This window comes from Streptomyces sp. NPDC052701 (assembly GCF_040678355.1).
In the GTDB taxonomy this organism is placed as follows: Bacteria; Actinomycetota; Actinomycetes; order Streptomycetales; family Streptomycetaceae; genus Streptomyces.
Window position 1 is genome coordinate 1 of sequence record NZ_JBFATO010000012.1, and the last position, 111,801, is coordinate 111,801.

Annotated in this window: 107 protein-coding genes, 1 rRNA gene, 2 pseudogenes and 1 riboswitch (1 of these 111 only partly in view); of the genes and pseudogenes, 56 read left to right on the forward strand and 54 right to left on the reverse strand. The window is 74.3% G+C overall.

Translation table 11 applies throughout. From position 1 onward, the window contains the following. The 11 genes and pseudogenes from rrf to AB0L29_RS15900 all read left to right on the forward strand — a co-directional run. Positions 1–95: ribosomal RNA gene (gene rrf, locus AB0L29_RS15850) — 5S ribosomal RNA — on the forward strand; the annotation flags it as partial. Between the two features lie 109 nt (positions 96–204). Further along, positions 205–813, forward strand: coding sequence for a CDP-alcohol phosphatidyltransferase family protein (locus AB0L29_RS15855; protein WP_365827398.1), 609 nt, complete (start codon positions 205–207; stop codon positions 811–813). A 114-nt stretch (positions 814–927) separates the two neighbouring features. After that, positions 928–3,423 (forward strand): mannose-1-phosphate guanyltransferase, encoded by a 2,496-nt coding sequence (locus AB0L29_RS15860; RefSeq protein WP_365827400.1) that lies wholly within the window; start codon positions 928–930, stop codon positions 3,421–3,423. A 172-nt stretch (positions 3,424–3,595) separates the two neighbouring features. After that, positions 3,596–4,450, forward strand: a complete 855-nt coding sequence (locus AB0L29_RS15865) for a DUF881 domain-containing protein (RefSeq protein ID WP_365827402.1) — start codon at positions 3,596–3,598, stop codon at positions 4,448–4,450. Then, positions 4,447–4,779 (forward strand): small basic family protein, encoded by a 333-nt coding sequence (locus tag AB0L29_RS15870; protein ID WP_003977440.1) that lies wholly within the window; start codon positions 4,447–4,449, stop codon positions 4,777–4,779. The genes AB0L29_RS15865 and AB0L29_RS15870 overlap by 4 nt, the downstream gene beginning before the upstream one ends. A gap of 5 nt (positions 4,780–4,784) precedes the next feature. After that, the gene (locus AB0L29_RS15875; protein WP_365827404.1) at positions 4,785–5,687 is read left to right on the forward strand and encodes a DUF881 domain-containing protein; all 903 of its coding nucleotides are present in this window, start codon (positions 4,785–4,787) and stop codon (positions 5,685–5,687) included. Between the two features lie 61 nt (positions 5,688–5,748). Beyond that, positions 5,749–6,708 (forward strand): FHA domain-containing protein, encoded by a 960-nt coding sequence (locus AB0L29_RS15880; protein ID WP_365827406.1) that lies wholly within the window; start codon positions 5,749–5,751, stop codon positions 6,706–6,708. A gap of 43 nt (positions 6,709–6,751) precedes the next feature. After that, entirely contained in the window at positions 6,752–7,489 is a 738-nt protein-coding gene (locus AB0L29_RS15885; RefSeq protein ID WP_365827408.1) for a MerR family transcriptional regulator, read from the forward strand. Positions 7,490–7,572: 83 nt separating this feature from the next. Continuing rightward, positions 7,573–8,046 (forward strand): bifunctional nuclease family protein, encoded by a 474-nt coding sequence (locus AB0L29_RS15890; RefSeq protein WP_004934251.1) that lies wholly within the window; start codon positions 7,573–7,575, stop codon positions 8,044–8,046. 290 nt (positions 8,047–8,336) lie between these two features. After that, a complete protein-coding gene (locus AB0L29_RS15895) occupies positions 8,337–9,020 on the forward strand; it encodes a MerR family transcriptional regulator (RefSeq protein ID WP_365827411.1) in 684 nt (227 codons plus the stop codon). Between the two features lie 63 nt (positions 9,021–9,083). After that, positions 9,084–10,593, forward strand: a pseudogene (locus AB0L29_RS15900) (DNA polymerase IV). Here AB0L29_RS15900 and AB0L29_RS15905 read toward each other — a convergent pair. Continuing rightward, positions 10,506–10,886, reverse strand: coding sequence for a PRC-barrel domain-containing protein (locus tag AB0L29_RS15905; RefSeq protein ID WP_365827413.1), 381 nt, complete (start codon positions 10,884–10,886; stop codon positions 10,506–10,508). The pseudogene AB0L29_RS15900 and the gene AB0L29_RS15905 overlap by 88 nt on opposite strands. 114 nt (positions 10,887–11,000) lie before the next feature. Then, a riboswitch (glycine riboswitch) is annotated at positions 11,001–11,096 on the forward strand. A 176-nt stretch (positions 11,097–11,272) separates the two neighbouring features. Between AB0L29_RS15905 and gcvP the strand changes: the two genes are divergently transcribed. Further along, entirely contained in the window at positions 11,273–14,158 is a 2,886-nt protein-coding gene (gcvP, locus tag AB0L29_RS15910) for an aminomethyl-transferring glycine dehydrogenase (RefSeq protein WP_365827415.1), read from the forward strand. Between the two features lie 61 nt (positions 14,159–14,219). Here the strand turns inward: gcvP and AB0L29_RS15915 are convergent, their stop codons facing one another. The 4 genes from AB0L29_RS15915 to AB0L29_RS15930 form a co-directional block, all read right to left on the reverse strand. Continuing rightward, positions 14,220–15,308, reverse strand: a complete 1,089-nt coding sequence (locus AB0L29_RS15915; protein ID WP_365827417.1) for an ABC transporter ATP-binding protein — start codon at positions 15,306–15,308, stop codon at positions 14,220–14,222. Further along, a complete protein-coding gene (locus AB0L29_RS15920) occupies positions 15,305–16,078 on the reverse strand; it encodes an ABC transporter permease (RefSeq protein ID WP_365827744.1) in 774 nt (257 codons plus the stop codon). Before AB0L29_RS15920 ends, AB0L29_RS15915 begins: the two co-directional genes overlap by 4 nt. Positions 16,079–16,152: 74 nt before the next feature. Beyond that, positions 16,153–16,974, reverse strand: coding sequence for a molybdate ABC transporter substrate-binding protein (gene modA / locus AB0L29_RS15925; RefSeq protein ID WP_365827419.1), 822 nt, complete (start codon positions 16,972–16,974; stop codon positions 16,153–16,155). Between the two features lie 164 nt (positions 16,975–17,138). Further along, the gene (locus AB0L29_RS15930; protein ID WP_365827421.1) at positions 17,139–17,534 is read right to left on the reverse strand and encodes a helix-turn-helix transcriptional regulator; all 396 of its coding nucleotides are present in this window, start codon (positions 17,532–17,534) and stop codon (positions 17,139–17,141) included. 134 nt (positions 17,535–17,668) lie between these two features. On the opposite strand from AB0L29_RS15930, the gene AB0L29_RS15935 reads away from it, so the two are divergent. Next, positions 17,669–18,268: a DUF1707 domain-containing protein gene (locus tag AB0L29_RS15935; protein WP_365827423.1), complete on the forward strand. Its 600-nt coding sequence runs from the start codon at positions 17,669–17,671 to the stop codon at positions 18,266–18,268. Between the two features lie 684 nt (positions 18,269–18,952). On the opposite strand, the gene AB0L29_RS15940 is transcribed toward AB0L29_RS15935, so the two are convergent. From AB0L29_RS15940 to AB0L29_RS15950, 3 genes are all read right to left on the reverse strand, one after another. Further along, complete coding sequence (locus tag AB0L29_RS15940; RefSeq protein ID WP_365827425.1) at positions 18,953–19,999, reverse strand: LacI family DNA-binding transcriptional regulator; 1,047 nt, start codon at positions 19,997–19,999, stop codon at positions 18,953–18,955. 209 nt (positions 20,000–20,208) lie between these two features. Next, entirely contained in the window at positions 20,209–20,415 is a 207-nt protein-coding gene (locus AB0L29_RS15945) for a DUF5999 family protein (RefSeq protein WP_365827427.1), read from the reverse strand. Between the two features lie 431 nt (positions 20,416–20,846). Further along, a complete protein-coding gene (locus tag AB0L29_RS15950) occupies positions 20,847–21,431 on the reverse strand; it encodes a hypothetical protein (RefSeq protein WP_365827429.1) in 585 nt (194 codons plus the stop codon). A 551-nt stretch (positions 21,432–21,982) separates the two neighbouring features. Between AB0L29_RS15950 and AB0L29_RS15955 the strand changes: the two genes are divergently transcribed. Both AB0L29_RS15955 and AB0L29_RS15960 read left to right on the forward strand, forming a co-directional pair. Continuing rightward, complete coding sequence (locus AB0L29_RS15955; RefSeq protein ID WP_365827431.1) at positions 21,983–23,500, forward strand: glutamate-cysteine ligase family protein; 1,518 nt, start codon at positions 21,983–21,985, stop codon at positions 23,498–23,500. 101 nt (positions 23,501–23,601) lie between these two features. Continuing rightward, on the forward strand, positions 23,602–24,402 hold the full coding sequence (locus AB0L29_RS15960; protein ID WP_365827433.1) for a type II CAAX endopeptidase family protein: 801 nt from the start codon (positions 23,602–23,604) through the stop codon (positions 24,400–24,402). A 54-nt stretch (positions 24,403–24,456) separates the two neighbouring features. Here the strand turns inward: AB0L29_RS15960 and AB0L29_RS15965 are convergent, their stop codons facing one another. Next, positions 24,457–25,266 (reverse strand): PhzF family phenazine biosynthesis protein, encoded by an 810-nt coding sequence (locus AB0L29_RS15965; protein ID WP_365827435.1) that lies wholly within the window; start codon positions 25,264–25,266, stop codon positions 24,457–24,459. 544 nt (positions 25,267–25,810) lie between these two features. On the opposite strand from AB0L29_RS15965, the gene AB0L29_RS15970 reads away from it, so the two are divergent. From AB0L29_RS15970 to AB0L29_RS15985, 4 genes are all read left to right on the forward strand, one after another. Next, positions 25,811–26,434: a PadR family transcriptional regulator gene (locus AB0L29_RS15970; RefSeq protein ID WP_365827437.1), complete on the forward strand. Its 624-nt coding sequence runs from the start codon at positions 25,811–25,813 to the stop codon at positions 26,432–26,434. A gap of 415 nt (positions 26,435–26,849) precedes the next feature. Then, complete coding sequence (locus AB0L29_RS15975; protein WP_365827439.1) at positions 26,850–27,401, forward strand: Clp protease N-terminal domain-containing protein; 552 nt, start codon at positions 26,850–26,852, stop codon at positions 27,399–27,401. An 86-nt stretch (positions 27,402–27,487) separates the two neighbouring features. Beyond that, positions 27,488–28,492, forward strand: coding sequence for an EamA family transporter (locus AB0L29_RS15980; protein ID WP_365827441.1), 1,005 nt, complete (start codon positions 27,488–27,490; stop codon positions 28,490–28,492). Positions 28,493–28,679: 187 nt separating this feature from the next. Further along, on the forward strand, positions 28,680–29,630 hold the full coding sequence (locus AB0L29_RS15985; RefSeq protein WP_365827443.1) for an EamA family transporter: 951 nt from the start codon (positions 28,680–28,682) through the stop codon (positions 29,628–29,630). A 190-nt stretch (positions 29,631–29,820) separates the two neighbouring features. On the opposite strand, the gene AB0L29_RS15990 is transcribed toward AB0L29_RS15985, so the two are convergent. After that, a complete protein-coding gene (locus AB0L29_RS15990; protein ID WP_365827445.1) occupies positions 29,821–30,513 on the reverse strand; it encodes a pyridoxamine 5'-phosphate oxidase family protein in 693 nt (230 codons plus the stop codon). 35 nt (positions 30,514–30,548) lie between these two features. Between AB0L29_RS15990 and AB0L29_RS15995 the strand changes: the two genes are divergently transcribed. Together AB0L29_RS15995 and AB0L29_RS16000 are read left to right on the forward strand one after the other, a co-directional pair. After that, positions 30,549–31,880 (forward strand): aminotransferase class I/II-fold pyridoxal phosphate-dependent enzyme, encoded by a 1,332-nt coding sequence (locus tag AB0L29_RS15995; protein WP_365827447.1) that lies wholly within the window; start codon positions 30,549–30,551, stop codon positions 31,878–31,880. Positions 31,881–32,023: 143 nt separating this feature from the next. Then, entirely contained in the window at positions 32,024–32,356 is a 333-nt protein-coding gene (locus AB0L29_RS16000) for a glyoxalase superfamily protein (RefSeq protein ID WP_365827449.1), read from the forward strand. 16 nt (positions 32,357–32,372) lie between these two features. On the opposite strand, the gene AB0L29_RS16005 is transcribed toward AB0L29_RS16000, so the two are convergent. Continuing rightward, a complete protein-coding gene (locus AB0L29_RS16005) occupies positions 32,373–33,341 on the reverse strand; it encodes a DMT family transporter (RefSeq protein WP_365827451.1) in 969 nt (322 codons plus the stop codon). A 38-nt stretch (positions 33,342–33,379) separates the two neighbouring features. Here AB0L29_RS16005 and AB0L29_RS16010 point away from each other — a divergent pair, with 38 nt between their 5' ends. Further along, positions 33,380–34,282, forward strand: a complete 903-nt coding sequence (locus tag AB0L29_RS16010; RefSeq protein ID WP_365827453.1) for a LysR family transcriptional regulator — start codon at positions 33,380–33,382, stop codon at positions 34,280–34,282. Between the two features lie 19 nt (positions 34,283–34,301). Here AB0L29_RS16010 and AB0L29_RS16015 read toward each other — a convergent pair whose 3' ends face one another. Both AB0L29_RS16015 and AB0L29_RS16020 read right to left on the reverse strand, forming a co-directional pair. Continuing rightward, positions 34,302–34,769, reverse strand: a complete 468-nt coding sequence (locus AB0L29_RS16015) for a pyridoxamine 5'-phosphate oxidase family protein (RefSeq protein WP_365827455.1) — start codon at positions 34,767–34,769, stop codon at positions 34,302–34,304. A gap of 258 nt (positions 34,770–35,027) precedes the next feature. Then, positions 35,028–35,537, reverse strand: coding sequence for a Rieske (2Fe-2S) protein (locus AB0L29_RS16020; RefSeq protein ID WP_365827457.1), 510 nt, complete (start codon positions 35,535–35,537; stop codon positions 35,028–35,030). 199 nt (positions 35,538–35,736) lie between these two features. On the opposite strand from AB0L29_RS16020, the gene AB0L29_RS16025 reads away from it, so the two are divergent. Continuing rightward, positions 35,737–36,492, forward strand: coding sequence for a HipA family kinase (locus tag AB0L29_RS16025; protein ID WP_365827459.1), 756 nt, complete (start codon positions 35,737–35,739; stop codon positions 36,490–36,492). Further along, the gene (locus AB0L29_RS16030) at positions 36,489–36,905 is read left to right on the forward strand and encodes a DUF3037 domain-containing protein (protein ID WP_365827461.1); all 417 of its coding nucleotides are present in this window, start codon (positions 36,489–36,491) and stop codon (positions 36,903–36,905) included. Before AB0L29_RS16025 ends, AB0L29_RS16030 begins: the two co-directional genes overlap by 4 nt. A 36-nt stretch (positions 36,906–36,941) precedes the next feature. Here the strand turns inward: AB0L29_RS16030 and AB0L29_RS16035 are convergent, their stop codons facing one another. Then, positions 36,942–37,421, reverse strand: a complete 480-nt coding sequence (locus AB0L29_RS16035; protein WP_365827463.1) for an excalibur calcium-binding protein — start codon at positions 37,419–37,421, stop codon at positions 36,942–36,944. A 471-nt stretch (positions 37,422–37,892) separates the two neighbouring features. Between AB0L29_RS16035 and fabG the strand changes: the two genes are divergently transcribed. From fabG to AB0L29_RS16060, 5 genes are all read left to right on the forward strand, one after another. Then, positions 37,893–38,654: a 3-oxoacyl-ACP reductase FabG gene (gene fabG / locus AB0L29_RS16040; protein ID WP_365827465.1), complete on the forward strand. Its 762-nt coding sequence runs from the start codon at positions 37,893–37,895 to the stop codon at positions 38,652–38,654. A gap of 11 nt (positions 38,655–38,665) precedes the next feature. Then, the gene (locus AB0L29_RS16045) at positions 38,666–39,433 is read left to right on the forward strand and encodes an SDR family oxidoreductase (RefSeq protein ID WP_365827467.1); all 768 of its coding nucleotides are present in this window, start codon (positions 38,666–38,668) and stop codon (positions 39,431–39,433) included. 254 nt (positions 39,434–39,687) lie between these two features. After that, positions 39,688–41,274, forward strand: coding sequence for an ABC transporter substrate-binding protein (locus tag AB0L29_RS16050; RefSeq protein ID WP_365827469.1), 1,587 nt, complete (start codon positions 39,688–39,690; stop codon positions 41,272–41,274). Between the two features lie 102 nt (positions 41,275–41,376). Next, positions 41,377–42,060 (forward strand): uracil-DNA glycosylase, encoded by a 684-nt coding sequence (ung, locus tag AB0L29_RS16055; protein ID WP_365827471.1) that lies wholly within the window; start codon positions 41,377–41,379, stop codon positions 42,058–42,060. A 309-nt stretch (positions 42,061–42,369) separates the two neighbouring features. Then, the gene (locus AB0L29_RS16060; RefSeq protein ID WP_365827473.1) at positions 42,370–42,879 is read left to right on the forward strand and encodes a hypothetical protein; all 510 of its coding nucleotides are present in this window, start codon (positions 42,370–42,372) and stop codon (positions 42,877–42,879) included. Positions 42,880–42,894: 15 nt separating this feature from the next. On the opposite strand, the gene AB0L29_RS16065 is transcribed toward AB0L29_RS16060, so the two are convergent. From AB0L29_RS16065 to AB0L29_RS16075, 3 genes are read right to left on the reverse strand one after another with little or no spacing between them, the layout of a single operon-like run. Then, positions 42,895–43,452 carry a hypothetical protein gene (locus AB0L29_RS16065; RefSeq protein WP_365827475.1) on the reverse strand — a complete coding sequence of 186 codons (558 nt, stop codon included), beginning with the start codon at positions 43,450–43,452 and terminating at the stop codon, positions 42,895–42,897. Positions 43,453–43,500: 48 nt separating this feature from the next. Next, positions 43,501–44,013, reverse strand: coding sequence for a DinB family protein (locus AB0L29_RS16070; protein WP_365827477.1), 513 nt, complete (start codon positions 44,011–44,013; stop codon positions 43,501–43,503). Positions 44,014–44,056: 43 nt separating this feature from the next. Continuing rightward, positions 44,057–44,647 (reverse strand): TetR/AcrR family transcriptional regulator, encoded by a 591-nt coding sequence (locus AB0L29_RS16075; RefSeq protein WP_365827479.1) that lies wholly within the window; start codon positions 44,645–44,647, stop codon positions 44,057–44,059. 77 nt (positions 44,648–44,724) lie between these two features. On the opposite strand from AB0L29_RS16075, the gene AB0L29_RS16080 reads away from it, so the two are divergent. Together AB0L29_RS16080 and AB0L29_RS16085 are read left to right on the forward strand one after the other, a co-directional pair. Beyond that, on the forward strand, positions 44,725–46,005 hold the full coding sequence (locus AB0L29_RS16080) for an FAD-dependent monooxygenase (RefSeq protein ID WP_365827481.1): 1,281 nt from the start codon (positions 44,725–44,727) through the stop codon (positions 46,003–46,005). Then, positions 46,002–46,907: a Gfo/Idh/MocA family oxidoreductase gene (locus AB0L29_RS16085; RefSeq protein ID WP_365827483.1), complete on the forward strand. Its 906-nt coding sequence runs from the start codon at positions 46,002–46,004 to the stop codon at positions 46,905–46,907. The genes AB0L29_RS16080 and AB0L29_RS16085 overlap by 4 nt, the downstream gene beginning before the upstream one ends. On the opposite strand, the gene lnt is transcribed toward AB0L29_RS16085, so the two are convergent. Further along, on the reverse strand, positions 46,831–48,405 hold the full coding sequence (lnt, locus tag AB0L29_RS16090) for an apolipoprotein N-acyltransferase (RefSeq protein WP_365827485.1): 1,575 nt from the start codon (positions 48,403–48,405) through the stop codon (positions 46,831–46,833). The two genes, AB0L29_RS16085 and lnt, sit on opposite strands and share 77 nt — an antisense overlap. A gap of 97 nt (positions 48,406–48,502) precedes the next feature. After that, complete coding sequence (locus AB0L29_RS16095) at positions 48,503–48,979, reverse strand: nuclear transport factor 2 family protein (protein ID WP_365827486.1); 477 nt, start codon at positions 48,977–48,979, stop codon at positions 48,503–48,505. A gap of 172 nt (positions 48,980–49,151) precedes the next feature. Between AB0L29_RS16095 and AB0L29_RS16100 the strand changes: the two genes are divergently transcribed. Both AB0L29_RS16100 and AB0L29_RS16105 read left to right on the forward strand, forming a co-directional pair. Further along, entirely contained in the window at positions 49,152–50,267 is a 1,116-nt protein-coding gene (locus tag AB0L29_RS16100) for an AI-2E family transporter (RefSeq protein ID WP_365827488.1), read from the forward strand. A gap of 57 nt (positions 50,268–50,324) precedes the next feature. Next, positions 50,325–51,065, forward strand: a complete 741-nt coding sequence (locus AB0L29_RS16105) for a glucose 1-dehydrogenase (protein ID WP_365827489.1) — start codon at positions 50,325–50,327, stop codon at positions 51,063–51,065. Positions 51,066–51,216: 151 nt separating this feature from the next. Here AB0L29_RS16105 and AB0L29_RS16110 read toward each other — a convergent pair whose 3' ends face one another. The 3 genes from AB0L29_RS16110 to AB0L29_RS16120 all read right to left on the reverse strand — a co-directional run bounded on the left by AB0L29_RS16110 (position 51,217) and on the right by AB0L29_RS16120 (position 53,083). Continuing rightward, complete coding sequence (locus AB0L29_RS16110) at positions 51,217–51,396, reverse strand: hypothetical protein (protein WP_365827490.1); 180 nt, start codon at positions 51,394–51,396, stop codon at positions 51,217–51,219. 184 nt (positions 51,397–51,580) lie between these two features. Continuing rightward, positions 51,581–52,456 (reverse strand): undecaprenyl-diphosphate phosphatase, encoded by an 876-nt coding sequence (locus AB0L29_RS16115; RefSeq protein WP_365827492.1) that lies wholly within the window; start codon positions 52,454–52,456, stop codon positions 51,581–51,583. Between the two features lie 156 nt (positions 52,457–52,612). After that, the gene (locus tag AB0L29_RS16120) at positions 52,613–53,083 is read right to left on the reverse strand and encodes a helix-turn-helix domain-containing protein (protein WP_365827494.1); all 471 of its coding nucleotides are present in this window, start codon (positions 53,081–53,083) and stop codon (positions 52,613–52,615) included. 124 nt (positions 53,084–53,207) lie between these two features. On the opposite strand from AB0L29_RS16120, the gene AB0L29_RS16125 reads away from it, so the two are divergent. Continuing rightward, entirely contained in the window at positions 53,208–54,377 is a 1,170-nt protein-coding gene (locus tag AB0L29_RS16125; RefSeq protein ID WP_365827496.1) for a thiolase family protein, read from the forward strand. 294 nt (positions 54,378–54,671) lie between these two features. On the opposite strand, the gene AB0L29_RS16130 is transcribed toward AB0L29_RS16125, so the two are convergent. After that, positions 54,672–55,454, reverse strand: a complete 783-nt coding sequence (locus AB0L29_RS16130) for a VTT domain-containing protein (RefSeq protein WP_365827498.1) — start codon at positions 55,452–55,454, stop codon at positions 54,672–54,674. A gap of 388 nt (positions 55,455–55,842) precedes the next feature. On the opposite strand from AB0L29_RS16130, the gene tuf reads away from it, so the two are divergent. Further along, on the forward strand, positions 55,843–57,021 hold the full coding sequence (tuf, locus tag AB0L29_RS16135; RefSeq protein WP_365827500.1) for an elongation factor Tu: 1,179 nt from the start codon (positions 55,843–55,845) through the stop codon (positions 57,019–57,021). 104 nt (positions 57,022–57,125) lie between these two features. Further along, positions 57,126–57,971: a fused MFS/spermidine synthase gene (locus AB0L29_RS16140; RefSeq protein ID WP_365827501.1), complete on the forward strand. Its 846-nt coding sequence runs from the start codon at positions 57,126–57,128 to the stop codon at positions 57,969–57,971. Here AB0L29_RS16140 and AB0L29_RS16145 read toward each other — a convergent pair. Both AB0L29_RS16145 and AB0L29_RS16150 read right to left on the reverse strand, forming a co-directional pair. Then, positions 57,933–59,222 carry an MFS transporter gene (locus tag AB0L29_RS16145; RefSeq protein WP_365827503.1) on the reverse strand — a complete coding sequence of 430 codons (1,290 nt, stop codon included), beginning with the start codon at positions 59,220–59,222 and terminating at the stop codon, positions 57,933–57,935. The genes AB0L29_RS16140 and AB0L29_RS16145 overlap by 39 nt on opposite strands. 63 nt (positions 59,223–59,285) lie before the next feature. Beyond that, on the reverse strand, positions 59,286–60,293 hold the full coding sequence (locus AB0L29_RS16150; protein ID WP_365827505.1) for a hypothetical protein: 1,008 nt from the start codon (positions 60,291–60,293) through the stop codon (positions 59,286–59,288). 435 nt (positions 60,294–60,728) lie between these two features. Between AB0L29_RS16150 and AB0L29_RS16155 the strand changes: the two genes are divergently transcribed. After that, the gene (locus AB0L29_RS16155; protein ID WP_365827746.1) at positions 60,729–61,166 is read left to right on the forward strand and encodes a DUF4442 domain-containing protein; all 438 of its coding nucleotides are present in this window, start codon (positions 60,729–60,731) and stop codon (positions 61,164–61,166) included. A 269-nt stretch (positions 61,167–61,435) separates the two neighbouring features. After that, the gene (locus AB0L29_RS16160) at positions 61,436–62,086 is read left to right on the forward strand and encodes a DedA family protein (protein ID WP_365827506.1); all 651 of its coding nucleotides are present in this window, start codon (positions 61,436–61,438) and stop codon (positions 62,084–62,086) included. A 61-nt stretch (positions 62,087–62,147) separates the two neighbouring features. Here AB0L29_RS16160 and AB0L29_RS16165 read toward each other — a convergent pair whose 3' ends face one another. Then, positions 62,148–62,681 (reverse strand): gamma carbonic anhydrase family protein, encoded by a 534-nt coding sequence (locus AB0L29_RS16165; protein WP_365827507.1) that lies wholly within the window; start codon positions 62,679–62,681, stop codon positions 62,148–62,150. 108 nt (positions 62,682–62,789) lie between these two features. Between AB0L29_RS16165 and AB0L29_RS16170 the strand changes: the two genes are divergently transcribed. Beyond that, the gene (locus tag AB0L29_RS16170; RefSeq protein ID WP_365827509.1) at positions 62,790–63,554 is read left to right on the forward strand and encodes an acyltransferase; all 765 of its coding nucleotides are present in this window, start codon (positions 62,790–62,792) and stop codon (positions 63,552–63,554) included. Positions 63,555–63,564: 10 nt separating this feature from the next. Here AB0L29_RS16170 and AB0L29_RS16175 read toward each other — a convergent pair whose 3' ends face one another. After that, complete coding sequence (locus AB0L29_RS16175) at positions 63,565–64,422, reverse strand: DMT family transporter (RefSeq protein WP_365827511.1); 858 nt, start codon at positions 64,420–64,422, stop codon at positions 63,565–63,567. A gap of 114 nt (positions 64,423–64,536) precedes the next feature. On the opposite strand from AB0L29_RS16175, the gene AB0L29_RS16180 reads away from it, so the two are divergent. Beyond that, positions 64,537–65,109: an XRE family transcriptional regulator gene (locus tag AB0L29_RS16180; RefSeq protein WP_365827513.1), complete on the forward strand. Its 573-nt coding sequence runs from the start codon at positions 64,537–64,539 to the stop codon at positions 65,107–65,109. Positions 65,110–65,152: 43 nt separating this feature from the next. Beyond that, positions 65,153–65,710 (forward strand): YbaK/EbsC family protein, encoded by a 558-nt coding sequence (locus tag AB0L29_RS16185; protein WP_365827515.1) that lies wholly within the window; start codon positions 65,153–65,155, stop codon positions 65,708–65,710. A 132-nt stretch (positions 65,711–65,842) separates the two neighbouring features. On the opposite strand, the gene AB0L29_RS16190 is transcribed toward AB0L29_RS16185, so the two are convergent. Then, entirely contained in the window at positions 65,843–66,910 is a 1,068-nt protein-coding gene (locus AB0L29_RS16190) for a cation diffusion facilitator family transporter (RefSeq protein WP_365827517.1), read from the reverse strand. A gap of 63 nt (positions 66,911–66,973) precedes the next feature. Between AB0L29_RS16190 and AB0L29_RS16195 the strand changes: the two genes are divergently transcribed. Then, a complete protein-coding gene (locus AB0L29_RS16195; protein WP_365827519.1) occupies positions 66,974–67,333 on the forward strand; it encodes a metalloregulator ArsR/SmtB family transcription factor in 360 nt (119 codons plus the stop codon). A 49-nt stretch (positions 67,334–67,382) separates the two neighbouring features. On the opposite strand, the gene AB0L29_RS16200 is transcribed toward AB0L29_RS16195, so the two are convergent. From AB0L29_RS16200 to AB0L29_RS16210, 3 genes are all read right to left on the reverse strand, one after another. Beyond that, positions 67,383–68,600 carry a 4-hydroxybenzoate 3-monooxygenase gene (locus AB0L29_RS16200; RefSeq protein WP_365827521.1) on the reverse strand — a complete coding sequence of 406 codons (1,218 nt, stop codon included), beginning with the start codon at positions 68,598–68,600 and terminating at the stop codon, positions 67,383–67,385. A gap of 224 nt (positions 68,601–68,824) precedes the next feature. Further along, entirely contained in the window at positions 68,825–69,202 is a 378-nt protein-coding gene (locus AB0L29_RS16205; protein WP_365827523.1) for a nuclear transport factor 2 family protein, read from the reverse strand. Between the two features lie 84 nt (positions 69,203–69,286). Beyond that, a complete protein-coding gene (locus AB0L29_RS16210; protein ID WP_365827525.1) occupies positions 69,287–69,694 on the reverse strand; it encodes a CoA-binding protein in 408 nt (135 codons plus the stop codon). A gap of 176 nt (positions 69,695–69,870) precedes the next feature. On the opposite strand from AB0L29_RS16210, the gene AB0L29_RS16215 reads away from it, so the two are divergent. The 5 genes from AB0L29_RS16215 (at position 69,871) to AB0L29_RS16235 (ending at position 76,131) form a co-directional block, all read left to right on the forward strand. Next, on the forward strand, positions 69,871–70,602 hold the full coding sequence (locus AB0L29_RS16215) for a hypothetical protein (RefSeq protein WP_365827527.1): 732 nt from the start codon (positions 69,871–69,873) through the stop codon (positions 70,600–70,602). After that, on the forward strand, positions 70,599–71,156 hold the full coding sequence (locus AB0L29_RS16220; protein WP_365827529.1) for a histidine phosphatase family protein: 558 nt from the start codon (positions 70,599–70,601) through the stop codon (positions 71,154–71,156). The genes AB0L29_RS16215 and AB0L29_RS16220 overlap by 4 nt, the downstream gene beginning before the upstream one ends. 29 nt (positions 71,157–71,185) lie before the next feature. Further along, positions 71,186–71,812 carry a YigZ family protein gene (locus AB0L29_RS16225; RefSeq protein WP_365827531.1) on the forward strand — a complete coding sequence of 209 codons (627 nt, stop codon included), beginning with the start codon at positions 71,186–71,188 and terminating at the stop codon, positions 71,810–71,812. 118 nt (positions 71,813–71,930) lie between these two features. Then, positions 71,931–73,094 (forward strand): exonuclease SbcCD subunit D, encoded by a 1,164-nt coding sequence (locus AB0L29_RS16230; RefSeq protein WP_365827533.1) that lies wholly within the window; start codon positions 71,931–71,933, stop codon positions 73,092–73,094. Positions 73,095–73,146: 52 nt separating this feature from the next. Then, entirely contained in the window at positions 73,147–76,131 is a 2,985-nt protein-coding gene (locus AB0L29_RS16235) for an SMC family ATPase (RefSeq protein ID WP_365827535.1), read from the forward strand. A gap of 65 nt (positions 76,132–76,196) precedes the next feature. Here the strand turns inward: AB0L29_RS16235 and AB0L29_RS16240 are convergent, their stop codons facing one another. Then, the gene (locus tag AB0L29_RS16240) at positions 76,197–76,643 is read right to left on the reverse strand and encodes an Lrp/AsnC family transcriptional regulator (RefSeq protein ID WP_365827537.1); all 447 of its coding nucleotides are present in this window, start codon (positions 76,641–76,643) and stop codon (positions 76,197–76,199) included. 167 nt (positions 76,644–76,810) lie between these two features. Here AB0L29_RS16240 and AB0L29_RS16245 point away from each other — a divergent pair, with 167 nt between their 5' ends. The 3 genes from AB0L29_RS16245 to AB0L29_RS16255 all read left to right on the forward strand — a co-directional run bounded on the left by AB0L29_RS16245 (position 76,811) and on the right by AB0L29_RS16255 (position 79,071). Beyond that, entirely contained in the window at positions 76,811–77,314 is a 504-nt protein-coding gene (locus AB0L29_RS16245) for a rhodanese-like domain-containing protein (protein ID WP_365827539.1), read from the forward strand. A gap of 44 nt (positions 77,315–77,358) precedes the next feature. Further along, entirely contained in the window at positions 77,359–77,877 is a 519-nt protein-coding gene (locus AB0L29_RS16250; protein ID WP_365827540.1) for an immunity 21 family protein, read from the forward strand. 348 nt (positions 77,878–78,225) lie between these two features. Then, complete coding sequence (locus AB0L29_RS16255; RefSeq protein WP_365827542.1) at positions 78,226–79,071, forward strand: SDR family oxidoreductase; 846 nt, start codon at positions 78,226–78,228, stop codon at positions 79,069–79,071. Positions 79,072–79,077: 6 nt separating this feature from the next. Here the strand turns inward: AB0L29_RS16255 and AB0L29_RS16260 are convergent, their stop codons facing one another. Together AB0L29_RS16260 and AB0L29_RS16265 are read right to left on the reverse strand one after the other, a co-directional pair. Further along, a complete protein-coding gene (locus tag AB0L29_RS16260; RefSeq protein ID WP_365827544.1) occupies positions 79,078–80,769 on the reverse strand; it encodes a DUF885 domain-containing protein in 1,692 nt (563 codons plus the stop codon). Between the two features lie 33 nt (positions 80,770–80,802). Beyond that, positions 80,803–81,327: an Lrp/AsnC family transcriptional regulator gene (locus AB0L29_RS16265; protein WP_365827546.1), complete on the reverse strand. Its 525-nt coding sequence runs from the start codon at positions 81,325–81,327 to the stop codon at positions 80,803–80,805. Between the two features lie 71 nt (positions 81,328–81,398). On the opposite strand from AB0L29_RS16265, the gene AB0L29_RS16270 reads away from it, so the two are divergent. Next, the gene (locus AB0L29_RS16270; protein ID WP_365827548.1) at positions 81,399–82,616 is read left to right on the forward strand and encodes a PLP-dependent transferase; all 1,218 of its coding nucleotides are present in this window, start codon (positions 81,399–81,401) and stop codon (positions 82,614–82,616) included. Positions 82,617–82,718: 102 nt separating this feature from the next. Here the strand turns inward: AB0L29_RS16270 and AB0L29_RS16275 are convergent, their stop codons facing one another. Then, positions 82,719–83,990, reverse strand: coding sequence for a GNAT family N-acetyltransferase (locus AB0L29_RS16275; protein ID WP_365827550.1), 1,272 nt, complete (start codon positions 83,988–83,990; stop codon positions 82,719–82,721). A gap of 1,108 nt (positions 83,991–85,098) precedes the next feature. Next, positions 85,099–86,685, reverse strand: a complete 1,587-nt coding sequence (locus tag AB0L29_RS16280; protein ID WP_365827552.1) for an alkaline phosphatase D family protein — start codon at positions 86,683–86,685, stop codon at positions 85,099–85,101. Positions 86,686–87,076: 391 nt separating this feature from the next. Here AB0L29_RS16280 and AB0L29_RS16285 point away from each other — a divergent pair, with 391 nt between their 5' ends. Together AB0L29_RS16285 and AB0L29_RS16290 are read left to right on the forward strand one after the other, a co-directional pair. Continuing rightward, positions 87,077–87,961 (forward strand): RNA polymerase sigma-70 factor, encoded by an 885-nt coding sequence (locus AB0L29_RS16285; protein ID WP_365827554.1) that lies wholly within the window; start codon positions 87,077–87,079, stop codon positions 87,959–87,961. A 278-nt stretch (positions 87,962–88,239) separates the two neighbouring features. Then, positions 88,240–89,001: a GntR family transcriptional regulator gene (locus AB0L29_RS16290; protein WP_365827556.1), complete on the forward strand. Its 762-nt coding sequence runs from the start codon at positions 88,240–88,242 to the stop codon at positions 88,999–89,001. 110 nt (positions 89,002–89,111) lie between these two features. On the opposite strand, the gene AB0L29_RS16295 is transcribed toward AB0L29_RS16290, so the two are convergent. The 3 genes from AB0L29_RS16295 to purB form a co-directional block, all read right to left on the reverse strand. Beyond that, positions 89,112–90,269: an ROK family transcriptional regulator gene (locus tag AB0L29_RS16295; protein ID WP_365827558.1), complete on the reverse strand. Its 1,158-nt coding sequence runs from the start codon at positions 90,267–90,269 to the stop codon at positions 89,112–89,114. A 270-nt stretch (positions 90,270–90,539) separates the two neighbouring features. Then, a complete protein-coding gene (gene mug / locus AB0L29_RS16300) occupies positions 90,540–91,085 on the reverse strand; it encodes a G/U mismatch-specific DNA glycosylase (protein WP_365827560.1) in 546 nt (181 codons plus the stop codon). Between the two features lie 13 nt (positions 91,086–91,098). Continuing rightward, positions 91,099–92,541, reverse strand: a complete 1,443-nt coding sequence (purB, locus tag AB0L29_RS16305) for an adenylosuccinate lyase (RefSeq protein ID WP_365827562.1) — start codon at positions 92,539–92,541, stop codon at positions 91,099–91,101. A gap of 239 nt (positions 92,542–92,780) precedes the next feature. Here purB and AB0L29_RS16310 point away from each other — a divergent pair, with 239 nt between their 5' ends. Then, positions 92,781–93,914, forward strand: a complete 1,134-nt coding sequence (locus AB0L29_RS16310) for a SchA/CurD-like domain-containing protein (protein ID WP_365827564.1) — start codon at positions 92,781–92,783, stop codon at positions 93,912–93,914. 51 nt (positions 93,915–93,965) lie between these two features. Here the strand turns inward: AB0L29_RS16310 and AB0L29_RS16315 are convergent, their stop codons facing one another. From AB0L29_RS16315 to bioB, 13 genes and pseudogenes are all read right to left on the reverse strand, one after another. Further along, on the reverse strand, positions 93,966–94,994 hold the full coding sequence (locus AB0L29_RS16315; protein ID WP_365827566.1) for a methyltransferase: 1,029 nt from the start codon (positions 94,992–94,994) through the stop codon (positions 93,966–93,968). A gap of 62 nt (positions 94,995–95,056) precedes the next feature. Next, positions 95,057–96,118 carry a right-handed parallel beta-helix repeat-containing protein gene (locus tag AB0L29_RS16320; RefSeq protein WP_365827568.1) on the reverse strand — a complete coding sequence of 354 codons (1,062 nt, stop codon included), beginning with the start codon at positions 96,116–96,118 and terminating at the stop codon, positions 95,057–95,059. Positions 96,119–96,601: 483 nt separating this feature from the next. After that, the gene (locus AB0L29_RS16325; RefSeq protein ID WP_365827570.1) at positions 96,602–97,375 is read right to left on the reverse strand and encodes an SGNH/GDSL hydrolase family protein; all 774 of its coding nucleotides are present in this window, start codon (positions 97,373–97,375) and stop codon (positions 96,602–96,604) included. 64 nt (positions 97,376–97,439) lie between these two features. Continuing rightward, the gene (locus AB0L29_RS16330) at positions 97,440–98,453 is read right to left on the reverse strand and encodes a hemolysin family protein (RefSeq protein ID WP_365827572.1); all 1,014 of its coding nucleotides are present in this window, start codon (positions 98,451–98,453) and stop codon (positions 97,440–97,442) included. Next, a complete protein-coding gene (locus AB0L29_RS16335) occupies positions 98,450–99,790 on the reverse strand; it encodes a hemolysin family protein (protein ID WP_365827574.1) in 1,341 nt (446 codons plus the stop codon). Before AB0L29_RS16335 ends, AB0L29_RS16330 begins: the two co-directional genes overlap by 4 nt. Positions 99,791–99,884: 94 nt before the next feature. After that, positions 99,885–100,335 (reverse strand): annotated as a pseudogene (locus tag AB0L29_RS16340) (GNAT family N-acetyltransferase). A 56-nt stretch (positions 100,336–100,391) separates the two neighbouring features. Further along, positions 100,392–101,279: an LLM class F420-dependent oxidoreductase gene (locus AB0L29_RS16345; RefSeq protein ID WP_365827576.1), complete on the reverse strand. Its 888-nt coding sequence runs from the start codon at positions 101,277–101,279 to the stop codon at positions 100,392–100,394. 46 nt (positions 101,280–101,325) lie between these two features. Further along, complete coding sequence (locus AB0L29_RS16350) at positions 101,326–103,893, reverse strand: FtsX-like permease family protein (protein ID WP_365827578.1); 2,568 nt, start codon at positions 103,891–103,893, stop codon at positions 101,326–101,328. Between the two features lie 4 nt (positions 103,894–103,897). Continuing rightward, positions 103,898–104,713 (reverse strand): ABC transporter ATP-binding protein, encoded by an 816-nt coding sequence (locus tag AB0L29_RS16355; RefSeq protein WP_365827580.1) that lies wholly within the window; start codon positions 104,711–104,713, stop codon positions 103,898–103,900. Positions 104,714–104,935: 222 nt separating this feature from the next. Next, entirely contained in the window at positions 104,936–105,613 is a 678-nt protein-coding gene (locus tag AB0L29_RS16360) for a class I SAM-dependent methyltransferase (RefSeq protein WP_365827582.1), read from the reverse strand. Between the two features lie 175 nt (positions 105,614–105,788). Then, complete coding sequence (bioD, locus tag AB0L29_RS16365; RefSeq protein ID WP_365827584.1) at positions 105,789–106,505, reverse strand: dethiobiotin synthase; 717 nt, start codon at positions 106,503–106,505, stop codon at positions 105,789–105,791. A gap of 1 nt (position 106,506) precedes the next feature. Continuing rightward, on the reverse strand, positions 106,507–107,796 hold the full coding sequence (locus AB0L29_RS16370) for an adenosylmethionine--8-amino-7-oxononanoate transaminase (protein ID WP_365827586.1): 1,290 nt from the start codon (positions 107,794–107,796) through the stop codon (positions 106,507–106,509). Further along, the gene (bioB, locus tag AB0L29_RS16375; protein ID WP_365827588.1) at positions 107,789–109,003 is read right to left on the reverse strand and encodes a biotin synthase BioB; all 1,215 of its coding nucleotides are present in this window, start codon (positions 109,001–109,003) and stop codon (positions 107,789–107,791) included. Before bioB ends, AB0L29_RS16370 begins: the two co-directional genes overlap by 8 nt. A gap of 178 nt (positions 109,004–109,181) precedes the next feature. Between bioB and AB0L29_RS16380 the strand changes: the two genes are divergently transcribed. Further along, complete coding sequence (locus AB0L29_RS16380; protein WP_365827590.1) at positions 109,182–110,309, forward strand: 8-amino-7-oxononanoate synthase; 1,128 nt, start codon at positions 109,182–109,184, stop codon at positions 110,307–110,309. Between the two features lie 44 nt (positions 110,310–110,353). Here the strand turns inward: AB0L29_RS16380 and AB0L29_RS16385 are convergent, their stop codons facing one another. Further along, positions 110,354–110,578, reverse strand: a complete 225-nt coding sequence (locus AB0L29_RS16385) for a DUF397 domain-containing protein (protein WP_365827592.1) — start codon at positions 110,576–110,578, stop codon at positions 110,354–110,356. Between the two features lie 10 nt (positions 110,579–110,588). After that, positions 110,589–111,449 carry a helix-turn-helix transcriptional regulator gene (locus AB0L29_RS16390; protein WP_365827594.1) on the reverse strand — a complete coding sequence of 287 codons (861 nt, stop codon included), beginning with the start codon at positions 111,447–111,449 and terminating at the stop codon, positions 110,589–110,591. 214 nt (positions 111,450–111,663) lie between these two features. Between AB0L29_RS16390 and AB0L29_RS16395 the strand changes: the two genes are divergently transcribed. Further along, positions 111,664–111,801 carry the start of an ATP-binding protein gene (locus AB0L29_RS16395; RefSeq protein ID WP_365827596.1) on the forward strand. The gene runs 321 nt beyond the window's last position, so only the first 138 of its 459 coding nucleotides appear in the window; the start codon lies at positions 111,664–111,666; its stop codon lies off the right edge, out of view.

The following is a 111,801-nucleotide window of genomic DNA, read 5'->3' on the forward strand; positions in this document are numbered from 1 at the left end:
AAACGCCCGGTCACATTCCGAACCCGGAAGCTAAGCCTTACAGCGCCGATGGTACTGCAGGGGGGACCCTGTGGGAGAGTAGGACACCGCCGAACTCCTTTTAGAGCTCTGGCTCTTGGGCATGCAGCCCGAGAGCCAGAGCTTTTTTGCGTTGAGGTAAGGTCAGGGAGCATCATCGGTACCTTTCCCACAGGAGGCCCCCGGGTGGAGGTCCAGGAGACTCGCGTCCAGACGGACCGTGTCCTCACCATCCCGAACATCCTCAGCATGGCGCGTCTCGTCGGTGTGCCCCTCTTCCTGTGGCTGATCCTCAGGCCCGAGTTCGGTGGTCCGCAGAGTGACGGCTGGGCACTCCTCGTACTGGCCCTGAGCGGCGTCAGTGACTACCTGGACGGCAAGCTCGCGCGCCGGTGGAACCAGATCAGCAGTCTCGGCCGGCTCCTTGATCCCGCGGCCGACCGGCTCTACATCCTTTCGACCCTGGTCGGTCTCACCTGGCGCGAGATTCTGCCTCTCTGGCTGACGGCCGTACTGCTGGCGCGGGAGCTGCTCCTGCTGGTGATGGTGGGCATTCTCAGGCGGCACGGCTATCCGCCGCCGCAGGTGAACTTCCTGGGGAAGGCCGCGACCTTCAACCTGATGTATGCCTTCCCGCTGCTCCTGCTCAGTGACGGAAGTGGTTGGATCTCGTCACTCGCTGCTATTTTCGGATGGGCGTTCGCCGGATGGGGTACAACGCTGTACTGGTGGGCAGGAGTCCTCTACGTAGTACAAGTCCGCCGCCTGGTCCGTGCGGACACCGTGGCCGATTGACCCCGCTCATTGTGTGGCCGTAACGGCCCGATGGCCCGCGCTGGAAAAGTGCGGGACAATCTGGGCAGGTGAAGTCGGCTAGACCGTCGTCTCTTCGAGGAGGACGCTTCCGACATGAAGGCCGTAGTGATGGCCGGAGGCGAAGGCACGCGCCTTCGCCCCATGACCTCAAGCATGCCCAAGCCGCTCCTGCCTGTGGCGAACCGCCCGATCATGGAGCACGTGCTGCGGCTGCTCAAAAGGCATGGGCTCAACGAAACAGTTGTGACTGTCCAGTTCCTGGCCTCGCTCGTCAAGAACTACTTCGGTGACGGCGAAGAGCTCGGGATGGAGCTCACCTATGCCCACGAGGAGAAGCCACTCGGTACCGCCGGAAGCGTCAAGAACGCCGAAGAGGCGTTGAAGGACGATGCCTTCCTCGTCATCTCCGGTGACGCCCTGACCGACTTCGACCTCACCGAGCTGATCAATTTCCACAAGGAAAAGGGCGCGCTGGTCACCGTCTGTCTGACGCGTGTGCCCAATCCGCTGGAGTTCGGCATCACCATTGTCGATGAAGAGGGCAAGGTGGAGCGGTTCCTCGAGAAGCCGACCTGGGGGCAGGTCTTCTCGGACACCGTGAACACCGGTATCTACGTGATGGAGCCCGAGGTCTTCGACTACGTCGAGCCCGATGTGCCCGTCGACTGGTCCGGTGACGTCTTCCCGCAGTTGATGAAGGAAGGCAAGCCGATCTACGGCTATGTCGCCGAGGGCTACTGGGAGGACGTCGGCACGCACGAGAGCTACGTGAAGGCGCAGGCCGACGTCCTGGAGGGCAAGGTCGACGTCGACATCGACGGCTTCGAGATCTCCCCGGGCGTATGGGTGGCGGAAGGCGCCGAGGTGCACCCGGACGCCGTTCTCCGCGGGCCCCTCTACATCGGCGACTACGCGAAGGTCGAGGCCGGCGCGGAGATCCGCGAGCACACGGTGGTCGGGTCGAACGTCGTCGTGAAGAGCGGGGCCTTCCTGCACAAGGCCGTCGTCCACGACAACGTCTACGTCGGGCCGCACAGCAATCTGCGCGGTTGTGTCGTCGGGAAGAACACCGACATCATGCGCGCGGCCCGTATCGAGGACGGCGCGGTCATCGGTGACGAGTGCCTCGTCGGTGAGGAATCGATCGTTCAGGGAAATGTGCGGGTCTACCCGTTCAAGACCATCGAAGCCGGTGCCTTCGTCAATACCTCGGTCATCTGGGAATCCCGGGGGCAGGCGCATCTCTTCGGCGCCCGCGGCGTGTCCGGAATCCTGAACGTGGAGATCACACCGGAGCTCGCGGTGCGTCTCGCCGGCGCCTATGCGACCACCCTCAAGAAGGGGGCGACGGTCACCACGGCCCGCGACCACTCCCGAGGCGCCCGGGCACTGAAGCGGGCGGTGATCTCCGCGCTGCAGGCCAGCGCCATCGACGTACGGGACCTGGAGAACGTGCCCCTGCCCGTGGCCCGGCAGCAGACCGCGCGGGGCAGCGCGGGCGGCATCATGATCCGGACCACGCCCGGCGTGCCGGACTCCGTGGACATCATGTTCTTCGACGGACAGGGCGCCGACCTGTCGCAGGCCAGCCAGCGGAAGCTGGACCGGGTGTTCGCGCGGCAGGAGTACCGGCGCGCGTTCCCCGGTGAGATCGGTGACCTGCACTTCCCGGCCAGCGTCTTCGACTCGTACACCGGGTCGCTGCTGCGGAACGTCGACACGACGGGGATCGCGGAGTCCGGGCTGAAGGTGGTCGTGGACGCGTCCAACGGCAGCGCCGGACTCGTGCTGCCGAGCCTGCTCGGGAAGCTGGGCGTGGACTCGCTGACAATCAATCCCGGTCTCGACGAGTCCCGGCCCACCGAGACGGCCGACATGCGGCGGGCGGGGCTGGTGCGGCTCGGTGAGATCGTCGCCTCCTCGGGAGCCGCGTTCGGCGTGCGGTTCGATCCCGTCGGTGAGCGGCTGTCCCTGGTCGACGAGAAGGGGCGCATCATCGAGGACGACCGGGCGCTGCTCGTGATGCTCGACCTGGTCGCGGCGGAGCGGCGCAGCGGCCGGGTGGCGCTGCCCGTGACCACCACCCGGATCGCCGAGCAGGTGGCGGCGTACCACGGGACCCAGGTCGAGTGGACGACCACCTCCCCCGACGACCTGACGCGCGTCGGCGGCGAGGAGGGGACGATCTTCGGCGGCGACGGCAAGGGCGGCTTCATCGTTCCGGAGTTCAGCAGCGTCTACGACGGCACGGCGGCCTTCGTACGGCTCATCGGGCTGGTGGCGCGGACGCAGCTCACGCTCAGCCAGATCGACGCACGCATCCCGCGGGCCCACGTCCTCAAGCGGGATCTGGCGACTCCGTGGGCCGTCAAGGGGCTCGTCATGCGGCGGGTCGTGGAAGCGGCCGGAGACCGCTTCGTGGACACCACGGACGGTGTGCGCGTGGTGGAGGCCGACGGGCGCTGGGTGATGGTGCTGCCCGATCCGGCCGAGGCGGTCACCCACCTGTGGGCCGAGGGGCCCGACGACGCCTCCGCGCAGGCCCTGCTGGACGAGTGGTCGGCCATCGTGGACAGCGCGGGCCGGTAGGAGACACAGCACGCGTGCGGTGCGTGCCGGACAAGTGTCCCCAAGGGGGCCTGTCCGGCACGCCGGTGGGGCCGTTCGGAGGTGACGGCCGCGACATGCGACGATGTGCGGCATGCCGCAGCAACCCCCCGTTCGGAGCACACCTTCGCGGCCCCCGCGTCCGGACGCGTCCATGTCGTTGATCACCAACGTCATGGACCACAGCCTCGACGACGGATACGCCGAGGCCGCCGCGCGGAAGAAGGCCGCGGGCGAGGGCGGCATGCCGAAGACCCTCAGGGCGAAGCTCGGTCTGGCCGCCGGCCTGGTGCTCGCGGCCCTCGTCGTCACCGTCGGGGCGGCCCAGGCGCGGGTCACGGCACCCGTGGTCGCCAAGGAGCGCGAGGAGCTGATCGACCGCATCGACCGGCAGACCGAGGCGGCGGACGAGCTGGAGGACAGCGTCGACGAGCTGCGCGCGGACGTGAGCGCGCGGCAGCGCGAGGCGCTGGAGGAGAGCGGGGACGGCGGCCGGTCCGAACTGGTGGGCGTCCTGTCGGGGGCCGTCGCGGTGCAGGGTCCCGGCGTGAAGCTCGTCGTGGACGACGCCGAGGACGCCGGTACCGGTGCCGACGGCGACCCGCGTGAGAGCTCCGGGTTCTCCGACACCGGCCGGGTGCGCGACCGGGACATGCAGCGCGTGGTCAACGGGCTGTGGGAGTCGGGCGCCGAGGCCGTCTCCATCAACGGGCAGCGGTTGACGGCCCTGTCCGCGATCAGGGCCGCGGGTGACGCGATACTGGTCGACAACCGGCCGCTGGTGCCGCCCTACACGGTGCTCGCGGTGGGAGACGGCCAGCGGCTGAGCACCAGGTTCCAGAACAGTGCCGACGGGCTGTACCTGCACGCCCTGCAGGAGAACTACGGCATCCGCACCGGCATCTCCGTGGAGGACGACCTCCGGCTGCCCGCCGCGCCGAGTCTGACCGTACGTACAGCACGACCGAACACCGAGAAGACCGAGAACACCGAGAAGGGCACATCGTGATCGCCGTACTGGGCCTCGTCGTGGGAGTCGTGGCCGGCCTGTTGGTCCGGCCCGAGGTTCCGGCGGCCGTCGAGCCTTATCTCCCGATCGCTGTCGTGGCGGCGCTGGACGCCGTCTTCGGTGGCCTGCGGGCCATGCTCGACGGCATCTTCGACGACAAGGTCTTCGTGGTGTCGTTCCTGTCGAACGTGGTCGTGGCCGCGCTGATCGTGTTCCTCGGCGACAAGCTGGGCGTGGGCGCCCAGCTGTCCACCGGCGTCGTGGTCGTCCTCGGCATCCGCATCTTCTCCAACGCCGCGGCGATCCGCCGGCACGTGTTCCGGGCGTGAGGCCGATGAGCGAGCACGACGCACGGCACGACGAGACGCCCGAACCCGGGAACCGGCTGCGCAAGGAGCTGCCCGACGAGGTGCCCGCGACGGATCCGCCGGAGGCGGGAATCCCGGAGGAGGGGGCCCCGGAGAAGAGGGCTCCGCAGGCGGGGACTCCGGAGGAGAAGACCGAGCCGCCCCAGCTCACCGGCCGGCAGCGACTGGTGAAGGGGCTGTGGCCGCCGCGCGTGACCCGGGCCCAACTCATCGTCGCCCTGCTGCTGTTCGGCCTCGGCTTCGGCCTGGCCGTCCAGGTGGCGTCGAACAGCGAGAATGACAGCGCCCTGCGCGGCGCGCGCCAGGAGGATCTCGTCCGGATCCTCGATGAACTCGACGACCGCACACAACGTCTTGAAGACGAGAAGCGGGGACTCGAGAAGCAGCGGGACGAACTGGAGAACAGCTCGGACCAGGCCGAGGAGGCCCGTCGGCAGACGGTCGAGAAGGAGCGGCAACTGGGCATACTGGCGGGCACCGTGGCCGCGCAGGGGCCCGGCATCACCATGACCATCGGGGACGACAGGGGGAGGGTCGAGGCGGACATGCTGCTCGACGCGATCCAGGAGCTGCGCGCGGCGGGTGCGGAGGCGATCCAGGTGAACGGCGTACGGGTCGTGGCCGGCACGTATCTGACGGATTCCGGCAACGGCGTGGGCGTCGACGGGAACAAGATCAACGCGCCTTATCGTTTCAAGGTCATCGGCAAACCGCAGGACCTCGAGCCGGCGCTCAACATCCCCGGAGGCGTGGTGCAGACTCTCGAGAAAGAACAGGCCACCGTCACTGTCGAGCGGTCGGGCAAGATCGTCGTGGACGCCTTGCGAGCGGTGAAGCGGCCTGACTACGCTCGGTCGTCCTCCCGGTGAACCGGCGGTGCATGGGGGACATCCGGCAAGGGCATGAGGTTGCGGGGGGTCGGCGCACCGAATGGGTGGTGCGTGGTGGAAACTGTCTGGCGGAGACGGACGTTGTGAGGATGTCCGGGTCGACCAGTGTGTTCAGTCAGGGTTCGTCCTGCCCCACGGGCGGGTCTGTTTCGGTCAAGGGGAATCGCCCGTGAAGTTGTTTGCGAAATTGTTCGGCAAGAGCGCGCGAGAGGGCAGCGACAACGCGACCGCTCGCCATCGCGCACAGCCCGACGCAGAGGGTCAGCGTCCGCTGTTCCGGGACCAGGTGGCTGGTCCGGGCGGCGGCATTTCCGGAGGTCAGGGCGCGCCGTCGGTTGACCCTGCGCAGTCCGGCGGCATAGGTTTCGGCCAACCGTCAACCTCAGGTACGGGTGGAGGGTTCGCCGCCGGCCCGTACGCGTCCAACGCCCCGGCGGGGCAGCCGCCGCAGGAGGATCCGTCCATGTCGGCCCTGGTGTGTACGAGGTGCGGTAACCGCAACGCGGAGAACAGCCGCTTCTGCTCCAACTGCGGCGCCCCGCTGCGGGCCGGGGTCCCCGCGGAGCGTTCGTCGGAGACGACCTCCACGATCTCCATCTCCGGTCTCGAGGCCTACGACGCCGAGGCCACCGGCCAGACGCCGATGCCGACGCTCTCTCCCGAGGCGCAGGCCGCCGTCGAGGCGCTGCCGCAGGGCTCCGCGCTCCTGGTCGTGCGCCGCGGGCCGAACGCCGGCAGCCGCTTCCTGCTGGACAGCGACCTGACCACGGCCGGGCGTCACCCGCAGAGCGACATCTTCCTGGACGACGTGACGGTCTCCCGGCGGCACGTGGAGTTCCGCCGCGGCCCGGACGGCACGTTCACGGTGGCCGACGTGGGCAGCCTGAACGGCACGTACGTCAACCGGGAGCGGATCGACCAGGTCGCCCTGAACAACGGTGACGAGGTGCAGATCGGCAAGTACCGGCTGGTCTTCTACGCGAGCCAGCGAGGCTACTGACCCTCCCCCGGACTCCGTCCGGGGGAACCCCCAGGGAGGGTCCATGCTTCGAACACCGAGCGGTGGTGCCGGGCACGGCACCACCGCCCCGGACAGTGGCCTGATGAGCATCGGCACGGTGCTGAACGTGCTGCGCGACGAGTTCCCCGACATCACCATCTCCAAGATCCGCTTCCTGGAGTCGGAAGGGCTCGTCGAGCCGCAGCGCACCCCCTCGGGGTACCGCAAGTTCAGTGCGGAGGACGTCGAGCGCCTCGGTCACGTCCTGAGAATGCAGCGGGACCACTATCTGCCTCTGAAGGTGATCCGCGAGCACCTGGAGGCCATGGAGCGTGGCGAGCCCGTCCAGTTGCCGGCTCTGGGCCGACAGCGTGACGGGCAGGCCGTGCCCGGCTCGGCCGAGGGGCCCACGGCGGCCCGGATCGGTCGGGCCGAGCTGCTTGCCGCCGCCGGTGCCGGTGAGCAGGAACTGCAGGAGTGGGAGTCGTACGGGCTCGTCGCTCCGCTGGAGGACGGGGCGTACGACGCGGAGGCCGTGACCGTGGCCTCGCTCGTCATCGAGCTGGGCCGGTTCGGGATCGAGCCACGGCACCTGCGCGCGATGAAGGCCGCCGCCGACCGTGAGGCCGGCCTGGTGGAGCAGGTGGTGGCTCCGCTGAAGCGGCACCGGAACCCGCAGACCAGGGCGCATGCCGAGGCGCGCACGAAGGAGCTGGCGGGACTCACCGTGAAGCTGCACGCGGCGCTGGTGCGGACCGCGCTCGGGGTGCGGCTGCCCTGAAGGGACCCGATCGCGGGTCCGGTCCGGCCGCCCGTTGCGGCCTCGACTACCCAAACATCCCGGGCACGGCCTAGGGTTGCTGTGTGAACGAGCTCGATGTCGTAGGTGTCCGGGTGGAAATGCCCTCCAACCAACCGATCGTGCTGCTGCGTGAAGTGGGGGGCGACCGCTACCTCCCTATCTGGATCGGACCGGGCGAGGCGACCGCGATCGCCTTCGCCCAGCAGGGCATGGCTCCGGCACGGCCGCTGACCCACGACCTGTTCAAGGACGTGCTGGAGGCCGTCGGCCAGGAGCTCACGGAAGTGCGCATCACGGACCTGCGGGAGGGCGTCTTCTACGCGGAGCTGGTGTTCGCCAGCGGGGTCGAGGTCAGCGCCCGTCCGTCCGATGCCATAGCGCTGGCGCTGCGCACCGGCACGCCGATCTACGGCAGCGACACGGTGCTCGACGACGCCGGTATCGCGATCCCCGACGAGCAGGAGGACGAGGTGGAGAAGTTCCGCGAGTTCCTCGACCAGATCTCGCCGGAGGACTTCGGCACCAGCAACCAGTGACGTTCCGGTGGCCGGCCACCGGCCGGTGGGCCGCGTGGGCGGCCGGCGGACGAAGCGGTCCGCGGCGGAGCCGCCCACGGCCTGTGACCGTGGAAATGCCCGCACGGGCCCGTGGCCGTGCGAGCGTCACACGGGCCGCGCCGAACCCATTCGGCTAGCCTTTCCCCGCGGTGGGGCACGGGAAACCACTCTTAGGGTGATTATCACTCGGCGTGCCGAGTGTGGCGATCGTTGACGCACCCCTGGTGACTGCCTACCGTCGAGAAGGCAGGTCAAGGACGGAGGTCGGCGTGAGAAGCAGCGGCGACGGTACGGCGGGGGGTGCCCCCGGACGCGGTCTCGGGGTGAGCGGTCCGTACCCTCCCCCGGGCTCCCGGCTCCGCGCGAGCGCGGGATACCCCCCTCACGGCAGCGCCGCCGATCACATTCCGCAGCGACCGACAGCCGTGCCGAGCAGCGGAGGGACGACGTCCATGGCGTCCGAGCAGATCGGCTACCGCGGTCCCACGGCCTGTGCCGCCGCCGGTATCACCTACCGGCAGTTGGACTACTGGGCGCGCACCGGGCTCGTCGAGCCGAGCGTGCGACCCGCCCACGGGTCCGGGACGCAGCGTCTGTACAGCTTCCGGGACGTCGTCGTCCTGAAGATCGTCAAGAGGTTCCTCGACACCGGTGTGTCGCTGCAGAACATCCGCACCGCGGTGCAGCACCTGAGGGAACGCGGTTTCCGCGACCTGGAGCGGATGACGCTGATGAGCGACGGCGCCACGGTCTACGAGTGCACCTCGCCCGACGAGGTCCACGCCCTGCTCCAGGGCGGCCAGGGCATCTTCGGGATCGCCGTGGGCGTGGTGTGGCGGGACGTCGAGAACGCGCTGTCCCAGCTGCACGGGGAGCGGATCGACACCGGTGAGACCCTGGTCGGGCACAACCCGGCGGACGAGCTGGCGCGGCGGCGCAACCGGGCGGTCTGAGCGGGGCCGCCGCGGCGGCGGCGCGTCGGCGCGTTGTCAGTGGCGTAGGGCAGCATCGGGGATGTGAGAACCGCGCCCACGATCCTGCACCTGGACATGGATGCCTTCTTCGCCTCGGTGGAGCAGGCGTCCAAGCCGAGTCTGCGCGGGAAGGCCGTCGTCGTGGGAGGGCTCGGGCCGCGCGGGGTCGTGGCCACCGCCTCGTACGAGGCACGCGTCTTCGGGGTGCACTCGGCGATGCCCATGGCGCAGGCCCGGCGGCTCGCGCCGCACGCCGCGTACCTGGTGCCCCGCTTCGGGTTCTACCGGTCGATCAGCGAGCGGGTGATGGGGCTGCTGCGGGCGCTGTCGCCGTTGGTGGAGCCGTTGAGCCTGGACGAGGCGTTCGTGGACCTGGAGGCCGGCGGGGCGGCCTGGGACGAGCGGTCGGCGCGGCTGGCGGGCGCGAAGCTGCGGGCGGACATCCGGGCCGCCACGGGGCTGACGGGATCGGTCGGGCTCGCCGCCTCCAAGATGCTCGCGAAGATCGCTTCCGAGCAGGCCAAGCCCGACGGGCTGGTGCTGATCGAGCCGGGCACCGAGCGGGCCCTGCTCGGCCCGATGCCGGTGCGGACGCTGCCGGGCGTGGGACCGGCGACGGGCGACCATCTGCGGCGGGCCGGGATCACCACCGTCGACGAGATCGTCGAGGCGGGCGAGGACGAGCTGGTGCGCCTGCTGGGGAAGGCCCACGGACACGGGCTCTACGCCATGGCGCTGGCGCGCGACGACCGGCCCGTGGTGGCCGAGCGGGAGGCCAAGTCGGTCTCCGTCGAGGACACCTACGACGTGGACATCCACGACCGGGTGCGGGTCGGGCTGGAGGTGCAGCGGCTGGCCGACCGGTGCGTGCGGCGGCTGCGCGGGGCCGGGCTGTCGGGACGGACCATCGTGCTGAAGGTGCGGCGGTACGACTTCTCCACGCTGACCCGGTCCGAGACGCTGCGCGGGCCGACGGACGATCCGGCGGTGATCCGGGAGGCGGCGGCCCGGCTGCTGGACTCGGTGGACACGACGGGGGGCGTCCGGCTGCTCGGCGTCGGGGTCAGCGGGCTCGCCGACTACACCCAGGAGGACCTGTTCGCACAGGCGGCGGGGGAGCGGGCCGGCGTTCCCGCGGAGGAGCCCGAGGCGGCGCCTGTCGAGGAGCGGCAGGCGCCCGCCGAGCGGCGGTGGCCCGCGGGGCACGACGTGCGCCATGCCGCGTACGGGCACGGGTGGGTGCAGGGCAGCGGGCTGGGGCGGGTCACCGTGCGGTTCGAGACCCCGGACTCGAAGCCCGGCCGGGTGCGGACGTTCCGGATCGACGACCCGGAGCTGGAGCCGGCGGAGCCGCTGCCGCTGGTGCCGCGAGGACCGGACGCGAGCGGGGAGGAGGCCGTCGGCGCGCCCTCCGGGGGTGTGGGACCGGTGGGTTCGTGAAGACGCCCGGGGAGCGGGGCACCCTCATCCCGCAGCCGTCTCGTCCGTGCCCGCGAGTCTGCCGAAGTCGCGGTCCGGGAGCGGGGGAGCGGCGGCGACGTCCAGGCCGTAGTGGTGGTAGAGCTGGAGTTCCTGCTCCGGAGAGAGGTGGCGGCCGACGCCGAAGTCGGGGGCGTCCTTGATGAGGGCGCGGTCGAAGGGGACGTGGAGGGCGCCGTCGACCAGTTCGCTGGGCTCCAGCGGCACGAAGGCGTCCCTGCTGAACAGGCCGGTCCGTATGGCCGCCCATTCGGGGACGCCGGTGGCGTCGTCGAGGTAGACCTCGTCGATGGTGCCGATCCTGGTTCCGTTGCGGTCGAATGCCTTGCGGCCGATCAGGTTGCGCGGATCGATGTCGGTTCGCACGGGCCCTCCACTTGGTCGCACCTCATCCGTAAGCACTACAAAACGGCAGAATGGGGAACGCGGCCACTCGAAGGCCCGGGCGTTGACCCCGCTGGTAGGCTGGCAGACGGCTGCTGACCCCGTGCGGGAGAGTCCTCCAGGCAGCATCGGAGGCGCCGAAGGAGCAAATCCTCCCCGGAATCTCTCAGGCCCACGTACCGCACGGACGAGGTCACTCTGGAAAGCAGAGCGGGTGTCGACGGCTTCCGCTCTCACCGACGGTGAAAGCCGGGCGTCCTCGGACGATCCGGTGAAGCTCTCAGGTCGAGATGACAGAGGGGGAGGCCGTCCGGGCACCCGTGCCGTGGTGCCCCTCGAAGGTCGCGTCAGACCAGGAGGCCTCCGCAATGACCGCCCATCGCACTCCGCTCTCCGAGCTCGAGCAGACAATTCCCTTCGAGCAGCGCCACATCGGGCCCGACCAGGAGGCGCGGGCCAAGATGCTCGCGCAGGTCGGCTACGGCTCGCTCGACGAGCTCACCGCCGCCGCGGTCCCGGATGTGATCAAGAACGCCGACGCGCTGGACCTGCCGGGCGCCCGCAGCGAGGCCGAGGTGCTGGCCGAGCTGCGCGCGCTCGCCGACCGCAACCAGGTCCTCGGCTCCATGATCGGACTCGGGTACTACGGCACCTTCACGCCGCCCGTCATCCTGCGCAACGTCATGGAGAACCCGGCCTGGTACACGGCCTACACGCCGTACCAGCCGGAGATATCGCAGGGACGGCTGGAGGCGCTGCTCAACTTCCAGACCATGGTCGCCGAGCTCACCGGCCTGCCGACCTCCGGGGCCTCGCTGCTCGACGAGGGCACGGCCGCGGCCGAGGCGATGGCGTTGTCCCGGCGCATGGGCAGGAACAAGAAGGGCCTGTTCCTGGTCGACGCGGACGCGCTGCCGCAGACCATCGCCGTGCTGCGGACCCGGGCCGAGCCGACCGGGGTCGAGGTGGTCGTCGCCGACCTCGGCGAGGGCATCCCGGCCGAGCTCGCCGAGCGTGAGATCAACGGCGTGCTGATCCAGTACCCGGGCGCCTCCGGTGCCGTACGCGACATCAAGCCGGTGATCGACCAGGCGCACGAGCTGGGCGCGCTCGTCACCGTCGCCGCCGACCTGCTCGCGCTGACGCTGCTGAAGTCGCCCGGTGAGCTCGGTGCGGACATCGCCGTCGGGACGACGCAGCGGTTCGGCGTGCCGATGGGCTTCGGCGGACCGCACGCCGGATACATGGCGGTGCAGGAGAAGATGGCGCGCAGCCTGCCCGGGCGGCTCGTGGGCGTCTCCGTCGACGCCGACGGCAACCGGGCCTACCGGCTCGCGCTGCAGACCCGCGAGCAGCACATCCGCCGGGAGAAGGCGACCAGCAACATCTGCACCGCGCAGGTGCTGCTCGCCGTGATGGCCGGCATGTACGCCGTCTACCACGGGCCGGAGGGCCTCAAGGGCATCGCGCGGCGCACCCACCGGTACGCCACGATCCTCGCCGCCGGGCTCGCCGGCGGCGGTGCCGAGGTCGTGCACGGGTCCTACTTCGACACCCTGACCGTACGCGTGCGGGGCCGGGCCGCCGAGGTCGTGGCCGCCGCCCGGGACAACGGCGTCAACCTGCGGCTCGTCGACGCCGACCACGTCTCGATCGCCTGCGACGAGACCACCACCCGGGCCCGGCTGGCCGCCGTGTGGAGTGCGTTCGGCGTCGACGGCGACGTCGAGGCGCTCGACGCGGCCACCGGGGACGCGCTGCCGGAGGCGCTGCTGCGCACCGACGACTACCTGACCCACCCCGTCTTCCACCAGCACCGCTCCGAGACCGCGATGCTGCGCTACCTGCGCAGGCTGGCCGACCGGGACTACGCGCTCGACCGCGGCATGATCCCGCTGGGCTCGTGCACCATGAAGCTCAACGCGACCACCGAGATGGAGCCGGTCACCTGGCCCGAGTTCGGGCAGCTGCACCCCTTCGCCCCCGCCGAGCAGGCGCAGGGCTACCTCACGCTCATCCGCGAGCTGGAGGAGCGTCTCGCCGAGGTCACCGGCTACGACAAGGTGTCGCTGCAGCCCAACGCCGGGTCGCAGGGCGAGCTGGCCGGCCTGCTCGCCGTACGCGGGTACCACCGGGCCAACGGCGACGAGCAGCGGACCGTGTGCCTGATCCCGTCCTCCGCGCACGGCACGAACGCCGCGAGCGCCGTGATGGCGGGCATGAAGGTCGTCGTCGTGAGGACCGCCGGGGACGGCGAGATCGACGTGGAGGACCTGCGGGCGAAGATCGAGCAGTACCGCGACGAGCTGGCGGTGCTGATGATCACGTACCCGTCGACGCACGGTGTCTTCGAGGAGCACGTCTCCGAGATCTGCGCGCAGGTGCACGAGGCCGGCGGCCAGGTGTACGTCGACGGCGCCAACCTCAACGCGCTCGTCGGTCTGGCCAAGCCCGGGCACTTCGGCGGCGACGTGTCCCACCTGAACCTGCACAAGACCTTCTGCATCCCGCACGGCGGCGGCGGTCCCGGCGTCGGCCCGGTGGCCGTGCGGTCGCACCTGGCGCCGTACCTGCCCAACCACCCGCTGCAGCCCGAGGCCGGGCCCGAGACGGGCGTCGGTCCGGTCTCGGCGGCGCCGTGGGGTTCGGCCGGGATCCTGCCGATCTCGTGGGCGTACGTCCGGCTCATGGGCGGCGAAGGGCTCAAGCGGGCCACGCAGGTGGCGGTGCTGAGCGCCAACTACATCGCCAAGCGGCTGGAGCCGCACTACCCGGTGCTCTACACCGGCCCCGGCGGGCTCGTCGCCCACGAGTGCATCATCGACCTGCGGCCGATCACCAAGGCGACCGGGGTGAGCGTCGACGACGTCGCCAAGCGGCTCATCGACTACGGCTTCCACGCCCCGACGATGTCGTTCCCGGTGGCCGGAACGCTGATGATCGAGCCCACCGAGTCCGAGGACCTGGCCGAACTCGACCGGTTCTGCGAGGCGATGATCGCGATCCGTGCGGAGATAGAGAAGGTCGGCTCCGGCGAGTGGCCCGCGGACGACAACCCGCTGCGCAACGCCCCGCACACCGCGGCCGCGCTCGGCGGGGAGTGGAAGCACCCGTACAGCCGCGAGGAGGCCGTCTTCCCGGGCGGGGTGCGGGCCGCCGACAAGTACTGGCCGCCGGTGCGCCGCATCGACCAGGCCTTCGGCGACCGGAACCTCGTGTGCTCCTGCCCGCCGCTGGACGCCTACGACGGCTGAGGACGGCCGAGTCCGTGACAGGGGAGGGCCCCGCCGGCGAGGCGGGGCCCTCCCCTGTGTCTCAGGCCGGGTAGGCGTGCGTCTGCGCCGCCTTGACCGTGGCCCACACGGAAACGCCCGGATACAGGCCGAGTTCGGCCGCGGCGACGGTGGTGAGGTCGGCGGCCAGGTCCAGTCCGCCGGTGAGGTCCACGCGGATCTGGTCGCCGTGGGTCTCCAGGCCGGCGACTTCGCAGCGCCAGAGGTTGCGGGCGCTGGAGCCGGTGGGGCGGTCCCGGAACAGGGTCACGGCGCTCGGCGGGAACGCCACGAAGACCGGGCCGGAGAGGTCCTCCGTGGTGGTGACGGCGGGACCCGAGTCGAGCCGGACCGTGTGCCCCTCGGCCCGTCCCCGGTAGAGGTTCAGACCGACCAGCCGGGCGATGTAGTCCGTACGCGGACGGCGGGCGATGCCGGCGGGCGTGCCCTCCTGGACGACACGGCCGTCCTCGACGACGACCAGCCGGTCGGCGAGCACCATGGCGTCCAGGGGGTCGTGTGTGACCAGGACGGCGACGGCCTCGAAACCGGCCAGGTGGCGGCGCAGCCGGGCGCGCACCTCCAGGCGGGTGCGGGCGTCCAGGGCGGCGAGCGGTTCGTCCAGCAGCAGCAGCCGGGGACGGATGGCCAGGGCGCGGGCCAGGGCCACGCGCTGGGCCTGGCCGCCGGAGAGGCGGCGGGGTTTGGCGCCGGCGTACTCGGCCAGGCCCATGCGCTCTAGCCACCGGGCGGCCCGGGCCCGGGCCTCGGCCTTGGAGGCGCCCCGGCAGCGGGGGCCGAAGGCCACGTTGTCGAGGGCGGTCAGGTGCGGGAAGAGCAGGTAGTCCTGGAAGACGACGCCGACCGGGCGGGACTCGGGCGGCGTACCGTCCAGCTCCGCCCCGTCCAGCCGCAGGTGGCCGGCCGTCAGCGGGACCAGGCCCGCCAGCGCCCGCAGGGCGGTGGTCTTGCCGGCGCCGTTGGGGCCGAGCAGGGCGACGACGTCGCCCGGCGCCGCGGTGAGCGTCACGTCGAGACGGAAGGGGCCGCGGTCGACGACCAGGCGGGCGTCCAGGCCGGCGTCGCGCGCGGCCTCGGCGGGGGCGGCCGTGCCGTCGGCGGGACCGGTCATGAGGCCGTCATCCAGCGGTCCCTCAGGCCCGCCAGCACGGCGATCGACACGGCCAGCAGCACCAGGCTGAGGGCGATCGCCGCCGCCGGGTCGTTCTGCAGGGCCAGGTAGACCGCGAGCGGCATGGTCTGCGTACGGCCGGGGAAGTTCCCCGCGAAGGTGATCGTCGCGCCGAACTCCCCGAGGGCGCGGGCCCAGGCCAGCACGGAGCCGGCCGCGATGCCCGGCGCGATCAGCGGCAGCGTCACCCGGCGGAACGCGGTGAAGCGGGAGGCGCCCAGGGTGGCGGCCGCCTCCTCGTAGCGCGGGTCGGCGGCTCGCAGGGTGCCCTCCACGCTGATGACGAGGAAGGGCATCGCCACGAACGTCTCGGCGAGGACGACCCCCCACGTCGTGAACGGCAGCGTGATCCCGAACCAGGCGTCCAGCCACCGCCCGATCACGCCGTTGCGGCCCAGCGCGAGCAGCAGGGCCACCCCGCCCACCACCGGGGGGAGGACCAGCGGCAGCGTCACCAGGGCGCGGACCAGACCGCGGCCCGGGAAGTCCGCGCGGGCCAGGATCCAGGCGAGGGGAACGCCGATGACCAGGCTCAGCGCCGTGGCCGCCGTGGCGCACACCAGCGACAGGCGCAGCGCCTGCCACACCTGCGCGCTGGTCAGCTGCTCCGGCAGGCTGCTCCACGGGGTCCTCACCAGCAGGGCGACGAGGGGGAGCAGGAGGAACGCGAGGCCGACGAGCGCGGGCAGCAGCAGGGGGACGGGGACCAGGCGCGCGCCCCGGCCCGGGCGGGCGCGCCGGGGTGCGTTCGCCGAAGTGCCGTGGCCGGTCGCGGCGGGGCGGGTCACGGCTCGAGGAACCCGGCCCGGGCCAGCGTCCTCTGGCCCTCGGCGGACCTGACCAGGGCGATGAACGCCTCGGCCGCCGCGGGGTTGGGTGCGCTCCTCAGCCGGGCGATCGGGTAGTCGTTGAGGGCCTCGGCCGACTCGGGGAACTCCACGCCCTCCACCTTGTCACCCGCCGCCCGCACGTCGGTCCCGTACACGAGGGCGGCGTCGGCCTCCTTCAGCTCGACCTTCGTCAGGGCGCTCCTGACGTCCTGCTCGTACGAGACCGGGGCCAGCTTCACTCCGGCGGCGTCGAGCGCCTTTCGCGCGGCGGCGCCGCACGGCACCTCCTTGTCGCACAGCACCACCTTCAGGCCGGACCCGGCCAGATCCTTCAGGGAGGTGATGCGGTCGGGGTTGCCCGGGAGGGTGGCGATCTCCAGCCGGTTGCGGGCGAAGACGGCGGGCACTCCGGTGGCGCCTTCCCGGTCCGTGACGGTCCTCATCGTCCGCGCGCTCGCGGCGGCGAAGACATCGGCCGGGGCACCCGCGGTGATGCCGGCGGCGAGGGTGTCGCTGCCGCCGAAGTTGAAGACGACCCCGGTACCGGGGTGTTCCTCCTCGAACCGCTCGCCCAGGGCCGTGAAGCTCTCCTTGAGGGAGGCGGCGGCGAAGACGGTGACCGTGCCCGAAATCTTCCCGGACGAGGCCGCCGAGGAGCCGGACGCGGCGGGGTCCGGACCCGGGCCGGACGAGGAACAGGCGCTCAGGGCCAGCAGCCCGGCCGCCACCCCGGTGGTCCGAAGGGCCCGGCGTGTCCGGCGCGCGGAACGGGTCATCTCGGGGCGCTCCTCTGTCCTCGGGGGAAGAGCCCGCGGGACTCCTCCGATACGCCGATCATAGTGGCGCAGATGCGAGCCGGAAGCCTCCCGTGGCATCGCAGGAGCCGGGACGAGAGGATCTCGGGGTGGGCATGTGCGTCCCCGGCGGAGTTCTCTCCCGCTCAGGCGCGGTCGATATGGACGTTCGTCGACTTCACGCGGGCGGTGGCCTCCATGCCGACCTCCAGGCCGAGCTCCTCGACGGCCTCCCGGGTCAGCAGGGAGACGAGCCGGTGCGGGCCGGCCTGGATTTCGACCTGCGCGGCGACGTCACCGAGCTTGATCGCGGTGACGATGCCCGGGAAGGCGTTGCGGGCCGAGGTGTACGAGGTGCCTGTCTCGTCGTTGCCGGACCCGGCGAGTTCGACCGAGAAGGCGGCCAGGTCGCGGCCGTCGACGAGCCGCCGTCCGCTCGCGTCGCGGTGGGTGGTGATCCGGCCCGCGTCGGCCCAGCGGCGGGCGGTGTCCGGGCTCACGCCGAGCAGCCGCGCTGCCTGGCCGATCGTGTAGGAGTGCATGCCGGTCACGATAGGGCGGTGGGAGGGGGACGCGGGCGAGGGGTTGGCCGACGGGTATGACGCGATATAGCGTTAGTCCGCGAGCATCGAGCGGGTGGGCGGGGACGCCGTGCCCGGGAAAGCCGGGGTGGACCATGTCGGGGGAGTTCCTGCGCACGGGCGGGCCGGCCGGGCTGCGCGCCTCGCACGCGGACCGGGACCGGGTCGTGGACGTGCTGACCGCCGCCGCGGGGGACGGGAGGCTGACGGCCGAAGAGCTCGAGGAACGGGTGGAGGCCGCGCTGACCGCCCGGACGGTGGACGAGCTGACCGTGCTGACGGCGGACCTGCCGGACCCGGCGGGCGCGGCGACGGTCACCAAGGACTTCGCGCGGATCGAGCAGGTGGGTGCCTCGACGCGGCGCGGCGAGGGGTGGGCGGTGCCCCGGAGCATGGAGATCCGCTCCGAGTGGGGTGAGGTGACGCTCGACTTCACCCGGGCGGTGATCACGCACGACACCCTCTCCGTCGACGTGGACATGCGCGGCGGCGTCCTGCGGCTGGTGACCCGGCCGGGTGTCGTGGTGGACACCGACGGGCTGGTGGCCCACTACTCCAGGATCAAGGCACGGCGGTCGGCGGCCGGCGACGGTCCCGTGGCGCTGCGGGTGGAGATGGCGGGGGAGATCAGCTTCGGGCAGGTGGTGGTGCGTCCGGGGCGGCGGGCGTTCGGCAGGAGATCCTCCCGGGGCTGAGCGGGTCGCACACCCGCCCGGAGTCGGGCGGACCCCGTGCGTGCCCGGCCCGGGCGTCCGCCGGGTGGGCGCTCCGACGCCGCCTGCCTGGCACCGCACCGGATCTCCCCACGGCGCGGGCCGGGAGGTTCCTGCCCGTGGAGCGACCGGCCCGGCCGGACTGGTGCCGGCCGCGACCGGCACCAGTCCGGCCCGGCCCGGCCACACCTTCGCCGGCCGCCGCCGGCAGCATCCCGAGCGCCGGATCACGGCCCCGCCGGCCCCGGGGCGGCGCGCCGGGGCGCCTGTGCGTCCGGACGAGGCCCGCCCCTACGGCCTAAAGATCGCTCGGGGCGAGACGGGCGTGATCGCCCGGGCCGGTCCGGTGTGCCGGCGAGCCGCCCGGTGCCCGGTGGAGCCGGGACCGGTCACGCTGGTCGTCGAGGTCCGGACGGCGTCCGTCGTACCGCCCACCGTGACGTCCGCGGGGCAGGGGACGCCCGGCCTGCGGGCCGGTGGGCCCGGCACCCTGGCCTTCTCGCTCGGCGACGGCACCCCGCCGGCCGAGCCCGGCGGCCGTTGCCCCTCCACGCAGGTGGCCGGGGGCTTCACCGGACGGGTCGTCGGCGTGCACGTCGTCGAGGGCGGCGCGGCGTTCGACCGGTGCGCGTACGAGGCCGTGCCGGCCCGGGGTACCGGAACGGGTCAGTCCTTCGGGGCCGCCGTGCTCGCCCGCACCACCAGGTCCGTGCCCAGTTCCACCCTCGGCGAGTCCGGCCGTTCGCCGCGGGCCAGGCGCAGCACCGTGCGGACGGCGAGCTTGCCCATGTCCGCGAGCGGCTGGCGGACGGTGGTGAGGGGCGGGGCCGACCAGCGCACTTCCGGAAGGTCGTCGAAACCGACCACGCTCATGTCCTCCGGCACCCTCAGGCCCCGCCGGCGCAGCGCCTCGACCGCGCCGAGCGCCATCTGGTCGCTGGCCGCGAACACGGCGGTCGGCGGCTCGGGGAGGCCGAGCAGGACGTTGCAGCCGGCGAAGCCCGACTCGGGACGGAAGTCGCCGGGGACCACGAGGGACTCGTCGAGCGCGATGCCGGCGCCCTCCAGCGCCGCACGGTAGCCGTCGTGCCGGGCGCGGGAGCACAGCAGCCGCGGTGGCCCGGCGATCAGGCCGATCCTGCGGTGACCGAGGGACAGCAGGTGCTCGGTGGCCGCGAGGCCGCCCGACCAGTTGGCGGCCCCGACGGTGGGCACGTCCAGGGCCGGGGAGCCCGCCGGGTCCACGACCACCAGGGGGACGCCGAGGGCCCGCAGTTCCTCGTGGAGCCCGGGCTCGAGGGCCGAGGTGACCAGGACGACGCCGTCGGAGGCCCGGGCCCGCAGGTTCCGCATCCACTCGCGGGCGTCGCCCGAGCGCCCGTGCAGCGCCGACACGACGGTGCCGGCGCCGGCCGCGTGGGCGACCTCCTCCACACCGCGGATGATCTCCACCGCCCAAGGACTGTCGAGGTCGTGGAAGACCAGGTCGAGCAGGGCCGCACGGGTGCCGGAGGCGGCGGGGCGCCTGCGGTACCCGTGCCGGAGCAGCAGGTCCTCGACCCTGGCCCGGGTCGAGGGCGACACGTCGGAGCGGCCGTTGACCACCCGGGAGACGGTCGGCACCGAGACCCCGGCCCGTCGGGCGATCTCCGTGATCGTGACCCTGCCCCGGCCGCCGGGACCCGTCTCGGTGCCGGCCTCCCGTGCTGCCACTTCCCCCACCTCCGTCGACGGATCCCGCGGAACTTCCAGGAGTCTTCCGGAAAACGGACCCTCCCGGAAGGCGTACCGGACCGCGCACCCGCCTCTCACGGGCCGCTACGGTGCGTCACCGCACCCGGACACGCGTCGGGGCCGGTGCGCAGGAGGTCCTGCGGCCGGCCCCCATGTCCTGGGGCGGGGTGTCGCTCCGCCCGGGGTGCTCAGGCGGCGGTCATCACCCTGCTGGAGTCCAGCGGACGGTGCGGGGCGATGACCCGGCCGTCCGGCAGGAGCTCACCGGTGTCCTCGAAGAGGACCACGCCGTTGCACAGCAGGCTCCATCCCTGCTCCGGGTGGTGCGCCACGAGGCGGGCGGATTCCCGGTCGGCGGAGTCGGCTGAGGGGCACGGTGGCTGGTGCTGGCACATGGGCGGGATCTCTCGCTCGGTCGTGAGGTGTGGTGAGATGGCTGTCGTGTCTGTTCCGCGGCTCGAAGCGTCGTTCATGGCCGTCCCCCGTTGTGTAAGTCGGTCGGAACCCAGTGTTGCCCCACGGGCGTCATTCCGCAGGGATTTCGCAGCACCGCTTCTCACAGGTTGAGGACGCAGCACCCGCGCGGGCGGTTCACCTCAACTGCACTGTCCCTTCGGGTGGTTCGTGGTGGCCGGATGGGGCTAGTCCAGTCGGTGCGGTGACGCTTCCGGGCCGTTGCCGGTCCCTCTTTCCGGCTCCCCCGGGCGTGTCGACGGCCCGGGGCGCCCGTCCCGCCGCCCGTGCGGCGAAAGCGCCGGAGACGACGTCGTACCCCGTCGCCCGTGATGCGGCGACGGGGTACGGAGGGGCTGCGGGGCGCGCCGCGTCAGGCGGGCGAGCTGAGCAGACGGGTCGGCGTGACGCGGTGGGTCAGTACCGGGAGCAGGTCGGCGACCCGGTGCGGACGGTGGGCCGCGATTCCGGGCGGTGCGGGTGCCAGCGGGACGAGCACGTCGGTGGCGGCGGGATGGCCGGTGGCGGCGTCCGCGGTGCAGTCGCCGTGCAGCCAGAGCGTCAGCATGTACAGGCTGGGCACCGACAGCAGCCGGGGCTGGTACGGCTGCGGCACCGACTCGGCCTGGCGCAGCGCCCGCTCGGTCGAGGCGACGTAGGGGCCCTCGAAGAAGTGCGAGAAGGCCCAGCCGTCCGGGGTCAGCATGGTCTCCGCCGCGGCCACCGCGTGATCGCCGCAGCGGATCAGGAAGCGCCAGCCGGCGAGCCGGGTGGCGAAGGCGCCCTCGGGGGTGATGCGGTCGAGGACGTGGACAGGCAGCGGCAGCTCGGGCGTGGTGGGTCCCTGGGCGCCGAGCAGGGAGGGAGTTCGGGCCTCGCGCACCGCGGTGGGGGAGGAGAGCGCAGTCAGGACGGAACGGAGTGCGGGCGCGGGAGCCGGGGGGACATGCAGCGGCATGGTGGGTCGCCTCTCATTCGAAGGCACGGTGGCGCGAGGGCGTGGCGGACGGCGCTGTCTGCTCGCGAGAGGTCAGAGAGGCAGGGGCCGGGGTCTGGGAACGAGAGGTGAGGGTGAGGCTGCCGAACGTCACCACGACGGCAGGATTCTTCGACCGTGGGCGCCAACCTTCTGCCTTGTTCGCGGAGTTTATACGACACGCTGTCAGGCTGTGTTTCGTCTAGCCGTTTCCGGCGGGTAACACAAGGGTACATTCGGTCGGCGATACGCGGGAATCATCCCGATTCCAGATGCGGCGCGCGGCGATGACCTCGTAAAGTGTCCGCCGAGTGGACGGCCAATTCTCATCGGCGTTTTTCACGAGTTCGCGCATGCCCGAAACTGCGCTGTGCGCCATGCCCGGTGAATGTGCCACCGGTCATGAACGGACAGCGTAGCGCGCGGCGGATCCGGCCGGGGGCGTTATCGATCGCTTCGGCGGGGCATCATCCCACGTGACCGGGACGTCGACGGCCGATCTTCGGCCCGCCCATCCAAGGAGGGACACAGCGATGGGGGAGAAGGTCGTGGCAGGTCAGTTCGATCTGTCCGATCGCCAGCGCTATCGTGACAAGCTCCGCCAGTGCCTGACGGGGCTGGAGCGACTGCTGGCGGAGAAGCGGTTCGACCGCCCGAAGAACCTCGTGGGCCTGGAGATCGAATTGAATCTCACGGGCGCCGACGGCATGCCGAAAATGTTGAACGCGCAAGTCCTCGAGCGCATCGCCAGCCGGGACTTCCAAACAGAACTCGCCATGTTCAATCTGGAAGTCAACATCCCTCCGCACCGGCTGGGCGGCCGGGTATTCGACCGGCTCGCCGAGGAACTGCGCACCTCTTTGGCCTATGCGGACCGGAAAGCCGGAGAGGTCGACGCGGGAATCGTGATGATCGGCATTCTGCCGACGCTGGACCGGGACGACCTGGTCTCCTCCAACCTCTCCGACGTCGACCGCTACGCCCTGCTCAACGACCAGATCGTGGCCGCCCGCGGGGAGGACTTCAGGCTCGACATCGACGGTGTGGAGCACCTGACCTGCACGTCGAAGTCCATCGCGCCGGAGGCCGCCTGCACCTCCGTGCAGCTGCACCTGCAGGTCACCCCCGACCGCTTCGCCGACGTGTGGAACGCGGCCCAGGCGGTGGCCGCCGCGCAGATCGCCGTCGGCGCCAACTCGCCGTTCCTGTTCGGGCGCGAGCTGTGGCGCGAGTCCCGGCCCCCGCTGTTCCAGCAGTCCACCGACACGCGCCCGCCCGAGCTCCAGACGCAGGGCGTACGGCCGCGCACCTGGTTCGGGGAGCGCTGGGTCAGCTCGGCCCACGACCTGTTCGAGGAGAACCTGCGCTACTTCCCGGCGCTGCTGCCGATCTGCGACGACGAGGACCCCCTGGAGGTGCTGGACCGGGGCGGCGCCCCGAAGCTGGCGGAGCTCGTCCTGCACAACGGCACGATCTACCGCTGGAACCGCCCGGTCTACGGCGTCGCCGACGGCGTTCCCCACCTGCGCGTGGAGAACCGCGTGCTGCCCGCCGGGCCGACCGTCGTCGACATCATCGCCAACGCGGCCTTCTACTACGGCGTCGTCCGGGCCCTCGCCGAGGACGCCCGGCCGGTGTGGACCCGGCTGCCCTTCGAGGCCGCCGCCGCCAACTTCGACGCGGCCTGCAAGCACGGCATCGACGCCCGCCTGACCTGGCCGCGCCGGGGCCGCCACGGCGGTACGGCCGAGGTCGACGCCGTCACCCTGATCCGCGACGAACTCCTGCCGCTCGCCGAGGCCGGCCTGGACGCGTGGGGCGTCGAACCCGCCGACCGGGACCTGTACCTGGGCGTGATCGAGGAGCGGTGCCGGCGCCGGGTCAACGGCGCGACCTGGCAGGCGGCCACCTTCCACCAGGCCCTGGAGAAGGGGCTCTCGCGGGAGGCCGCGCTGGCCGCCACGACCCGGCGCTACCGCGAGCTGATGTACAAGGGCGACCCGGTGCACACCTGGCCCGTGGACCTCCCGGAGCCGGTGCCGCTGGGCTGACGCGCCGCCGGGGCGCCGTCCTGCTGCCCCCATACTGATCCGACAGGTCGGTGGATCCCACAGGTCGGTGGATCCCACAGGTCGGTGAATGGGGAGGCAGGGTGCAGGCGGAGGCGGGCCCGGTGGGCGAATCGTTTCCCGGGCAGCGACTCACGCGGCGGACGCTGCGCGACGAGACGCTGCTCGTGCTCGGGCTGTCGCTGGGCGCCAGCGGTGTGTCCGCGCTGATCAGCTTCGTCGGATCGGTCACCGAGCCGGGCGGCCTCAAGGACCAGGCCGCCACCCTCAACGCCTCCGCCGCACCGGGCCGCCCCTGGCTCGACCTCGCCTGGCAGCTCTTCGGGATCACCACGGCGCTCGTGCCCGTCGCGCTCGTCGCGCACTTCCTGCTCCGGGAGGGCGCGAGCCTGCGCGCCCTCGGCTTCGACCGCACCAGGCCCTGGCCGGACCTCGGGCGCGGGGCCGCGATCGCCGCGGTCGTCGGCAGCACCGGCATCGCCTTCTACCTCGCCGCCCGCGGCTTCGGCTTCAACCTCACCGTGGTGCCCGAGGCGCTGCCCGAGGTGTGGTGGAAGTACCCCGTGCTGGTCCTGTCGGCGGTCCAGAACGCGGTCCTGGAGGAGGTGATCGTCGTCGGCTACCTGCTGCGCAGGCTCGACCGGCTGGGCTGGACGCCGGGGGGCGCCCTGGTGGCCAGTTCCGTACTGCGCGGCTCGTACCACCTCTACCAGGGCGTCGGTGGCTTCGTCGGGAACGTGGCCATGGGCGTGCTGTTCGTCCACCTCTACCGCCGCTGGGGGCGGGTGGGGCCCCTGGTGGTGGCGCACTCGCTGCTCGACATCGGGGCGTTCGTCGGATACGCGCTGCTGGCGGGCAAGGTGGGGTGGCTGCCGACGGCGTGACCGGTCCGGCCGGGGGAGGGGCGTACGGGGTCTTCGTACGCCCCTGTGGCGCGGTCAGGCGAGCAGTTCGCCGTCGATGACCGTCACCGCCCGCCCGCTGAGCAGGGTGCGGTCGCCGCGCAGGCGGGTGCGGACCCGGCCGGAGCGGGGCGAGGCCTGCAGGCCGGTGAGGTCGGGGCGGCCGAGGCGCTCGGACCAGTACGGGGCGAGGGCCGTGTGGGCGCTGCCGGTGACCGGGTCCTCGTCGATGCCGATGTTCGGGAAGAAGCAGCGGGAGACGTAGTCGTAGCCCCGCGCCGGGTCCTCGGCGCGGGCGGTGGCGATGACGCCGCGCTCGGAGTGGGCGGCCAGGGCCTTCAGGTCGGGCGCCAGGCCGTGCACGGTCTTCTCGTCGGCGACCTCGAGCAGCAGGTCGCCGACGTTCGGGCCGGTGTCGAAGGCCGCACCCGGCTCCGCGCCGAGCGCCTCGGTGATCCCGTCGGGCAGGTCGACCCGGGTGAGCGGGGCGGTCGGGAAGTCCAGGGTGACGGAGCCGTCCTCGGCGGGGGTGGCGACGAGGACGCCGCTGCGGGTGGCGAACCGCACCGGGCCCTCGTGGGCGCCGGTGGTGTGCAGGACGTGCGCGGTGGCGAGGGTGGCGTGGCCGCACAGGGCGACCTCGGCCACGGGGGTGAACCAGCGCAGCGCCCAGTCCGCCTCGCCGCCCTCGGGAAGCGGGTGGGCGAAGGCCGTCTCGGCGTGGTTCACCTCCAGGGCGACGTCACGGAGCCAGTCGTCGTCGGGGAAGGCGTCGAGGAGCAGGACCCCGGCCGGGTTGCCGGAGAAGGGGCGGTCGGTGAAGGCGTCGACGATTCGTATCCGCATGCCCCGACGCTAGGGGTTCCGCGGTGCCGCGGGCCAAGGCCAATTCCCGGGAACTGGACCGGCCCGTCCCGTCCTGTCCCGACGAAGCCGGCCGTCCGCACGCCGCTGACCCGCGTGGACCGGGCGGGAGGCGTGGACGTGATCCGTCGGGACGGACGCCGGCTCTCCGGTCCGTGAAGGGCCTGCCCGGTGCCGATGCTCCCGCTCACTGTCGTGCCAGGGCGGCCGGAACGGCTGCGGGCCGGTCCCCGCCGCGCCCGGGCCGAAGTCCGGCAGCGGCCGATCCGGCTCCGGCCACGGGCCGGAGCCGATGTGCCGTCCGGTCGCCGCCGCCCGGTACCGGCCCGGGAAGTGGCGCTCACCGCGCGACCGGGCCCGCTGGGACGGCGGCCCGGACGACCCGGTCCGTCGAGAACCGTCGAGAAGGCGGCTCGGCCGGGCGGGACGGATACGGCCCGCTGCCGGCGGGGGTTGTCGGTGAAGACGTTCCGATATATCGTTGAAGCATCGCGACAGATCAACGATGGAATGGAGAGTGGTTGCGATGCGTACCCACGGATTCGAGCACGGACACCGGCAGGGCGGCCCCGGGTGCGGTCCCGGCGGCTTCGACGGACGACGTGCGGCCTTCGGCCCCTTCGGACCGGGCGGCCCCGGTTTCGGCCCGGGCGGTCCGGGCTTCGGGCCCGGGCACTGGGGCGGACGAGGGCGCGGCGGACCGAGGGGAAGGGCCCGGCGCGGCGACGTGCGGGCCTCGATCCTGGCCCTGCTCAAGGACCGGCCCATGCACGGCTACGAGATGATCCAGGAGATCGCCGAACGCAGCGGCGGGGCGTGGAAGCCCAGCCCCGGCTCGGTCTACCCCACGCTCCAGCTACTGGAGGACGAGGGACTGATCGCCAGTGCGACCGAGGGCGGCAAGAAGCTGTTCTCGCTCACCGAGGAGGGCCGTGCCGCGGCCGGCGAAGGTCCCGAGGCGCCCTGGGAGGAAGCCTCGCGGGGCGTCGACTGGCAGGCCCTCGGCGAGATCCGCCAGGCCGGCTTCGGTCTGATGGAGGCCTTCGGGCAGGTCTGGAAGACCGGCAGCAAGGAGCAGCGGGAGAAGGCGCTCGGCGTCATCAACGACGCCCGCAAGAAGCTGTACCTGATCCTCGCCGACGAGGACTGAGGGCCCGTCGCCGGTCCCGGCCGGCGGCGAGGGGAGACGGCCTCGGCCGCCGTGCGGCAGGCGCCCCGCGGAGCGATCCGCGGGGCGCCTCGGTGCGTCCGGTCGCCCCGGGTCTCGCCGCAAGGGGCGTGGCGTCCGGTTCGGCCGGTCCGGCGTGTCACCGCCGCGTCGCGCACGCCCCGCACCCGCGGGAAGGGGCCCTCGCCCCCGTCGTGGCCCGGAACGGGACGGCGCGGGCCACGCTGCGGCTGCCCTCGGGGGGCGCGGTGCGAGGCGGCGCGCGCCCCTGAGGGGCGACGACCTGATCTCCTCCGCAAGGAGGAGATTTCGCCCGGCCCGCTCCACTCCTCGTGGGACGCGAGAATGCTTCCCGCCGGGGATGCCCCGCGGCGCGCGGGACTGATGGGGTGGGGATGTGCAACCCCGTACTCCCCGCCGGCCGGCCCACGAGCAGGCGGTCCACCCCGCGGACCACGACGCCCGGCTCGGTGCCGGCCTGGCGGCGGTGGTCGCCGGTGCCCGGCGCAGGGCGGTCAGGGGCGGGGACCGGCAGGTCGACACGGCCCATCTGCTGCACTCGCTGCTGGAGGCCGATCCCGAGGTGCGCGCCTGCTTCGCCGGTGCGGCGCAGCTCGCCCGCCTGCTCGGCTACCTCGTCCAGCGCAGCATCGGCTACGGCCTGCGCTGGCAGAGCGGGGTCGGGGACCGCGGGGCGGTCCCCGAGGCGACGCGGAGCACCGGCCTCTCCCCGCTGGCCGCGGCCGCCATGGAGTACGCCCGCGAGCGCGCCGCGCGGCGCGGCGCGGGGCCGGCCCGCGGTGTGGACCTGCTCGCGGCGATCGTGCGGGACCCGCAGGCGCGGGCCGTCGAGGTGCTGGAGCGCGCCGGGCTGGACGCCCGTGAGGTGGCCGCCCGGGCCGACGGCCCGCCCGGGACCCGCGCGGCGGGCGGCGACTGCGCGCACTGACGCCGCCGCCGCGGAACCGGTCCAGCCGTTCACTGGATGAGACAGGTGCCATAGAGGATGACGCTCCTGTCGCCGCCTGTCATCATGTGCCGGTGCATACGTCTGACAGCAGTCGGAGCAGCCGCGGAAAGGGCGCCGGGCTCGGCCTGGCGCTCGCGTCCGCGGTCGCCTTCGGCGGATCCGGTGTGGCGGCCAAGCCGCTGATCGAGGCGGGACTCGACCCGCTCCACGTGGTGTGGCTGCGCGTGGCGGGCGCGGCACTGGTGATGCTGCCGCTCGCCGTGCGCCACCGTGCGCTGCCGCGCCGCCGCCCCGGGCTGCTCGCCGGGTTCGGACTGCTGGCGGTGGCCGGGGTGCAGGCCTGCTACTTCGCCGCGATCTCGCGCATCCCGGTCGGGGTCGCCCTGCTCGTCGAGTACCTGGCGCCCGCTCTGGTCCTCGGCTGGGTGCGGTTCGTGCAGCGCCGGCCGGTGACCCGTGCCGCCGCCCTCGGCGTGGTCCTCGCGGTCGGCGGACTCGCCTGTGTCGTCGAGGTTTGGTCGGGCCTCGGCTTCGACGCCCTGGGGCTGCTGCTCGCCCTCGGCGCCGCCTGCTGCCAGGTCGGCTACTTCGTCCTGTCCGACCAGGGCAGCGACGCCGGTGACGAGGCGCCCGACCCGCTCGGCGTCATCGCGTACGGCCTGCTCGTCGGCGCCGCCGTGCTGACCGTCGTCGCCCGGCCCTGGTCCATGGAGTGGTCCGTGCTCACGGACACCGCCGACCTGGACGGCACTCCCGTCGCCGCCGCCGTGCTGCTCGGCTGGATCGTCCTCGTGGCCACCGTCCTCGCGTACGTCACCGGGGTGCTCTCGGTGCGCCGGCTCTCCCCCCAGGTCGCGGGGGTCGTGGCCTGCCTGGAGGCGGTCATCGCGACCGTCCTGGCCTGGGTGCTGCTCGGCGAGCACCTCTCGGCGCCCCAGATCGCGGGGGGCGCGGTCGTGCTGGCGGGGGCGTTCATCGCGCAGTCGTCGGCGCCGGCGAAGGGCTCCGGCGGGCCGGTGGCGAGCGGTGACCCCGAAAGGGAGTTGTCCTCCCCCGGAACAGCGGCCTAAGGTGCGGGCCATGGATTCGCGCGCACTCGTTCTTCCGCCTCCGGCAGCCTGAGGCGGGCCCTCCGGAAATCCCGCCCGGCGCGTCGCCGGGCCGAACGGTGCTGCCCGCAGACGAAGTCCACGGACCCGCTGAGTCGAGGTCCCTTCCCGAACTTCCGCGCATCGTGCGCGTCTGCGGAGAGAATTCGTGTCGCATGCTGTCTCCGGCCTGCCCGTCGGGCGAGGCCTCCTCTATCTGATCGTCGCCGGTGCCGCCTGGGGCACCGCGGGCGCCGCCGCCTCCCTGGTGTACCGCGTCAGTGACATGGGGCCCGTCGCCCTGTCGTTCTGGCGCTGCGCGACCGGACTGGTGCTGCTGCTCGGTGTCCGGTGGCTCCGGCCGCGTGCCGGTGCCACCGTCCGGGAACCACTGGGCCGCAGGGCCCTGCGGGCCGGTGTCACCGGTGGCGGACTGGCCGTGTTCCAGACGGCCTACTTCGCCGCGGTGCAGTCCACCGGTCTCGCCGTGGCCACCGTCGTCACGCTCGGCGCCGGACCCGTCCTCATCGCGCTCGGCGCGCGGCTGACCCTGGGGGAGCGGCTCGGCCGCGGCGGGGCCGCCGCCGTCGTCGGCGCGCTCGCCGGCCTCGCGGTGCTGGTCCTGGGCGGCGGGGCCGCGACCGTACGGCTGCGGGGCGTCCTGCTCGCGTTGCTGTCGGCGGCCGGCTACAGCGTGATGACCCTGCTCACGCGCCGCTGGGGCCGCGACGGCGGGGCGGACGCGGCCGGTACGTCCGTCGGGGCGTTCGCCGTCACGAGCCTGGTCCTGCTGCCGCCCGCCGTGGCCGAGGGGCTGCTGCCCCACACCGCCGAACCCGCTCGGCTGCTGTGGCTGCTGGCGTACGTGGCCGCGGTCCCCACGGCCCTCGCCTACGGCCTCTACTTCGCGGGCGCGGCCGTCGTCCGCTCCGCCACCGTGTCCGTGATCATGCTGCTGGAACCGGTGAGCGCGTCCGTGCTCGCCGTCCTGCTGCTCGGCGAGCACCTCACGGCGGCCACCGTGGCCGGCACGTCGCTGATGCTCGGCTCGGTGGCGGGACTGGCGGTGGCGGAGGCGCGGGGCGCGCGGGCTTTGAGGAAGGAGCCCGCGCTCGTGTGAGGCACGACCGGGCCGCGCTGCCCGGCGGGGCGGGACGGGTGACGGTCCCGCCCCGCCCGGGGAGGCGCGGACGCGGCGCGGGGGCCGGACGGGAGACGGCCCGCCCGGTGGGCCGTCGACGGCGAGCCGCCCGAAGGCGTGGACGGCCGGCCGGCGTCGCCGCGGGACGTGTCCCGCGGGCGGGCCGGCGTCACAGGGCCGCGAGATAGCCGGGCAGCTCGGTGCCCGGGGCCAGGTCCGGGTCGGCGACCGGGGTGCCGTAGCCCTTGCGCAGCGGGACGACGCCCGCCCAGTGGGGGAGGGCGAGGTCCTCGGGCTCGTCGTTCACGCCGCCGGTGCGGAGCTTGGCGGAGACCTCGTCCAGGTCGAGGCGGAGCACGGCGGTGGCCGCCAGTTCCTTCCTGTCGGCCGGCCGCGAGTCGCGGGAGCGGCCCGGCACGACGTGGTCGACCAGCGTGTCCAGGGCCTCCCGCTTCTCCTGCGCGTCGGTGACCTGGTGGGCGACGCCGTGCACCACCACGGAGCGGTAGTTGACCGAGTGGTGGAAGGCCGAGCGCGCCAGGACCAGCCCGTCGACGTGCGTGACCGTCAGACAGACCCGGAGACCGGGATCGGCCTGGCCCGCCGCGCGCAGCGGGCGCGAGCCCGTCGAGCCGTGCAGGTAGAGCCGCTCGCCGACCCGGCCGTACAGCGTGGGCAGTACCACCGGCGCGCCGTCGCGCACGAAGCCCAGGTGGCAGACGTAGCCCTCGTCGAGTATCGCGTGGACCAGCTCCCTGTCGTACGACGCCCGGTGCGCGGCGCGTGTGGGGACGGTGCGGTCGGTCGGCGTGTAGGCGGCGGGCTGCGACGGCGTCCGCTCGGTCTGCTCGGTCCCCTGCATGGCGTCCTCCATTGCACTAGTGCATAATCTGTTTTGTGCTAGGAGAGTATCGGATCAGTGGGCGGCGCGCAGCGGAGATCTCGGCGAGCATCGAGCGCGCGGTGGGGACCGGGGAGCTGAAACCCGGCCAGCTCCTGCCGCCCATGCGTGAGTTGGCCGCCCTGCTGGGAGTGAATCCCAACACGGTCGCCGCCGCCTACCGGACGCTGCGCGAGCGCGGGGTGATCGAGACCGCCGGGCGGCGGGGCAGCCGGGTGCGGCCCGCCCCGGCCACGACCGGGCGGGACCACATCCGCGTTGACGTGCCCGAGGGCGTGCGCGACGTGTCGAGCGGCAACCCGGACGCGGCGCTGCTGCCCCCGCTCGCGCCGGCCTTCGCGGCGGCGGCGAAGGAGGGCGACCGCGCCCCGGTCCTGTACGGGCAGACCGCCGTGGAGCCGGAGCTGGCGCGGATCGCCCGGGCCGGGCTCGACGCCGACGGGGTGCCCGAGGGGCCGCTCGCCGTGGTCTCCGGTTCGCTCGACGCCGTCGAGCGGGTGCTCGCCGCCCACCTCAAGCCCGGGGACACCGTCGCCGTCGAGGACCCCGGCTGGGGCAGGACCCTCGATCTCGTCCCGGCGCTCGGGCTGCGCACCGTTCCCGTCGGGGTCGACGACGAGGGGCCGCGCGCCGACGACGTGCGCCGCGCCCTGGCGGACGGCGCCCGCGCGCTGATCGTCACGGACCGGGCACAGAACCCGACCGGCGCCGCGGTGAGCGCTTCACGCGCGCGTGCCCTGCGCGACGTGCTGGAGGGGCACCCGGAGGTGCTGCTGATCGAGGACGACCACGGCCACGGGATCGTCGACCTGCCGCTGCACCCCCTCGCCGGCACCACCCGGCACTGGGCCCTCGTGCGCTCGGTCGCCAAGGCCTACGGCCCGGATCTGCGGCTCGCCGTGCTCACGGGGGACGCCGTCACCGTGGACCGGGTCCACGGGCGGCAGCGGCTCGGCCCCGGCTGGGTCAGCCGGCTGACCCAGCGCGCGGTGGTGCGGCTGTGGGCCGACGGCACGGTGGACGGGCCGGCGGTGGCGGCCGCCTACGGACGGCGCCGGCAGGCGCTGATCGACGCGCTCGCCCGGCGCGGGGTCGCGGCGCACGGGCGCAGCGGCATGAACGTGTGGGTGCCCGTGCCGGACGAGACGGGGGCGGTCGCCCGGCTGCTGCACGCCGGCTGGGCCGTCGCGCCCGGAGCCCGCTTCCGGATGAGCGCACCGCCCGGGATCCGGATCACCGTCTCGACGCTCGCCGAGGACGAGATCGGCCCGCTGGCGGACGCGGTGGCCGCCGCCGTGGGCCCGGCACCGGCGCGGGTCTACGGCTGAAGCGCCCGTGCCGGGCCCGCGCCCGGGGCGTCGGTGCGGGGCTGTCCGAAGCGTCCGGGCGTTCCCGCCCTCGCGGGGGTCCGGGCTTTCCGCTCAGGTACGGGAGCCTGGGCTTTCCCGCTCCTGCACGGGAGTATGACCGCATGGACGAAGAAGCGATCCCGATCCTGCGCGTGTCCGACGCCCCGGCGGCCGTCCGCTGGTACGAGCGGCTGGGCTTCGCCCAGCGGTGGGAGCACCGCTTCGAGCCGGGCCTCCCGGCCTTCGTCGAGGTCGCGCGCGGGCGCGTACGGCTGTTCCTGTCGGAGCACGCCGGGGACGCCCGGCCCGGCACACTGGTGTACCTGCGGGTGGCCGACGTCGACGTGGTGGCAGCCGAGTTCGGGGTGCCGGTCGAGGACGCCCCCTGGGCACGGGAGATCGAGCTGTGCGATCCGGACGGCAACCGGCTGAGGATCGGCACTCCGGCCGGGTGACCCGGGCCGGCCCGGGTCACCGCCGGGGCCGCGCCTGCGTGAGCGCCGCCCCGGCCAGGACGATCAGCGCGCCGACCGGAGTCGACCAGGCCAGCGACTCGCCGAGGAGGGCGACACCGGCGGCGGTGGCGATGACCGGGATGAAGTACGTGACCATCTGGGCCGTCGTCGGACCGACCTCGGCGACCAGGCCGTACTGCAGGAGCACGGCGAGTCCGGTGCCGAGCGCCCCCAGGGCCGCGATCGCCAGCAGCGGCAGGACGGCGAGATCGGTCGGCAGCGTGGTGAACAGCGGTGTGACGACGGCCAGCTGGACCGTGGCGAGCAGCAGCTGCGCGCCCGTCATCGACAGGTTCGAGTGGCCGGTGCCGGCCAGGGTGCGGCGGACGTAGATCCAGCCGACCGGGTAGCTGAGCGAGGCCAGCAGAGCCATCGCCGTGCCCGTGGCGTCCAGGCCGTGGAAGCCCTGCCAGGCGCCGAGCACGGTGAGCACCCCGAGGAAGCCGAGGCCGAGCCCCGCGACCCGCAGCCGGGTCGGGCGGTCCTCGGACAGCGCGACCAGCGACAGCGCCATGCCCCACAGCGGCGAGGTCGCGTTGCAGATGCCCGCCAGGGTGGACGGGATGGTCAGCTCGGCGTACGCGAACAGCGAGAAGGGCAGGGCGTTGAGCAGGAACGCGGCGACCGTCAGGTGCCCCCAGGTGCGCGCACCGCGCGGCAGCCGCTCCCGCTTCACCGCCAGCGCGGCCCCGAGCACCGCCGTCCCGAACACCAGCCGGCCGAGCGTGACCTGGAACGGTGCGTACCCATGGGTGCCGATCTTGATGAGGAGAAAGCTGAAGCCCCAGATCAGGGACAGGGCGGCGAACCTCAGGCGCCAGTCCAGGCGGGGGCGGGGGCGATCGGCCGTGCGGGCCCGGTCGCGAACGGTGGTGGTGACAGCGGTCATGGACGTCACCATGCTGGAAGCAATCTCGTAGCACAAGTGAGATTTCGAACGCGGTATCTCGTAGTATCGCTTACATGTTGAACCTGGAGCGCCTGCGCACCCTCGACGCCCTCGCCCGGCACGGCTCGGTCAGCGGCGCGGCCGAGGCACTGCACATCACCACCTCGGCGGTCTCGCAGCAGATGTCCAAGCTGGAGCGGGAGGTCGGCCAGCGGCTCCTCGCCAGGAACGGCCGGGGCGTGCGGCTCACGGACGCCGGACGACTGCTCTCCGAACACGCCGCGCGCATCCTGTCGCAGGTCCAGCTCGCCCAGTCGGACCTGGAGGCGCACCGCGGGCAGGTCGTCGGCGAGCTGCAGCTGTCGGCCTTCCCGACCGCCGCGCGCGGCCTGTTCCCCGAGGTGCTCGCCGCCCTGCGCGAGGAGCATCCCGGTCTGCGCGTGCGCTCGCACGAGCTGGAGCCCGAGCGGGGCGTCGCCGGCGTGGTGCGCGGCGACCTCGACCTCGCGGTCGTGCTCGACTGGTACAACAAGCCGATGCCGGTGCCCGACGGCCTGGTCAAGGCGGCGATCCTGGACGACCCCGCCGACGTGGCGGTGCCCGCCGGGCACCGGCTCGCCGGCCGCGACGAGGTGGACCTCGCCGAATTCGCCGAGGACGAGTGGATCACCTGGGGGCAGGGCGAGTTCTGCCACGAGTGGCTGATGTTCACCCTGCGCTCCAAGGGCATCGAGCCGGTCGTCGGCCACCGCGCCGCCGAGACCCACACCCAGCTCAACCTGGTCGCCGCGGGCCTCGGCGTGTGCATCGCCCCGCTGCTCGGCCGCCATCCGGTGCCCGCCGGGGTGGTCACCGTCCCCCTCAGGCAGCGGTTCAGGCGGCACGTGTACGCCGTCTGGCGCGCGGACGCCGATCGCCGCCCGTCGATCCGGGCGGCGGTGAAGGCGCTGCAGGCGGCAGGGGAGAGGCTCGGCTGACGCCGGACGGCCCTCGGCGTCAGGCCGCCCCCAGCTTGCGGAAGTCCCAGGAGACGATCTTCTCCGGCGTCAGCCGCAGCCAGGCGTGCCGGCCGTCGTGCGGCATCTCCTCCAGGCCGAAGTACTTGCGGGCGAACAGCGTCTCGGGCGCGTCGAGTTCGGCGTACAGCTCCCCGGTGCGGGGGATCTCGCCGACGAACTCGACGCGCCCGGAGAGCTCGGCACCGCGCAGCTCGTCGTACTCCTCGCCGGTGTCCACCACGATCGCCACCCGCGGATCGCGGCGCAGGTCGGCCCACCGCCTGCTGCGCACGACCGAGTACAGCCACAGCGAGGTGCCGTCCCAGGCGAACCAGAGCGCGCTCACGTGCGGGACGCCGTCCGCCGACACCGTGGCGACCCGGCAGGTGCGCTGGGCGGCGAGGAACCCGTCCAGCTCACCGGGCGTCATCATGATCTTCCGGCCCCGGCGCTGAGTCACGGTCATGCGGCCCCTTCTGTCACGGTCCTGCGGCCCTCTCCGCCATGGTCCTGCGGTTCCCCCGCCATGGTCCTGCGGTCCTTCGGCCGCCGCGCCGTGCCGGGGAACCCCTCCGGCACGACACGTCGTCGTACGCCGGCCGCCCCACGCCGATCCGTCCCCGGAGACGGTCCGCCGCCCTCTCGCCCTGGTCGCCACGGTCGCGACCACCCACGAGGTGCCGGCGTGCCCGGGGCACCGGCGCCGCACGGTCCGGCGCCGGTGTCACGCGAGCGTGATCGAGTCCCCGCTGACGGTGATCTGCACGGCGGGCAGCGGCTTGGTCGCCGGGCCGCTCTGCACGCTGCCGTCGGTGATGGAGAAGTTGCTGTTGTGGCAGGGGCAGTTGATGACCCCGTTCGCGATGCTCTTCACCGCGCACCCCTGATGGGTGCAGGTCGCCGAGAAGGCCTTGAACTCACCGGCCGTCGGCTGTGTGACCACCACCTTCCGGTCGCCGAACACCTTCCCGCCGCCCTCGGGGATGTCGGCGGTCTTCGCGAGCGCGGCACCGGCCGCGCCCTCGCCGCCGGCCGACGCGCCCCCGCTCGTGCCGGAGCCCTCCTGGGAGCCGCCCGAGGCGTCGGAGGAACCCGCGGGGGCGGACGAGCCCGACGCGTCGTCGTCCGACCCTCCGCACGCGGTCAGCGCGACGGCGAGCCCCGCCGCTCCGGCCGCCGCCACGACGGTACGCCGGGCCGGTCCTGACGTGGGCTTGAACGATGCGCTGGTCATGCTGTGTTCCCTTCGGGGAGGTCGTGTGATCTGCCGGGATGTACGGTCCCGGCGGAGTGCCTGTTCAGACGTTGTCAAAATCCTGGCCCGTTCGGCATGAGACACGGGTAAAGCGGAGCTGTCGGTTCGCTGTCGTCCGTGGCGCAGCGCCGCACGGGGCCGTGACCGGCGTCCCCCGTCACGCCAGTAACCTGGGGCGATGCTGAAGGAAGTCATCGCGACCCGCTACATCGCGCCCCTGCGCGAGGGCGGCTCGCTGCCGGGACTCGTCGAGGCCGACGACTTCGGGACGTACGTCGTGAAGTTCACCGGCGCGGGACAGGGCCGCAAGACGCTCGTCGCCGAGGTCGTCTGCGGCGAACTCGCGCGCCGGCTGGGCCTGCGGGTACCGGGACTGGTGACCGTCGAGTGCGATCCGGTGCTGGGGCTCGGCGAACCCGACCAGCAGGTGCAGGAACTGCTCAGGTCCAGCGGCGGCACCAACCTGGGCATGGACTTCCTCTCGGGCGCGTTCGGCTTCGACCCCCTCGCCTTCGAGGTGAGCCCCGAGGAGGCCGGGCGGATCGTCTGGTTCGACGCGCTGGTCAACAACGTCGACCGGTCCTGGCGCAACCCCAACCTGCTGGTGCGGCGGGGCGAACTGTGGCTGATCGACCACGGCGCGACCATGATCTGGCACCACAACTGGCCCGCTGCCGAGGGCTCCGCCGCCCGCCCGTACGACGCCTCCGACCACGCGCTCAGGCCCTTCGCGCCGGACGTCACGGCGGCCGCGGCCGCGCTCGCGCCGCTGGTCACCGAGGAACTCCTCGCCGAGGTCACCGCCGAGATCCCGGACGTCTGGCTGACCGGTGAGCCCGGCTTCGACACGCCGGACGACCTCCGGCGGGCCTACGCGCGGCCGCTGCTCGCGCGCGCCGCCGTCATCCACGAACGCGTCCAGGGGGTCAAGTGACCGAGCGCCACATCACCAGGGCCGGCCAGGGCGGCGGCCGGGACGTCTTCGAGTACGCCCTCCTGCGGGTCGTCCCGCGCGTCGAGCGCGGTGAGTGCGTCAACGCCGGGGTGCTGGTGTACTGCCGCGCACGGGCCTTCCTCGGCGCGCGCACCCATCTCGACGAGGCGCGGCTGCTGGCGCTCGACCCGCAGGCCGACGTGGCCGGCGTGCGGGCCGCGCTGCGTGCCGTCGAGGGGGTGTGCGCCGGCGGCCCGGCGGCGGGACAGGCGGCGCGGGACGACGCCGGACGGCGCTTCCGCTGGCTGATCGCGCCGCGCTCCACCGTCGTCCAGCCGGGACCGGTGCACACCGGCCTCACCCTCGACCCGGCCGCCGAGACGGAGCGGCTGCTGGACCTTCTGGTGCGGTGACCGGCCGGCTCGCCGGCCGGCCGCTCCCGCCCGCCGTCAGCGCCTGCGGCGCCTCACCAGGCAGCCGGCCGTGAGCACGGCACCCGTCGCGAAGGCCAGCCCGACGGCGACGTCCCGGCCGCTCGGCCCGGAGACCGACGCACCCCCCAGTCCGCCCCGCACGCCACGGGGCGGGGTGGCGGTGGGGGCGGGCACGGCGGTGGGTGTGACCGTGGGCGCCGCCGTGGCGGTGGGCGGGGAGGTGGCCGGGGGAGACGAGGGCCGGGCGGGACGGGAGGTGGAGGAGGTGAGACCGCCGACGCGGCGGGGCAGCGCCTCGCAGGCGATGCCGTCGTCCCGGCCCCGGTCCTCGTCGAGCCGGTGCGGGTCGTCCCGGTCCGCCTCGAAGACGGCCTGCGCGTCCTCCTGGTAGGCGAAGTCGCGGCAGTCCAGGTCCTGCGCGTGGGCGGGGCCGGCCGGCGGCACGATCGCGGCGATCGCGAGCAGCGTGCCGACGGCACCGGTGCGAGGGCGCATGGGTGCCTCCTTTCCGGCCACGAACGGCCTGTGCCTCGACGCCAGGGCCTGTCGTCGGACTCCCGTCGTCCGCCCGGAGGGCGGGCCCCGCGGCGTCGGGTGCGTGCTCCCGGCGTGCCGGGGGCGGGCCCTCGTAGCCGGATGTACTCGGGTCCGCGCCCGGTGCGGCGGGAGTGCGTGCAGGGCGTCGCGGGGCAGGCGGGAGTCTCACGACAGACCCTAGGGGCGGCGTGGTGCGGCGGCGCGCGGCCGTAGGCCGACCGGGTGCTCCGGGCGGGCGCCGCCACGCCGGGAGGACCGGTGGGGGCGCCTGTTCCGCGCCGGCCGCCCGGGGAATGGATCACACGCACCCGGTCGGCCGTTGACACCGGGTGCCAGGGCTTCTAGCGTCACGTCTGCTGAAGGTACTAAGCGGTCGCTCATTGACGGGCGGGCCGCAGGAGCCGCATCCCAAGGGCGAGGAGAGCAGCAATGTCCACCACTGAGCAGCGGGTCGCCGTCGTCACCGGTGCCGCGCGCGGCATCGGCGCCGCCACCGCCGTACGACTGGCCGCCGAGGGCCGCGCGGTCGCCGTGATCGACCTCGACGAGGCCGCCTGCAAGGACACCGTCGAGAAGATCACCGCCGCCGGCGGCAAGGCCCTCGCGGTCGGCTGCGACGTCTCCGACGAGGCGCAGGTCGAGGCGGCCGTCGCGCGCATCGCCGAGGAGCTCGGCGCGCCGACCATCCTCGTCAACAACGCCGGCGTGCTGCGCGACAACCTGCTGTTCAAGATGAGCGTCTCCGACTGGGACACCGTCATGAACGTGCACCTGCGCGGCGCCTTCCTGATGACCAAGGCCTGCCAGAAGCACATGGTGGACGCCGGCTTCGGCCGGATCGTCAACCTGTCCTCCTCCTCGGCGCTCGGCAACCGCGGCCAGGTGAACTACTCGGCCGCCAAGGCGGGCCTGCAGGGCTTCACCAAGACCCTCGCCAAGGAGCTCGGCAAGTTCGGCGTCACCGCCAACGCCGTCGCCCCCGGCTTCATCGCCACCGAGATGACCAAGGCCACCGCCGAGCGCGTCGGCATGGGCTTCGAGGACTTCAAGGCCGCCGCCGCGACCCAGATCCCGGTGCAGCGCGTCGGCGAGCCCGAGGACATCGCCAACGCGATCGCCTTCTTCACGGGCGACGCGGCCGGCTTCGTCTCCGGCCAGGTGCTGTACGTCGCCGGCGGACCGCTCAACTGAGGGACGGGGACATGACTTCCGTGGAACTGCCCGAGCCGTCGGGCAAGGTGGCCCTCGTCACCGGCGCCAGCCGCGGCATCGGCTACGGCGTCGCCGAGGCGCTGGTCGCGCGCGGCGACCGGGTCTGCATCACCGGCCGCAACGAGGACGCGCTGAAGGAGGCCGTCGAGCGGCTCGGCTCCGACCGGGTCGTCGGCGTCGCCGGCAAGGCCCACGACGAGGCCCACCAGGCGATCGCCGTGGAGCGCACGATGGAGGCCTTCGGCCGCGTCGACTACCTGGTCAACAACGCCGGTACGAACCCGGTGTTCGGGCCGATCGCCGACCTCGACCTGAACGTGGCGCGCAAGGTCTTCGAGACCAACGTGATCTCCGCCCTCGGCTTCGCCCAGAAGACCTGGCACGCCTGGCAGAAGGACAACGGCGGCGCGATCGTGAACATCGCCTCCGTCGCGGGCCTGGCGCCCTCGCCCTTCATCGGCGCGTACGGCGTCAGCAAGGCCGCGATGATCAACCTGACCGTGCAGCTGGCCCACGAGTTCGCGCCCGGGGTGCGGGTCAACGCGATCGCCCCGGCCGTGGTGAAGACCAAGTTCGCCCAGGCCCTGTACGAGGGCCGGGAGGCGGAGGCGGCCGCGGCCTACCCGCTGGGCCGGCTCGGCGTGCCCTCCGACATCGGGGGCGCCGCCGCGTTCCTCACCTCCGAGCAGTCCGACTGGATCACCGGCCAGACGCTGGTCGTCGACGGCGGCATCTTCCTGAACGCCGGCGTGGCCTGACGCCCGCGGTCCGGCACGGGCGCCGACCCCCTCGGCCTCCGTCGGGTTCCGCCGTTCCCCGCCGGGTTCCGCCGGCCGGGAACGGCGCCCGTGCCGGCGCGGGACGGTGTCGCGCGGGGAAACGGCGGCTTACGGGCGGATGACAACGTCGTCATCGACGTCCCGGTCTCAAGAACCGCACGGGGCGCTCCCACGGGCAGGACGCTGCGGTATGGTCTGCCGACCCTTGGTACGGCAGATCGAGGAGCGTGCGCGTGTTCAACCGGAACCGATGCCTGCGGCGGGTGGCGGCCATCGCGTCCATATCGTCCCTGGTGACCGGGTGCGGCGTCCTGTCGTCCGACAGCCCGGACGACGAGGGACCGATCGTGGTGGGCACGACCAGTGCCCCCAGCACGCTGGATCCCGCCGCCTCCTGGGACAGCTCCTGGGAGCTGTTCCGCAACATCTACCAGACGCTGCTGAGCTATCCGGTCGGGGCGACCACGCCCCAGCCCGACGCCGCCGAGAAGTGCGGCTTCTCGGACAGCTCCAACCAGGTGTACCGCTGCACGCTGCGCAAGGGCCTGAAGTTCTCCAACGGCGACCCGCTCGACGCGCAGGCGGTCAAGCACTCCATCGACCGGGTCCGCAAGCTCAACGTCAACGGCGGTCCCGCCGGTCTGCTGGGCAGCCTGGAGCGGGTCCAGGCGCCGAGCGGGCGGGAGGTCGTCTTCCGCCTGAACAAGCCGGACGCCACCTTCCCGTTCGTGCTGGCCACACCCGCCATGTCGATCGTCGCCCCCGGCGCCTACCCCGCGGACGCCCTCCGCGAGAAGGGGGACGTGGTCGGTTCGGGGCCGTACACCCTGAAGTCCTACGAGGACGGCAAGGAGGCGGCACTCGTCCGCAACGACCGCTACGAGGGGTACGCGAAGCACCGCAACAACGCGGTGACCATCCGCTACTTCCAGGGCTCCGACGCGATGGTCGAGGCGCTGCGGGAGAAGGAGATCGACCTCACCTACCGCGGTCTGGCCGCCGGTGACGTCCTCGACCTGCAGAGCGTGGCCGGCAAGGACCAGGAGATCCAGCTGGTCGAGGGCACCGGCACCGACATCAACTACCTGGTGTTCAACCCCAAGGACCCGTGGGCGGGCAAAAAGGCCGTGCGCCGGGCCGTGGCCCAGGTCGTGGACCGGGCGGCGATCGCGCACAAGGTCTACAAGGACACCGTCGACCCGCTGTACTCCATGGTCCCCAAGGGCCTGACCGGCCACACCACGGGCTTCTTCGACGACTACGGCGATCCGAGCGTCGCCAAGGCCCGCCGGATCCTCGCCGACGCAGGGATCACCGAGCGGGTCCCGCTCACCCTCTGGTACACCACCGACCGCTACGGCTCCGAGACGGCCCTGGAGTTCCAGGAGCTGGAGAAGCAGCTCGAGGCCTCCGGCCTGTTCACGGTCACCCTCAAGAGCCGCCCCTGGAACACCTACGTCAAGGGGTACCAGAACGGCGAGTACCCGGCGTTCGGGCGCGGCTGGTTCCCCGACTTCCCGGACGCCGACAACTTCATCGCCCCCTTCGTCGGCGAGCAGAACGCCCTTGGCACCCCCTACCCGGCGCCCGAGATCACCGACGTGCTGCTGCCCCGCTCGCGCCGCGAGAGCGACCGCGCCGACGTGGTGCGGGAGTTCGAGCGGGCCCAGCAGATCCTCGTCGACGACGTGCGGCTGCTGCCGCTGTGGCAGGGCCGGCAGTACGTGGCCGCGAGCCGGGACATCTCGGGCGCGGAGCGGGCGCTGGACCCGTCGACGATCATGATGGTGTGGGAGCTGTCCCGGAAGACCAGCTGGTAGGTCCGGGCGCGGCCGCCCACGGGCCGGGAGCCGGGGCCGGCTGTCAGTGGCCGCCTGTAGGTTCTGAAGCCTGAAGTGACCGCACACCGTAAGGACGTTGACGTGACCGACATCGCCATGCTGCCCGAGTCCTGGCGCGGGGTTCTGGGCGACGAGCTGCAGCAGCCCTACTTCAAGGAGCTGACCGAGTTCGTCGAGGAGGAGCGGGCGAAGGGTCCCGTCTATCCGCCGCGCGAGGAGGTCTTCGCGGCCCTGGACGCCACGCCCTACGACGAGGTGAAGGTCCTGATCCTCGGTCAGGACCCCTACCACGGCGAGGGACAGGGGCACGGCCTGTGCTTCTCGGTCCGGCCCGGGGTGCGCATTCCCCCGTCCCTGCGGAACATCTACAAGGAGATGCACGAGGAACTCGGCCTGCCGATCCCCGACAACGGCTATCTGATGCCGTGGGCCCGGCAGGGCGTCCTGCTGCTCAACGCGGTGCTCACGGTCCGCGGCGGCGAGGCGAACTCGCACAAGGGCCGGGGCTGGGAGAAGTTCACCGACGCGGTGATCCGCGCGGTCGCCGGGCGGCCCGACCCGGCGGTCTTCGTGCTGTGGGGCAACTACGCGCAGAAGAAGCTCCCGCTGATCGACGAGACGCGGCACGCGGTCGTGAAGGGCGCGCACCCCTCGCCGCTGTCGGCGAAGAAGTTCTTCGGCTCCCGGCCGTTCACGCAGATCAACGAGGCGGTGGCCCGGCAGGGCCACGAGCCGATCGACTGGACGATCCCGAACCTGGGCTGAGCACGCCCCACTGCCGGGCCGCCGACGGCGGCGGCCCGGCACGCCGCTTGCCGGTCCGGCGTCCGCCCCGCCCGTGCGCCCGGTGCCGGCCCGGCGCGCCGTCGGCCGGTTCCGCGTCCGCCCCGCCCGTCCGCTCCGCCGGTGCGCCTCGGCCGTCCGCCCCCGTTCGTGCGCCCCGTTCGTGCGCCTCGGCCGTCCGTTCCGCCCGTGCGTGCCGCGCAGGGCCGGCCCGGTGCCGCCTGACCGGGATCGTCCGTGCCTGCGGTTAGCGTCGGGAGGGGACAGCGGGCGAGCGGTGCGGAGGGCGCGGTGGCGGAGCGATGGGGGCAGGCGGCGCCGGACGCCGTGCCGACCCGGATCGGGCAGGTCGTCATGCTGCACCACGCGGGCGACCGTGAGGAGGCCCGGCGCCGCCTCCTGGACCTGTGGGCGGAGATCGGCGAGCACGGCGATCCGCTGCACCGGTGCACGCTGGCCCACTACCTGGCCGACACGCAGGACGATCCGGCGGACGAACTGGCCTGGGACCTGCGGGCCCTGACGGCCGCGCAGGAGGCCGCGGGGGAGCTGCCCGCCGGACACGGGGACGCGCTCGCCGCGCGGGTGCTGTATCCCTCGCTGCACCTGAACCTGGCCGCGGACTACGTCAAGCTCGGCCAACGCGAGGCTGCCCGGACCCATCTGCGGTGGGCCCGGGGTGCGGCGCACGCGCTGGCCGACGACACCTACGGGGACCGGGTGCGGGCGGCCATCCGGACCCTGGAGTCGCGGTTGGGCGGGAGCGGCGGGGCGTGGGAGCCGCCGAGGCAGCGGCCGTAGGGCGCTAGGCGCGCGTCACCGTCCGTACGCCTGCCGGCAGATCACCGCCTCCGGACTGTCGGCCCGCCATCCCCCGTACTCCCTGCCCAGCGCGCACACGTTCGGGGTCTCCCGGGCGGTGTGCCGGGCCGGCCGCGGGACGTCCGGGACGGCGGGGGCCGGCCGCCGCGGTCGCCGTGCGTCCGGCTCGCGGGCTTCGGGCCGGGCGGGCCGGGCGGGCCGGTCGTGGGGGCCGGACGGCGGTTCGGGCCGCGGTGCGGGGGCGACGGCGCGGCGCGAGGGGGGCGCGGCCGGTTCCGGGGAGCGGGAGGGGCCGGTGAGTTCCAGGGCCTCGCGGGCCGGGGCCTGCACGATCTGCGTCTCGCTCCGGGCGTCCGGGTGCGGCGCCGACGGCCGGCCGGGTGCCGCCGAGGGGCCGGGGACGAGGGGATGCCGGACCGTCACGCAGCCGGTCAGGGCCGAGACGGCCACGGTCACGAGGAGCGTTGCTGCGGTCGTCGTTCGATGCACCCGCGCCACTCTGCTGGGTCCGGCGCCGCGGGCGGCGGCGGACAGGCGCAGGATGCCCCGCACGGGTGATCTCCTTCCCCGTACGGGGGCCGGGACGGCGCACGGCTGACGTCAGTCGCCGGTGGTGCCGTCGACGCGCTCGCGGATCAGGTCGGCGTGGCCGTTGTGGCGGGCGTACTCCTCGATCATGTGGGTGTAGATCCAGCGCAGGCTCAACCGCTCGCCGGTGCGCCCGTGCCTTCCCTCGCAGAGGTCGTCCAGACCGAAGCGGGCCGCGTTGCGGCGGGCGACCGCGATCTCGGTCTGCCAGGTGGTGTGCGCCTCCTGCCAGGTGTCCGCCTCGGTGAGGTGGAACTCGCCGTCCGGATCGTCCTCGCCGTAGTAGATCGGGCCAGGGTCGTCGCCGACGAGGACCTTGCGGAACCAGCTCCGCTCCACTTCCGCCATGTGCCGCACCAGCCCCATCAGGGACAGCTCGGAGGGCTCCACGGCGGCGGTCCGCAGCTGGGCGTCGGTCAGGCCCTCGCACTTCCAGGCCAGGGTCCGGCGGTGGTAGTCCAGCCAGCCCTCCAGCATCGTGCGTTCGCCGGCGTTGCCGGCGGGTTCGCGTCGCTCGGTCGTCATACCCGCATCCTTTCCCGGGGACGCCTGGTCCTGCCAGGGGTCCTCAGCCGCCGAGCATGCCGTCCAGGAGCTCGTGCAGGCTCGCCCGCACCTCGTCCAGGTCCGGTACCCGTGCGCTGAACGACCCGGCCACGCACGAGAACATCAGGCCGTCCGCCCAGGCGACCAGCGACAGCACGTGCCGGTCCGGGTCCGTGGAGCCAGCCGCCGTGACCAGGGCGGCGAGCTGGTCGCGGAAGCGGGCGCCCGTGGCGTCGAAGTAGGCCCGCAGCTCGGGGCGGCGGGTGGCCTCCAGGGCCAGCTCGTAGCGGGCGAGGGTCAGTTCGCGGTTCCGGGTCAGTGCGCGGTGCGCGGCGAGGGCCAGCCCGTCCGCCAGCGAGCCGAGCCCGGCCCGCGGGTCCGGCACCTCGTGCAGCGCCAGCACCCGCGCCTCCCGTTCGGCCAGACGCCGCACCGCCAGTTCCAGCAGCGCCTGCCGGGTCCGCGCCAGGTTCGACGTGGAGCCCTGGGGGAGCCCGGCCGCCTCGTCGACCGCCCGGTGCGTGAGCCCGCGCATCCCCCGCTCGGCGAGCAGGGCGAGGGCGGTGTCGGCGACGAGGTCGGCGCGGGAGGCGCCTGCGGTGCGTTCGGGCATGGAGACCAACCTATCCGGCGCACTACATCCGTAGTAGAGTCGATGCGTACTACAGATGTAGTGACCGAGGAGGAGCCATGGCACAGTCGAGGCGGGCCGTCGTGATCGGCGGCGGGATCGGGGGCCTGGCCGCGGCCGCCGCCCTGCACCTGCGCGGCCACCAGGTGACCGTGCTGGAGCGGGCCGCCTCGCTGGAGCCAGTCGGCGCCGCCATCTCCCTGGCCCCCAACGCCCTGCGCGCGCTGGACGTCATCGGGCTCGGCGACCAGATCCGGGACCTCGCCGCCTGGCAGGGCGACGGCGGGCTGCGCACCCCCGGCGGGCGCTGGCTCGCACGCTCCGGTGCCGCCGCCGCGGCCGAGCGCTTCGGCGGCCCGCTCGTCCTGCTGCACCGCGCCACCCTCGTCACCGCCCTGGCGGCGCTGCTGCCGCCGGACGCCGTCCGCACGGGCGCCGCGGCGACCGTCGCCGACCCCGGCGCCGCCGGCCGGCCGGCCCGGGTGAGCACTGCGGACGGGGAACTGGAGGCCGACCTGGTGGTGGCCGCCGACGGCCTCCGCTCCGCCGTCCGCCGCGCGCTGTTCCCCGACCACCCAGGGCCCGTCTACTCGGGATTCACCACCTGGCGGGTCGTGATCCCGGTACCCGGCGCGCGGTTCGCCGCGCACGAGACCTGGGGCCGGGGCCGCATCTGGGGCACGCACCCGCTCAAGGACGGCCGGGTCTACGCGTACGCCGCCGCCGTCGCCCCCGCGGGGCGGCGCGCGCCCGACGAGAAGGCCGAGCTCGTCCGCCTCTTCGGCGACTGGCACGACCCCGTCCCCGCCGTCCTCGCCGCCGCCCGCCCGCAGGACGTCCTGCGCCACGACGTCCACCACATCGCCCAGCCGCTGCCCGCCTACCACCGCGGCCGGGTCGCCCTGCTCGGCGACGCCGCGCACGCCATGCCGCCGACACTCGGCCAGGGCGGGAACCAGGCCATCGAGGACGCGATCGTCCTCGCCCACCACTGCGACGACCTGCCCGCCTACAGCGCGGCACGGCTGCCCCGCACCACGGCCATCGGGCGCCGGGCCGTGCGGGTCGCCCGCCTCAACCTGATGACCGGCCGGGCCGCGGTCGCCGTACGCGACACCGCGGTGGCCCTGCTGTCGAAGGCCGGGCCCGCGCTGTTCCTGCGGGGCTTCGACGGGATCGCCGACTGGCGGCCTCCGTCAGGGGGCACCGGCCGCCCGGGCGGGGCCGGCGGCGGGGAGGCCGGCAGCGGGCAGGCCGGCAGCGGGGAGGCCGTATGCTCCCGGCAGGCTTCGGCGGACCGTCCGCGGAGCATGGGATCCGCGAAGGAGAACACCCCGTGAAGGTCGGCTGCATCGGACTCGGCGACATCGCGCAGAAGGCCTACCTCCCGGTGCTCGCCTTCCGGCCCGGGATCGAACTGCACCTGCAGACCCGCACCCCCGCGACGCTCGAGAGGGTCGCCGACGGCCTGCACCTGCCGCACCGGCAGCGGCACGCCACCCTCGAGGACCTGCTCGCCCAGGACCTGGACGCCGCCTTCGTGCACGCGCCGACGGCCGTGCACCCGCAGATCGTGACGCGGCTGCTGCAGGCGGGCATACCGACGTACGTAGACAAGCCGCTCGCCTACGAGTTCGCCGACTCCGAGCGGCTGGTGGCGCTCGCCGAGGAGCGGGGCGTGAGCCTCGCCGTCGGCTTCAACCGGCGCCACGCCCCCGGGTACGCGCAGTGCGCCGACCACCCGCGCGAGCTGATCCTGCTGCAGAAGAACCGGATCGGGCTGCCGGAGGAACCGCGCACGATGATCCTCGACGACTTCATCCACGTCGTCGACACGCTGCGCTTCCTGGCGCCCGGTCCCATCGACGACGTCACCGTGCGCGCCCGCGTCGTGGACGGCCTGCTCCACCACGTCGTGCTCCAGCTCGCCGGGGACGGCTTCACCGCGCTCGGCGTGATGAACCGGCTCAGCGGTTCGGCCGAGGAGGTCCTGGAGGTCTCCGGACAGGACACCAAGCGCCAGGTCGTCAACCTCGCCGAGGTCGTCGACCACAAGGGCCAGCCGACCGTGCGGCGGCGCGGGGACTGGGTGCCGGTGGCCCGGCAGCGCGGCATCGAGCAGGCCGTGCTGGCCTTCCTGGACGCGGTCCGGGCCGGGAGGGTGCTCAGCGCCCGGGACGCGCTGGCGACCCATGAGCTGTGCGAGCGGGTGGTGCGAGCGGTCCTGGAGCGGGCCGCCTGAGCCGCAGCGCCCGCAGGCCCTCGGCGGAGCACCAGCCGGCGAGGACCAGCAGGGCCGCGTACACCGGCCAGGCGCCGAGGCGGACGTACGGCGTGGTGCCGTGCGCGAGCGGGACCTCGTACACCTGCGTGGTGCTCGCGCCGGTGCCGAGCCGGGGGCCGACGGGCGCCCCGCCCGGGCCGTGGACGGCCGAGACGCCCGTCAGCGTGGCGTGCACCATCGGGCGGCCGGTCTCGGCGGCGCGCAGCGCGGCGAGCGAGGCGTGCTGCCGCGGTGCCCAGCTCTGCTGGAACGTCGAGGTGGCCGACTGGCCGACCAGGACGTCGGCGCCTTCCCGGGCGAGGTGGCGGGTCATGTCGGGGAACGCCGTCTCGAAGCAGACCATCGGGCCGATCCGCAGCCCGTTCCCGGCGTTCATCACGACCTGCCGGGCACCGCGCCGGCGGTCCTCGCCCGCCGCCTCGCCGACCGAGGTCGCCCAGCCGAGCAGCGAGCGGGCCGGAATGTACTCGCCGAAGGGGACGAGCCGCATCTTGTCGTAGCGGTCGCCGGTCGGGCCGCCGGGGCCGATCAGGATCGAGCTCTTGTAGATGCCGGGCCGGTCGGAGCGCCGGGCGTCCACGTTGACCAGGATCCGGGCGCCGGTCTCGCGCGACAGCGCCGCGAGCCGCCCGGCGAGGTCGGGCCGGGCGGCGAGGTCGAAGCCGACGCTGCTCTCGCCCCAGACGACCAGGTCGACGTCCTGGCCGGCCAGCTGCCGGGTGAGCCGCTCCTCGCGGTCGAAACGGCGGTCGCTGCTGTCGGGGCCCTTGACCACGCCGGGCTGGACGACGGCGACGGCGACCCGGCCGTCGATGTCGGGGCGGGGTGACCACACCCAGGCCGCACAGGTGGCGGCGGCCGTGGCGAGGAGCCCGGCCACGGCGGGAACGCGGGCCTGCCGCACCGCGACGAGCACGGCGACCGCCGTGTTGACGGCCACCACCAGGAAGCCGAGCAGCCACACCCCGCCGACCGACGCCAGCCGCAGCGCCGCCTCCACCTGCCACTGACTGGCGCCGAGCACGCCCCACGGGCCGCCGAGGCCCTGCCAGGAGCGGATCAGCTCGGCCCCGAGCCAGCCCGACGGCAGCACCACGAGCGCGGCGGCGGCCCGGCCCCGCGAGGGCACGCCGCCCAGCAGACGGCGCACCAGCCAGCCCCACGGCGCCCACAGCACCCCGAGCAGGGCGGCGATGACGAACGTGAACACGTGCAGGTTCGGCAGCAGCCAGTGGTGCATCGCCAGCATGAAGCCGAACCCGCCCCACCAGCCGTCGTACGCGGCCCGCTTCCCGGTCGGCGCGGTGCGCGTCAGCAGGATCCAGGGGACCAGGGCGACGTAGGCGAACCACCACAGCGACGGGGCGGGAAAGGCAAGGACGGGCAGGGCGCCCACGACCGCCGCGGCGGTCGAGCGCCGCCACGGGGAGGCGAGCCAGTGGCCGAGCGTCTTCATAGGCGCCTCCCTACCCCGTCGTGCCACCAGTGTGCGCCCCGAGGGCGATCCGGATGGAACGCGTCCGCCCGGCCGGTCACGCAGGCGGTGCGCAGGCTCAGTCGATCACAGCCGCCGCGCCCCGCCCGGGAGGGCGCCGCCACTTCTCCCGCACGGTCACCTCGCGCAGCCGCCAGCCCTCCGCCGTCCGCAGCAGCGCGAAGGCGTACCGGCCGCCGCACACGAGGTCGGGCGGGGCACCCGGCCCGGCGCCGCTCATCGGACTGACGTAGTCGGCCTGGACCTCGGCGGTGTCGCCGGTGTCCTGCTCCCGGATCCCGAACCGCACCCGGCGGTTGACGATCAGGTGCTGCCGCACCGGGAACAGCCGCAGGCTCCCGGCGAGCCAGGCCGCGACCTGCCCGGCGTCCCCCTCGATGCCGCCGGCCGAGCGGTAGTCCGCCCGCCCGTCCGGGGCGAACAGCCCCCGGTACGCCTCCCAGTCGCCGTCGTCCACCGCCACCGCGTAGTCGGTGACGAGGTCGTCGACGGCCAGCCGGTCCCTCACAGTGGCGAACTCCACACGCTGCGTCATCGGCCCAGTGTTGGGCATGGGACCGGCCACGCCAAGGTGTGCGGCGACATTCGGGTGCCGGAGCGGCCCCGGAGGGGCGGGAGGACGGCCCGGACGGGCGCCGACGGCCCCTCGGCCGCCTTTGACCGGCCGCGACGGCGAAGGGTGACGTCCGTACCCATAGGGTGACCCCATGTCTGCCACCTTGAATTCCGCGAGAACCCGCGCCGCGCTGCGCACATCGGCGCGTGTCTCCTGCGAGTTGCTGCTGGTACTTGCGATGTCGGCGGTGGCCCTGTGGCTTCTGGGGCGGATGTGGTCGGTGGTCTGGCCGCTCGTAATCGGCCTGCTCCTCACCACGCTGACCTGGCCCCTGACGAGGTTCCTGCGCCGTCACGGGTGGCGGCCGGCGCTGGCCGCTTCGACGGTGACCGTGCTGTTCCTCCTGGTCGCCTCGGGGGTCGTGGCGCTGATCGCGGTACCGGTGGCCTCCCAGTCGGGAGAGCTGACCGACGGCGTGATCGAAGGCATCCAGAAGCTGCGCGAGTGGGCCGCCGGACCGCCGCTGAACATCAGCGACGACCAGATCAGCGACGCCTTCGACACCGCGGTCGCCCGCGCCCAGGAAGGACTGGGCAGCATGGTCACGGCCGTCGTCACCGGAGTCGGCACCGTGGTCAACGGCCTGATCACCGCCGTCCTGGCGCTCTTCCTGATGTTCTTCTTCCTCAAGGACGGACCGCGCTTCCTGCCGTGGCTCGCCCGCCAGCTGCCCGGCCGGCTGGCCACCGACGTCCCGACCGTGGCCGCCCGGAGCTGGGACACCCTGGGCGCGTTCGTGCGTTCCCAGGCGGCCGTCGGCCTGCTCGACGCCGTCCTGATCGGCCTCGGCCTGTGGATCCTGGGGGTGCCCCTGGTGCTCCCGCTGGCGGTGCTGACCTTCGTCTCCGCGTTCGTGCCGATCATCGGCGCCCTGTTCGCCGGTTTCGTCGCGGTCCTCATCGCGCTGGTGTCGAACGGCCTGACCGACGCGCTGATCGTGCTGGCCATCATCGTCGTGGTGCAGCAGCTCGAGGGCAACGTCTTCCAGCCCATGATCCAGAGCCGCGGGCTCGGCCTCCACGCGGCGGTGGTGCTCCTGGCGGTGACACTGGGCGGCAGTCTGGCCGGCATCGTCGGCAGTCTGCTCGCCGTGCCGGTCGCCGCACTGATCGCGGTGGTCTGGAACTACGTGCGCGAGCAGCTCGGCGACCCGCCGCCGGGGCCCGGGAGCGAGGAGTCCCCCGCCGGCGCCGCCGTTCCGTCGTAGCAAGCGCGGGCACGTCCGCGCGTCCGGGGTGATCGATCCTGCCGGCAGGAGGAACACATGGAACGTCCCGTCACGGTCGTCACCGGCGGCAGCCGGGGCATCGGCGCCGCGACCTGCCTGCGCCTCGCCGCGGACGGGCACGACGTGGTGGTGGGCCACGTCCGCGACGGAGCGGCCGCGGAGTCGGTGGCGCGCGGGGTGCGCGAGGCCGGGGCGCGCTGCGCGGTGGTCCGGGCCGACACCTCCGCCGAGGCGGACGTCGAGCGGCTCTTCGGGACGGCGGAGCGGGACCTGGGGCCCGTGACGGGGCTGGTGAACAACGCGGGGGTGACCGGGCCACTGGGGCGGCTCGCCGACACCGACCCCGCGGACCTGCGCCGGGTCGTGGACGTCAACCTCCTGGGGACGCTGCTGTGTTCGCGGCGCGCGGCGCAGCTCATGACGCCCCGGGGCGGCGGCGTCATCGTGAACGTGTCGTCGGCCGCCGCCACGCTCGGCAGCCCCGGCGACTACGTCCACTACGCGGCGACCAAGGCCGCCGTCGACGCCCTGACACTGGGCCTGGCCAAGGAACTCGGCCCGGACGGCGTCCGCGTCAACGCGGTCGCGCCCGGGATGATCGACACCGGGATGCACGCCGCGATGGGCGACCCGGACCGCGCCCGGCGCGCGGCGGCCACGATCCCGCTGCGCCGGCCGGGACAGGCGGAGGAGATCGCCGCGGCGATCGCGTGGCTGATGTCACCGGAGGCCTCGTACACGACGGGGGCGGTGCTGCGGGTGTCGGGCGGGCGCTGAGACGCTCGCCGACGGTACGGGGCCCGGGACGCGTGCCGACGGCAGGGGGCCGGGAGGTGCGTCAAGGGGGCGGGGGCCGGCCGGGACGTGCGCCGGCCGGCTGGGCCGGTGGCTTCGGCGCCCGGGCTCACTCCGGCGCCCGGGGTCCTCTTCAAGCCGCCTCGACGACCTCGCTGCGGATCGCGGTCGCCCACTCGATCACCAGCAGCTCGTACTCGGCGCGCTCCTGGGCCGACAGGGAGCCGGCCGCGCGCCGCCACAGGGCACGGATCTGTTCGTTCACCTCGGCAGCGGACCGCACGGAACCAGGGGTCACGGAATCGGGGGACATGCGGACAAGCCTAGGCGCATGCACTGACAGCGCGCTACCGGACGACTACGCGCCCGGTATGGATTTCGTCACGGCCGCCGCGGACCGGGTCCCGGCACCTGCCCGCGGGCCTGCCGGACACCATCGTCCGGCAGGCCGGAAAGCGTGGGCCGGCCGGCCGGAAGCCGGTCCCGGAACCCGCCGGTCAGTGCGCCGACTCGCCCGCGTGCGGGCTCAGGACGCCCATGCCGACCAGGACGATGATGACGATCCCGAGCGCGATCCGGTACCAGACGAACGGCATGAAGCTCTTGGTGGAGATGAACTTCATGAACCAGGCGATCACGGCGTACCCGACGGCGAAGGCGATGATCGTCGCGAAGATCGTCGGCCCCCAGGAGACGTGGTCGCTCCCCATCGCGTCCTTGAGCTCGAACAGGCCCGAGGCCAGCACCGCCGGAATGGCGAGCAGGAAGGAGTAGCGGGCCGCGGCCTCGCGCCGGTATCCCATGAACAGGCCGCCGCTGATGGTGGCGCCGGAGCGGGAGACGCCCGGGATCAGGGCCATGGCCTGGCAGACGCCGTAGATCAGGCCGTCCCGTACGCCCAGGTCCTCCAGGGCCTTGCGCTGCTTGGGCGCGCGGTGCCGGCCGCCGTTCTCGTCGCGCGCCGCCAGCCGGTCGGCGACGCCGAGGACGATGCCCATGCCGATCAGCATGGTGGCCGTGATGCGCAGATCGCGGAACGGGCCCTCGATCTGGTCCTTCAGCGTCACGCCGAGGACGCCGATCGGGATCGAGCCGACGATGACCAGCCAGCCCATCCGCGCGTCGGGGTCGCCGCGCATCGCCTTGTCCGTGAGCGAGCGGGTCCACGCCGAGATGATCCGCCCGATGTCCTTGCGGAAGTAGATCAGCACCGCGGTCTCCGTGCCGATCTGGGTGATCGCCGTGAAGGCCGCGCCGGGGTCCTCCCAGCCCGAGAACGCAGCGGTCAGCCGCAGATGCGCGCTGGAGGAGACGGGGAGGAACTCGGTCAGTCCCTGGACGAGTCCGAGGATGAGGGATTCAAACCACGACATGAAGGTACCGAGTCCAAGTGCCGATCGAGGAAAGGGTGATGGGCACACCGGTCCGCCGTGTGCGGTGATCGGTGATCAGGTGTGCCGAGGGGGAAGCGTAGCGCCCCTCGGTGGCGGCCCCGACACAGGGGCCGGGAAGCGGGGCCGGCCGAAGGGTCAGGCGGCCGTCGGACCCGCCACCGTCCAGCCGGGTGCCTGCGGGTGGGCCTTGAGGTCCTCGTGGCGCACCGCCTCGCCGCAGGCCCGGCAGGTGACGACCGGGACCAGGTCGTGGCCGCAGGAGTGCTCGATCACCATCGGGCGGCCGGCGTCCCCGCGCAGGTGGCGGTCGCCCCACGCCATCAGGGTCATCAGGACCGGCTCCAGCTCCAGCCCGGCCTGGGTGGGGCGGTACTCGAAGCGCTGCGGACGCTCGCTGTAGGGGTGCCTGGCCAGGACCCCGGCGTCGACGAGCCGCCGCAGCCGCGTGGCCAGGATGTCGCGCGGGGCGCCGATGTTGCGCACGAGCTGGTCGAAACGGCCGTTGCCCAGGCACACCTCCCGCAGGACGAGCAGGGAGTACTTCTCGCCGACGAGTGCCAGGGTGTCGGCGATCGAGCAGGGGCGCGGGTTCTTGGGAGCGGCCATGGGAGTCAGTCTAGGGGAGGGTTGGAAATTCAAACTCGCGGAGTTAAGGTGAGTTCGAATTCCCTACTCACCGGTAGCCGCCCCGGCGGACCGGTGGCCCCCGGCGGCCAAGGAGGCCCGCACCATGCGTGACGCAGTCATCGTCGAAGCCGTACGCACCCCGATCGGCAAGGGGAAGCCGGGCGGCTCCCTCGCGCACGTCCACCCCGTGGAGCTCCTCGCGCACACCCTGCGCGCCCTCGTCGAGCGCTCCGGCGTCGACCCCGCACTGATCGACGACGTCATCGGCGGCACCGTCGACCAGGTCGGCGAGCAGGCCATGAACACCACCCGGTACGCCGCCCTGTCGGCGGGCTTCCCCGAGTCGGTCCCCGCGACGACCGTGGACCGCCAGTGCGGCTCCTCCCAGCAGGCCGTGCACTTCGCCGCGCAGGGCGTCCTCTCCGGCGCGTACGACCTCGTCGTCGCCTGCGGCGTCGAGTCGATGAGCCGGGTGCCGATGTGGTCGAACGTCCCGGAGGGCAAGGACCCCTTCGGCCCCGGCGTCGCCGAGCGCTATCCGGAGGGCCTCGTCCCGCAGGGCATCAGCGCCGAACTCGTCGCCGCGAAGTGGTCGATCACCCGCGAGCGGATGGACGCCTTCGCCGTCTCCTCGCACCGCAGGGCCGCCGCGGCCTGGCAGGCCGGCCTGTTCGACGCCGAGGTCGCGCCGCTGGACGGCGTCTCGCGCGACGAGTGCGTACGGCCGGACAGCAGCACCGGGGTCCTCGCCGGCCTGAAGCCCGCCTACTACGACCCGGGCTTCGCCGAGCGCTTCCCGCAGATCGAGTGGAACGTCACCGCGGGCAACGCCAGCCCCCTCAACGACGGCGCCTCGGCGGTGCTCGTCACCTCCGGCGAGACCGCGGCACGCCTCGGGCTGCGCCCGCTCGCCCGGCTGCACAGCTTCGCCGTCACCGGGTCCGACCCGCTGCTGATGCTCACCGGTGTCCTCCCGGCCACCGAGAAGGTGCTCCGCAGGGCGGGCCTGAGGCTCGACGACATCGACCTGTTCGAGGTCAACGAGGCCTTCTCCAGCGTCGTGCTGGCGTGGCAGCAGGAGACCGGCGCCGACCTCGCCAAGGTCAACGTGCACGGCGGCGCGATCGCCCTCGGCCATCCGCTCGGCGCGAGCGGCACCCGGCTGACCACGACGCTGGTCCACGCGATGCGCGAGCGCGGCGCCCGCTACGCCCTGCAGACGATGTGCGAGGCGGGCGGACTCGCCAACGCGATGATCCTGGAGGCGGTCTAGGGTCTGTCGTCGCACTCCCGCCTGCCCCGCGGCGCCCTGCACGCCCTCTCGCCGCACCGGGCGCGGACCCGGGTACATCCGGTACGGGGGCCGGTGCCCGGCACGCCGGGAGCACGCGCCCGATGCCGCGGGGCCCGCCCTCCGGGCGGACGACGGGAGTTCGACGACAGACCCCAGGCGTCCGGGCGGTGGGGCGCACCGGCCGGGTGGGCGAACACGCCGTCTGGACGGCCCCGGGTCGCCCGGACGGCCCGGCTCACCGTCCGGACGGCCCGCGAGCCGCCCGGGGGATCGTCAGCGGGCGCGCAGGTGGTGGCGTTTGCGCCAGGCCACCGCCCCGCCCGCCAGGGCGGGCAGGGCGATGCAGGCCAGCGCGACGAGGAAGGCCGGCGACGTCGGTGCCGAGGCGCGGGCGCCGGCGACGACGTACGCGGCGGTGTTGGGGACCGAGCCGAGCGCCGTCGCCAGCAGGAACGGGGGCAGGCCCATGCGCGAGACGGCCGCGCAGTAGTTCGCGGCCCAGAACGGCACGCCGGGGAAGAGCCGTACCGCGAGCATCGAGCGGAAGCCGTGCCGGCTCAGCTGGCCGTCGGCCGCCTTCAGCCACCGCCCGCGCAGCAGCGGGCGCAGGGCGTCCTGACCCAGCGCACGCCCCAGGCAGAACGCCGTCCCGGCGCCGAGCACCGTCCCCGCGAGGGCGGCGCCGAGGCCGAACTGCGAGCCGAACAGGGCGCCCGCCGCGAGGTTCAGCAGCGGCCGGGGCACGAACGCCACGGTGCACACCCCGTACGCCGCCGCGAACACCACCGCCGCGGCGGCCCCGCCGAGCTGCGGCGGCCAGCCGTGCATCAGCAGCCGCTGCGGTTCGAGCAGCAGCACCGTGGACGCGGCCGCGGCGAGCAGCACGACGAGCAGGGACAGGCGTGACCAGGGCGAGAGCAGGATCCTCGTGCAGCGGGCGGCGAAGCCGGCCGGGACGCGGGGACCGGCGGCCGCCGTGGCGACGGCGAGCTCCGTGGCGGTGGCCCGGGGAGAGGCCGTGGCGGTGCCCCCAGAGCGGGTGGTGGCATCGAGCATCCGGTGACACTAACCGACATATGTGTGTGATCGCCGTATCGTTCGTCTCACAGGCGTCACGGGCCGGGAGACGACGGGTGCGCCGCACGGCCGTCCGGCGCCGTGCGCCGCGCCCCCCGTCCCGCACCCCGCCGGGAAGGGGCGGCGCCCGAAAACCGTTCGACGCGCGACGCGGCGTCGGCGATGATCGGTGCCATGTTCCGGTACGCCTTCCTCCTCACGGCATCCGCGGTCGCGGATGCCCCGAAGGCTGCCGTTCCCCTCGTCCCGGCCGCTGTCGACGGCGCCCGAAGCTGACCCTCTCCGGATCGTCCGGCGGACCCCGCAGGGGGAGGGTCGGTCGCTCCCCGGGGTCCCCACACCACCCACGAGGCTTCGAGGTCCCGCCATGCCCAAGACGGCGTACGTCCGCACCAAACCGCATCTGAACATCGGCACGATGGGTCACGTCGACCACGGCAAGACCACCCTGACCGCCGCCATCACCAAGGTCCTCAGCGAGCGCGGGACCGGCGGCGGCACCCGGTACGTCTCGTTCGACCGCATCGACCGGGCGCCGGAGGAGGCCGCGCGCGGCATCACCATCAACCTCGCGCACGTCGAGTACGAGACCGACACCCGGCACTACGCGCACGTCGACATGCCGGGCCACGCCGACTACGTCAAGAACATGGTCACCGGCGCCGCGCAGCTGGACGGGGCGATCCTCGTCGTCTCCGCGCTGGACGGGATCATGCCGCAGACCGCCGAACACGTGCTGCTCGCCCGGCAGGTGGGCGTCGACCACATCGTCGTCGCCCTCAACAAGGCCGACGCGGGCGACGAGGAACTGACCGACCTCGTCGAGCTGGAGGTCCGCGACCTGCTCACCGCGCACGGCTACGGCGGCGACTGCGTACCCGTCGTACGGGTCTCCGGGCTGAAGGCGCTGGAGGGCGACCCGCGGTGGACGGCGTCCGTCGAGGCGCTGCTCGACGCGGTGGACACCTACGTGCCGATGCCCGAGCGGTACCTGGACGCGCCGTTCCTGCTGCCGGTGGAGAACGTGCTGACGATCACCGGCCGGGGCACGGTGGTGACGGGTGCCGTGGAGCGGGGCACGATCCGGGCCGGTGAGCGCGTCGAGGTGCTCGGGGCCGGCCTGGAGACCGTGGTGACCGGTCTGGAGACGTTCGGCAAGCCGATGGAGGAGGCCCAGGCCGGCGACAACGTGGCGCTGCTGCTGCGGGGCGTGCCCCGGGACGCCGTGCGGCGCGGGCACGTCCTGGCCGCGCCGGGCAGTGTGGTGCCGGGCCGCCGGTTCTCGGCCCGGATGTACGTGCTGTCGGCGCGTGAGGGCGGTCGTACGACGCCCGTCGCGACGGGGTACCGGCCACAGTTCCACATCCGCACGGCGGACGTGGTCGGGGACGTCGACCTCGGTGAGGCGGCCGTGGCGCGGCCCGGCGAGACGGTCGCCATGACCGTGGAGCTGGGGCGCGAGGTGCCTTTGGAGCCCGGGCTCGGTTTCGCCGTCCGCGAGGGCGGGCGGACGGTCGGGGCCGGGACCGTGACGGCCGTCGGCTGAGGCGGCGCGGGGGACCGCGGGGCCGTGACCGGTCGCGCGGTCCCCCGCGCCCCTTGCCGCACCGCTCGCGCTCGCGGTGTTCCGGGCCCGCCACAATGGACTGCGTGAACGAGCCCATCCCCGTCACCCGGGTCACCGACCGGGGGACCGCCAAGCTGATGCCCGACGTCGACCGGGAGCGGGCCTGGCTGCTGACCGTCGACGGGGCGCCGCAGTCGTACGTCGACCTGGACGAGCCGACGCACCTGGAGTTCGAGTACGCGCGGCGGCTCGGGCACGTCCTGGACGTCCTGGCCGACCCGGGGCGGCCGTTGGACGTGCTGCACCTCGGCGGCGGCGCGCTCACGCTGCCCCGGTACCTGGCCGCGACCCGGCCGGGCTCCCGGCAGGACGTCGTCGAGGCCGACCGCGGGCTGCTGGAGCTGGTCGCCGAGCACCTGCCGCTGCCGGAGGGCGCCGGCGTCGCGCTGCACGCCGCGGACGCCCGGGCGTGGCTGGAGACCGCGCCGGCGGACTGCGCGGACGTGCTGGTCGCCGACGTCTTCGGCGGCTCACGGGTCCCGGCGCACCTGACGTCCGTCCCCTACGCCCGTGAGGCCGCGCGCGTGCTGCGCGACCGCGGGGTGTACCTGGCGAACCTTCCCGACGCGGCGCCCTTCGCCTTCCTCAGGTCCCAACTGGCCACCCTGGGAACGGTGTTCGAGGAGCTCGTGCTGATCGCGGAGCCGGGTGTGCTGCGCGGGCGCCGCTTCGGCAACGCGGTGCTGGCGGCCGCGCACCGCCCTCTCGACACGGCCGCCCTGGTCCGGCTCACCGCCGCCGACGCCTTCCCGGCACGGGTCGAGCACGGCCCCGCCCTGCGGGAGTTCATCGGCGGGGCGCGGCCGGTCCGGGACGAGGACGCCGTACCGTCACCCGAGCCCCCCGACGGGGCTTTCGGCATCGGCTGACCCGGTCTTCGCGCCCCGGGCCACCTGCGTGGTCCGGCGCCGCAGGTTGCGCACGTCCGGTACGCACAGCACGGCCGCCGTGACCAGGACCACCAGTGCGGCGCAGCCCCACAGCGCGGCCGGACGGCCGAAGGCCTGCTCGGCGGGGCCGGCCGCCGCGGTGGCGAGCGGGACCAGCGCGATCGAGCCGAACCAGTCGTACGCCGACACGCGCGAGAGCTTGTCCTCGGGGATCTCCTGGTGCAGCGCCGTCATCCAGGACACGCCGAACACCTCCACCGTCGCGCCGGCCACGAACATCACCGCGTACAGGACACCGACCGGCACCGGGACGGCCAGCGCGGCCGACGGCAGGGCCAGCGGGAACACGCACAGGGTGCCGACGAACAGCAGGCGGCGCGGTTTCCAGCGGGTCATGAGCAGCGCGCCGGCGACCGTGCCCGCGCCGAAGGCGCCGAGGGCCAGGCCCCAGGGACCCGCGCCGCCCAGGTGGTCCCGGGCGACCAGCGGGCCGTAGACGGCGTCGGCGGCGCCGACCACCGCGTTGGCGAGGGAGAACTGCACGACGATGCCCCACAGCCACGGCCGGCCGGCGAACTCCCGCCAGCCCTCGCGCAGATCGGCGAGCAGGCCGCCGCCCGGGGCGCGCGGCGGTATGTGGCCGACGTCGAGGAAGGCGCGCAACGCGCCGGCGACCGCGAACGCCGCCGCGTCCGCCGCGAGGACCCAGCCCGGTCCGAGCACGGCGACCATGGCGCCGCCGAGCGCGGCGCCGCCGAGCGACGCGCCCGACATCGCCATCCGGAACACCGCGAAGGCGCGGCCCGCCTGCTCGCCCTGGACCGAGGACATCAGCATGCCCTCGGCGGCCGGGCCGAAGAACGCCTGGCCGGTACCGCCGAGCGCGGTCAGCAGCATCATCTGCCACAGCCGCGGCTCACCGGTCAGGACGAGCACGGCGAAGGCGCCCTGCGACAGGCAGTTGAGGACGTTGGCCGCGACCATCACGCGGTGCCGCGGCAGCCGGTCGGCGACGGCGCCGCCGATGAGCAGGAACAGCACCAGCGGCAGGGTGCGCGCGGCGGCCACCAGCCCCACGTCGCCGCCGTCGCCGCCCGCCTCCAGTACGGCGAACGCGGCGGCGATCAGCGCGCCGTTGCCGCCGAGGCCGGTCACGACCGCCGCGGCGGTCAGCAGGGTGTAGTTGCGGCCCGCCCAGGCGGGGCGGCGCGACGAGGTGGTCGAGAGCACCTCGTGACTATCGGCGAGGCGGGGCCGATCTGCCAAATGCGTTCCCGGCCCCGCTCCGGGCCGTTACGAGTTCGTGGGCGGTTCCTCGGTCAGGCGCACGGTGCTCAGGATCTTCCGGACGGTCGCCTCGGGGATCTCGTCCTCGACGCCCTTGGCGCCGTACAGGTTCCAGGTGACGAAGTCGCCCGCGCCGTTCTTGAACGCGAAGGTGTAGGCCTTGCCGTCGCTCGCGCACTTGCCCTTCTGGGGCGTGTTCACGGACCGGGCGGTGGCGAGGCTGCCCTTGACGCCCGACGCCGTGGTGTAGGGCTCGGGCTTGCCGGGCTTCACGCTCTTCTTGTCGGGCTGCGTGTAGCCGCCGTAGATCCACCACGGGACCCGGGTCTCGGCCGCCTCGTCCGTGCTCTTGGCGCCGTTCTCGCCGCGGGTTCCGGCGGTGGCGAGGGCGGTGTCCTCCTCGCGGCCGTCCTTGTCCTCGTCGCTGGTGCACCACTTGGACTTCAGATAGGCCGGGGCGGTGACGCTGGTGCGGTCGGTCTTGCCGTCCTTCTCCTCCCACTCGAAGCCCACGCTGGTGTCGGTCCGCTCGAGCTCCCAGTCGGCGGGAACGTCGAACATGGTGCCGAAACGCGGGTTGACGACGACCTTCCAGCCCGGCACGGTCGCCTTGGGCCCCCCGCCGCCGCGCGGATTGTCCCCGGTGGCGGCCGGGCCCGGGTCGGAGGTGCCCGTGCCGGTGGACGTGCTCGCGGCCGGCTTGCCGCCCTTGCCGCCGTCCGCCGTGTCGTCGGAGTCGCCCCCCAGTACCAGGGCGCCGGTGACACCGGCGGCCACGACCACCGCGGTGGCCGCCAGGATCGCCACCAGCTTCGTGTTGCCGCCACCGCCGCGCGGCGGCCCGGGAGCGCCCGCGGGGGAGGGGGCGCCCCACTGCGGCTGCTGCGCATAGGGGTTGGGCTGCTGGAAGCCGGGCTGCTGGTACGGATTCGGCTGCTGGTACCCCGGCTGCTGATAAGGGTTGTTCGCCTGCGGGTTCTGCTCGCCCCCGGGCGGCTGCTGTCCTGGCCACATGGGCAGCAACCCTAGCCGCGCCGGGGACACGGTTCGGTCACCGGCTCTTGTCAGGAGCGCACCAATCAGGGGGCCGCGGTTCCGTACCGGCGGACCGTGCCGGGGATCTCGCGGACCGCCGCGTCCGGCACCCCGCCCCCCGGACCCCGCCCCCGGCGCTCCGGCCGGCCGCGCCGGGCGGCGGGGCGTGGTCCGGCCGGCCGTCCCGGTCCGCGTCCTGCGCGCGGCCCCTTCCCCCGCGCAACGGCCGGGGCCCGTGGCGAGCGGCGGCCCGGCGTCCGGTTCGTCGCCCTCCGGGAGCCGGAGCCGGGAGCCGGAGCCGGGAACCGGGAACCGGAAGCCGGGAACCGGAAGCCGGGGCCCGGGTGGCCGTGACGGGTGTCTGGCCCCCGCGGGCTACTCGTGGGTAACATGCCCGCCATGAGCGCAGACCAGATGTCCGTCGGCGAGATGCTCGCCGCCACGGTGCCCATGGCCCGGACCCTGAACCTCGAGTTCCTGGAGACCACGCCGGAGAGGGCGGTGGTGGCCCTGCCGGACCAGAGCGAGTACCACAACCACGTCGGCGGGCCGCACGCCGGAGCGATGTTCACGCTCGGCGAGTCCGCGAGCGGGGCGATCGTGCTGGCCGCGTTCGGCGACCAGCTCTCGCGGGCCGTGCCGCTCGCCGTCCGCGCCGAGATCGCGTACCGGAAGCTGGCGATGGGCCCCGTCACCGCCACCGCGACCCTCGGCCGCCCGGCCGCCGAGGTCGTCGCGGAACTGGACGCGGGCGAGCGCCCCGAGTTCCCGGTGTCGATCGCCATCCGGCGCGCGGACGGTGCCGTGACCGGCGAGATGACAGTTGTCTGGACGCTGCGCCCGAACGGCTGAGCGCCGTCGCGCACGAGGGGCCCGGCCGGGCGCGGGGGAGAAGCGGGGTCCGGGCCGCCGGCCGTGTCGCGCACCCGGGGACCGGACGGTGCGGAGCGGGCCCCGGCCACCGCGGGGGGGACCGTGCCGCGCACCCCGGGGACCGGACCGGCGCGGAGCGGGAACGCCCGAGCCGCGGTGACCGTCCCGCGACCCGGTAGGCTTCCCGTCCGTGCGCCGGAGCGCGGCGCGCGGACGGGATGCAGGCGAGCGAATCGGAGGAACCGGCGGTGCACGTCCAGGAATGGCTCGAGACCGTACCCGCGGTCGCCGTGTACGCGCTGGTGGGAGTGGTCATCGGCCTGGAGAGCCTGGGCATCCCGCTGCCGGGCGAGATCATCCTGGTCTCCTCCGCGCTGCTCGCCTCCCAGCACGGCGACATCGACCCCGTCATCCTCGGTGCCTGCGCCACCGCCGGGGCCATCGTCGGCGACTCCATCGGCTACGCCATCGGCCGCAAGGGCGGACGCCCGCTGCTCGCCTGGCTCGGCGGGAAGTTCCCCCGGCACTTCGGCGAGGCGCACATCGCCGCCGCCGAGCGCTCCTTCGAGAAGTGGGGCATGTGGGCCGTCTTCTTCGGCCGGTTCGTCGCCCTGCTGCGCATCTTCGCCGGCCCGCTCGCGGGCGTGCTGCGCATGCCGTACTGGAAGTTCCTGATCGCCAACGTCTTCGGCGGCATCCTGTGGGCGGGCGGCACGACCGCGGTCATCTACTACGTCGGCGTCGTCGCCGAGTCCTGGCTGAAGCGGTTCTCCTGGCTGGGCCTGGTGGCGGCGGTGCTGATCGGGCTGACCTCGATGATCGTGCTCAAGCGCAAGGCGAGGAAGGCGGCGGCCCAGCAGGAGGCGGCCGCGCCGGAGCCGGTGCCGGCCGCCGACTGAGCCCCGCCGCGGCCCCGGCGGACCCGGCCCGGTCCGGGCGGCGGGAGTCCGGCGCCAGGGCCTAACGCCCGCCGTACGCGTCGCGGTGCGTCTTCGCGAGCTCCGCGTACACCGTGCCGTTGAGCGTGATGCCCTCGCGTTCCTCGGCCGTCAGCTCCCGCACGACCTTGGCGGGGACGCCCGCGACGAGCGAGCCCGGCGGCACCCGCATCCCCTGCGGCACCAGCGCCTGCGCGGCGACCAGGGACCCCGCGCCGACGACCGCGCCGTTGAGCACCGTCGCCCCCATGCCGATCAGGCAGTCGTCCTCGACGGTCGCCCCGTGCACCACCGCGTTGTGCCCGATGGACACCCGTTCGCCGACGGTGACGGGGAAGCCCGGGTCGGCGTGGAGGGTGCAGTTGTCCTGGACGTTGCTGCTCGCGCCGACGCAGATCCGCTCGACGTCGCCGCGCAGCACCGCCCCGTACCAGACGCTCGCGCCGGCGTGCAGCGTCACGTCGCCGATCACCGAGGACGTGGGCGCCACGAACGCCTCCCGGTCCACCTCCGGCTCCTTGCCGCCGATACCCGTGATCAGCGCCCTGTGCGTCATCGTCGCCCTCCCGGTCGGTGATACACCGCACCGTACGCCACGCCGGTGGGGCGAAGATCACAGGCCCGGTGCCCCGTGGTCCCGGTCCCCGCTGAGTACGGTGATCGGGTGCCGAAGCGCAAGAACACGTTCTCGTCCTGGCCGCGCCGTCTGGCGCAGCGCGCCGTCCACGCGGGCTGGGCCTGGGTGCAGCGCACGGGCTCGGTGACCGCCGAGCATCCCGGGCGCCTCCGCTTCGGCGCCATCGGCACCGGTACCAGGCTCGCCTTCCCGCTCGGCACGGTCTTCGGCGAGCCGTGGATCCACCTGGGCGCCCACTGCATCGTCGGCGAGCAGGTCACCCTCACCGCCGGTCTGATGCCCGACCTCGACCTGGGCCCCGAGCCGATCCTGCGCATCGGCGACGGGGTGGTCCTCGGCCGCGGCAGCCACGTGATCGCCGACACGACGGTCACCATCGGCAGCGACTGCTACTTCGGTCCGTACGTCTACGTCACCTCCACGAACCACTCGTACGACGACCCGCACCAGCCCATCGGCAGGCAGTGGCCGCGCATGGAGCCGGTGGAGATCGGCCCGGGCTGCTGGATCGGCACGGGCGCGGTGATCCTGCCCGGCGCGCGGATCGGGCGGAACGTGGTCGTGGCCGCGGGAGCGGTGGTGCGCGGCACCGTGCCCGACCACGCCGTCGTCGCGGGCGCGCCCGCGCGGGTCGTGCGGCGCTGGACGCCCGCCGACGGATGGCAGCCGCCGTTGCGCACCCCGGCACCGGTGCCGATACCCGAGGGCGTCACCCCGGAGCAGCTGCGCGCGCTGTCGGAGCTGGACGAGGAGGCGGCGGCCGGGCTCGCCGAGCTGGAGCCCGGGACCTGACCGTCCGGGCTCAGCCGGTCGCCAGCAGGACGGTCCCCACCAGGGCGAGGCCCGCGCCCGCGGCCTGCACCCCCCGCAGCCGTTCGCTGAGCAGGCCTCGCGCGGCCAGGGCCGTCACCACCGGATAGAGCGAGGCCAGCACGGCGGCCACGGTGACCGGGCCCCGCTGCGCGGCGAGCGAGTACGTGCCGTTGGCGGCGACGTCCGCGAGGCCGACGAAGGCGAGCGCGGGGAGCGAGCGCCAGGGGAAGCCGTCCGCGGGGAGGGCGGGGGAGCCGCGCCGTACGGAGACGTACAGGGCGAGGCCGCCCGCGACGACGTTGGTGACCCGCTGCACGAACAGGGCGAGGAAGAGACCGGTGAGGGTGGCCGACGCCTCGGCGATCAGGGTCATCACCGCGCCGAAGCCGAACGCCGCGAGCAGCGTGAGGACGACGGCCCGCCGCTGCACCGGGGCGCCCCGCAGCTGCGGCCCGCCCGCGAGGAGCACCCCGGCGACGGCGACCAGGACGCCGGCGAACTGCAGCGTCCCGGGGCGCTCGCCCAGCGCGAGGCCCACGGCGACCGGCACGGCAACGCCGAGCGAGCCGAGCGGCGAGACGACGCCCATCGGGCCCAGTGCGAGCGCCCGGTAGAAGGCGAGCATCGCCACCGGGCCCACCAGGCCGGCGGCCACCGCGAACCACAGCCGCGGGCCGGCCTCGCTCCACCCGCCGGTCGCCGCCACGAGCGCGCCGAGCACGGCGACGGCGACCGACTGCGAGACGACGACCACCGTGAGCGCGGGCGTCCGTCGCGTCAGCAGCCCCCCGCCGAAGTCGGCCAGCCCCCACAGCAGGCTGGTGGCCAGGGCGAGAAGTGCTGTCACGGGGCGCCTCACAGTACAGTTCGGTGGACGATCGGGTGCACCACACCGTAGTTCAGTGAACTGTACTTCGTCATCCAGAATAGTGGACCCCAGTACCTCCAGCACGGGAGTGATGTGTCGGACCTCGACCTGCTGACCCAGTCCCTGGCGCGCAACGTCAGGCGCTGGCGCACCGAGCGCGGCTTCACCCTGGACGCGCTCGCGGCGCGCGCCGGGGTCAGCCGCGGCATGCTCATCCAGATCGAGCAGGCCCGCACCAACCCCAGCCTCGGCACGGTCGTCAAGATCGGCGACGCGCTCGGCGTCAGCATCACCACCCTGCTCGACTACGAACAGGGCCCGAAGGTCCGGATCGTCCCCGCCGACCAGGCCGTCCGCATGTGGCACACCGAGACCGGCAGCTACAACCGGCTGCTCGCGGGCACCGAGGCCCCCGGCCCGCTGGAGATGTGGGACTGGCGGCTGATGCCCGGCGAGAACAGCTCCTCGGACCCGCACCCCGCCGGCACGGTCGAGATCGTCCACGTCACGGCCGGCGAGCTGACCCTCACCGTCGACGGCGTGGAGCACCGCGTCCCGGCCGGGGCGAGCGCCACCTTCGAGGCCGACGCCCCGCACGTGTACGGCAACCGGGGCGACGTCCCGATGGAGATGGTGCTGACCGTCTCGGTCCCGCCCGTGCGCTGAGACGCCCGGCCCCGCGCCGCCGCACGGCGTCTACGATGCGGCCATGCGCGCGCCCATCGGAGACTTCGACCACGCCACGCCCGCCCCCGACTGCCTCGACGAGCTCACCCGCCCGGTCGCCGAGGCCGTACGCCAGTGGCGCGGCAGCGTCCCCGCCGAGCAGATCCTCTACGTCGAGACCGACCCGCGATGGGCCGACACCGCCGTCTTCGTGGAGCACTACGGCCGGGACCTGCTGGAGAAGTCCGCGAACTGCGTGGTCGTCGAGGGCAGGCGGGGCGGCCGGAGCACGCTCGCCGCGTGCGTGGTGCTCTCCACCACCCGGGTCGACGTCAACGGCGCCGTACGCCGCCGGCTCGACGTCCGCAAGGCCTCGTTCGCCCCGATGGACACGGCGACCGGGGAGACCGGCATGGAGTACGGCGGCATCACCCCCGTCGGGCTGCCGGAGGACTGGCCGGTGCTGGTGGACGCGGCCGTCGTCGACCTGCCGTACGTCCTCGTCGGCAGCGGCCGGCGGCGCGGCAAGCTCCTGGTGCCGGGCAAGGCGTTCGCCGAACTGCCGGGCGCGGTCGTGCTGGAAGGACTCGGGATCGCCTGACCGGCGCGGGGCGCGGTGACGCGCCGCTCCCCGCGCCCGGGCCGTGTCCGGGCGTCGGGGCGGGGTGCCGGAGCGGGGTGCCGGAGCGGGGCGTGCCGCCGGGAAGCGGCGGACACGGGCGCCTCCGCCCGGTCAGGGGCCCGGCCGCCGCGCGGACGCGGCCCGGGCCGTCGCGTGGTGGGCCAGCGGCAGGTGCGGGTCGGCCTCGCCCGGGGCCGGCTCGGGGTCGGCGTGGACCAGGGCCGCGGCCAGGCTCGGTACGGCGTGCAGCAGGGCGTGCTCGGCGTCCACGGCGATGCGGTGGGCCTGCCGTACCGTCGCGTCGCCGTCCACGACGACCGCCACCTCGGCGCGCAGCCGGTGCCCGATCCAGCGCAGCCGCAGCTCGCCCACCCCGCGCACGCCCTCGACCGCCGCCAGCGCCCGCTCGGCCCGGTCCACCAGAGCTGGGTCGACGGCGTCCAGCACCCTGCGGAACACCTCGCGCGCCGCGTCCCGCAGCACCAGGGCGATGGCGGCCGTGATCGCCAGCCCGACGACCGGGTCGGCCAGGTGCAGACCCAGCGCCGCTCCGCCCGCGCCCAGCAGCACCGCGAGGGACGTGAAGCCGTCGGTGCGCGCGTGCAGCCCGTCGGCGACCAGGGCCGCCGAGCCGATCGCGCGGCCGACGCGTATCCGGTGGCGGGCCACCCACTCGTTGCCCGCGAACCCGACGAGCGCGGCGACGGCCACCGCCGGCACGTGCTCGACGGGGCGCGGGTCGAGGAGCCGGCCGAGCGCGGTCCAGCCCGCGAACGCCGCCGACGCGGCGATCGTCAGGACGATCGCGATGCCGGCCAGGTCCTCGGCGCGCCCGTACCCGTAGGTGAAGCGGCGCGTGGCCGCGCGCCGGCCCAGGACGAAGGCGATCCCGAGCGGTACGGCGGTCAGCGCGTCCGCGGCGTTGTGCACCGTGTCGCCGAGCAGCGCCACCGAGCCGGAGACGGCCACCACGGCCGCCTGCGCCAGCGCCGTCACGCCCAGCACCGCCAGCGAGACCCACAACGCGCGCATGCCGCGCGCCGAGGACTCCACGGCGGGGTCGAGCCTGCCGGCGCTCTCGTGGGAGTGGGGTGCGAGCAGGTGGGTGAGACGGTGGGGAAAGGAGGCCCTGGCGCGGTCGTGCGCGTGCCCGTGGCCGTGCTGGTGCCGGTCGCTCACGTGGTGCCCCTTTCCGGTGCGCGGCGGTGGACGTGCGGGCATCCGTGGAGCCATTATGTGCGTATGAGCGCACGCATGCACCTGTCACCTGCGCACGATGCGCACCCGCGCACCCCCGGCGAGGAGCGGTTCGCGCTCGCCGCCGAACTCCTCGCCCTGCTCGGCGACCGCACGCGCCTCGCCCTGCTGCACGCGCTGGCCGGCGGCGAGGCCGACGTCACGACGCTCACGCACAGGTGCGGGGCGGCGCGGCCCGCGGTCAGCCAGCACCTGGCGCGGCTGCGCCTGGCGGGCCTGGTGGCCACGCGCAAGGAGGGCCGCCGGGTGGTCTACGCACTGCGCGACGGCCATCTGCGCCGCCTCGTCGACGAGGCGCTGAACGTGGCCGGCCACCGGCTCACCGGCCGGCCCGCGCACGACTGACGCCCGGAGCGCGGCTCCGGCCGCCGGGGCGTGCCGCCGCGCCGGAACCTCAGTACCGGGCAGCCGACCCGAGGTACTGCTCCGCGAAGGCGGCAGCGGCGGCGGGCGAGGTGAACAGGCGGCGCAGCCGGGCCACGGCGGTGCCCGCGCGGAACGGGTCGCCCGCGGCGGCGCCGTGGTACACCTCGGACAGCCACTGCGAGAACTCCTGGTAGTCCCACACGCGTCGCAGGCACGCCTGCGAGTAGCCCTCCAGCCCGCTGTCGTCGCCCTCGGTGAGCCGGGCGACCAGCGCGTCGCCGAGCAGGAAGGCGTCGTGCAGGGCGAGGTTCATGCCCTTGGCGGCGACGGGGGCGACGAGATGGGCCGCGTCACCGGCGAGGAACAGCCGGCCGAACACCATCGGCTCGACGACGTAGTCGTGCATGTCCAGCACGCGCTTCTCGATCAGCGGCCCCTCCGCCAGCGGCGGGACGCCCGCCGCGCGCAGCCGCCGCTGCAGTTCCGCCCAGACGCGCTCGTGCGGCCAGTTGCCCGGGTCGTCGCCCGGCGGGCACTGCAGGTAGTAGCGGGTCACCTCGGGGCTGCGCGGCATGTGCCCGGCGAAGCCGCGCGGATGGCAGCCGAACAGCACGCAGTCGGACGACGGCGGCGCCTCGGCGAGCAGCGCCAGCCAGCCGATGCCGTAGCCGTGCCGCGCGACGCGCGCCCGCTCCGGTGGCAGCGAGGCGCGTGTCACCCCGCGCGCCCCGTCGCAGCCCGCGACGAACTCGCACGCCACGACCTGCCGCCGTCCCGTCTCGGGACACGTGTACGACACGGCCGGCCGGCCGGTGTCGAGGCCGTGCAGCTCCACGTCCCGCACGCCGAACCGTATCTCCCCGCCGCGCGCGTCCGCGTACTCGCGCACCAGGTCCGTCACCAGCAACGGCTGCGGGTAGACGAAGTGGTGGCAGCCCGTCAGCTCCGCGTAGGACAGGCGGTACCGCTCCCCGGCGAAACGGAACTCGCACGCCGTGTGCAGCTCCGCCCGCTCCAGCAGGTTCCGTGCCAGACCCCGCTGCGCGAGGCCGCGCACCGCCCACTCCTCCAGCACCCCGGCCCGCGGCCGGCGCTCGATGAACTCCCGGGTCTCGGTCTCCAGCACCAGGCAGTCCAGGCCGGCGGCCCGCAGGACGTTGCCGACGGTGAGCCCGGCGGGCCCGGCGCCCACGATCACGACCGGACGGCGTTGCGGGGCGGGGGAGCCGGGGAGGGCGTAGGTCACCGGCTCATTATGCGGGCCCGGCCGCGGCCGCGGGCGGGGGCAGCACGCCCGCGACGGCCGTCATGGGTTCGCCGTGGTCTCGGACGACCTGTCCGCCGGTGAGGCGTCGGCATCCGCCGCCGGGCGAAGAGGAACAGGGCCGAGCCGTGCTTGCCCCGGCCCACGCGTCCCGGGCCGGCCCGGTCGGGGCGCGCTTCGGGCCCCTGAGGATGATTCAGGACGGTTCAGGGGGCGGACGGTCCGATCTCCCCCGCGAAGACGATGAGCTGGTCGATGAGGCTTCGCCGCAGATGGACGACGTCCGTTCCCGCCAGGCGGGGGCCTCCGTCCGGCGTGGTGAAGACCCACTGGTACCGGGCCCACTCGCCGGGCATGTCCACCGCCGAGCAGCGCACCATCGTGCCGGTCCCCGCCGGGTGGCGCCGGATGTCCAGCACGAACCGCTCGACCGCCTCGATCCCCTCGCTGCGGCCCAACGGGCCCCAGAAGACCACGTCCGAGGTCAGGGCCTGGGAGAGCAGCACAGTCACATAGCTGTCGTCCGAGGCGTTGAACGCGGAGATGAACGTGTCGATCGCGGACCGCGCGGTCTCTTCCTGCATGCACCAGTAATACCAGTCGCCCCGCGCGAGGCGGTCGTCCCGTGAGCCGTCTTCCTGCCACGGTGGACCTCCTCGGCCGAAGCGCTAGCCGAGCCGGGGGATCTCGATCGCGGGACAGCGGTCCATCACCATCTCCAGGCCCGCCGCGCGGGTCCGCTCGTACGCGGCCGGGTCGACGACGCCGAGCTGGAACCACACCGCCTTGGCGCCCCGGGCGACCGCCTCGTCCGCGACCGCCCCGGCGAGGTCGCCGTTCACGAACACGTCGACGACGTCCACCTCGAACGGGATGTCCGCGAGGGCCGCGTACCCCCGCTCGCCGTGCACCGTCTCGGCCTTGGGGTGCACGGGCACGATGCGCTTGCCGTAGCGCTGCAGCACGCCGGCGACGCCGTACGCCGCCCGCCGCTGGTTCGACGACAGGCCCACCACGGCCCAGGTGTCGCCGAGCTCGGTGAGGATCTTGCGGACCGTTGCCTCGTCGCCGTACACCGTCGGTCTCCTCGGGGGGTGGGAAGGGCTGTCGTCCCGGCAACGACGCGGGGCGCGCGGTGATTCCCGCCGGTGCCCCTCGCGCGGCACGGCGGACGGGGCGCGGACCCGGCACGGCCCCCGGAAAGGGGCCGGCCCGCCTCGCGCGAGGCCGCCCGCCCGCCTACGCTCACCTCGTGCTGCGCATCACCGACGCCCGAACCGGCGAACTCGTCGAGGCCGCCCCCGCCCGCCGGGGCCTGACGCGTGTCCAGGCGCACGCGCGCGGGGCCGGCCCCACGAGTCTGCGGGTGCTGCTCGTCGCCGACCTGCTCGTGCGCGCGCTGGACCTCGGCGGCACCCCGGTACGGGCCCTGCTCACCGGCGGGCACGGGACGCCGCAGCTGCGGGCGCAGGCCGCGGCCCTCGGGATGCGGCCCTTCGAGGACGGCCGGGACGCCGCCGGGCCGGGCGAGGCCCAGGCCGTCCACGTCGTGGAGGAGGGCGGCGCGGCACCCGACGGCGTCCGGGTCGCCGTCGCGCCCCTCGCCTCCCCCGGACCGGGGGAACCGGGCACGCCCGACGCGGCCGATCCCGCCGTCCTGCGCCTGGCGCTCCTGGCCCGGCGCCGGAACACACCGGCGCGGCTCGACGCGGCCGCCCTGGAGGACGCCGGCGCCACCCTCGCGCGCTGGCGCCGCGCGGTGGCCGCCTGGGCCCGCCACCCCTCGCGTCCGGTCCCCGGCGAGGTGCGCGGACGGCTCCGCGGCGCCTGGGAGGACGACCTGGACGCACCCGGGGTGCTCCGCGTCCTGCACCGGGTGGAGACCGACGCGGACCTGCCGGAGGGCGCCCGCTTCGAGACGTACGCCTACGCCGACCGGTTCCTCGGCCTCGACCTCGCCCGCGACCTGGGATCCCCGGCGTGATCGAGCGCGCGGGAGCGGGCCCGCTGCGCCGGCTGGTCCTCCTGCGGCACGCCAAGTCGGCCTGGCCCGAGGGCGTCGCCGACCACGAACGCCCCCTCGCCCCGCGCGGACTGCGGGACGCCCCCGCGGCCGGCCGCGCGCTCGCCGCGGCCGACTGCCTGCCCGACCTCGCGCTGTGCTCCACCGCCGTACGCGCGCGCCGGACCTGGGAGCTGGTCGCCGCCCAGTGGGGCACACCCCCGCCGGTCCGCCTCGAACCGCGCCTGTACGCCGCCGGCGCCGACGGCCTGCTGGCCGTCGTCCACGAGGCGTCCGCCGAGGTCGGCACCCTGCTGCTCGTCGGGCACAATCCCGCTCTGGAGGACCTGGTCCTGGAGCTCGCCGGGGACGGCCTCGACGGCACGCTGGAACGGGTCCGCGCGAAGTTCCCGACGGCGGCCCTAGCCGTGCTGTCCTGGCGCGGCGCGGACTGGCGGGACCTCACCCCCGGCACGGCACTGCTGACGTCCGTGACCGTCCCCCGGGGCAGGCGGGAGTTCGACGACAGGGCCTAGAGGTCCGCAGGGCCGCATAGGCTGGCCGGATGCAGGACGAGTACCGCACCGTCGCCCGCGCGGGCGTGCACGAGACCGAGGTCAACCGCTCCCGCTTCCTGTGCGCGCTCGCCCCGGCGGCCACGGAGCGGGAGGCGCAGGACTTCATCGCGCGGGTGCGCAAGGAGCACGCGGACGCCACCCACAACTGCTGGGCGTACGTCATCGGCGTCGACGCCGCCGTGCAGAAGGCCAGCGACGACGGCGAACCCGGCGGCACCGCGGGCGTCCCCATGCTCCAGATGCTGCTGCGCCGGGACATGCGGTACGTCGTCGCCGTCGTCACCCGCTACTACGGCGGGGTGAAACTCGGCGCGGGCGGTCTCATCCGGGCCTACGGGGGCGCGGTCGGCGAGGCCCTGGACGCCCTCGGCACGATCACCCGGCGGCGCTTCCGGCTGGCCGCGGTCACCGTCGACCACCAGCGCGCGGGCAAGGTGCAGAACGACCTGCGCGCCACCGGGCGCGAGGTGCGGGACGTGCGCTACGGCGAGGCGGTGACCATCGAGATCGGCCTGCCGGACGCCGACGTGGACGCCTTTCGCGCGTGGCTCGCGGACGCCACGGCCGGGACGGCCCGGCTCGAACTGGGCGGGGAGGCGTACGGGAACGCCTGACCATCCGCAGGGCAAGAGGGGTGAAGCAGATATAACGGGCATACGGCGCAAGGGTCGTGACGGTCGATACGGGAGTAACCGCCCGAGGCGCCGGACCCGCCCGTTACTCTCGGGGATCATGCGACTGCTGCACACCTCCGACTGGCATCTGGGCCGGCCGTTCCACCGGGTCGGCATGCTCGGTGCCCAGGCCGAGTTCGTCGGCCACCTCGTCACGACCGTGCGGGAGCGCGCGGTGGACGCGGTGGTCGTGTCGGGAGACGTGTACGACCGGGCGGTGCCGCCGCTCGCCGCGGTCGAGCTGTTCGACGAGGCCCTGCACCGGCTCGCCGGCCTCGGCGTGCCGACGGTGATGATCTCCGGGAACCACGACTCGGCCCGCCGCCTCGGCGTCGGCGCCGGGCTCATCGGGCGCGCCGGCGTCCACCTGCGGACCGACCCGTCGGCGTGCGGTACGCCCGTGGTGCTGTCCGACGCGCACGGCGACGTGGCCTTCTACGGCCTGCCCTATCTCGAACCCGCCCTCGTGAAGGACGAGTTCGGCGTGGCGAAGGCGGGGCACGAGGCCGTGCTCGCCGCCGCCATGGACCGGGTCCGCGCCGACCTCGCCACGCGCGCGCCGGGCACCCGCTCCGTCGTCCTCGCGCACGCCTTCGTCACCGGCGGCGAGCCCAGCGACAGCGAACGGGACATCACCGTCGGCGGGGTGGCCGCCGTGCCCGCCGGGGTGTTCGACGGCGTCGACTACGTGGCGCTCGGGCATCTGCACGGCTGCCAGACCATCACCGAGCGCGTCCGCTACTCCGGCTCCCCGCTGCCCTACTCCTTCTCGGAGGCCGGGCACCGCAAGAGCATGTGGCTCGTCGACCTCGACGCCGACGGTTCCGTGCGCGCCGAACGCGTCGACTGCCCGGTCCCGCGCGCGCTGGCCCGGATCCGGGGGACGCTCGAGGAACTGCTGGCCGACCCCGCGCTGGCACGGCACGAGGAGGCGTGGGTCGAGGCGACGCTCACCGACCCGGTCCGCCCCGCCGACCCCATGGCCCGGCTCACCGAGCGCTTCCCGCACACGCTCAGCCTCGTCTTCGACCCCGAGCGGCCACCGGACGAGCCCGAGGTGTCGTACGCCCGGCGCCTGGCCGGCCGCAGCGACCAGCAGATCGCGGAGGACTTCGTCGCCCACGTGCGCGGCGCCGGACCCGACGAGCGCGAACAGGCCGTGCTGCGGGAGGCGTTCGACGCCGTGCGCGCGGACGAGGCCGTGCGGGAGCCGGCGCGGTGACGCCGCACGGCAGCGCGGCGGCCGCGCGCACCGAGGACGAGGGGGAGACCCGGTGAGGCTGCACCGGCTGGACATCACCGCCTTCGGTCCCTTCGGCGGGTCCCAGAGCGTCGACTTCGACGCCCTGTCGGCGGCCGGGCTCTTCCTGCTGCACGGACCCACCGGCGCGGGCAAGACCTCCGTCCTCGACGCCGTCTGCTACGCCCTGTACGGCTCGGTACCCGGGGCCAGGCAGGGCGCGCCCCTGCGCAGCGACCACGCGCAGCCCGGCACGCGCACCCAGGTGACGCTCGAACTCACCCTCGCCGGACGCCGGCTGGAGATCACCCGCCAGCCGCCCTGGGAGCGTCCGAAGCTGCGCGGTACGGGCACGACGGTCGACAAGGCCCAGACCTGGCTGCGCGAGTACGACGCCACGGCCGCCGCCTGGAAGGACCTCAGCCGCTCGCACCAGGAGATCGGCGAGGAGGTCGCCCAGCTGCTCGGCATGAGCCGGGAGCAGTTCTGCCAGGTCGTGCTGCTGCCCCAGGGCGACTTCGCGCGGTTCCTGCGCGCCGACGCCGAGGCGCGCGGCAGGCTGCTGGGCCGGCTGTTCGACACGCGCCGCTTCGCCGAGGTCGAAAAGCGCCTCGCCGAGCGGCGGCGCGGCACCGAGGCCCGGGTGCGGGACGGGGATGCCGCCCTGCTGGCCGACGCGCACCGCATGCAGCAGGCCGCCGGCGACACCATGGAGCTGCCCGGGCTGTCCCCGGGCGAGCCGGGCCTCGCCGAGGCCGTCCTGAGCGCCGCCGCGATCGCCCGCAGCACCGCGCGGGAGCAGCTCGCCGTCGCCCACTGCCGCCTCGCCGCCGCCGAGTCCGCCCGGGCCGCCGCCGACCGCGCCCTCGGCGAGGTGCGCGAACTGGACCGGCTGCAGCGGCGGTTCGCCGAGGCGCAGGAGCGGGCCGGGCTGCTCCGCTCGCGTGCCGAGGCCCACCGGGAGGCGCAGGCGCGCATGGAGCGGGCCCGCAGGGCCGAAGCGGTCGCGCCCGCCCTGGACCTGCGGGAGACCGCCGAGGCCGAGCACCGGCGGGCGGCCGCCGCCGAGGCACGCGCGCGGGCCCTGCTGCCGGACGCCTTCGCGGACGCGGGCGCGGCCGGCCTCGCCTCCGCCGCCCGCCGCGTCGCCGAGGAACTGGGCGGACTGGAGTCGGCCCGCCGCGCCGAGCGGCGACTGGCCGACCTCGCCGCCGAGCGCGCCGACCTGGACCGTCAGGAGCGCGCCGACGAGGACGCCCTGGCCGAGGCCGGGAACTGGCTCGCCGGATGGGAGGAGACCCGTGCCGGGCTCCAGGCCCGTATCGAGTCGGCCCAGGAGGCCGCCGCCCGGGCCGAGCAGCTCGCCGTCCAGCGCGAACCCGCGCGGAAGCGGCTCGGGGCCGCCCGGCTGCGCGACCAGCTGGCCGAGGACACCGAGCAGGCCGCCGAACGGGCCCGCCTCGCGCGCGAACAGGCGCTGGAGGCCAAACGGCACTGGCTCGACCTCAAGGAACAGCGCCTGAACGGCATCGCCGCCGAACTCGCCGCGAACCTCACCGACGGCGCGCCGTGCGCCGTCTGCGGCGCCACCGAGCACCCCGCCCCCGCCCGCAAGGTGGCCGGGCACGTCGACCGCGCGGCCGAGGAGCGCGCCCTGGCCGCCCACCAGCGTGCCGAGGAACAGCTCGCCGAGGACGAGCGGCGCCTCGCCACCGCACGCGAGGCGCTGGCCGCCGCCACCGCCGAGGCCGGGGACACGCCCACCGGGCGGCTCGCCCGCGAGGTGGAGGAACTGGAACGGCAGTACGCGCAGGCCCGCGGCGCGGCCTCCGCGCTGCACGCCGCGCACGAGGAGCTGCGGCAGGCCGAGCACGAGTACGAGCGGCGGATCGCCGCCCGGCAGCAGGCCGCCGTGCGGGCCGCCTCCCGCGTGGGCCACCGCGAGCGGCTGGACCGCGAGAGCGCCGCCCTCCAGGAGGAGCTGGCCCGGGCCCGCGGCGACGCCGGGAGCGTCGCCGCGCGCGCCGCGCAGCTGGAGCAGCGGGCCGCGCTGCTCACCGACGCCGCCGAGGCCGCCCGCGTCGCCGAGGACAGCGCCCGGCGCCTCAAGGACGCCGACGCCCGGCTCGCCGACGCCGCCTTCCGGGCCGGCTTCGACACCCCGCAGGCCGCGGCCGACGCCCTCCTCGACGCCGCCGCCCACCAAGAGCTCCAACGGCGGCTGGACGCCTGGCAGAACGAGGAGGCCGCCGTCCGCGCCGTCCTCGCCGAGCCCGACACCGCGGCCGCCGCCCGGCAGCCGCCCGCCGACCTCGCGGCGGCGCAGCGGGCCGCCGCCGCGGCCGAACAGCGGGTGCGCGAGGCGGCCTCCGCGCACGACGCGGCCGCCCGGCGCTGCGCCGAACTGGACCGGCTGTCCGCGCGGGCCGCCGCCTCGGCGCGGCGCCTGGCACCGCTGCGGGAGGAGTACGACCGCGTGGCCCGCATGGCGGGTCTGGCCGCGGGCACCTCCGCGGACAACGAACGCCGGATGCGCCTGGAGTCCTACGTGCTGGCGGCCCGCCTCGAACAGGTGGCCGCCGCCGCGACCGTACGGCTGCAGCGCATGTCGTCCGGCCGCTACACCCTCGTCCACTCCGACGACCGCACCGGGCGCGGCCGCAGCGGCCTCGGGCTGCACGTCGTCGACGCGTGGACCGGCCGGGAGCGCGACACGGCGACCCTGTCGGGCGGCGAGACTTTCTTCGCCTCGCTCGCCCTCGCCCTGGGTCTCGCGGACGTCGTCACGGACGAGGCGGGCGGGGTCCGGCTGGACACGCTCTTCATCGACGAAGGCTTCGGCAGCCTCGACGACCAGACCCTCGACGAGGTCCTCGACGTGCTCGACTCCCTGCGCGAACGCGACCGCAGCGTGGGCATCGTCAGCCACGTCCCCGACCTGCGGCGGCGGATCCACGCACAGCTGGAGGTCGTGAAGGGACGGTCGGGGTCGGTGCTGCGGCAGCGCGGGGCCGGCTGACGCCGCCGGGGCGGGGCCGGTCGTGCGGGGGACGGCGGCCGGTCGTGCGGGAACGGCGGCCGGGGTCAGCGGCCGAGCGGGCGCCGGGGCAGGGGGGAGGAGTAGACGACGCTCGTGGTCACGGAACCCAGCGCCCCGATCTTCCCGGACACCTCCTCCAGGTGCCGCATCGAGCGGACCGCGACCTTGATGACGAAACAGTCGTCGCCCGTGACGTGGTGCGCCTCGAGGATCTCGGGCGTCGCGGCGACCAGGTCGTGGAACGGCTTGTAGTGGCCGTTGGGGTAGCGCAGACGGACGAAGGCGAGGACCGGCAGGCCGAGCCGTTCCGGGTCGACGACCGCCGCGTAGCCCTGGATGACCCCGGCCTCCTCCATGCGGCGCACCCGCTCGGTGACCGCGCTCGCGGACATGGAGACGGCACGGGCCAGCTCGGCGAAACTGGCCCGGCCCTCCCGCTGGAGGACGTCGAGGATGCGCCAGTCGGTGGCGTCCGGGGAATACGCGGTCATCCATGAGGGATAGCAGGGGAATCCCGGCCGATCAAGCACCGGGCCGGGGATCGGCCCTTCAGCCGGGGGACCGCCGTCCGTAGATTTCAGGGCATCGGTGACCGCGCGCTCCAAGGCGTCGGACGGCACCGGAGAACCCCTGGGATCCGCCGACGAAAGGCCGGACGATGACCACCGCCCCCTCCGCCGCCTCCTCCGCCCCGGCCGCGGCCGGCCCCGTGCTGCGCGCCGCCCCGGCGGCCCCCGCCGAGGCGGCCGCGTACTTCCGCGCGAGCCTCGCCTTCCACACGGACGTCTCCGACGTGGCCGCCGCGCTCGCGGCCGGCGGCGACCCCGGCTTCGTCGTCGTGGACTGCCGCTCCACCGAGGCCTGGGACCAGGGCCACGTCCCCGGCGCCGTCCACCTGCCGACCGCGCTCGTCCCCGAGCGGGCCGGACGGCTCCTCGACCGGTCCGTGCCGGTCGTGACGTACTGCTGGGGCCCCGGCTGCAACGGCGCCGCCCGCGCCGCCCTGGCCCTCGCCGAACTCGGCCACCGGGTCAAGGAGATGCTCGGCGGCTTCGAGTACTGGGTGCGCGAGGGCCTCGCGTTCGAGACCGGGCAGGGGCAGGAGCGCCGCGCCGCCGACCCGTTGACGGCGCCGGCCGGTGCCGGGGACTGCGGCTGCTGACCCCCCGGCGCGGCGCGCGGCGGTGTCCCGGTAGCTTCTGCCGCATGGTGCGATACGCGGAACCGGGCGCGGTGGAGTGGGTCGAGTCGGGCGGCGGGCCGCTCATAGCGGTGCCGGAGGCGGTGCTGCCGTTCTGGACGGGCGCCGACGGCGAGGAGACGGCCTCGGACTACGACCGGGCCTGCGAGGTCGACGGACACGTCGGCCTCCTTCCGGTCGGCGACTCCACCGCCCTCGTCCTGGGCGACGAACCCGCCGCGACCGCCTACCTGCCCGACCACGGCGCCTTCGTCCGGTGGTGCGCCGGGAACGCCGAGGACGAACTGCTGGACAGCGTCCCGGCGGCACTGCGCACCGCGCAGTGGGAGCCGGAGGTGCGCTGGGACGTGCCGGGGGCGGTGCTGCTGTTCGACGCGGCCTGGCCCGGCACGGACTCCGGACGGGCCGACCGCGTACGGGTCGCCCTGGAGCCCGGCCCGTACGCCGTCCGCGCGGCCCAGGTGCGGCCCGGCCCGGAGACCTGGCTGGGACTCGTGCAGGTGCGCCGGCTCGCGAACCGGTAGGCGCGGGGCGGACAGGGCCGCTCGGCCGCCACGGCGTGGAACGGTCGCCGTGCCCCGGGACGAGGTGGAACGGTCGCCGTGCCCCACGACGGTGTGGAACGGTCGCCGTGCCCCACGACGGTGTGGAACGGTCGCCGTGCCCCGCGATGGCGTGGAACGGTCGCCGTGCCCCGCGATGGCGTGGAACGGTCGCCGTGCCCCGCGATGGCGTGGAACGGTCGCCGTGCCCCGGCCGGAGCGCCGGCGTGCCGGTGCACGGACCGGCGTAGCCGTCCGCCGGCACCCGGCGCGGCGCGGTGCGCGATATTCGCGTGCGCCGAGCCCGCCGACCGGCCATCATCGGCAGCTATGCCCCGACTTCCGCACCCCACGCCCGAGGAACTGCGCCGCGACCCCCTGCCGCTGCGCGGCCGGACCGCCCTCGTGACCGGTGCCAGCCGGCGCGGCGGCATCGGCCACGCCGTGGCCCGGCGGCTCGCCGCCCACGGGGCGAGCGTCTACCTGCACCACCACGTGCCGCACGACGCCGCCATGCCCTGGGGCGCCGACCGGATCGAGGAGGTGACCGCCTCCGTGCGCGCCGCGCTCGGCGACCCCGGGGCCCGGGTCGTCGCCGGGCCCGGCGACCTCGCCGACCCGGCGGAGTCCGCCGCACTCGTCGGCCGGGCCGCCGAGGAGCTCGGCGGCCGGCTCGACATCCTCGTCGCCAACCACGCCCTGAGCGGGTACGACGGCCCGCTGGACGTGATCGACGCCGCGATGCTCGACGCGCACTGGGCGGTCGACACGCGGTCGGTGCTGCTGCTGGTGCAGGCCTACGCGCGGCTGCGGGCCGGGTTGCCGCCGCGCACCCCGGGCGGACGCGTGGTGATGATGACCTCCGGTCAGGACATCGCGGGCGGCATGCCCGGCGAGATCGCCTACGCCCTCCAGAAGGGGGCGCTCGCCTCGATCACCCGCTCGCTGGCCACCACGCTCGCCGAGCAGGCGATCACGGTGAACACCGTCAACCCCGGCCCCGTCGACACGGACTACCTGACCGGTGAGGCGTACGAGGCCGTCGCCGCGCGCTTCCCCGCCGGGCGGTGGGGCATGCCCGACGACCCGGCCCGCCTCATCGCCTGGCTCGCGACGGACGAGGCGGACTGGATCACCGGTCAGGTGATCGACTCCGAGGGCGGTTTCCGGCGTTGACCCGGTTCACAGCCGCGACAGCTCGTCCACCAGGTCGTCCAGGCCCAGCGACCCCTGCGACAGCGCCGCCATGTGCCAGGCCTTGAGGTCGAAGGCGTCCCCGTGCCGCTTGCGGGCGTTCTCCCGGCCCAGCAGCCAGGCCCGCTCGCCGAGCTTGTAGCCGATCGCCTGGCCCGGAATGGTCAGGTAGCGGGTCAGCTCGCTCTCCACGAAGTCCGCCGGGCGGCTGCTGTGCGCGCCGAAGAACTCCTGGGCCAGCTCCGGCGTCCAGCGCTCACCGGGGTGGAAGGGGGAGTCCGACGGGATCTCCAGCTCCAGGTGCATGCCGATGTCGACGATGACCCGGGCGGCCCGCATCATCTGCGCGTCGAGGTAGCCCAGCCGCTGCTCCGCGTCCGTGAGGAAGCCGAGCTCGTCCATCAGGCGCTCGGCGTACAGCGCCCAGCCCTCGGCGTTGGCGCTGACCATGCCGACGGACGCCTGGTAGCGGGAGAGGTCCTCGGCCACGTGCACCCACTGCGCCAGCTGGAGGTGGTGGCCGGGCACGCCCTCGTGGTACCAGGTGGAGACCAGGTCGTACACCGGGAAGCGGGTCTGGCCCATGGTCGGCAGCCAGGTGCGGCCCGGGCGGGAGAAGTCCTCCGACGGGGGCGTGTAGTACGGCGCCGCGGCGCCGCCGGGCGGCGCGATGCGCGACTCCACCCGCCGCACCCGCTCGGCGAGTTCGAAGTGGGTGCCGTCGAGCGCGTCGATGGCCTGGTCCATCAGGCCCTGCAGCCACGCGCGGACCTCGTCGACGCCCTCGATGTGCCGGCCGTGCTCGTCGAGGTGCGCGAGCGCCGCCCACGGCGTCCCGGCGCCCGGCAGGATCTTCTCGGCCTCCTCCCGCATCTCGCCGAGGATGCGGTGGAACTCGGACCAGCCGTACGCGTACGCCTCGTCCAGGTCGAGGTCCGTGCCGTTGAAGTAGCGCGCCCAGCGGGCGTAGCGCTCCCGGCCCACCGTGTTCGGGGCGCCCTCGACCGTCGGCGCGTACACCTCGCGCATCCAGTCCCGCAGCTCCACCACGGCCGCGGTCGCCCCGCGGGCGGCCTCGTCCAGCTCGGCGCGCAGCGCCTCGGGACCCGCCGCGGCGAACTCCTCGAACCAGCCGCGGCCGGAGCCGTCGGTGTCCGACCACTCGGCCAGCTGCCCGATGAACGTGGCCGTCGGGCGCGGCGCCGCGTACAGCTTGCGCTCCAGGCCGAGGGCGAGCGACTCGCGATAACCCGCCAGCGCGGCCGGCACCGCGCGCAGCCGCTCGGCGATCGCCGCCCAGTCCTGCTCCGTCTGCGCCGGCGTCACGGTGAACACCTCGCGCACCGAGTGGGCGATCGTGCCCAGGTTGCCCACCGAACGCAGGCCCTCGTCGGCCTCGTGCACGGCGAGCTCCGCGGTGAGCCGCTCGCGCAGCAGGCGCGCGCACCGGCGCTCGACGTCACTGTCCGCGCCGGGCCGGCGCTCGGCCTCGTCGAGCCGCGCGAGGGTGGCCCGCTGGAGCTCGGCGAGCGCCTGCTGACCCGCGGGCGAGGTGTCGGGCAGACGGCTGGAACTCTCCTGCACGCCGAGATACGTACCGGTGATCGGGTCGAGGGCGACGAGCTCGTCGACGTAGGCGTCGGCGACCTGGCGGGGCAGCGGGCTGTTGGTCTGTGACATGCGGACCATCCTCGTACGCGGACCGTCGCCGCGTCAGCCCGGTTCGGAGGGCCGGGTGCCGTCCCGGCCCGGTTTCGCCGAGAGCGTGGCGGGCGGCAGCAGGGGCCCGCAGTCCCACTGCTGGAAGATCAGCCGGGTCTCCACGCGCGCCACCTCCCGCCGCGCCGTGAACTCGTCCAGGACCAGCCGCTGCAGGTCCGCCATGTCGGCCACCGCGACGTGCACCAGATAGTCGTCCGGCCCGGTCAGGTGGAAGACGGTCCGCGACTCCGGCAGCGCCCGGATCCGCTCCACGAACGGGCCCACCAGTTCCCGGCGGTGCGGCCTGACCTGCACCGACAGCAGCGCCTCCAGGCCCCGTCCCAGTTTGGCCGGATCGAGCTTCAGCCGGTGCCCGAGGATCACGCCCGAGCGGCGCAGCCGGGTCACCCGGTCCAGACAGGTCGACGGTGCCACCCCGACCTGCGCGGCCAGGTCCCGGTAGGTCGTCCGGGCGTCGTTCTGCAACAGCCGCAACAGGTGGAGATCCACCGGATCCAGTACGACAGATTCGGCCATCGGCCGAACGTAGCACGGGAATCAGGTCCCATGGTCCGGCCGGTGTTCACTCTTCCGCCATGAACCTGGGCATGGACACGAACACAGGCCCGGCGCGCGCGGCCGCGTCGCACGACGACGCCGGCGGCGCACGCCCGCGCACCGCGGCGAGGGCCCTCGCCACCGAAGCCGTGCACGCCGGCCGGGACGACCTCGCCCGGCAGGGGCTGCACGCCCCGCCGATCGACCTGTCCACCACCTACCCCTCCCACGACAGCCGCGGCGAGGCCGCCCGGATCGACGCCTTCGCCGCCACCGGCGCGGAGCCGGACGGCCCGCCCGTCTACGGGCGGCTGGGGAACCCGACCGTCGCCCGCTTCGAGACCGCGCTGGCGCGCCTGGAGGGCACCGAGGCCGCGGTCGCCTTCGCCAGCGGCATGGCCGCGCTGAGCGCCGTGCTGCTGGTGCGGGGCTCGACGGGCCTGCGGCACGTGGTGGCCGTACGCCCCCTGTACGGGTGCAGCGACCACCTGCTGACCGCCGGGCTGCTCGGCTCGGAGGTGACCTGGACCGACCCGGCGGGCATCGCGGACGCGCTGCGCCCGGACACCGGGCTGGTGCTGGTGGAGTCCCCGGCCAACCCGACGCTCGCCGAGGTGGACCTGCGGGCCGTGGCGCACGCCTGCGGGTCCGTGCCGCTGCTGGTGGACAACACCTTCGCCACGCCGGTGCTGCAGCGTCCCGCCGAGCAGGGCGCGCGGCTGGTGCTGCACAGCGCCACCAAGTACCTGGGCGGGCACGGCGACGTGCTCGCGGGCGTGGTGGCCTGCGACGAGGAGCTCGCGGGACCGCTGCGGCAGGTGCGGTTCGCCACCGGCGGTGTCCTGCACCCGCTGGCCGGCTACCTGCTGCTGCGCGGGCTGTCGACCCTGCCGGTGCGGGTGCGGGCCGCCTCCGCGAACGCCGCCGAACTCGCCCGCCGCCTCGCCGCCGACCCGCGCGTGGCCCGCGTGCACTACCCCCGCGTCGGCGGCGCCATGGTCAGCTTCGAGGTGCACGGCGACCCGCACGAGGTCATCGCCGGGGTGCGCCTGATCACCCCGGCCGTGAGCCTCGGCAGCGTCGACACGCTCATCCAGCACCCGGCCTCCATCAGCCACCGCATCGTCGACGCCGGCGACCGCAGGGGCGCCGGGGTCGACGACCGGCTGCTGCGGCTGTCGGTGGGACTGGAGGACGTCGAGGACCTGTGGGCGGATCTGGACGGGGCGCTGGGGGAGCGGCCCGCCCCGGCCGCGGCGCGGGGGTGAGGACCGGACGGCCCGGCGCGCCGGCCGGGCCGTCCGGACGGGCCGGGGCCGGTCCGAGGGGCCCTGACCGGTGACCTGGCCGCGTCCGGCCCGCTCGGCGCCCTACGGCAGCCGCGCGGCGAGGGGAGCCGGTCGCAGCCGGGCCGTGATCACCAGGGTGCCCTCCTCGATCTGGTAGTCGAGGGGGAGGCCGAGGCCGCGCATCGCGGCGACCATGCCGGTGTTGGAGGCCTGCGTCACGGCGTACACGCTCTCGCAGCCCGCCTCGGCCGCCATCGCCACGAGCCGGGCGAGGAGTTCGCCGCCGACGCCGCGCCGCTGCCAGGCGTCCTCGACGAGCAGCGCGACCTCCGTCTCGTCGCCGTCCCACAGCAGGTGGCCGAGCGCGACGAGACGGCTCGAGGCGGTCCGCGCGGCGAGCGTGCGACCGAAGCGCGGGCTGAGCAGGTGGTTCAGATAGCGGTCCGCGTCGCCCACCGGCCCGTGGTACCGCAGCCTCAGGGTCCGCTCGGAGCACCGCTCGTGCATCTCCCGCGCGGCCGGCACGTCACGGGTGTCGGCCCGGCGCACGGTGATGTCACTGCCCTCGGGCAGCGTCAGCACGTCCCGGCCGCGCGGCAGGCGCGGGCCGAGCCGGGCGTCCAGCTCCACCAGCGCCCGGGCCCGGGCGAACTCGGTCGGCGTGAACGGCAGGTACGGCCGCTCCACGGTGATCACTCCGCCCTCCGGCGCGCGCAGGCGCATCACGGTGTCCTCCAGGGCACCCTCCACCGGCCCGCCGGCGGGCGCCCGGTCGCCGCGGCCCGGCGCGGCGGGCAGGGAGCGGATCGTGCACCGGCCCAGCAACTGCCGCAGCGCCAGCGGCAGTTCCGCCGCGTCCGTGGCGGTCCGGGCGGCCAGGCCCAGGACCCGGGTCGGCGCGTCCACCAGGTCGTGGGCGTCGGCCCGCTCCATCCAGGTGTCCGTGCCGCCCGCCCGCGACACCGCGCCGGTGATCTCGGCCGCGCCGAGCCCTCCCGGGGCGCGCAGCAGGAACTCGTCCACGGTGCCCTCGGCCAGCGGGTGCGTCTGCAGGCTGAGGATGTCGACCCGCCGCTCGGCGAGGGCGGTGCACAGCGCGGCCAGCGACCCCGGCTCGTCCTTCACCGTCGTCCGCATCCGCCACAGCACCCTCTCCTCGGGGACCGCGGGTGACGGGGCGGACGGCCCGGCCTGCCGTCCGGCGGACGGCGGCCGGGCACCGGTATCGAGCCTCGGCGGCGCGTGACCGTGGCGCCGTGTCCACCAGGTGTGGAACGGCGTCGCGATCCGCTGCCAGGGGCTGGTGCGGCGACCGTTCTCCGTGCGCGTCACATCGGACATGTCTCGACTCATGCACCCACTGTGAAGGAACGGTGTTGCGTGATCACGAACGCTCTGTGACCGATGGGTAAAGCGAACTTCTGACCTTTTGTTGCCCTTTTTACGAGTGTGGGCGGCGCGGGGGCCGGCCGGAGGCCCGCCTGCCCGGATCGGCCGTCCCCGGCCGGCGGTGGGCGCCGGGGCCGGGCGAGGCTGCCACACGCCTGCGTCGGGCGGCCACCCCCTCCGCCGGCGCGCTGCGCGGCCGGCGGGCCCGTGCGGCCGGCCGGGAGGAGCCGCGCCGGGCCGCCTTCTGTGCCAGATGCGGCGGTTCGCCCTCGGCCCCGGCCGCGCCGCGCCGCGCACTCCGCGACGACGCCCGGCAGGCCACCGGGCCCCGGGCCCCGTGCTTCCGGCCCCCCGCGCTTCCGGCCCCCCGCGCTTCCGGGCCCTCAGGCCCCGCGCTTCCGGCCTCCCGGGCCCCCGGGCCCCGGGCCTTCGGGCCTTCGGGCCCCCGGGCCCCCGCGCTTCCGGCCCTCCCCGGGCCCCCGCGCTTCCGGCCCCCCCCCGGGCCTCCGCGCCTCCGGCCCTCCCCGGGCCCCGGGCCTCCGGGCCTCCGGGCTCCCGCGCCCCCGCGCTTCCGGCCCCCGGGCTTCCGCGCCTCCGGCTTCCGCGCCCCCAGGCCTCCAGACCTCCAGGCCTTCGGGCCCCCGCGCTTCCGGCCCTCCCCAGGCCCCCACGCCTCTGGGTCTCCGCGCCTCCGGGCCTCTGGGCCTTCGCGCCCCGCGCCCCCGCGCCCCGCGCCCCCGCGCCTCTGGCCTCCAGGCCCCCTGGCCGGCGTGGCGGCGCCGTCGGTGCCGGGAGCCGCCAGGAGCACCGTCCGGGGCGTGGCGGAGCACGCCCCGGACGGTGGCGTGGCCGCCCCGTGGCAGCGGCCGCCCGCGCCGGCTCGGCCGGCCACAGCGGCTCGGCCGGCCGCAGCGGCTTCACCACCCCGCGCCGCACCGGCGGCCCGGGGCCGGCGCCCGGCCGTCCCGTGCCGGGCCGGCCGCGCCCCGCCGGCACCGGCGGAGCGGACGACCGGAGCCCGACGACCGCGCCCGGGGCAGGCGCGGTCGGAGGACCCCGCGGCCGAGGGGGGTCACTGCCCGACCAGGCCCGGCTGCAGCACCTTGGTGAACAACACCGTTCCGTCCTGCTCGCGCAGCCGTACCGTCATCTCGCCGCTGTCGCCGTCGATGTCGACCTCGCCGAAGAACTGGTGGCCGCCGGCGGGTGAGACGTTCGCGGTGGTCGGTGCCTTCACGAACACCCGCTCGGGACCGAAGGTGCCGTCGAGCGCGGAGGCCGGGAACGCACCGGCGTTGAGCGGTCCGGAGACGAACTCCCAGAACGGCTCGAAGTCGCCGAACGCGGCCCGCGAGGGCTGGTAGTGCTGGGCCGAGGTGTGGTGCACGTCGGCCGTCAGCCACACCGTGCCGGTGATCCGCCGGTGCTTGACGAACCGCAGCAGCTCGGCGATCTGCAGTTCACGGCCGAGCGGCGCGCCCGGGTCGCCCTGCGCCACGGCCTCGACGTGCGGTTTTCCCTCCTGTGTGTCCGGCACGACCAGGCCGAGCGGCATGTCGGCGGCGATCACCTTCCACACCGCCCGCGACCGCGCCAGTTCGCGCTTGAGCCACTCCAGTTGCTCGCGGCCGAGGATGCCCTGCGGGTCGGCGGTCTGCACGCCGGGCGAGTTGGGGTTGCGGTGGGTGCGCATGTCCAGCACGAACACGTCGAGCAGCGGGCCCTGCCGCAGCACCCGGTACACCCGGCCCTCCCGCGCCCCCGGGCGCAGCGTGGAGACCGGGAAGTACTCGCCGAACGCGCGCCGGGCCCGGCCCGTCAGGACGTCGACGCGCTTCTCGGTGTAGCGGGTGTCCGTGTCGGCGATGACCTGGCCGGGGTACCAGTTGTTGCGGACCTCGTGGTCGTCCCACTGGACGACGCAGGGCACCTGGGCGTTGAACCGGCGCAGGTTCGCGTCGAGCAGGTTGTAGCGGAAGGCGCCGCGGAACTCGGCCAGGGTCTCGGCGACCTTGGACTTCTCCTCGGTGGTGACGTTCCGCCAGGTGCCGCCGCCGGGCAGGGCGGCGGTCGCCGCGATGGGCCCGTCGGCGTAGATCGTGTCACCGCTGAACAGGAAGAAGTCCGGGTCCAGCCGCGCCATCGCGTCGAAGATGCGGTAGCCGCCGAGGTCGGGGTTGATGCCCCAGCCCTGCCCGGCCAGGTCGCCCGACCACACGAACCGCGTGCCGCCGCGCCGCCGGACCGGCACCGTGCGGAACGTGCCGGCGACCGGTTCGCCGGTCCGGCGCGGGTCGTCCGGGTCGGCGAGCAGCACGCGGTAGTGGATCTGCTCGCCCGGCGGCAGCCCCCGCAGCCGGGTCGTGCCGGTGAAGTCCGTGTCCGGGCCGAGCAGCGGGCCGTGCCACCGGCGCGGGGCGCGGAAGGACTCGGTGGCCGACGTCTCGACGATCATCCGGGCCGGACGGTCGGAGCGCACCCACACCAGGCCCGAGTTCGAGGTCACGTCGCCCGTCTGCACGCCCCAGTCGGCTCTGGGACGTCCGGACAGCGCGAAGGCGGGTGCCGCGCCGAGGGCGCCGGGCAGGGTCAGGGCCGCGGACGCGGCGAGCGAGCCGCGCAGGACGCTGCGGCGGCCGGGAAAGGGACGGTGTGACATGACTGCGCCTCCAGGGACGTGATCCGGCCGGTGTGCGGTGCCATCCCTACCGGTGTGCCGCGGCGCACACACGAACCGCCAGTGAACAACCGGCCACGGCGTGGCGGGAACCGGCGTGAGGTGCCCGGCCGGCGCCGTCCGCGCCGTCGGCCCGGTCCGCTCACCCGCGGGGCATCGTCCGCCTGCGTTCGACGGCCTCCCCGGTCCGGGACCCGGGCACCGGCTGCCGGCCGCCCGGCCCCGTCGGCGGCTGCCGTCACGGCCGGCCTGCCGGCGACCGCTGCCGGCGGATGGGCCCCGGAGGGCCGACGGCACGAACCCCTTCGACACGCCCGGCGCACCCCGGTGATCGAGTCTGGACAGGGCCGCGCCGGTCGGCTGGGATGGTGCCGTGACCACCGACACCGCGACCGACGTCTTCGAACGGCACCGTCCCGTCCTGCTGGGCGTGGCCTACCGCATGCTGGGGCGGGTGGCCGACGCCGAGGACGTGGTCCAGGAGGCCTGGCTGCGCTGGTCCGGCGCCGACCGCGGCGACGTGCGCGAACCACGCGGCTACCTGGTGCGCGTCACCACCCGTCTGGCCATCGACCGGCTGCGGCAGATCAAGGCGCGCGGCGAGACCTACGTCGGCCCCTGGCTGCCCGAGCCGTACGTCACCGACTTCGGCGACACCGTGCAGGACACCGCGGAGCGGGCCGTGCTCGCCGACTCCGTCTCCCTCGCCGTCCTCGTCGTCCTGGAGTCGCTCTCGCCGCTGGAGCGCGCGGTGTTCGTGCTGCGGGAGGCCTTCGGCTTCCCCCACCACGAGATCGCCGCCATGCTCGACCGCGGGGAACCGGCGATCCGCCAGCTCGCCGCCCGCGCCCGCCGGCACGTCGAGGAGCGCCGGCCGCGCTACGAGGTCGACCCGGCCCAGCGCCGCGACCTCACCGAACGGTTCCTGGCCGCCGCGGCAGGCGGCGACCTGGAGGCACTGATGGCGCTGCTCGCGCCGGACGTCCGGCTCGTCGGCGACAGCGGCGGCAAGGCGCGGGCCCCGCTGCGGGAGCTGCGGACCGCCGACAAGGTGGGCCGTTTCCTCCTCGGCGCCGCCCGCAAGGGCATCGCGGACCTGTCCCTGCGCTTCCTGGAACTCAACGGCGGCCCCGCGGCCCTGGCGCTCTCCGGCGACGAGCCCGACTCCGTCTTCCAGGTGGACGTCGCCGACGGGCGCATCCAGGCGGTCTACGTCATCCGCAACCCCGACAAGCTGCGGTCGCTGGCCACCGTCTAGGCGTGCGCCTTCGAGCCCCCGTCGGGTGACGGGGGCTTCGCCGTCCCGTCGGGCGCCCGGTCCCTCATGACGCGCACATGGCCGCTTGTGTCCGGGTCATGACGGCGTACGAACGCCTTGTGAACGCTCCCCGACACCGGCCCCGAGCCGCCGGCGAGGGGTCGATGATTGGTCTTGACCAAGGGTGAGGGCCGTCCTATGGTCGCAGACAAGTGCAACAACCTTTAATAAACAAGGGCGCCGAAAACGCCGCCGGACCAGCGACCGCGGAGGACAGGGTGGGGACCACGCAGCTGGAATCGGTGCCGGAACCGAAGTACTGGCACCTCAAGACCGTGCTCACCGAAGCGCTCGACTCGGAGTTCTCCGTGGGCGAGATCCTGCCCAACGAACGCGACCTCGCCGCCCGCTTCGGCGTCGCCCGCGCCACGCTCCGGCAGGCCCTGGAACAGCTCGAACTCGAGGGCAGGCTGCACCGCCGCCGCGGCGTCGGCACGACCGTCGCCCCGCCGCGCATGGGCGTGGCCGTCGGCACGGACCAGCACGCCTGGCCGGGCGGGCCCGAGGACGCCTGGCGCCCCGTCGACTGCGCGCTCGCGGTGCCGCCCGCGGCCGTCGCCGAGGCCCTGCGGACCGGCCGGGACGAGTCCGTGCACATCGTGCGCCGCTCCCGTGTGTCGCGCGGTCAGCCGGTCGCCGCCGAACTGCTGTACATCCCGGCGTCGTCGGTGCCCGACCTGTCCGCCATCGACGCGCCGTCCGCAACGGCCCGTGCGCGTGCCGTGCTGCGCGAGCTGCAGCGCCTGGAGCTGGAGCGGCAGGAGAACACCGTCGAGCTCGGCTCGGCCGGCGCGGAGGACGCCAGGGAACTGGACCGGCTCCCCGGCGCGCCCGTCCTCGTCGTCACCACCCGCTTCATCGCCGAGGGCCGCACCGCGGCGCTGTCCGTCGCCACCTACCGCGCGGACACCTGCCGGCTGACCTTCGGCGACTTCGGCGGTGTGGAGATCCACCACGGTCCCCAGCGCCGGGCGTCCTGACCCACTCCACCCCACCGCATCCGCCGCGCCCCGGGTCCCCTCCGGGGCGCGGCCCGTTTCCCGGGAGCAGGGCGACGCGCCGGGCGCGGCGACGCGGGGCGGCCTCCGGTCTACCGGCGTGCCGTCACCGTGCCCTCCACCGCGAACAGTTGCCCCTCCACGTGGTCGAGGGCCAGCCGCAGCGCCCCCGTCGCCACCGCCGCCTCGCCCAGCAGGGACAGGACGACCCTCGGCGGGCGCAGACAGTAGCGGGCCAGTTCGCGGCGCAGCGGGTCCAGGACGCCGTCCAGCCCGGCCGCCCAGCCGCCGACGACGACCAGCTCCGGGTCGAGGGCCAGCACCAGGGCCGCCACGTCGTGCACGAGCCGCCGGATGAAGCGGTCCACGGCCGCACGGGCCCGCCGGTCGCCCTCGCGGGCCTGCGCGAAGACCTTCGCGACGGCCTGCTCGTCGAGCGGGTGCAGCGGCTCGTCCGTGGTGGACAGCAGCGTCTCCGGAGCCGCCTCGCGGCCCAGCAGGTGCAGCGCCCCGATCTCCCCGGCCGCACCGCCGAACCCCCGGTGCAGCCGTCCGCCGATCAGCGAACCGGCACCCGGGCTCAGCCCGGCCAGCACGAACACCACGTCGTCCGTGCCGACGGCGCAGCCCTTCCAGTGCTCGGCCACGGCCGCCGCGTTGGCGTCGTTCTCCACCAGCACCGGGCACTTGAAGGAACGGCTCAGCCGTTCACCCAGCCGCAGCCCCGTCCACCCGGGCAGCGCGGTGCTCAGCCGCACCGTGCCGTCGGCCTCGACGATCCCGGGCGTGCCCACACCGACCGCCCGCAGCGAACCGCGCGCGACACCGGCCCGGCGCAGCAGCTCGGCGACCGCCGTGCGCGCCCGTTCCAGACGCTCGTCGGCCGACGCCGTCTCGTCGACGTCCTTGGCCTGGGCGCCGATCACCCGGCCGTCCAGAGCGGACAGCAGCACGGCCACCCGGCGCGCCCCGATCTCCAGGCCCAGCAGGTGCCCGGCCTCGGCCCGGAACCGGAACCGCCGCGCCGGCCGCCCCTGCCGCCGCACGCCCCCCTCGTCGGCGGCCGTCTCGACGACCAGGCCCGCCTCGATGAGCCCCTCGACGACGCCCTCGACAGTGGGCCGGGACAGTCCCGTCACCCGCGTGACCTCGGTCAGGGTCGCGCAGTCCGTGGCACGCAGCGCGTGCAGCACCACCGTGGAGTTGATCCTGCGCAGCAGCGAGGGATCCCCGCCGGTCAGCCGCCCCACCGTCCGTCCTCCCAGCTCGTGCGCGTGTTGGCCGGATCGTACTCGGCACGGTGGACCCCGGCGAGCGGCACCCGCGCCGCCCGGTTCCCCGCCGCCGTCACCGTACTCGGCGGTCAAGTGCCGTGCCCGGGCGGGGAACGGCAGCGACTCGCCCCCGGCGACCAGCCGCACCGCGTGCACGGTGTCGGCGGGCCGGGCCCGCTCGGGCAGGCGCCCGCGCGGACGGGTTCCCGCCCGGCCGCCGGGCCCGCGGAGGCGGAGCCCCGCCGCTCAGGCCTCCGCCGCCTCCCGCAGCCGCGCGAACTCCTGCGCCATCGTCTCCAGCGTCCAGTGCGCGTTCAACCCGCTCGGGTTGGGCAGCACCCACACGCGTGTGTCGCCGATCGTCCGCGTCTGCGGTCCCACCTGCGCCTTGCGGTCGTCGAACGCGGCGCGGTAGGCGGTGACCCCGACCACGGCGAGCCAGCGCGGCCGCAGCCGTGCCACCTTCAGGGCGAGCTGCCGCCCGCCCTCGCGGTACTCCTGCGCGCTCAGCTCGTCCGCCCGCGCGCTCGGCCGCGCCACGACGTTCGTGATGCCGAGCCCGTACTCCAGCAGCTCCCGCTGCTCGGACGGCTTCAGCAGCCTCGGGGTGAACCCGGAGCGGTGCAGCACCGGCCAGAAGCGGTTGCCGGGACGGGCGAAGTGATGGCCCGTCGCGGCCGTCATCAGACCGGGGTTGATCCCGCAGAACAGCACACGCAGGCCCTCCGCGACCACGTCCGGCACCAGACGGTCGCGGGCGGCCTCCAACTCCTCGGGCGTGAAGCGCGGCATGCCGTGCGGCGGGTCAGAGGATCGCCCCGGGCGTGTAGCCCGCGGCCTCCGGGTGCTGCTTGACGATCTCCTCGACCCGGCCGACGACGGCGGCCACCTGGTCGCCGGCGGCGCCCGTGAAGGACAGCTTGTCCGCCATCAGCTCCTGGAGCCGCGCACGGTCCAGCGGCAGGCGCTCGTCGGCGGCGAGCTTGTCGAGGAGGTCGTTGCGCTCGGCACCCTGCTCGCGCATCGCCAGGGCCGTGGCGACCGCGTTCTCCTTGATCGCCTCGTGCGCGACCTCGCGGCCGACACCCGCGCGCACCGCGCCCATCAGCACCTTCGTGGTGGCCAGGAACGGCAGGTAGCGGTCGAGCTCGCGCGCCACCACGGCCGGGAACGCGCCGAACTCGTCGAGCACCGTCAGGAAGGTCTCCAGCAGGCCGTCCAGCGCGAAGAACGCGTCCGGCAGCGCGACCCGGCGCACCACCGAGCAGGACACGTCGCCCTCGTTCCACTGGTCGCCCGCCAGCTCGCCGGTCATCGAGGCGTAGCCGCGCAGGACCACCATCAGGCCGTTGACGCGCTCGCAGGAGCGGGTGTTCATCTTGTGCGGCATCGCGGAGGAGCCGACCTGGCCCGGCTTGAAGCCCTCGGTGACCAGCTCGTGCCCGGCCATCAGCCGGATCGTCTTCGCCAGCGACGACGGCGCCGCCGCCAGCTGCACCAGCGCGGTGACGACCTCGTAGTCCAGCGAGCGCGGGTAGACCTGGCCGACCGAGGTGAACGCCTGAGAGAAGCCCAGGTGCCCGGCGATGCGCCGCTCCAGCTCGGCCAGCTTGGCGGCGTCCCCGCCCAGCAGGTCCAGCATGTCCTGGGCCGTGCCGACCGGGCCCTTGATGCCGCGCAGCGGATAGCGGCCCAGCAGCTCCTCGACCCGGCCGTAGGCGACGAGCAGCTCGTCGGCGGCGGTCGCGAAGCGCTTGCCGAGGGTGGTGGCCTGCGCGGCCACGTTGTGGGAGCGGCCGGCCATGACCAGCTCGCCGTACTCCCCGGCCAGCCTGCCGAGCCGCGCCAGCACCGCCACCGTGCGGTCGCGCATCAGCTCCAGCGACAGCCGGATCTGCAGCTGCTCGACGTTCTCGGTGAGGTCGCGGGAGGTCATGCCCTTGTGGACGTGCTCGTGCCCGGCGAGGTCGTTGAACTCCTCGATCCGCGCCTTCACGTCGTGCCGCGTGACCTTCTCGCGCTCGGCGATGGAGGCCAGGTCGACCTGGTCCAGGACACGCTCGTAGTCGGCGAGCGCGGTGTCCGGCACCTCGATCCCGAGGTCCTTCTGGGCGCGCAGCACGGCGAGCCAGAGCTGCCGTTCCAGCTTCACCTTCTGCTCGGGCGACCAGAGCGTGGCGAGCTCGGCGGAGGCGTAGCGTCCGGCGAGGACGTTCGGGATGCGGGGCTTGGCGGGCGCAGAAGTCACGTGCACGGAGTTTACCCGCCGCCCGCAGGGGCCCTGGAACGCCCGTGCGCACGGGGAGGCCGGGCCACGGGCGCCGCGCGCCGGTGCCCGTAAGGCCCGGGCACTCACCCGCGCGGTGCGTACGAGTCGCGCACGCCTGTGGACCGGCACAAGATCGACGCAGGCTGGCGCGTCATAGTGCTCGCGGCCGGCGTTCCCCCTGTCCCGCGAATCCGTCCCGCGAAGGAGCCGTGCGCAGCATGACCACCCTTTCTGAACGACCCCCGGCGCGGCAGGTGTCGCAGCGTGTCTCCCAGTCCGCGTTCGACGGCGCCCCGCTCCGGGTCGTCCTGCTGGTGGAGGTCCACGACGGTGCCCAGCAGCAGTTCCTGGAGACGTACGAGCGGCTCTGCAGGCATGTCGCGTCCGTGCCCGGGCACGTCGGCGAGCAGCTGTGCCAGTCGATCGAGAACCCCTCCCAGTGGCTGATCACCAGCGAGTGGGAGAGTGCCCCGCCGTTCCTCGACTGGGTGAACAGCGAGGAGCACGTGCGGATGGTCAGGCCGCTGCACAGCTGCGTCCGGGACACCCGGTCGCTGCGCTTCCACGTCCTGCGCGAGGTCGGGGGCGGCCGGCCCACCGCCGAGGTAGGGCGGCAGCGGCCCCCGGCGTCCCCCCGGACCGGCGACGGAGTGATCCGGCACGCCCTCACCTTCACCGTCAGGCCGGGCAGCGAACGGGCCGTGGCGGGGATCCTCTCCGACTACGCCGCGCCCGAGAGCCGGGTCGACGACACCACCCGGCTGGTCCGCACCTCCCTGTTCCTGCACGGCAACCGGGTCGTGCGGGCCATCGAGGTGCGCGGCGACCTGCTCGCGGCGCTGCGCCACGTCGCGCAGCAGCCCGAGGTGCGGGCCGTGGAGGAGGCACTCAACCCGCACCTGGAGCAGTACCGGGACCTGGACGACCCGGACAGCGCCCGGGTCTTCTTCACCCGGGCGGCGCTGCCGGCCGTGCACCACGTGACGGCGCAGGACGCCGGGGCGGGCACGGCGGGCGAACGGCACGCGCTGTCCTACCCGGCCAGGCCGGGCGCCGGGATGCGGCTGGCCGAGGTGCTCGCCCGGCACGACGAGGCGGCGGCGGACGATCCGCGCAGCCCCGTCCTGCGCAGCACGATCTTCCAGCGCGGCGATGTGGTGGTGCGGCTGATCGACGTGCGGGGCGGGCTGGACGCCGACCCCGCCCGCTCCTTCGGCCTCGCGGACACGGGGCGGGTGGCCGAGCTGACGACCCTCCTCGACGGCGCCGCGGCCGGTGAGGACGGCCTCGGGCGTCTGCTGGCCCTCGTCCGCATGGAGTCCCTCACCGACCGCCGTTCACCGGGCGCCTGACACCGGGCCGGGCCCGGTGCCGCAGGCGCGTTCACCGGGCGCCCGGCGGGGTCACCCCGGCACGGTGCAGTCGAACGCGTGCAGGTACGGGTTGACCGGGCCGATGTCGTCGACGACCAGGCCCGCCGCGGTCAGCCGGCGGACCATGCTGTCGGTGGTGTGCTTGGCGCCGCCGACGTTCAGCAGCAGCAGCAGGTCCATGGCGGTGCTGAACCGCATCGACGGGCTGTCGTCGACGAGGTTCTCGATGACCACCACCCGGGCCCCCGGCCCGCCCGCCTCGACGACGTTGCGCAGCAGCCGGGCGGTGCTGTCGTCGTCCCACTCCAGGATGTTCTTGACGATGTAGACGTCGGACGCCACCGGGACCGCGGCGCGGACGTCGCCGGGCACGATCCGCACCCGGTCCGCGAGGGGGCCGCCCGGCCGCAGCCGCGGGTCGGCGTTCTCCACGACGCCCGGCAGGTCGAGCAGGGCGCCGTGCATCGTCGGGTACTTCTCCAGCAGGCTCGCCACCACGTGCCCCTGGCCGCCGCCGATGTCGGCGACCGACGCGCGCCCCGACAGGTCGAGGTGCTCGGCGACGTCCCGCGCGGACTGCCGGCTGGAGGTCGTCATGGCCCGGTTGAAGACGGCGGCCGACTCCGGGGCGTCCTCGTGCAGGTAGGTGAAGAACTCCTTGCCGTACAGGTCCTCCACGACGTTGCGGCCGGTGCGCACCGCCTCGTCGAGGCGCGGCCAGGCGTCCCAGGTCCACGGCTCGGTGCACCACAGGCAGATGTCGCGCAGGCTGTTGGGGTCGTCCTCGCGCAGCAGCCGGGACATGTCGGTGTGCGCGAACGTGCCGTCCGGCTGCTCGGTGAAGAGCCCGTAGCAGGTCAGGGCCCGCAGCAGCCGCCGCAGCGGTTTCGGTTCGGCCTTCACCGCGGCCGCGAGCTCCTCCACGGTCGTGGGGGAGTCCCCGAGCGCGTCGGCGACGCCCAGCCGGGCGGCCGCGCGCAGGGCGGCGGCGCACGCCGCCCCGAACACGAGCTCCCTCAGCCGCATCGACGGCGGCGGGGCAGGGTCTGCGGTCGTCATGTGCCGCCTTTCCTTCGTGGTTTCACGGGTGGGTACGGGGGTTCAGCGGGGTGCCGCGGGCTTCAGCACAGCCCCGCGGGCCGGGACACCGTGCAGGTGTTGTCCCGGAAGGTGTTGTTCTTCGCGGTGTCCGTGTCGACCAGGTCCGCCGGGGAGTTGTTGCGCAGCGTGTTGCCGGTGATCCGGTTCCGCTCGCTCCTGACGCCCACCATGCTCTTGAAGATCACGACACCGCCGGACAGCGGCGAGGCGCCCTTGTGGTCCGTGATCAGGTTGCGCGTCACCAGCGTGTCCTCGGCGCCGGTCAGCACGATGCCCGAACCCTGCAGGAAGGGCAGCCGGGGGGTCTTCGGGCAGTACTTGTTGTTCGCCACGATCCGGTTGTGGCGCACGGTCAGGGCGCCCGCCCGTGGCGGGGTCTCGTCGCCGACGACGAACACGGCCGCGCAGTTGGCGGTGGCGTCGTTGTAGGCGACGGTCAGGTTCCGCAGGCGGCGGACGGTGACCCCGACCCGGTTGCCCTCCAGCCGGTTGCGGGCGACCACCGCGCCGAGGGAGTCCGTGGCACCGCCCTCGGCGGTGACCGTGTTGGCGAGGAAGACGCCCGCGTCGCCGTTGCCGCGGGCCGTGTTGTACGTGAACACGCCGCGCACGGAGCGCTGCTGGGCGATGCCCCACTGCCCGTTGCTCTCGGCGGTCACCCGCCGGACCGTGAGCCGGTCGGTGTCCGTGGCCCACAGGCCGTTCTTCGCGAAGCCGGACAGGGTCAGGGAGGTGACGGCGGTGCGCTCGACCGGACGGCTCGGCGTCCCCTCCACGCAGATGCCGTTGCCGGCCTGTGCGCAACCGTTGGCCGCCTTCTTGGCGGGCGGCGCGATCACGGTGCGCCCGGCGCCCATGCCGCGCAGGGTCAGCCGGGACGTGGTCACCCGGACGCTCTCGCGGAAGGTGCCGGAGGTCAGCAGGACCGTGTCGCCGGGCTTCGCGGTGTCGACCGCCTGTTGGATCGACTCCCCGGGGCGGACCAGGTGCGTCCTCGGGCCGTCCACCGGTGGTGCGGCCCCGATCGCCGAGCCGACGAGTGCCGTGGTGCATGCCAGGTAGGCGAGATGGCGTTTGATCATACGGCGCACGTTATGGCCGGAAAGCCGACGAGATGTCCTTGATCGGCCATCCGGCGGCGTGTCTCCGGCCGTGCCCGGTGGCGCGTCACCGGCCGCCGGCCCCGGGGCGCAGGCCCCGGAGTCGCCCGGGCGGGCTCGCCCTGCGCGCCGGTGCGGCACGGGCGGGCGGGCCCGGGCGGGCGAGCGTCCCCGCGTCGCGCGGCGGCGGCCCGGGCGGACCTGGCGGACCTGGCGGGCCTGGCGGACCGGGCCGGCCCGGCGGGCTCGCCCGGTGCGGGGCCACGGCCCCGGCGCGCGTGCCGTCCCGGGACCCGTGGGCAGGGGCGCACGGCGGATGCCGGGAGGCCCCCGGCGCCCGGCGGCGCCCGACGCACGAGACGTCCCGGGCGCACGATCCGGCCGGGAGCCGGGAGCCGGGAGCCGGGAGCCGGGAGCCGGGAGCCGAGGGCCGGGAGCCGGGGACGCGCGGTCGCCGGGAGGGTCTCAGACGTCGTACGGCAGCAGTTCCGGACGCTTCGGCGGCAGGCCGTCGCCCGAGGACCGTCCGGTCAGCCGGCGCCCGATCCACGGCAGCAGGTGCTGCCGGGCGAACCGGGCGTCCGCGACCCGCCGCGCCACCCAGCCGGGCGGCGCCGTCGCCCCCGGCGGGACGTGCCACTCGGGGTCCTCGGGCTCGTAGCCGAGCGCCTGCCAGACGGCCTCCGCGACCCGGCGGTGGCCCTCGGCCGTCAGATGCAGCCGGTCCACGTCCCACAGGCGCGGATCGGCGAGCGAGGGCGCCCCGTACAGGTCGACCACCAGCGCGTCGTGCCGCCGGGCGAGCTCGTCGACGGCGGCGAACAGCACCTCCATGCGCGGCCGGAAGCGTTCCTGGACCGGGCCCTGGCGGGCGGGGCTGCGCATCAGCACCAACTGCTTGCAGGAGGGGGCGAGCTTCTCGACGGCCTCCTCCAGCAGACCGCACACCCGGGCCATGTCGCACTTGGGGCGCAGGGTGTCGTTGAGGCCGCCGACCAGGGTCACCACGTCCGCCTGCATGGCCGCCGCCGCGTCGACCTGCTCCTGGACGATCTGCCCGATCAGCTTCCCGCGCACCGCGAGGTTGGCGTACCGGAAGCCGGGGGTGCGGGCGGCCATCCGCGCGGCCAGGAGGTCGGCCCAGCCGCGGTAGGTGCCGTCCGGCAGCAGGTCCGACATGCCCTCGGTGAAGGAGTCGCCGATCGCGACCAGGCTGGTGTGGGTGGGGTTCGTCTGCATGGCGACAGAGATGCTATCCCGTGCACATACCCGCCGGTCGGTCGCCCCCGGCCCCGGGGACGGCTCACGCCCGCTGCCCGAACAGCTCCCGCAGCACGTCCTCCATGGTCACCAGCCCCGCCAGCCGCCCGTCGGACCCGATCACGGCCGCCAGGTGCGTACGGCTGCCGCGCATCGCCGTGAGGACGTCGTCCAGCGGCGTGCTCTCCCGGACCCGCGCGATGGGCCGCATGTCCCGCAGCCGGAACGGCACGTCGCGCGGCGAGGCGTCGAGGGCGTCCTTGACGTGCAGGTAGCCGACGATCCGCCGCCCCTCGTCCACCACCGGGAAGCGGGAGAACCCCGACCGGGCCGACAACTGCTCCAGCCGCTCCGGTGTGACCCCCACGCGCGCGTACACCACACGTTCCAGTGGCAGCACCACGTCGCGCACCGGCCGGCGGCCCAGTTCCAGCGCGTCGTGCAGCCGCTCCTGGGCACGGTCGTCGATGAGCCCGGCCTCGCTGGAGTCCTTCACGATCTGCGCGATCTCGGCGTCCGAGTAGGACGCGGCGACCTCGTCCCGGGCCTCCACCCGCAGCAGCTTCAGCAGCGTGTTGGCGAAGGCGTTCACGGTGAAGATCACCGGGCGCAGCGCCCGGGACAGCGCCACCAGGGGCGGACCCAGCGCCAGCGCGCTGCGCACCGGCTCCGCGAGGGCGATGTTCTTCGGCACCATCTCGCCGAGCAGCATGTGCAGGTACGTCGCCAGGGCCAGCGCGATCACGAAGGACACCGCGTGCCCGGCGCCCTCGGGCACGCCCACCGCGTGGAACACCGGCTCCAGCAGATGCGCGATGGCCGGCTCGGCGACCACGCCGAGGACCAGCGTGCACAGCGTGATGCCGAGCTGTGCCGCCGCCATCAGCGCGGACACGTGCTCCAGGCCCCACAGCACGCTCCTGGCGCGCCGGTCGCCCTGGTCGGCGTACGGCTCGATCTGGCTGCGGCGCACGGAGATCAGCGCGAACTCGGCGCCCACGAAGAAGGCGTTGACGAAGAGGGTCGCCAGGCCGATCAGCAGCTGTACGACGGTCACCGCCCCGCCTCCTTCCCGGCGAGCCGCTCGTCGTCGAGGGGCGCGTGCAGCAGGACGCGCGCCGCCCGGCGGCCCGTGGCGTCCAGCACCTCCATGCGCCACCCGGCGACCTGGAGGGTGTCGCCGACGGCGGGGATCCGGCCCAGCTCCGTGGCCACGAGCCCGGCCAGCGTCTCGTACGGTCCCTCCGGCGGCCGCAGGCCGACCCGCGCGAGCTGGTCCACGCGTGCCGAGCCGTCGGCCGAGTACAGGGCGTGGCCGTCCTCGTCCGTGCCGGCCAGCGCCAGGTCGGGCGTCTCGTGCGGGTCGTGCTCGTCGCGCACCTCGCCGACGACCTCCTCGACGATGTCCTCCAGAGTGGCCACGCCCGCGGTGCCGCCGTACTCGTCGATCACGACGGCCATGGTGCGCTTGCCGGAGAGCCGGTCCAGGAGGCGGTCGACCGTGAGCGACTCCGGGACCAGCAGCGGTTCGCGCATCAGCTCCGAGACGGGGACCCGGTGCCGGTGTTCCGCGGGCACCGCCAGCACGTCCTTGACGTGCGCGGTCCCGACGACCGTGTCGAGGCTGCCGCGGTAGACCGGGAACCGGGACAGGCCGGTCGCCCGGGTCGCGTTCGCCACGTCCTCGCAGGTCGCCTGGGCGTCCAGGGCGATGACCTGGACCCGGGGGGTCATCACGTTCTCGGCGGTCAGGTCGGCGAGGTTCAGGGTCCGCACGAACAGTTCGGCGGTGTCGGCCTCCAGGGCGCCCTCCTTGGCGGAGTGCCGGGCGAGGGCCGCGAGCTCCTGCGGGCCGCGCGCGGAGGCCAGCTCCTCGGCGGGCTCCACGCCGACGCGGCGCACCACGCGGTTCGCGGTGTTGTTGAGGTGGGTGATGAAGGGGCGGAACGCGGCGCTGAACCAGCGCTGCGCGTTGCCCACGGTCTTGGCGACCTTCAGCGGCGAGGAGATCGCCCAGTTCTTCGGGACGAGCTCGCCGACGACCATCAGGAACACCGTCGACAGGGCCGTGCCGATCACCAGCGCGAGGGAGCGGGCCGCCGGGCGCGAGACGCCGGCGTCCTGCAGCGGGCCCGCGATCAGCGCGGCGATCGACGGCTCGGCGAGCATGCCGACCACCAGGTTGGTGACGGTGATGCCCAGCTGCGCCCCGGAGAGCTGGAAGGTCAGGTTCCGGACGGCTTTCAGGGCGCCCGACGCGCCCCGCTCGCCGCGTTCCGCGGCCCGCTCCAGCTCACCGCGCTCGACCGTGGTCAGGGAGAACTCCGCCGCCACGAAGGCGCCGCAGGCCAGCGAGAGCAGGATCGCCACCAGCAGCAGGAGCAGTTCGGTCATCGGTTCACCTCCGTCCCATGGTCGGACAGGACGGGACGGGGTGCGCGATGTCGCGCATCGGGAGGCTCGCCCATGGGCGGACGCTCACAACCTTTCATGGAGGACCGAGTGGCCCCTCAAGAGTAAAGGATCGGCAAAGAAGTCGGGCGATCGGGCCGGAGGGGGGCTTCACCCAGCGCCGCCACTGCTCCTCGGGCCCGTGACCGGCCGCGCCCCACGCGTGCTGCGCGGTCCCGTTGCGCCGCAGCACCATCGCGTCCGCGCGGCGCCCGCCGAGCCGCACGAACCTCTCCCCGGCGGGGGTGGTCCGGGCGCACCGCGAGCCGGTACAGGTGGCAGCGCCAGCCGTCGAAACCGGCGATCACCGTCCCTACCGGTTCCCCGCCGCGCTCGGCCGGGAGCAGCGCCGCCGGGTCGCGCCGGACCGCCCGCTCCACGCCGTCCCGGTCGTCGCTGATGCTCGTCCCCTCGGCGGCCGTCTTCCAGAAGGCCGGCACGGCGTCCAGCTCCCCGGGCGCGGCGGCCCGTACGCGCAGATCGGTCATGCGGTGATCACATCAGGTGCCGCGCACCGCGGCACGGCGTTTCGCGATCCGGACGGTCACGCGGCCCGCAGCCGCTCGATGACCTGCCCGAAGGACTCCATGTGCGGCTCCAGCACGGTCAGGTAGGTGAAGCCGTACCGATCGCGCCGCTCCAGCACCTGCGCGGTGATCCGGTCCGGGGTGCCGACCAGGCCGACGGGCAGGTCGAGCACCTGCCGCACGGACAGGTGCGGGGCCTGCTCCAGGAGGGGCCGGACGGCGGCCTCGGGATCCTCCGTGACGATCACGAACTGGATCAGCAGGTTGAGTTCCGCCGGCACCGCCCGGCCCGCCGCCCGTTCCCGGTAGCGCGCCACGCGCTCGTCGAGTTCCCCGGCGCTGATCACCGTCGGCTGCCCGGTGGTGCTCCCCGGCACCGACCGCGCGCCCGTGAAGGCCGCGATGTCGGCGTGCTCGGCGGTCAGTTCGAGCATCCGGTCGCCGTTGGCGCCGATCAGCAGCGGCACGCGCGGCTGCACCGGGCGCGGCTGGTGCTCCCGCGACCCGAGCAGGCGGCCCAGCTCCTCGACGGTGCGCCGCAGATGCTCCACCCGCTCGCGCGGCGACCCGAACGGCAGCCCGGCCGTGTCGTGCTCCGCCCGGACGTAGCCGGTGCCGAGCCCGAGTTCGAGGCGCCCGCCCGTCAGGGCGTCCGTCGTCGCCACCTCGCGGGCCAGCAGGGCCGGGTTCCAGAAGCCGGCGTTGAGCACGAACGTGCCGAGCCGGGGCCGCTCGGTGGCCTCGGCCGCCGCCACCAGGGCGGGGAAGGGCGCGGGCATGCCCAGGTGGTCGGGGACGAGGATCACGTCGTAGCCGAGTTCCTCGGCCCGGCGGCACTTGGCCCGCCACTCGGCCGCCGGGGCCGAGCTCAGGAGGTTGACTCCGAACCGGAACGCGCGCCGCATGAACTCTCCTCGTGGGCAGGCGACTTGAGGGGACCCGGGGAGTCAATCACTCGTGCGCGACGGCCGCCAGCACATTCATGCGGGAGGCACGCGCCGCGGGCAGCAGCGCCGCCACCACGCCCACCACCGCCGAGCCGACGACGACCGCGACGATCGTGCCCCACGGGATCGCGAGGGCCGTCATGCCCTGCAGCGCCAGCACCTGCTGGGCGCACACGCCCCACACCAGCCCCAGGGCGAGCCCCAGGACCGCGCCGAACACCGAGATGACCACCGACTCCAGCCGGATCATCCGGCGCAGCTGCCGCCGGGCCAGCCCGATCGCCCGCAGCAGCCCGATCTCCCGGGTGCGCTCCACCACCGACAGCGCGAGGGTGTTGACCACGCCGAGCACCGCGATGACGATCGCCATCCCCAGCAGCGCGTAGACGAGGTACAGCAGGACGGCGATCTGGTCGCGCACCAGGTCCTTGTAGTCGGCGAGGTCCCTGACCTGCACCTGCGGATACGCGTCGAGGGTCCGGCCCAGGGCGGCGCGCAGGTCGTCCGGGCCGGTGCCCGGGGAGGCGTTGACGTACAGCACCGAGTCCTGGCCGCCCGGCGCGTGCCGCTCCAGGGTGGCGAGGCCGAAGTACAGCCCGCCCCGTATGCCGAAGCCCTCGGCGGACTCCTGGTCGGTGAGCGCGCCGACCGCCAGTTCGGCCCGCCGCCCGCCCTGGAACTCGACGGGCACCACCGTGCCGAGGCGCACCCCGTGCTCCCGCGCGAAGTCCCGGTCCATCGCGATGCGCCCCCCGGCGAGCGCGCCCGCGGTGTCCCCCTGCGCGTAGGTGATGTTGGCGACGTCGTCGAGCCGCGGGTCGTAGCCCGCGGCGGTGGTCTCCACCCGGTCGCCGTCCGGAAGGCGCACCGCGACCGGCGTGAACCTGGACCGTACGACCAGCCCGACGCCCTCGGTGCCGCGCACCGCGTCGGTGACCTCCCGGGGGAAGGGCACGAAGTTGGTGTTCTGCACGACGAAGTCGGCGCCCAGGGTCTTGTCGATCTGCCGGTCGAACGACACGGTCATCGAGGCGCTCGCCACCGACATCCCGCCCACCAGCGCCAGGCCCACCATCAGCGCCGACGCGGTGGCCCCCGTGCGGCGGGGGTTGCGCAGGGCGTTGCGCCGGCTCATCCGGCCGATCGCGCCGAACAGTGCCGGGAAGGCCGCGCCGAGCACCCGGATCACGGGACGCACCAGCAGCGGGCCCGCGACGACGGCCGCGACCAGCGTCAGGACGACGCCGAGCCCCAGCAGGGACGCCGCCGTCGCCGTCCTCGTCGCCGCCGCGCAGCCCGCGAGTGCCGCCGCCCCCGCCGCCCCGACGGCCGTGCCCGCCACCGCGCGCAGCCGCAGCGGCCGTCCCACCCCCGCCACCTCGGCGTCCGCGAGGGCGGCCATCGGCGAGACGCCCGCCGCGCGCCGGGCCGGCAGGTACGCCGCGACGAAGGTGACGCCGATCCCGACGGCGTACGCCGCCACCGGGGTCCCCCAGCCGATGACCATCTCCGTGGACCTGAGGTCCGTGCCGACCAGGCTCATGAGCTCGATGAGCCCGACGGCGAGCCCGACGCCGGCGGCCAGGCCCAGGGTGGAGCCGGCCAGGCCGAGCAGCAGCGCCTCGGTGAGGACCGAGCGCCGCACCTGGCGCCGGTCGGCGCCCAGCGCGCGCAGCAGGCCCAGCTCGCGGGTGCGCCGGGCGATCAGCATCGAGAAGGTGTTGACGATCAGGAACACGCCGACCAGGACGGCGACCCCGGCGAAGCCGAGCATGACGTACTTGACGACGTCGAGGAACCCGCCCAGCTGCTCGACGTCCGACTTGGCCTGCTCGGCGGCCGTGCGGCAGTCGTAGGCGCCGGGTCCGAGGGCCGCGGCCACGCGCCGCTTGAGCAGGTCGTCGCTCACGCCGTCCGCCGCGTCGACGGAGATGCCGGTGGCGGCCTCCGGGTCGCCCAGCAGCCTGCTCTGGGCGGTGGGGGTGTCGAGGAGGAGGAGCGCGACGCCGGGGTTGGCCGTGGTGAAGGTGACGATGCCGACGACCTCCACCCGGAAGGAGCCGGGCGCCGCGATCACGGTGAGGGTGTCGCCGATGCGCACCTCGGCGCGGCCGGCGGTCTCCGCGTCGATCAACGCCTCGGCCGGCCCACGCGGGGCGCGGCCGGAGGTGAGCTCGACGGGGCTGCGGCCGGTCGGATTCCAGTTGGTGCCCGTGGTGGGGGCGCCGGTGGTCGGGCTGACGGGTTCGTCGTCGTCGTCGACGACCGTGATGTCCTCGGCCTCCGCCTCCACCCGGGCGGCGGCCACCCCGTCGACCCGGGCCACCCGGTCCGCGAGCGCGGCGGGCAGGGTGGCCGTCGCCCCGGAGGGCAGCGCCTCGTCGAGGTTCTGCCTCGGCCTGACGGTGACGTCGGCGGCGCTCGAGGCGAACAGCCGGTCGAAGGTGCGGCCGACCGTGTCGGAGAAGATCAGGCTGCCCGCGACGAACGCCACGGACAGGACGACGGCGAGCGCGGAGAGCAGCAGCCGTCCCTTGTGGGCCAGGAAGCTCCTGAGCGTCGCCTTCAGCACCGGATCAGTCCCCCTCGGGCGGCGGTCCGGTGCCGTCGGTCCGGGCCCGGATCACGTCGAAACGCTTCATCCGTTCCAGTACCGCTTCCGGCGTCGGCCGCCGCATCTCGTCGACGATCCGTCCGTCCGCGAGGAAGAGCACCAGGTCGGAGTGGGCGGCGGCGCCCGGGTCGTGGGTCACCATGACGACGGTCTGCCCGAGGTCGTCGACGGACTTGCGCAGGAAGCCCAGGACCTCCAGCCCGGCGCGCGAGTCGAGGTTGCCGGTCGGCTCGTCCGCGAAGATCAGCTCCGGCCGGGAGGCCAGCGCCCGCGCGCAGGCCACGCGCTGCTGCTGACCGCCGGAGAGCTGGGACGGCCGGTGCCCGAGCCGGTCCCGCAGGCCCAGCGTGTCGATGACCTCGTCGAGCCACTTCCCGTCGGGCCTGCGGCCCGCGATGTCCAGGGGCAGGGTGATGTTCTCCAGCGCGTCCAACGTCGGGACGAGGTTGAACGACTGGAACATGAACCCGATGCGGTCCCGCCGCAGCCGGGTCAGTTCCCGGTCCCGCAGCCCCGTGATCTCGGTGTCGCCGATCCACACCTGTCCGGACGAGACCGTGTCCAGCCCCGCCAGGCAGTGCATCAGTGTGGACTTGCCGGAGCCCGAAGGCCCCATCACGGCGGTGAAACGGCCGCGCGCGACGTCCACGTCCACCGAGTCCAGGGCGACCACGGCCGTCTCGCCCGAACCGTACGCCTTGGTCAGACCGCGGGCGCGGGCCGCGATCCCGTCGGCCGGCGCCGGGCCCGGGGTGTGCTCCGCAGCAGGTGTGGACAAAGCCGCCTCCTCGTGGTGGGCATCCGGACGCTCCCCGTCCCGGCCGAGGGTAGTGTGACCCGCCCCACACCCGGTATCCCCGGCAGGTCCCGAGGCGCCTCCCTCCCCGGGAAGGCCGTCGCCCCGCCCGGGCGGGCCCGCGCACCGGTCCGCCTCGCCGGGAGCGGCGAGGCGGCCGCGTACACCGTGGCGCGGCAGCCGCGTCAGCGGGCCCGCGACCGGCTACCCGCCGGGCTCCGGGCGCCACGCCGTGCCCTGTACGCAGTACGAGGTGGGCAGCGTCGGCCCCTTCTCCGGCAGCAGCCTGCGCCGGTAGGGGCCGAGCCGGAACCCGGCGTCCCGCAGGGCCGCCACCGGGTCCCGGGAGAGGTGGCAGCCGCCGCTCAGCGGCGGCCACAGCGTCCGGTCCAGCGCGCGCTGGGCGAAGACCATCACCGGGCCGCCGCCCCTGCCGTGCTCGAGGAACCGCACCTCGCCGCCCGGCCGCAGTACGCGCCGCAGCTCCCCGAGCGCCCGCGGCACGTCCCGCACGCTGCACAGCACCAGCGAGACCACCGCCGCGTCGAAGGCCTCGCTCCCAACCGGCAGTGCCTCCGCCGTGCCCGGCGCGACGTCCACCGGCACCTGAGCGCGCAGCGCCGCCTCCATCGCCAGCCGCCGCAGCCGGGGCTCCGGTTCGACGGCGACGACCTCGGAGACGGTGCCCGGGTAGTGCGCGAAGTTCAGGCCGTTGCCCGAGCCGATCTCGATCACCCGCCCCGACAGCCCGGCCAGCAGCTCCTCGCGGACCCCGGCCATGCCCATCCTGGTCTCGGCGGTCACGCTGAGGCGGGCGTAGCAGCGGGCGAACAGCGGGTGGCGCACGGGATCCCGCGCCACCCGGGCGGACCACGGCGGCATGAGGACCTCCCCACAGGACGGGCCTTACCGCGATTCTCCCCCCGTACGGGCCCGGCGCATCCCCACCGTCACGGGGGAAGCGGTGCGCCGGCCGCCGGGGCGCCCGCCGCCGGCCCGGGCCCCGCGGGCACGGCGCCGGGCGGGGGAGCCTTCGCCGCGTCCGGTGGATCCGTGATCAGGGCGCCTGCCGCACCCGGAACGCCTCCGCGTCCCACGTGCCGTCCAGGCGCGGTGCCAGCCAGTGCGGCGCCGCCGCCCGGAAGTCGGCGGGGGCCAGGGCCGACGCCCCCGCGGGCACGGCGCCGAGCAGGGGCGCCTCCGCCACGTCCGGCAGATCCACGAGGTTGCAGCGCGCGGCGAGGTCCGGCGCGGCGGGCCAGCTGCCGATCACGACACCCGCCAGTTCGAGGCGCCGGTAGCGCAGTTCACGCGCCGTCAGCTCCGTGTTGTTCAGGGTGCCGAGACCCGCCGGAGCCACCACCAGGACCGGCGCGGACAGCAGCTGCGCCGCGTCCGCGAGCGTCCCGCCGGCCGCGTCGAACCGCACGAGCAGCCCGCCCGCTCCCTCGACCAGCACCAGGTCGTGCTCGGTGGCCAGCTTGGCGGCGGCCTCCGCGACCTCGTGCGGGTGCACCGGGGCGCGGCCGGCCCGGCGGGCGGCCGTGGCCGGCGCCAGCGGATCGGGGTACCGGGCGATTTCGGCCGTCGTCACGGCTCCCGCGAGCCGCGCGGCCTCGGCGGCGTCCCCCGGCTCGTTCGGCCCCACGCCCGTCTGTGCGGCCTTCAGCACGGCCACCGACCGGCCCGCCGCCAGCGCCGTCGCGGCGACGGCGGCCGTGACGACCGTCTTGCCGACCTCCGTGCCCGTGCCCGTGATCACCAGTACCGGCATGTCATCCCTCCCGCGCGGCCGCGCACACCGCGCGCGCGATCCGCGCCACGTCCGCGTCACCCGTCACATACGGCGGCATCGTGTAGATCAGATCACGGAACGGCCGCAGCCACACGCCCTCGCGCACCGCGGCCCCGGTGGCCGCCGCCATGGCCGCGTCGTCGAGGGCGCGGTCGAGCTGCACGACCCCGATGGCGCCGAGGACCCGCACGTCCCGCACTCCGGGCAGGTCCGCGGCGGGCGCCAGCCCTTCCCGCAGACCCGCCTCGATCCGCTTGACCTCGGCGAGCCAGTCCTGCCCGAGCAGCAGCTCGATCGAGGCGCAGGCCACGGCCGCCGCCAGCGGGTTGCCCATGAAGGTCGGGCCGTGGGCCAGCACCGGGACCTCGCCCCGCGAGATGCCCTCGGCCACCCGGGGGGTGCACAGCGTCGCCGCCATGGTGAGGTAGCCGCCGGTCAGCGCCTTGCCCACGCACATCACGTCCGGCGTCACCCCCGCGTGCCCGGCGGCGAACAGCGCGCCCGTGCGTCCGAAGCCGGTCGCGATCTCGTCGAACACCAGCAGCACGTCGTGCGCGTCGCAGGCCTCGCGCAGCACCCGCAGATAGGCGGGGGAGTGGAACCGCATCCCGCCCGCGCCCTGCACCACCGGCTCGACGATCACCGCGGCCAGCTCGTCCGCGTGCCGCGCGACCAGCTCGCGCAGGTGGGCGGCGTACGCCTCCTCGTACCCGGCCGGCGGCGGGTCGGCGAACACCTGCCGCGGGAGCACCCCGCTCCACAGCTCGTGCATCCCGCCCTGGGGGTCGCACACCGACATCGGCTGCCAGGTGTCGCCGTGGTAGCCGCCCCGCCAGGTCATCAGCCGCTGCTTGCCCGGGCGGCCCAGCGAACGCCAGTACTGCAGGCACATCTTGACCGCGACCTCGACCGACACCGATCCGGAGTCGGCGAGGAAGACGTGCTCCAGGCCGTCCGGCGCCAGGTCGACCAGGAGCTTGGCCAGCCGCACGGCGGGCTCGTGCGTGAGTCCGCCGAACATCACGTGGCTCATCCGCGCCAGCTGCCCGCGCGCCGCCTCGTTGAGCACCGGGTGGTTGTAGCCGTGGATCGCCGACCACCAGGACGACATGCCGTCGATCAGCTCGCCCGCCCCGCCCGCCAGCCGCAGCCGCACCCCGCTCGCCGACTCCACGACGAGCGGTTCCCGGCGGCCGGGCATGGGGCCGTACGGGTGCCACACGTGCCGCCGGTCGAGCTCCAGCAGCTCCGCCACGCCCAGCTCAGGCATTGGGCGCGAGGTCCGTTCCGGCACCCCGGCGGCGGACGGCGACCAGGTCGGGGCGCGGCTCGTCGGCCCGGGGGACGGGGGCGGGACCGCAGACCCCGCCGCCCTCGTGCGCACCGCACCCGTCGCTCTCCTGCGAGCCGCACCCGGCACTCTCGTGCGGGCCGCAGCCGCCGCTCCCGTGCGGGCCGCACCCGCCCCTGTCCGCCCGGTGCTCCGGCAGCGTCACCTGGTCGGTGCCCTCCACCTCGAACCCGGCGTCGGCGATCATCTCCAGGTCGGCCCTGCCCGCCTGGCCCTCGCTGGTGAGGTAGTCGCCCAGGAAGATCGAGTTGGCGAGGTGCAGGGCGAGCGGCTGCATCGAGCGCAGGTGGACCTCGCGGCCGCCCGCGATGCGCACCTCCACGTCCGGGCAGACGAACCGCACCATCGCCAGGATCCGCAGGCACCGCTGGGGGGTCAGGTTCCACTCCTTGGCGAGCGGGGTGCCCTCGAACGGGATCAGGAAGTTGACCGGGACCGAGTCCGGGTCGAGCTCGCGCAGCGCGAAGACCACGTCCACCAGGTCCTCGTCGCTCTCGCCCATGCCCGCGATCAGGCCCGAGCAGGCCGACAGACCCGCCGCGTGCGCCTTGTGCACCGTGTCCACGCGGTCGGCGTAGGTGTGCGTGGTGGTGATGTCCCCGTAGGTGGCCTCGGAGGTGTTGAGGTTGTGGTTGTAGGCGTCCGCGCCCGCCTCGCGCAGCCGTTCCGCCTGGCCGTCGGAGAGCAGCCCGAGACAGGCGCACACCTCGACGCCCTCGTTCTGCTCCTTGATGGTCCTGATGGTCTCGGAGACCCGGGCCACGTCCCGGTCGGTCGGGCCGCGGCCGCTGGCCACCAGGCACACGCGCTTGGCGCCCCCGGCCACACCGGCGGCGGCGGCCCGCGAGGCCTCGTCGGGCTTGAGCCAGGTGTACTTGAGGATGCCGGCCTTGGAGCCGAGCCGCTGGGAGCAGTAGGAACAGTCCTCGGGACACAGCCCGGACTTGAGGTTGACGAGATAGTTGAGTTTCACCCGTCGGCCGAACCAGTGCCGGCGCACCCTGCCGGCCGCGGCCACCACGTCGAGCAGGTCGTCGTCGGAAGTCGCGAGGACGGCGAGCGCCTCCTCGCGGGTCGGCGTCTCGCGCCGAAGCCCCTTGTCCACCAGCGTGTTCAGCAGGTCCATGGGAGCTGATCCTGTCCTACGGACCGGCCCGGGGCCAAGGAGACTTTGCACAACGCCGACACTTCGTCGTGTGGGTATTGCCACATCCTGGGCGGCCGGGCCTGCCGCTAGTGTCTGTGCACTGCCTACAAAAGCACTGCCGGTGAAAGCCCCCGCCCACGACAGCCCCGGAGGAGCCATGGCGTTCGGCTGGATCGACGAGCAGGCGGACCTGCGCCGCCGTGCCGGGCTCGTACGGACCCTGCGTCCGCGTCCGGCGGACTCGCCCCTCCTCGATCTGGCGAGCAACGACTACCTGGGCCTGGCCCGCCATCCGGAGGTCACCGAGGGCGCCGCGCGGGCCGCGCGGACGTGGGGCGGCGGCGCGACCGGCTCCCGGCTCGTCACGGGGACGACCGAGCTGCACACCGAACTGGAAAGCGAGCTGGCCGACTTCTGCGGCTTCGAGGCGGCGCTCGTCTTCTCCTCCGGTTACGCGGCCAACCTCGCCGCGGTCACCGCGCTGGCCCCGCACGGCTCGCTGATCGTCTCCGACGCGGGCAACCACGCCTCGCTCATCGACGGCTGCCGGCTGGCCCGCGGCACGACACAGGTGGTGGCGCACGCGGACCCGGACGCCGTGCGCAAGGCGCTGCGGACCCACCGGGGCACCGCGATCGCCGTGTCCGACACGGTCTTCTCCGTCGACGGCGACGCGGCCCCGCTCGCCGGGCTCGCCGAGGCGTGCCGGGAGCACGGCGCGGGGCTGGTCCTCGACGACGCCCACGGGCTGGGCGTGCTCGGCGCCGGCGGCCGCGGCGCCCCGCACGCGGCGGGGCTCGCGGGCGCCGGCGACGTCGTCGTGACGGTCACGCTGTCCAAGTCGCTCGGCAGCCAGGGCGGAGCCGTCCTCGGCCCCGCCCGGGTCGTCGACCACCTGGTCAACGCGGCCCGCACCTTCATCTTCGACACCGGTCTGGCCCCCGCGGCGGCGGGCGGTGCCCTGGCGGCCCTGCGGCTGCTGCGCCGGGAGCCGCAGCGGGCGGCGCGGGCCCGCGCGGTGGCGGGCGACCTGCACGCCCGCCTGACGGCCGCGGGCCTGGAGGCGGTGCGCCCGGACGCCGCGGTCGTCTCCGTGCGCGCGCCCTCCCCGGAGGCGGCCGTGCGCTGGGCGGCCGAGTGCCGTGCGGCCGGACTGGCGGTGGGCTGCTTCCGTCCTCCTTCCGTGCCCGACGGCATCTCACGGCTGAGGCTGACCGCCCGTGCGGACCTGTCCGGGGAGCAGATCGCGCACGCGGTGCGGGTGATCGGCGAAACGCGGCCATGAGCCGGCGCCCGCGGCCGTGCGCCGCGCGCCGGCAGGCCGGTGGATCACCGGAGCGCGGCCGTGAACCCCGCCCAGCTCTCGGGGGAGAAGAGCAGCGCGGGACCGGCCGGGTCCTTGGAGTCGCGCACGGCGAGCAGTCCGGCCCAGGGGCCGCAGGCCGGCCGGGCGGTCTCGACGCAGTTGTTGGCGCCGGTGCTGTAGCTGCTGCGCAGCCATCGCGCGCCGTGCAGTTCGAGGCTTGAGGGGACGTTCCGAGGCAGTGCACGCATAGGTGCCTCCTTACGCGCCGGCGGCTGTCCCGGCGATGAAATCCAACGAGTCCTCGGGCGAAAGGGCGTGGATCAGAAGAGCGTCGAAGGCCTCCGTGTAGGCCTGGAGGTCTTCTTTCCGTTCGAGGTAGAGGCTACTCGTCAAGTGGTCGAGAACAACCACGTCCAGATCAGAAGCGTTCGAAAATGAGAAGATTACGAAAGGCCCGGTGACTCCGATGTGTGCCCCGGCCGCGAACGGCAGCACCTGGAGCCGCACTTGGGGCAGCCGCGCCGCCTCGACCAGCCGGTCCAGCTGCCGGGTCATGACCCCGGGGCCCCCGACCTCCCGGCGCAGCACCGCCTCGTCCAGGACGGCGTTCAGCTCCAGCGGGGGATCGGCCCGCAGCACGTCCTGCCGGGCCAGCCGCACCTCCACCAGCGTGTCGAGCCGCTCCTCCGACAGGCCCTCCACCGCGGCCTTCGTCACCGCCCGCGCGTACTCGGGGGTCTGCAGCAGCCCCGGGACGACGGTGGTCTCCAGCGTGCGCATCGCGCTGGCCTGGGACTCCAGGCTGATGAAGTCCCGGTAGGTCGGCGGCAGCACCCCGCGGTACGCGTGCCACCAGTGATGCCGGCCGCCGGTCTCGTCCGAGCCCGCCAACACCAGCAGCAGTTCACGCAGTTGGGTGTCGGCCACGCCGTAGGCGTCGAGGAGTAACCGCACGTCGGCCGGTTTGACCCCGCTCGTGCCGGTCTCGATCCGGCTCACTTTCGACTGGTGCCAGCCCACCAGCCGGGCCGCCTCACCGCTGGTGAGGCCCGCCGAGGTGCGCAGCGCGCGCAGTTCGGCGCCCAGTTTCCGGCGGCGCACCGCGGGACCGTGCTGCATGGGCTTCTCCCCACTCCTTCCGTGCCGCCCGAATACGGTCTCGCGTCGCAGAGTTCACCGCATCGAGCGACAGATATATGCATATCTTGGTGGATCGCCGTCCTTCGCCGGTGTGGTGATGGCAGTCTGGCGGGCGAAGCACCAGTCCGGGACCGTACTCGAACCATCCGCTCCGTGTCGGACTACGGTCCCGTGGGAAAGGGACGACGTCGCCATGGCAGACCACCTGGAAGCATCCCTCACTCTGCCGAGCGATCCCGCCTCGGTCTCCGCGGCCCGCGCCTACGTGGTGGGCACGCTGGCGCAGTGGGGCATGCCGCGGGACACGGAAGTGTCCGACACCGTCCGGCTC

Bases quoted from the DNA above. Each gene is read 5' to 3' on its own strand.
- AB0L29_RS16240 (WP_365827537.1), bottom strand. From the start codon at position 76,643: ATGACCGCGTATTCCCCGGACGCCACCGACTGGCGCATCCTCGACGTC.
- AB0L29_RS15880 (WP_365827406.1), top strand. From the start codon at position 5,749: ATGGGTGGTGCGTGGTGGAAACTGTCTGGCGGAGACGGACGTTGTGAG.
- AB0L29_RS16255 (WP_365827542.1), top strand. From the start codon at position 78,226: ATGCCCCGACTTCCGCACCCCACGCCCGAGGAACTGCGCCGCGACCCC.
- AB0L29_RS15945 (WP_365827427.1), bottom strand. From the start codon at position 20,415: ATGTGCCAGCACCAGCCACCGTGCCCCTCAGCCGACTCCGCCGACCGG.
- AB0L29_RS16205 (WP_365827523.1), bottom strand. From the start codon at position 69,202: ATGCAGGAAGAGACCGCGCGGTCCGCGATCGACACGTTCATCTCCGCG.
- AB0L29_RS16105 (WP_365827489.1), top strand. From the start codon at position 50,325: ATGGAACGTCCCGTCACGGTCGTCACCGGCGGCAGCCGGGGCATCGGC.
- AB0L29_RS16315 (WP_365827566.1), bottom strand. From the start codon at position 94,994: ATGACGACCGCAGACCCTGCCCCGCCGCCGTCGATGCGGCTGAGGGAG.
- AB0L29_RS16270 (WP_365827548.1), top strand. From the start codon at position 81,399: ATGGACACGAACACAGGCCCGGCGCGCGCGGCCGCGTCGCACGACGAC.
- AB0L29_RS15970 (WP_365827437.1), top strand. From the start codon at position 25,811: ATGCGTACCCACGGATTCGAGCACGGACACCGGCAGGGCGGCCCCGGG.
- bioB (WP_365827588.1), bottom strand. From the start codon at position 109,003: ATGGACCTGCTGAACACGCTGGTGGACAAGGGGCTTCGGCGCGAGACG.
- AB0L29_RS16070 (WP_365827477.1), bottom strand. From the start codon at position 44,013: ATGACGACCGAGCGACGCGAACCCGCCGGCAACGCCGGCGAACGCACG.
- AB0L29_RS16310 (WP_365827564.1), top strand. From the start codon at position 92,781: ATGACCACCCTTTCTGAACGACCCCCGGCGCGGCAGGTGTCGCAGCGT.
- AB0L29_RS16335 (WP_365827574.1), bottom strand. From the start codon at position 99,790: ATGACCGAACTGCTCCTGCTGCTGGTGGCGATCCTGCTCTCGCTGGCC.
- AB0L29_RS16185 (WP_365827515.1), top strand. From the start codon at position 65,153: ATGCGCGCGCCCATCGGAGACTTCGACCACGCCACGCCCGCCCCCGAC.
- AB0L29_RS16165 (WP_365827507.1), bottom strand. From the start codon at position 62,681: ATGACGCACAGGGCGCTGATCACGGGTATCGGCGGCAAGGAGCCGGAG.
- modA (WP_365827419.1), bottom strand. From the start codon at position 16,974: ATGACCCGTTCCGCGCGCCGGACACGCCGGGCCCTTCGGACCACCGGG.
- AB0L29_RS16045 (WP_365827467.1), top strand. From the start codon at position 38,666: ATGACTTCCGTGGAACTGCCCGAGCCGTCGGGCAAGGTGGCCCTCGTC.
- AB0L29_RS16120 (WP_365827494.1), bottom strand. From the start codon at position 53,083: ATGGCCGCTCCCAAGAACCCGCGCCCCTGCTCGATCGCCGACACCCTG.
- lnt (WP_365827485.1), bottom strand. From the start codon at position 48,405: ATGAAGACGCTCGGCCACTGGCTCGCCTCCCCGTGGCGGCGCTCGACC.
- tuf (WP_365827500.1), top strand. From the start codon at position 55,843: ATGCCCAAGACGGCGTACGTCCGCACCAAACCGCATCTGAACATCGGC.
- AB0L29_RS16245 (WP_365827539.1), top strand. From the start codon at position 76,811: ATGACCACCGCCCCCTCCGCCGCCTCCTCCGCCCCGGCCGCGGCCGGC.
- AB0L29_RS15875 (WP_365827404.1), top strand. From the start codon at position 4,785: ATGAGCGAGCACGACGCACGGCACGACGAGACGCCCGAACCCGGGAAC.
- AB0L29_RS15950 (WP_365827429.1), bottom strand. From the start codon at position 21,431: ATGCCGCTGCATGTCCCCCCGGCTCCCGCGCCCGCACTCCGTTCCGTC.
- AB0L29_RS16320 (WP_365827568.1), bottom strand. From the start codon at position 96,118: ATGATCAAACGCCATCTCGCCTACCTGGCATGCACCACGGCACTCGTC.
- AB0L29_RS16280 (WP_365827552.1), bottom strand. From the start codon at position 86,685: ATGTCACACCGTCCCTTTCCCGGCCGCCGCAGCGTCCTGCGCGGCTCG.
- AB0L29_RS16370 (WP_365827586.1), bottom strand. From the start codon at position 107,796: ATGCCTGAGCTGGGCGTGGCGGAGCTGCTGGAGCTCGACCGGCGGCAC.
- AB0L29_RS16250 (WP_365827540.1), top strand. From the start codon at position 77,359: ATGGTGCGATACGCGGAACCGGGCGCGGTGGAGTGGGTCGAGTCGGGC.
- AB0L29_RS16345 (WP_365827576.1), bottom strand. From the start codon at position 101,279: ATGCGGCGCGCGTTCCGGTTCGGAGTCAACCTCCTGAGCTCGGCCCCG.
- AB0L29_RS16080 (WP_365827481.1), top strand. From the start codon at position 44,725: ATGGCACAGTCGAGGCGGGCCGTCGTGATCGGCGGCGGGATCGGGGGC.
- AB0L29_RS16150 (WP_365827505.1), bottom strand. From the start codon at position 60,293: ATGTGGCCAGGACAGCAGCCGCCCGGGGGCGAGCAGAACCCGCAGGCG.
- AB0L29_RS16265 (WP_365827546.1), bottom strand. From the start codon at position 81,327: ATGGCCGAATCTGTCGTACTGGATCCGGTGGATCTCCACCTGTTGCGG.
- AB0L29_RS15935 (WP_365827423.1), top strand. From the start codon at position 17,669: ATGTCGGGGGAGTTCCTGCGCACGGGCGGGCCGGCCGGGCTGCGCGCC.
- fabG (WP_365827465.1), top strand. From the start codon at position 37,893: ATGTCCACCACTGAGCAGCGGGTCGCCGTCGTCACCGGTGCCGCGCGC.
- AB0L29_RS16390 (WP_365827594.1), bottom strand. From the start codon at position 111,449: ATGCAGCACGGTCCCGCGGTGCGCCGCCGGAAACTGGGCGCCGAACTG.
- AB0L29_RS16020 (WP_365827457.1), bottom strand. From the start codon at position 35,537: ATGACCAGCGCATCGTTCAAGCCCACGTCAGGACCGGCCCGGCGTACC.
- AB0L29_RS16260 (WP_365827544.1), bottom strand. From the start codon at position 80,769: ATGTCACAGACCAACAGCCCGCTGCCCCGCCAGGTCGCCGACGCCTAC.
- AB0L29_RS15860 (WP_365827400.1), top strand. From the start codon at position 928: ATGAAGGCCGTAGTGATGGCCGGAGGCGAAGGCACGCGCCTTCGCCCC.
- gcvP (WP_365827415.1), top strand. From the start codon at position 11,273: ATGACCGCCCATCGCACTCCGCTCTCCGAGCTCGAGCAGACAATTCCC.
- AB0L29_RS16015 (WP_365827455.1), bottom strand. From the start codon at position 34,769: ATGACCGTGACTCAGCGCCGGGGCCGGAAGATCATGATGACGCCCGGT.
- AB0L29_RS16130 (WP_365827498.1), bottom strand. From the start codon at position 55,454: ATGCTCGATGCCACCACCCGCTCTGGGGGCACCGCCACGGCCTCTCCC.
- AB0L29_RS16275 (WP_365827550.1), bottom strand. From the start codon at position 83,990: ATGAGTCGAGACATGTCCGATGTGACGCGCACGGAGAACGGTCGCCGC.
- AB0L29_RS16125 (WP_365827496.1), top strand. From the start codon at position 53,208: ATGCGTGACGCAGTCATCGTCGAAGCCGTACGCACCCCGATCGGCAAG.
- AB0L29_RS16115 (WP_365827492.1), bottom strand. From the start codon at position 52,456: ATGTCGTGGTTTGAATCCCTCATCCTCGGACTCGTCCAGGGACTGACC.
- AB0L29_RS16360 (WP_365827582.1), bottom strand. From the start codon at position 105,613: ATGCCGCCGTGGTCCGCCCGGGTGGCGCGGGATCCCGTGCGCCACCCG.
- AB0L29_RS16385 (WP_365827592.1), bottom strand. From the start codon at position 110,578: ATGCGTGCACTGCCTCGGAACGTCCCCTCAAGCCTCGAACTGCACGGC.
- AB0L29_RS16230 (WP_365827533.1), top strand. From the start codon at position 71,931: ATGCGACTGCTGCACACCTCCGACTGGCATCTGGGCCGGCCGTTCCAC.
- AB0L29_RS16000 (WP_365827449.1), top strand. From the start codon at position 32,024: ATGGACGAAGAAGCGATCCCGATCCTGCGCGTGTCCGACGCCCCGGCG.
- AB0L29_RS16025 (WP_365827459.1), top strand. From the start codon at position 35,737: ATGCTGAAGGAAGTCATCGCGACCCGCTACATCGCGCCCCTGCGCGAG.
- AB0L29_RS15915 (WP_365827417.1), bottom strand. From the start codon at position 15,308: ATGACCGGTCCCGCCGACGGCACGGCCGCCCCCGCCGAGGCCGCGCGC.
- AB0L29_RS16225 (WP_365827531.1), top strand. From the start codon at position 71,186: ATGCAGGACGAGTACCGCACCGTCGCCCGCGCGGGCGTGCACGAGACC.
- AB0L29_RS16325 (WP_365827570.1), bottom strand. From the start codon at position 97,375: ATGCAGACGAACCCCACCCACACCAGCCTGGTCGCGATCGGCGACTCC.
- AB0L29_RS16195 (WP_365827519.1), top strand. From the start codon at position 66,974: ATGAGCGCACGCATGCACCTGTCACCTGCGCACGATGCGCACCCGCGC.
- AB0L29_RS15865 (WP_365827402.1), top strand. From the start codon at position 3,596: ATGTCGTTGATCACCAACGTCATGGACCACAGCCTCGACGACGGATAC.
- bioD (WP_365827584.1), bottom strand. From the start codon at position 106,505: ATGCCGGTACTGGTGATCACGGGCACGGGCACGGAGGTCGGCAAGACG.
- AB0L29_RS15930 (WP_365827421.1), bottom strand. From the start codon at position 17,534: ATGCACTCCTACACGATCGGCCAGGCAGCGCGGCTGCTCGGCGTGAGC.
- AB0L29_RS16100 (WP_365827488.1), top strand. From the start codon at position 49,152: ATGTCTGCCACCTTGAATTCCGCGAGAACCCGCGCCGCGCTGCGCACA.
- AB0L29_RS16380 (WP_365827590.1), top strand. From the start codon at position 109,182: ATGGCGTTCGGCTGGATCGACGAGCAGGCGGACCTGCGCCGCCGTGCC.
- AB0L29_RS16095 (WP_365827486.1), bottom strand. From the start codon at position 48,979: ATGACGCAGCGTGTGGAGTTCGCCACTGTGAGGGACCGGCTGGCCGTC.
- AB0L29_RS15955 (WP_365827431.1), top strand. From the start codon at position 21,983: ATGGGGGAGAAGGTCGTGGCAGGTCAGTTCGATCTGTCCGATCGCCAG.
- AB0L29_RS16035 (WP_365827463.1), bottom strand. From the start codon at position 37,421: ATGCGCCCTCGCACCGGTGCCGTCGGCACGCTGCTCGCGATCGCCGCG.
- AB0L29_RS15990 (WP_365827445.1), bottom strand. From the start codon at position 30,513: ATGCAGGGGACCGAGCAGACCGAGCGGACGCCGTCGCAGCCCGCCGCC.
- AB0L29_RS16155 (WP_365827746.1), top strand. From the start codon at position 60,729: ATGTCCGTCGGCGAGATGCTCGCCGCCACGGTGCCCATGGCCCGGACC.
- AB0L29_RS16075 (WP_365827479.1), bottom strand. From the start codon at position 44,647: ATGCCCGAACGCACCGCAGGCGCCTCCCGCGCCGACCTCGTCGCCGAC.
- AB0L29_RS15965 (WP_365827435.1), bottom strand. From the start codon at position 25,266: ATGCGGATACGAATCGTCGACGCCTTCACCGACCGCCCCTTCTCCGGC.
- AB0L29_RS16110 (WP_365827490.1), bottom strand. From the start codon at position 51,396: ATGTCCCCCGATTCCGTGACCCCTGGTTCCGTGCGGTCCGCTGCCGAG.
- mug (WP_365827560.1), bottom strand. From the start codon at position 91,085: ATGCCGCGCTTCACGCCCGAGGAGTTGGAGGCCGCCCGCGACCGTCTG.
- AB0L29_RS16010 (WP_365827453.1), top strand. From the start codon at position 33,380: ATGTTGAACCTGGAGCGCCTGCGCACCCTCGACGCCCTCGCCCGGCAC.
- AB0L29_RS15885 (WP_365827408.1), top strand. From the start codon at position 6,752: ATGCTTCGAACACCGAGCGGTGGTGCCGGGCACGGCACCACCGCCCCG.